Here is an 83,734-nt window from a genome sequence, read left to right on the forward strand (position 1 = left end):
GGCTCAATGCCGTTTTGCATGGAACTTGACCTTCAACTCCGATGCGTGGTGAGGCCTGCGAAGCGCGGCGCTGCGTGCTCGAACGGGTTGGCTGGAAGGTGCTTGAGCTTGGACAGGCGCAGGTACGCAATGGCGATGAAGTTCCTGCTCGTTCTGAATCCGCGTGCGGCCCGCTTGGCGTTTTGCATTAGCCCATTCATGGCCTCCACAAACGCGTTGCTGCGTCCTTGCTGCATGCCCGCGATGACGCCTTCAAAGTGCGTCTTGAGCGTGCGTGCGAGCCGCTTGAAGGGCTCCAGGCGCGAGCGCATGGCCCAGGCGATCCAGCGCCCAAGTCCCGTGCGCGCCACCTCCTCGCTCTGACTGTGCGCCGCTGTCTCATACACCTCCCGCAGCGCCCCCTTCATGCGCCAGGCCCGTGCGCTTTGCAAGTTCGTGCGCTGCAGGGCGTACATCGCCTGTATGTGCCGCTGATTCCAGCTCGCATGGTGCGTGCGCATGGCCCAGCTCAGACTGCGCCTGCTGGCGCGGTCCAGCTCGCCCAGCGCTTGCGCCACGGCGTTGGGTCGGCTTTTGAATTCGGCCGCGCGCACCTCATCCATGGCCTTGCCCGCCAGTGCCGCCACATGAAAGCGGTCATAACAGATGGCCGCCTGCGGCAGTTGCTGCTGTGCCCCCTTCAGGTAGGCCGCACTCATGTCCATGCTCACATGGCTGATCGCCTGGGCGCTGCCGCCATGCTCGGACAGGTCTTTGGTGAAGGCATTGACCGTCTGGTGATCGCGTCCCTCGGTGACAAAGAGCAGGCGCTTTTGCTGCAGATCGTGCACGGCCGTGACGTATTCGTGGCCCTTGCGCAGACTGGTCTCGTCAATGCCGATGTGGCGCACGCCGCTCATGTCGTCCTTCTGACGCGCAAGCTTGACGTAGTGGTCAATGCGCCGCCACAAGGCTTTGGCGTCGGCGCGCAGGTGACGGGCCGCGTGGGCCACGGGCAGTTCTTTGCACAGGCTCAGCGCCAGCGCTTCAAACAGCAGCGTGAAGCCGCTGCCCTCGCGCGCCCAGGGCACCGGCACCTGGCTGGTCTTGCCGCAGGCGGTGCAGGCTACGCGGGGTATGGCCGCGTGCAGCCAGGCCTCGAACTGGAAGAAATCCAGATGGCGCCACGATCGCTCAATGCTCTCGTGGATGCCTTGATCGGGTGCGCCGCAGTGTGGGCAGGTCAGACGCCGCTCGGTGCAGACCACTTCAAAGTCAATGCGTTTCTTGGCGGTGCTCAACTCGGCGCGCTCGACACGCCAGGGGGCTTGCAACCCAAGGGCTGCGGTGAACAGGGCTTCGGTGCTCAGGCTCATGGTCGGTTACGAAGTTGTCAGGGTGGCGGCAACCAGAGTATCCAGCAACCTCACTCACTCACCACGCATCGGAGTTGAAGGTCAAGTTCCATGCAAAACGGCATTGAGCCATGATCACTTGCCTGCAAACCCACTTGCAGCGCAAAATTCCGCTCAACCTCTGTGACGCCATCGACCAACCTATGAACCTGAGAGAAAAGCCTGCTTCCATGATTGGTCAGAAAAACCCCCCTCGCGCTACGCGTCATAAGCTCAGCCCCGATTCGAAGCTCCAATCTCTTAAGACGTCTGCTCAAAGCCGGTTGTGCAATCTCAAGGTACTCGGCCGCCTTGGAAAGGCTGCCAAGTTTTGCTGCCACAACAAAAACCCGAAGATCATCGAACACCAAAACAGTTTTCATTCCAGCCATATCGATAGAAGCTCTTACGAAGAAGACGCGACTACAATTAAATTAATTACCAAATGGTCTTTTTCAGCACTCAAAATCCGTCAATCACGAAAAGCCGCCAAACATGCCAATAGAAAGTCAAAAATGGAACCACAATAAAATCACTCGACAGGCCTCTCTTGAAATCTCATTGAAAAATCAACGGCCTTAACATCCTTAATCAATGCTCCAACAGAAATCCGGTCCACGCCTGTTTCAGCATAATCACGCAAATTTTCATACGTGACCCCTCCTGAAACTTCAAGGCTGCAACGACCTCCGGCCACCTTCACCGCCGCCCTGATATCAGGCAGGGACATGTTGTCCAACAACACCATCGTCACTCCTGCGGCCAGAGCCTCCTCCAATTGACGGATGGTCTCCACCTCGACCTGGATGAATGCGACAGGGGACTTTGTTTCCTGTGCGGCCTTGAAGGCAGCGGTCAGGCTTCCTGCTGCTGCAATATGGTTTTCCTTGATCAAGATCGCATCAAAGAGGCCCATCCTGTGGTTTTTTCCTCCACCACAGCGCACGGCGTACTTTTCCGCGGCACGCAGACCAGGAATGGTTTTCCTCGTATCCAGAACGCACGCTGCAGTTCCCTCGACCGCCTTGACATAGGCCGCTGTCTTCGTCGCCACAGCGCTGAGTGTTTGCATCCAGTTGAGGCATGTGCGCTCAGCCGTCAGCAACTCGCGCGCCTTACCTTCGATTTCGACAATTTTCTGGCCAGACTCACAGCGATCACCGTCGCTCAGGAACCACGTCGCCCGTGAATCTGGCGCAATCTGTCTCAAGACCTCGGTAACCCAAGGGCGCCCGCAGATCACAGCGGACTCTCGGCAAATGATGGTGGCTTGGGCGTGGCGATCTGCGGGCACCAAAGCGGCCGTCAGGTCACCCGTACCCACGTCTTCTCTCAGTGCGCGCTCGACATCTTCGCGAACTTGTTCTTCAAAGGTATTCATCAGAAAATAAATCCAGTTAACTCAAACAGAATCGATGGGAAGCTCGGTGCTTTTGATGTTGCGCCGCAAGATGACGGGTTTTCCACCCAAGGTTCGCTTGCACATCCAATGCGCCAAGGCGGAGTCCAGGTAATCTGCGTGCCCTGGAAACCATGCAGCAAGCTCATTCCCCAATTGCCGACAAACGGCCACATTGCCGATGACCAACTGCTGCTTGACCTCATGAATGGACTTCAGGACGGCTGCATGTTCGTTAATATGGCACTCACTGGCAGGAAAATCGCTTTCAAGCATCCAGCGATCTTCCTGTTCAAAGTGCGCCTGGCAGTGTTGAAGCAAAACCCCCAACACTCTCTCCAAGTCAGAATCTGCGGCTTGCTGCAAAGCGGCCACAAATTCAACAAACTCTTGGTGTACTTGGTCCATCGGATTGAATCCGAGAAGATAGCCATCACTCCAACTGATTGATGCATCCATTGAGCTCTCCTGTCGCCTGGTTTCTTCTTCAGCCTTACGTGGTACTGCCGCACACATTGCGGCTTATTTCATCAGAAGCAGCAAAGACAGCGCCACCAACAAACTCAGCAATAGATGCCGAAATACTTTGTCGCTCAGTCGATGACGGATCGTCCTACCGATTTGCAAACCGACAAACATGGGGATCAACGCAAGACAAGACAGTCCGACCTCCGAAAAACCGAACCGCCCATACAACAGCATGGCGCCATACATTGGTACTGCACCAATCAGGTAGATGATGCTGATGGAACCAACAAACTCTTCCCGACGAAGCCTGAGAGCCAGGAGATAAGTGATCAGTATCGGACCTGTGAGGGAGGAAACGCCGGCCATCGCGCCGGCAATCACACCTACCAACGGCCCCATCCAGCGCTCCTTCTGACGATCAATGTTGAATGATGTCCCGAGCAGCATCATTCCCACCGCCGCCATCACGACCAGCGCCAACAACATGTTGAAACCCTGCACAGAGAGGTTCCTGGTGAAGTGGATCGCAGCAATCGTCGCGACAAACTGACCAACCAGCAACCCACCGAAGCGCTGAAATCCCTCACGCAGTTTCTGTCCCTCTATGGACTGCCATAGGTTGGAGAGCAGAACTGGCATGACGAGCAGCCCCATCGCTTTGGGCGCTGGCAGAAGAAGCGACAGCAAGGGAACCACGACGAGCGGCAAACCCACCCCAAGGGTTCCCTTGACCACGCCCCCGAGCACCACGGCGCCAAAGCAAGCGATCCAAAGTGCCATAGAAGGCATGGCATCTTGAAACATCACTCGGCTTTGAGTTCCGCGTGTTTGCCCGCCTTTGCCATGGCTTGGTTCTCCAGCTCAATGACTTTGCGGTAGGCGTCGCCATTGGCACCGACGGACTCGATACCGGCGGTCTGGAACTTCTCGACGACGTCCGGCAATTTCACGATCTGAGCGATTTCATCGGAGATCCTCTTGGAAATCTCTGACGGCGTGCCGGTGCGGGCAAGCACCCCTACGCTGACCGAAAAGTCAAAGCCTGGGATCGTTTCATTGATCGATGGCACATCGGGCACGGACGCCGAGCGCTTGGCCGCGTTGCTGGCCAGCAAAACAACTTGACCGCTTTTCACAAAACCCTGCATGGACGGCAACGCGGCAAACAAGACGTCCACCTGTCCACCGACCAATGCCGGCACAGACTGACTCGAACCGCGGAAGGGGACGTGAACCAGAGACAAACCGAGATCCGCCTTCATAGCTTCCATCGTGAGGTGGTGCGTGCTTCCGATCCCCGACGACCCATAGGTGAAGGCACCAGGCTCCTTTTTAGCGCGCACGACGAACTCCTGGAAAGTCTTGACGCCGGTCTTGGGGTGCGCCACCAGGAACAAGGGCGAGCGTGCAATCAGCGATACGGCCTGAAGGTCCTGTCCGACCGCGTACTTGGCGGCCTTGTTGATCTGCGGTGTGATCGAAAGCATGGAGCCATCGGAAACGATGAAGCTGTAACCATCGGCAGGCAACGCGTTCAGGGTCTGAACCGAGACGATACCGTTGCCCCCCGGCTTGTTCTCGACCACGAAGCCCTGCTTCATGCGCTCGGAAAGCTTTTGGGCAATGACACGCGCCACCGTGTCTGGCAGGCCGCCCGGTGCATAAGGCACGATGAACTTGACTGGACGGTTGGGGTAATCGCCAGCCTGTGCCAGCACGGCACCAGATGCAAGGAGCGCGCTCATGGCAAGTGCTGCAAGGATTCGTCGTTTCATGGTTTGTCTCCGTAAGTGAGGTTGATGAGATGAAGAAAGCAGAACAGCATCTGTGCACCCCTTTTTAGGGGAGATGCGCGACTGCTTGTTTTTTCTTAGAAATCTAAGATAATTGATTTTTCCCACTTGCTTGATCTTTGTCAAGAGTAGGTACCCATCAACTTCGCTGCGTAGAAACACTTACACCATGACTGCAAACGAGACAATGCACCCCCTCCTCATCACTCGAAAGGAGGTCATCGCCAAGGACGTCTTTCTCTTCGAGTTGAAGTCTCCGGACGCGTCACCGCTGCCCAGCTTCACGGCCGGGGCTCACATCGCGGTTCAGGTGCCCAATGGCTCTATGCGCCACTACTCGCTGTGCAGCGACCCTGGCCGAACAGACCTCTATCAACTCGCGGTCAAACGCGAAGATGACGGCAGGGGGGGATCCAAGAGCTTGATCGACGGGGCGAACGTCGGCGACACGCTTTTGACCGGCACCCCTAGCAATCTGTTCGAGCTCAGCGAAAAGGCCAAGAGCTTCATCCTCGTGGCCGGTGGCATCGGCATCACACCCATGCGAGCGATGATTCACACCCTCGAAGCCGAAGGCATAAGGAGCTTCAAGCTCTACTACCTTGCACGCACGCCAGAATCGGCCGCCTTCCTGGACGAACTGAGTGCCCCCGAAATGAAGGGGAAGGTCGCCATCCACCACACTTACGGCGACCCGTCGAAAACCTTCGATCTCTGGTCTGTCTTCGAGAAACCCGTCGCTGGCACGCATGTCTATTGCTGCGGCTCCAAGCGACTGATGGATGAAGTCAAGGATATGACGGGTCACTGGGCCAGCAGTGCCGTGCACTTCGAGAGCTTCGGAGCTGATACGAAACCGCACCCCGACGACAAACCCTTCGAAGTCGAATTGGCCAGAACGGGCATGAAGGTCGTCGTGCCAGCCAACCGAAGCATCCTGGATACCCTGCGCGAGCATTCCATTCGAGTGCCCAGTTCTTGTGAGAGCGGAACGTGCGGCTCTTGCAAGGTGCGGCTGCTCAAAGGCGAAGCTGACCATCGGGACCTGGCCCTGCTCCCTGAGGAGCAGGAGGACCACATCATGGTGTGCGTCTCCAGAGCGAAGTCGAACACCTTGGTGCTTGACCTGTGAGCCCCTCAGTGAATCCCCACAAGCAGCCCATCAGGCTCGGTGTCCTGGGTCTTGGCCGTGCCTTCACCCTGATGATCCCGACGCTCAGCAAGGATCCGCGCGTCGCGCTGGCCGCCTGCTTCGATCCGAATGCTCGCGCCACCGCAGCCTTTGCCAAAGCGTTCGGCGGGGTGGCGCACACATCGGCCGAAGCGCTTTGCGCCGATCCGAACGTTGAATGGATCTATGTCGCCACACCGCATCAGTTGCATGAGGAGCATGTGCGACTCGCGGCGAGCCAAGGCAAGCACGTGCTGGTCGAGAAGCCCATGGCTTTGTCGCTTGCAGCATGCGCCCGCATGCAGGCGGCTTGCGAACAGGCGGGCACGCAAATGATTGTTGGCCACAGCCACAGCTTCAACGCGCCCGTATCGCATGCCAAGGCACTCATCGAGTCAGGTCAATGGGGCCGTGTCTGCATGATTCACGCCATGAACTTCACGGATTTTCTCTACCGTCCCAGGCGTCCGGAAGAATTGGATACAGCGAAGGGCGGTGGCGTCGTCTTCAGTCAGGCCGCGCACCAAGTCGATATTGTCCGGCTGCTGGCGGGCGGTGACGTCAGTTCCGTTTATGCAAGAACCGGATCATGGGACCCGACACGGCCCACCGAAGGTGCGTACACCGCGATACTGAACTTCCGCTCAGGCGCGTTTGCCAACGTGACCTACAACGGCTATGGCTTCTTTGACAGTGACCCGTGGATGGCGGGCATCGGGGAAATGGGCTGGCCCAAAGACGTCAACACCCATCGGCTAACTCGGGAAAAGCACCTGGCAACGAAGGACGAGGCGGCCGAGGCCCGCCGGAAGGCCAGTCGGAACTTTGGTGGCCAGGACTATGCGCCGGACGTTCGGCCATCGCCCGCCGCCTTTCAACACTTCGGCCCGGTCATCGTCAGCTGCGAGCATGCCGATCTGCGTTTGACTCCTTACGGCGTGGAGATTCACGACACCCATGGCGTGTGCCTGGAGGCCCCGCAGCGCGGACCGGTGCCTCGCTTTGAGGTTGTGGACGAGTTGTGGTCGGTGGCCCGAGATGGGAGCCCTCCAGTCCACTCAGGGGCGTGGTCCGCAGCAACGATGGAGGTCTGTCTGGCGATTCTCGAATCGGGCAAGAAAGGAGAAGCTATCATTCTGGAACATCAAGTCCCAGTCCCGCCGCTTCGGCTTTGACGCCTCCAATGAGCGAAAAATCCATAGACACCCGAAACCTGCTTAGCCACTGGCGAGAATCCGTCCCCAATGATCGCCTTGCCCATTTGGTGCGAGACGTCGCACGTGCGCAGATGCGAGCGCTCCAGCATCGATTGACCCCGTTTGGCGTCTCATTCGGTCACTGGTCGTTTCTGAGGATTCTGTGGAGCCGTGACGGACTGACCCAAAAGGAACTGAGTGATCTGGCTGGCGTGATGGAACCCACGACGTTCACTGCGGTCAAGGCCATGGAGAAGATGGGCTTCATCGAGCGCAGGCATTTGCCTGGCAACAAGAAGAACATGCATGTGTACCTGACGGAGTCGGGCCGCTCATTGGAAAGGGTACTTGTTCCTTTGGCCGAGGAAGTCAACCACATCAGCGCGAAGGGACTACCGGATCGCACGATTTCAGTTGTTAGAAATGCACTCGTCCAGATGATCGAGAATCTTGCCCAAGAAGAAGCCCGCGTCGATGCGAGCATCAACGCGGGCTGTTAGCAGGCGCCTTCCAAACCGATCTCCGGCAGGGTTTGCCGGAGGAAAGCAGCCTCAAATACTGTAGCTTTCGTAGGTCGACGGGTCGAAGAGCTCGTCTAACCCCACCCTCCGGCATGACAGCCCCTGCGCATGATGGTGATGCAGGAACGCCTCGAGAGTCTTTCGATTCGGCCCTACGCCATAGGACCAGAAGTCCTGTCCCAGCGTTTCACGCGCTGCCTTGAGCTGTTCCTCCACAAACGGCAGGGTCACCTTGGTGGCCGAGGTGTCCGCCAGCAGTTCCAGGGCTTTCGCCTTGGATTCGCTGAATGCCTTGAACACAGCGCCCGGCAGCCAGCGGTTCTGTTCTGCCAACTCCTTGCGGATGCCCACCACGTGCATGATCGGAAAGATGCCCGTTCGCTTGTAGTAGTCCTTGGCCACCGCCGTCGGGTCGTCGAAAAGCCAGGCCACATCCGGGTTGGTCAGCGCGGCACCACTGGGTGGCCTTGGCGCAATGAATGCGTCAATTTCGCCCGTGTTCAGCATGTCCGAGATGGTCCGCATCTCCGGGGCCGCTTCAACTTTCACACCTGCAGGCAACTCCAGCTTGATCTTCTCCGGGCGCCCGGGCGTGTCAATCCCGCCCCTGACCCAGGTCACATCCTCCGGTCGTATCCCGTAGTCATCCTGCAGGATCGAGCGCGCCCACACGATCGCCGTCAGCTGGTACTCCGGCACCCCGATTCGGCAACCCTTGAGGTCCTCCGGCTTGCGGATGCGGTCCTTCCGCACGTAGATGGACGTGTGGCGAAAGGCACGTGACAGGAACACCGGAACCCCGATGTAAGGGCTCTCGCCCTTGGCGTGCTTCACCAGATAGCTGGAGAAAGACAGCTCGGTGATATCGAAGTCTCGGCTCCGCATGGCCCGAAAGAACATCTCCTCCGGGTTCAGCAGCATGTACACCGGGTCGCATCCATCAATTTGAACACGCCCGTCGTACAAGGCCCGATTGCGGTCGTAGTCACCCATGGCGACTGATAGTCGTAGCTTGGTCATCAAGTCAGCTCAGGCAGTGACAACATAAGAACGGTCCATCTCTGGATTATCCTGACCCTCAAGCCAGACATAGCTCGTCTCGTAAGCGCGCCAGTCCACGGTCTTTGGAATGACTCCCTGGAACGAGCACACTTCATTCGGAATGCGGTTCTCACCACCACCGATGACTTCGCCACTCTTCTGGAACGCCCGAACCGCCTCGACCATCTGCTTGCGGAACTCGACGATGGCCATGTCGCTGGCTCCAAGGCGGTCGTGACTTCTGTCGGCGATCTTGCCCATGGTGATCCACATGGCCATGTCCTGATTCGGAATGCCGGAAATGCCGGTGAAGTTGCCACTCTTCATCGCTTGGCGGTCCTGCCAGTACCTGTTCTCGTAGTTGCGCAGCGGACGGTACTGCTCATCCAGATCGACGCCGACCGTCTGGCCCAGGAATTTGCGCCAAGTGGCCGTCTCAGGGGTCTGCGAAGGATGGCCCCAGCCGATGAAGTAGAAGCAGGTGTTGGTATCGTCCACTGGCACATTCACGTTCGCCACGTTGTACAGGTTGTTCGGTGGAATCAGCACCGTCCAAGGCGCAACGAACACCGTCGTGCGCACGTAGTCGTGCGTCTGGGCATTGAAGATGGGGCGCCGCACTGCGGCATACCGGAAGCCGAACTTCGCGCGCTGCACCTGCATCCGCGGCGCCTTGTCGGTGGACGGACGCAGCCAGTTCTTGTCGGTGGCTTTCGCACCATCGACACGTGCAGGAACCATGTCCGAACTGTGCAGGCTCGAGCTGTGCGCCGAATCGATCGCACCTTCCAGAATCTGTGCCCAGTTCACGGGGATGATCACCTTGGCGACGCTCACCCGTGTTTCCGCAGTGGGCGCCCAGCGGGGTGGCTCAAACTCCGGCATGGTTTCGGCCGCACCCATGTAGGCCCAGACAAAGCCGCCCCATTCCTTGGTGGGGTATGCCTTGTGTTTGACTTTTTCCAGCATGCCACTGGCTTCCGGCTCGGAGGACATCTCGGTGACATTGCCCGCCACGTCCATCTTCCAGCCGTGATATAGGCAGCGCAAGCCACCCTCCTCGTTCCGGCCGAACACCAAGGATGCCCTGCGATGGGGACAGTACTCGTCCATCACGCCGACTTGCCCGTCGGTGTTTCGGAACACCACGAGGTCTTCGCCGAGGATCCGTGCTTTGACAGGGGTTCCGTCAGGCTCCGACACCTCTTCGATCAGACAGATCGGAACCCAGTGTCGACGCATCAGATGCCCCATCGGGGCACCGTTTTCAACGCGGCACAGCAGATCGTTTTCTTCATGCGTAATCATGGAACTCTCCTGTAAGGATGGGTAAGTGCAAGAAGGCACTGCGCCGCAGTATACTTCGATATCTAAGTATTTTTTTAAGGGTTATCCCTTGCCACCTCCTCTGCACTGTCTCTTCGTCTCGCCAACCACCTAGGGTGAAGGCCCTCTACAGCATGAGAAAGCTTCCATACAAATTTAGTTCTCTCGCATTTGCGTTCTACATGGCAACCATCATCGCCTTCATGATGTGTCTGCTCCTAACGGCCATCAACACCGGAATCGACGCTCGGTTCATTCAACGGGTACTGGGTACCTATGTGATAGCAATGCCAGTGGCCTTCGCATGCGTCATCTTGGTACGTCCGCTTGTCCTCTATCTCGTATCAAAGACCGTGGCCACGAAAACAGGTGACATCTGATAGGACTCGGACATCATCTGAACACAGCCAAATTCAGACGCAGTCACCATCAGAAGGTACAGCCGGCAACTGCGATGACTGCGCGTTCAGTGCTGTTGTAGTGCGCTCAGCTTGGCCAAAGGACTCCAAGACCGCGGTCTTCCGCGAGGCTACTGCGTACTCAAACCTGAGGTGTTTGGTGTAGTGCTTTGGTTGGCCACATCACTGTCGGTGCAACTGAAATTTGAGAAAAAATGAAAACAATCAGGGAAAACCATGGAATTGAGGCACCTTCGGTGCTTTTTGGCGGTCGCTCAGGAACTGCACTTCGCTAGAGCCGCTGAGAAGCTTCACATTGAGCAGTCGCCACTTTCGAGGGCGATAAAGGAACTGGAAGGAGAGCTGGGGGTCCGCCTCTTCGACCGCAACACGCGCAGCACGCGTCTAACCCGTGCGGGTCAGGTCTTCATGGATCACGTGCCACGCGTGTTCGCCGCTCTGACCAAGGCGCGTGACAGTGTTCGGGCCGTGTCGGCCGGGTTTCAGGGGCAGTTGCGGATCGCATTGTCCGAAGGTATCTCGCAGGCCCGGCTCACAGCATTGCTATCGTGTTGCCGTGTGGAAGAACCAGATACGGAAATCCGGCTTTACGAGGTTCCACTGTCACAGCAGATCAGAGGCCTCGAAGCCGATTTGTACGACGCTGGGTTCTCCCACTCATCGGAAGTTGGTGAAACGCTGCTAGCCGTATCAGCGTGGAACGACCCGATGGTCGTTGCCGTGCCATCGCGCCACCCGTTGTTGGCCCACAAAAAGCTGCCACTGGATGAAGTGCTGCGCTATCCCTTGGTGCTTTCCGACCCCGAGATGTGCGAGGGATGCAGCCGCCAGGTGGCGCGCGTACTGCGCTCAACGGATCGCGAACCTATCGTGGCCGAACAGGTGGCCAGCCAAGATCTGATGGTGACATTGGTTGCAGCGGGCTACGGTCTGGGCTTCTCAACAGAGGCACACGTTTCGACCTGCGGCCATCCCGAGATCGTCACAAGGCCGCTGGCTGGCCTCACGCCGGTGCTGACCACCTACCTGATCCGCCGCATCGGTGACCCGTCGGAAACCTTGCAACGATTCATGAAAAGAGCCCTTGTCGCTGCGCCAAATCGAGCAACTGACGAAACGTTGGACACATCACCAGGGAGTAGCACATGAGAAAGCTTCAAAACTTGGCTGCGGCGTTGGCGGTCACCTCCGCAGCCTTGCTGCTGTCGTCCTGCGGCAAACCACAGTCAGCTGAAACTGTGGAATCGCTGATGGCCGATCCTGGACGGTTGAAACACTTGCGAGAGCAGTGCAAGACCGACCGCGCCAAGCTGGGCGACGAACTTTGTGACCGCATGGCCGAGGCCACAAAGCGGCGATTTTTCGGGGACGGCAAGGTACCGTACAACCCACCCAAAGAATCACCCAAATTCTGAACGTGCGCTCGTCGCCACACTAGGTGACGCCTATTTTCTACATGGGCGCTGTACTACTTACAGCGCTGCAAGGTGCCATGACACGCGCTAGCACGCTATCACTTGCATTCTTGCAGGCCGAGCTGCGAGCCTGCCGATTTCGGACTTTGACCCACCGATAGCCAGCCTTGATCCTCATGCGTGCGACACACCTTCGTGCCGCACGCACGGCCCCCGCGTGACGGGCCACTGGATCGGAGGTCAAGGTGCAGGCTCAGGGCGCAAGCCACCAGGGGATTCTCTACGGGCAGATCGCGGTGGTGCTCGGCGTCGTCGTGGTTGGCGTGTGGGGCGCGACCCAGTGGACAGCCGCTGCGCTGGGTCACCAGGCACGCCTTGGGGCGCCATGGTTCGAAGCCCTCGGCTCGCCGGTGTACCACCCCTGGCGCCTGTTCGAGTGGTGGTTCGTCTTCGATGCCTACGCACCGGATGTCTTCGACGTGGGTGGTGCGATTGCGGGTGGCAGTGGCATCGCCTCGGTGGGCGTGGCGGTGGGAATGTCAGTATGGCGTTCTCGGCAGTCGCGGCTGGTCACCACCTACGGCACTGCGCGCTGGGCCACAGCTGATGACGTTCGCCAATCTGGATTGAGCCGCTCTTCCGGAGTATTCCTCGGCAAGCATGGCGAGCAGTACCTGCGCCACAACGGCCCCGAGCACGTGCTGGCGTTTGCCCCCACCCGCTCGGGCAAGGGCGTGGGCCTGGTGGTGCCCACGCTGCTGTCCTGGCCCGGCTCGGCCGTCATCCACGACATCAAGGGCGAGAACTGGCAGCTGACGGCCGGCTGGCGCGCGCGCTTCTCACATTGCTTGCTGTTCAACCCCACCGACGCGCGTTCGGCCGCCTACAACCCGTTGCTGGAGGTACGACGCGGTGTGCACGAGGTGCGCGACGTGCAGAACATCGCCGACATTCTGGTGGACCCTGAAGGCGCACTGGAGCGGCGCAACCACTGGGAGAAGACCTCGCACGCGCTGCTGGTCGGCGCCATCCTGCACGTGCTCTATGCCGGCGAGGACAAGACGCTGCGCGGCGTGGCCAACTTCCTGTCCGATCCGGCCTGCCCTTTCGAGGTGACGCTGCACCGGATGATGAGTACGCCTCATCTGGCCAGCGAGCAAGGCGCCGGTCCGCATCCCGTCGTCGCCTCAGCCGCCCGCGAGGTCCTCAATAAGAGCGAGAACGAACGCTCGGGCGTGCTGTCCACGGCCATGAGCTTTCTGGGCCTGTACCGCGACCCGACGGTGGCCGAGGTGACCTCGCGCTGCGACTGGCGGATCGCCGACCTGATCTCGACCGAACACCCGGTGTCGCTGTACCTGGTGGTGCCGCCATCGGACATCAGCCGCACCAAGCCGCTGATCCGGCTGATCCTGAATCAGGTGGGGCGGCGCCTGACCGAGTCGCTGGATGGCTCGGACGGCATCGCGCGGCGGCACAAGCTGCTGCTGATGCTCGACGAGTTCCCGGCGCTGGGTCGGCTGGACTTCTTCGAGACGGCACTGGCCTTCATGGCGGGCTATGGCATCCGCAGCTTCCTGATTGCGCAGAGCCTGAATCAGATCGACAAAGCCTACGGCCAGAACCATTCGATTCTGGACAACTGCCATGTGCGAGTGACCTTCGCCACCAACGACGAGCGCACGGCCAAGCGCATTTCCGAAACGCTGGGCACGGCCACCGAGCTGCGCGCACAGCGCAACTACGCCGGCCACCGGCTGGCGCCGTGGCTGGGGCACCTGATGGTCTCGCGGCAAGAGACGGCGCGCCCGCTGCTGACGCCTGGCGAGGTGATGCAGCTGCCGCCCGACGAAGCGGTGGTGATGGTCTCCAGCGTGCCACCGGTCAAGGCCCGCAAGCTGCGCTACTACGCCGACGCGAACTTCAAGCGCCGCGTATTGCCACCGCCCGTCCTGATTGCCGGCCCCTACCCCGATGCGCCACCGGTGCGGGCGGACGACTGGGGCGAGCTGGCTGTGTCGGCGGTCACTACTTCTTCCAACCCAACCTTCATGCCCGGCATGGATGCCGATGAAGGCGGTCCCCGCCTGCAGCCAGAGCTGACGGAGATTGCAACGCCAAGCCCCGCGCTCGACGCACTGACCAATGACCTGGCGCTGCTCGATGACGACGACGACGCACCCCTGCCCCTTCCCGGCCAGCTCGATCCGGCCATGCAGCGCGCGGCGCGCCTGGCCGTACTCGACCCCGACGACGGAATCACGCTATGAGCCGGTACCGCCTGAACCTGTTCATTCCGCCTGAGCATGCGCGACGCCTCGAAGAGGTGGCGGCCAAGAAGGGCGTTTCCAAGTCATCCATCGTCGCGGCAGCGCTGGCCTCGTGGCTGTCGCCGGATTCAGGCGACCAGCGCGAGGCGGCCATCGCCAAACGGCTGGACCGGCTCTCGCGCCAGTTCGATCGGCTGGAGCGCGACCAGAACATCGAGATCGAGACCCTGGCGCTGTTCATCCGTTACTACCTCACCGTGAGCACGCCTGTGCCCGAAGGACACCAGGAGGCAGCCCGTGCGCAGGGCAAAGCCCGCTTTGAGCAGTTCGTCGAGCAATTGGGCCGCCACCTGCTGCGCGGCCGCAGCCTGGTGCGCAATGTGATCGAGGAGCTTCAACCACAGGAACAGGGCCTGAACCGGCAGCTGGATGAAGCGGCAGGCATGGCGGTGGACCCGGTGGATTCGGGGCACCCCGACGAAGGGCCGACGGAATGACGGCCGCACCACCCAGCCCAGAAAGGACCACGCTCGACCGCCGTGTCCGCATGCTGCGCACGGCCATGGGGCCGATGATCGCAGCTGCTCTGGAAGACCCGGACGTGGTGGAGGTGCTGCTCAACCCCGATGGATCGCTGTGGCTGGACCGGCTCTCCACCGGACGTGCACCGACGGGCGTGACCTTGTCGGCGGCCGATGGGGAACGCATCATCCGACTGGTCGCGGCCCATGTGGGCGCCGAGGTACACCGGGGCCAGCCTCTGCTGACAGCCGAGTTGCCCGAAACGGGCGAACGCTTCGAGGGTGTTCTGCCCCCGGCTGCGCCGGGCCCGGCGTTCGCGCTGCGCAAGCGCGCCGTGGGCGTGATCCCGCTCGACCGCTACGTGGCCGACGGGATGATGACGGCGGAGCAGGCCGGCTTCCTGCGCCAGGCCGTGCACGAGCGTCAAAACATCCTGATCGCTGGCGGCACCAGCACCGGCAAGACCACGCTGGCCAACGCGCTGCTGGCCGAAATCGCCACCACAGGCGACCGGGTGCTGGTGCTCGAAGACACCATCGAACTTCAATGCGCGGCGCGCGACCACGTGCCGCTGCGCACACGCGCAGGCGCCGTGTCCATGGCCGAGCTGGTGCGCGCCACGATGCGGCTACGCCCCGACCGCGTGGTGGTGGGTGAGGTGCGTGGCGGAGAAGCGCTGGACCTGGTCAAGGTCTGGGGCACCGGCCACCCCGGCGGCATCGCCACCATCCATGCCGGGTCGGCACTCGGTGCGCTGCTACGGCTGGAGCAGCTGATCCTGGAGGTGGCGGTGAACCCGCCGCGTGCGCTGATCGCCGAAGCGGTCAACGTGGTGATCTACATCGCCGGTCGCGGCCGCAAGCGCCACATCGACACGATTGCCCGCGTCACTGGACACGACAGCACGGGCTACCACCTGGTGGCGATGAGCGGGACGCTGGATACACCCTTTCCGGAGCTGCCAGCGCCACCACCACTTGCGCCCTCTTCCACCCCGCCTCCCGTGGTGGATTCCCCTTCCTCAACCCTGCCTGGAGAACTTCCATGAACCCTTCGCTTTCCCTGCGCGCTTTTGCCTGTCTGCTGACCCAATCCATCTCTCGACGGATCTCCTCCGCCGGCGTGGCCGGCCTGCAGCGCATCCACCGGTTGGTCCAGCCCGCCCGTCACGGACTGTTTACCGCCGCTGTGATGTTGAGCGTGGCGGGCACTGCCAAGGCGGCCGGTTCCAGCATGCCCTGGGAAGGACCTCTGCAATCCATTCTGGACTCGATCCAGGGCCCGGTGGCCCGCATCGTGGCGGTGATCATCATCATCGCCACCGGCCTGGCGCTGGCCTTCGGCGATACCTCGGGGGGCTTCCGCAAGCTGATTCAGATCGTCTTCGGTCTGTCGATTGCCTTCGCGGCCTCGTCCTTCTTCCTGAGCTTCTTCAGCTTCTCGGGCGGGGCCTTGGTATGAGCGGCGCTGCCGAGCACGCCAGCCTCGCCAGCGGCTTCGAGATCCCGCTGCACCGCTCGCTGACCGAGCCCATCCTGATGGGCGGCGCACCGCGCACCATGGCCATTGCCAACGGCACGCTGGCCGCCGCCGTGGGCCTGGGCCTGCAGTTGTGGATTCCGGGCATCTTGTTGTGGATCGTGGGCCACTCGCTGGCGGTCTGGGGTGCGCGGCTCGACCCCCAGTTCATGGCAGTGTTTGCCCGGCACATCAAGCACAAGCCGCTGCTGGACGCGTGAGGTAGGCACCATGCTCAACCTCAGCGAGTACCGACAACGCCCTGCCCTACTGGCCGATTGGCTCCCATGGGCTGGACTGGTGGCATCCGGTGTGGTGCTGAACAAGGACGGCTCGTTCCAGCGCACCGCGCGCTTTCGGGGGCCGGACCTGGACAGCGCCACGCAGGGCGAACTGGTGGCCACCACCGCGCGCCTGAACAACGCGCTTCGACGCCTGGGTTCGGGCTGGGCGCTGTACGTGGACGCCGAGCGCCGGTCGGCCGCCGACTATCCGCGTTCCGAGTTCCCGGAAGCCCTGTCGTGGCTGGTGGACGAAGAACGGCGCGCTGCCTTCGAGGAATCGGCCAGCCACTTCGAGAGCCGCTACCACTTCACGCTGCAGTACCTGCCGCCGGAAGAAGCGCGCGCACGGGCCGCCAACCTGCTCTACGAAAACCGGGCCAGCACCGGTGTGGACTGGCGCGAGCGCCTGGGTGCCTTCATCGCCGAGACCGACCGGGTGTTCGACCTGCTCGATGGCGTGATGCCCGAAATCGCCTGGCTGCACGACGCCGACACGCTGAGCTACCTGCACGCCACCGTGTCGCCCCACGCCTACCCGGTGGCCGTTCCCGAGGTGCCCTTCCATCTCGATGCGCTGCTGGCCGATGCCCCGCTGCTGGGCGGCCTGGCGCCGATGCTGGGGGATGCGCACCTGCGCGTGACCACGGTGCGGGGGTTTCCCACGTCCACCTGGCCCGGTGTGCTGGACGAGCTGAACCGGCTTGGCTTTGCCTACCGCTGGTCCACGCGCTTTCTGTGCATGGACAAGGCCGAGGCCGAAAAGGAGCTGACGCGCTTGCGCCGCCAATGGTTCGCCAAGCGCAAGAACGTGATCGCCCTGCTGCGCGAGACGCTGTTCCAGCAGGAGTCGCCCCTGGTGGACACCGACGCGGGCAACAAGGCCGCCGACGCCGATGCTGCCCTGCAGGAACTGGGCAGCGACCAGGTAGCCTTCGGCTACGTGACCGCCACGCTGACGGTGCTCGATGGAGACGCAACCGCCGCCGATGAAAAGCTGCGCATGGCCGAGCGCGTGATCCAGGGCCGCGGCTTCGTCACCATTCCCGAGACGCTGAACGCCGTGGAAGCCTGGCTGTCGTCGATCCCCGGTAACGCCTACGCCAACGTGCGCCAGCCCATCGTCTCCACGCTGAACCTGGCGCACCTGATGCCGGTTTCGGCCGTGTGGGCCGGGCCAGAGCGCAACCGGCACCTGGACGGCCCGCCGCTGGTTGTGACCCGCACCGAGGGCTCAACGCCCTTCCGGCTGGTGACCCACGTGGGCGACGTCGGCCACACGCTGGTGGTGGGGCCGACGGGCATGGGCAAGTCGGTGCTGCTGGCCTTGCTGGCGCTTCAGTTCCGGCGCTACCCCGGCTCGCGCATCTTCGCGTTCGACATGGGCCGTTCGATGCGCGCCACGGTGCTGGGCCTGGGCGGCGAGCACTACGACCTGGGCCACGACGGCGACATCGCCTTCCAGCCGCTGGCGGGTATCGACCAGGAGGGCTACCGCAGTTGGGCCGCCGAGTGGGTCGAAGGCCGGCTGGTGCACGAAGGCGTGGCCATGGGACCGGACGAGAAGGCGGCGATCTGGTCCGCGCTGGGCAGCCTGGCCGGCGCGCCGCGCGAGCAGCGAACGCTCACCGGTCTGTCGGTGCTGCTGCAGTCCAACGCACTGCGCCAGGCGCTCGCGCCCTACGTGCTGGGCGGCGCCCACGGCAAGCTGCTGGACGCCGACCACGACAGGCTAGGTACGGCCGACGTGCAGTGTTTCGAGATGGAAGAGCTGATGGGCAGTCGCGCGGCTGTGATGGCCGTGCTCGGCTACCTGTTCGCACGCTTCGATGCGCGATTCGACGGTGCACCCACCCTGCTGATGCTGGACGAATCCTGGCTGTTCCTGGACGACCCGGTGTTCGCGGCGCGCATCCGCCAGTGGCTCAAGACGCTGCGCAAGAAGAACGTGTCGGTGCTGTTCGCCACGCAGAGCCTGGCCGACATCCAGGGGTCGAGCATCGCGCCGGCCATCGTCGAAAGCTGCGCGAGCCGCATCTTCCTGCCCAACCCGCAGGCCACCGAGCCGCAGGTGCGTTCGATCTACGAGGCCTTCGGCCTGAACCGGCGGCAGATCGAGATCGTGGCCACTGCATTGCCCAAGCGCGACTACTACTACCAGTCCCGGCTGGGAAATCGCCTGTTCGACCTGGACCTGCGCGCCGTGGCCCTCGCCTTCGCCGGAGCCTCCTCGCCGCAGGACCAGCGGCTGATCGAGGAGGTACTGGCCACCTGCCCTCCCGAGGGCTTCGCCCCGGCCTGGCTGCGCCGCCATGGCCTGGACTGGGCCGCCGATCTCTTCCAGCAACACACCCATCACCACCCCGGGCATGACCGAATTTCAGGAGAAACGCCATGAGCCTTAGTACACCGCTTCGCTCTTTCAAACCCCGCCTCGTCGCGCTGGCCACCGCTGCCGCGCTGACCTTGGGCGCCACGCAACCCGCGCACGCGCTGTTCGGCGTCGGCGACATCGTTCTGGACCCCGTCAACCTGGTGCAGAACACCATGACGGCGGCGCGCACGCTGGAGCAGATCAACAATCAGATCCGCCAGTTGCAGAACGAGGCGCAGATGCTGATCAACCAGGCACGCAACCTGGCCAGCCTGCCGTTCAACGTGGTCAACCGCCTGCGTTCGACACTGGACACGACCCGGCAACTGATCGCTCAAGCCCAGGGTCTGGCCTACCAGGTGTCGCACCTCAACACCGAGTTCGCCCGGCTCTACCCCGAGCAGTACGCCGCCACCGTGAGCGGCAATCAGATGTTCCAGGACGCACACCAGCGGTGGAAGAACACGCTCAATGGCCTGCAAACCGCGATGCAGATGCAGGCACAGGTGTCGCAGAACCTGAGCCAAGACGAAGGCGTGCTGGCCGACCTGGTGAGCCAGAGCCAGTCGGCCACCGGCGCGCTGCAGGCCATGCAGGCAACCAACCAGCTGCTGGCCCTGCAGGCCAAGCAATCCATCCAGTCGCAGCAGCTGATGCTGACACAGGACCGCGCCGCCTCGCTGGAGCTGGCCCGGCAGGCCGCGGCCATCGAGCGCGGCCGCGAGGTGACGCGCCGGTTCATCGGCAGCGGCACGGGCTATACACCGCAGGGCGTGAGCTTCTACGGCCACTGAAGCACCGGAGACTCTGCCATGGACGACGTCGCCGTCATCGACCGCTTCCTGAACACCTTCTCCACCTACATCGACTCGGGCTTCGGGTTGCTGAACGGCGAGGTCGCCTTCCTCACCGCCACGCTGGTGGCCATCGACATGACCTTGGCCGGCCTGTTCTGGGCCATGGGCCACGCCACCGGCCAGGGCGAGGACGTGCTGGCTCGGCTGCTGCGCAAGGTGCTCTATGTCGGCGCCTTCGCCTACATCATCGGCAACTTCAACAGCCTGTCGGGCATCCTGTTCCGCTCGTTCGCCGGGCTGGGCCTGCAGGCCAGCGGGTCGGGCATGAGCCTGGCCACCTTCCTGCAGCCCGGTCACCTGGCCAAGGCGGGCATCGATGCGGCGGCGCCCATCTTGCAGCAGATCAGCGACCTCTCGGGCTTCCCCGAGGTGTTCATCAACATCGCACCCATCGTGGTGCTGTTCCTGGCTTGGCTCACGGTCATCGTGAGCTTCTTCGTGCTGGCCGTGCAGCTCTTCGTGACGCTGATCGAGTTCAAGCTCACGACCCTGGCCGGCTTCGTGCTGGTGCCCTTTGCCTTGTGGAACAAGACCACCTTCCTGGCCGAGAAGGTGCTGGGCAACGTGGTGTCCTCGGGGATCAAGGTGCTGGTGCTCGCGGTGATCGTGGGCATCGGCACGGGTCTGTTCTCGCAGTTCCAGACCGTACCGGCCGAGCCCTCCATCGACCACGCGCTGGTGGTGATGCTGGCCTCACTCTCGCTGCTCGGGCTGGGCATCTTCGGGCCTGGCATCGCGACCGGCCTGGTGTCCGGCGCGCCGCAACTGGGTGCGGGTGCGGCGGCCGGCACCGCGCTGGGTGCCACGGGCCTGGCGGTTGCCGGAGGCGCTGCCGTGGCCGGTACTGGTGCGGCTGTGGCCGCCGGTGCCCGCATGGCGCCGGGCGCGGCGCGGGCCGCGATGGGCGGTGGCGCATCGGCGGCCCGATCAGCCAGCAGCCTTGCGGCAGGTGCGAGGTCGGCCTACGAGGCCGGCGCCGCCGCGTCCTCGGGCGGGCCGTTGCGCGCCGCTGGCGCGGGCGTGGCCAATGTGGCTCGCACGGGTGCCAGCGCAGTGGGTCAGAAGCTGGCCGACGGCGCCAAGGCCGTGAAAGACAAAGTGTCGGGTTTTGTGGCGGAGGCCGCTGCGCCTTCTGCGGCCTCGGGCGCCGAATCGGCCATGTCGAGCTCAACCACATCGGCACCCGCCAACGAGCCTGCCTGGGCGCAGCGCATGCGCCGGCGCCAGCAGATCGGCCATACCGCCACGACGGCCGCACACACCCTGCGCGCTGGCGATGGCGGTGGCTCGGGCAGTGGTCCCAGCCTTCGTGATTCGGATTCTTGAGGAAAACCCAGCATGCGATTCAAACGACCGCAGGTGCGCTACGCCGACACGCCGCAGCCTGCCACCCCCTACCAATCGGCCGCACAGGCCTGGGACGAACGCATCGGCTCGGCCCGCGTACAGGCGCGGAACTGGCGCTTCATGGCCTTTGGTTGCCTGTCGCTGGCGCTGCTGATGGCCGGCGGTCTGGTCTGGCGCTCGGCGCAGTCCATCGTGACACCCTATGTGGTGGAAGTGGACCAGGCCGGCCAGGTGCGAACCGTGGGCGAAGCCGCCTCACCCTACCGCCCCGGCGATGCGCAGATCGCGCACCACCTCGCCCGCTTCATGACGCTGGTGCGTTCGTTGTCCATTGACCCGATCGTGGTGCGGCAGAACTGGCTGGACGCCTACGACTACACGACCGACCGCGGGGCCGCCGTGCTCAACGAGTACGCCCGCACCAATGATCCGTTCGTGCGGGTGGGCAAGGAGTCGGTGACGGTGCAGATCACCAGCGTGGTCCGTGCCAGCGACGCCTCGTTCAACGTGCGCTGGACCGAACAGCGCTACGTGAACGGCGCGCCGGCCGGCACCGAGCGGTGGACCGCCGTGGTCTCCACCGTGCTGCAGACGCCACGCACCGAGCAGCGCCTGCGCAAGAACCCCCTGGGCATCTACGTCAACGGCTTGTCCTGGAGCCGCGAGCTGGATGCGAACGAAGGAACCAAGCCATGAAAAACCGTTGCCCTCTTCCACTTCACGCGGTTGTTTTGTTTGCCCTCGCGGCCGCCCTGGCTGGATGCGCCTCGCAGGGCGTGCCGCCGCCAGTGATCCCGCTCGACGAACCAGTGATGGCCCAGCCACTGCCCGAGCCACCCCAGCCCGTGGAGGTAGTCGCGGTGCCGCAGGTGTTGCCCATGCCCGCCCAGATGAAGCCGCTGCCGAAGGCGCAGGACAAGCCGCCAACACCCGAGCCCACCGACGAGCGACTTCGCGTGTCGCGCGCCAACACAGAAGCCCGGGTGGCGCCCACGCGCGAAGGCTACGTCAACGCCATCCAAGTCTGGCCCTACACCGACGGTGCGCTGTACCAAGTCTATGCCGCGCCGGGTCGCGTGACGGTGATCTCGCTGCAGGCGGGCGAAGAGCTGGTGACTGTGGCTGCGGGCGACACGGTGCGCTGGGTCGTGGGCGACACGTCCAGTGGCTCGGGCGACGCGCTGCGCGTGAACGTGCTGGTCAAGCCGGTGCGCACGGGTCTGAAGACCAACCTGGTCATCACCACCAACCGGCGCACCTACCTGATCGAACTGACCTCTACCGAAAAAGCCTGGATGGCATCGGTGTCCTGGGACTACCCCAAGGACCGCATGCTGGCTTTGCAGCGGCAGGCCCAGGCCGCTCAGACAGCTGCACCAGTGGACGCAGGGCTGTCCCTTGAGCGCATCCGCTTTCGCTATGCGATCAGCGGCAGCACGCCGCCCTGGAAGCCGCTGCGGGCCTTCGACGATGGCGAGAAGGTCTACATCCAGTTTCCGGCCGGCATCGCGCAGGGCGAGTTGCCACCGCTGTTCGTCATCGGTGCACAGGGCGACGGGCAGTTGGTGAACTACCGCTTCCGCTCGCCTTACTACATCGTCGATCGACTGTTCGGCGCAGCCGAGTTGCGGCTGGGCGCCGACAAGGGTGACGTGGTGCGCATCGAGCGCACGGACGGTGTGTCGCCCACCGCTCGGAGGGACTGAGAATGCCTGCGAACGACTCCATCCCTTCGGGTGCCAGTGGCCAACCCGTTGCGGCCAAGGTATCACCCGAGTCGGTTGCCTTGCGGGCGCAGCCGCAACCGGTGACCCGCCTGAATCGCCGCAGCCTCGCGCTACTGGCGGGTTTGTTGGCTTTAGGGGTGCTGGGTGCAACCGTGTGGTCCCTTCAGCCCAAGGGGCGCCGCGAGGTGAACGATCCCGCTGAACTGTTCAACGTGGATCGGGTGTCGCGCTCCGAAGGTCTGGGGAAGTTGCCGGCTGACTACTCGAAACTACCTCAACCGCTCCCTCCCGCCTTCCCCGAACTCGGGCCACCCTTGCCGGGCGACCTTGGACCGGCCATCGTCAAGTCGCAACAGCCGGTGGTGCCGAGCTATTCGCCACCGGGACACGACCCGGCCGCGTCGGAGCTCGATGCCCGGCGCAAGGAAGCCGAGCAGGCCGCTGCGGCGTCGGTGTTCTTTCGCAGTGGTGGGCAGCGCGCTGCCGCTGCTTCACAAACTGCTGCAGCGCCCGGCGCCACCAGCACGACATCGAGCAACCTGGCTGGCTTCGACCCGATGGCGGCTGGCCTGACGTCCACACCAGCGCAAGCTGGCAGTGCCGACGTCACGACGACACAAAACCGACAAGACCAGAAAGAGGCTTTCCAGAAATCCGGTTCCACGGAAACCCGCAATTCCGGATCGCTGCAACTGCCCGCCCCACCGTACCAGGTGATGGCAGGCACCGTGATCGCCGGGGCTTTGGTCACAGGCATCCAGTCCGACCTGCCTGGCGATGTGATCGCCACGGTCACCGAGCCGGTCTATGACACCGCCAGCGGCAAGCACCTGCTGATCCCCCAGGGTTCGCGCATCCTCGGTCGCTACAACAGCCAGGTGAGCTACGGCCAGAGCCGCGTGCAGGTGGTGTGGAACCGGGTCATCCTGCCAGACACATCGTCGCTGACGCTGGACAACCTGGTGGGATCGGACCCTGCTGGCAGAGCCGGCCTCGAAGACGGCGTGGACTGGCACTGGGATCGCGTCTTTGCCGGTGCAACATTGACGTCGCTGCTGGGAATCGGGGCCGAACTGGCCGCGCCCGAAAATCGGCAAGACGGCAACCGCATCGTGATCGCCGGCCGCGACAGCCTGCAAGACAGCGTGAACCAGATCGGTCAGGAGGTGACCCGCCGCAACCTGAACACCCAGCCGACGCTGACCGCGCGGCCGGGCCTGCCCATGCGCGTCATCGTCAACCGCGACCTGGTCCTGCGGCCCTACCAGCCGCTGTTTTTCGTCCGAGGGGTGCAGCGATGAGCACAAACCGTCAACTTCGCTTGGGGCCACTGCCCAAGACCGAAAGCGTCAAGCTGACCTTCTCCTGCTCGGCCGCCTTGAAAGCTGAACTGGATCGCTACGCCGCGCTGCATGCGGAGACTTATGGCGAGGCTACCGATTCCCTGGCGCTGATCCCGCACATGCTTGAAGCCTTCATGGCGCGGGATCGAGGTTTCAGGAAGGGCTCGGCTGAACACCGTCGCCATGCGGTTCGACCAGCCCCGCCAGCGGCGACCTCTACCTAGGTGTGGCCGACCAACTCCTCCCTTGGAGGATTGATGGACTGTGCAACGCCCACCCGCCTATGGCACCTTGCTGCTACGCCCTGCCACGCCGTGGCGAGTTTTCTTCGACGACTTCTCTTTTGAAAATGACATCAGGCGCTCGATGACCGCGCGCAGGAGCCACGCCATGAAAAACGAAAAGTCGGAACCCTCGTGCAGACCCATCACGAGCTACCCGCCAGGTGCACTGGTGCGCAGTTCAGACATCTGCCGCGATCCCAGACGCGGCTATGCCGGCATCCTGCCGATCGACCGAAGCACTTGGCACCGGTGGGTGAAGTCGGGCAAAGCGCCGGCAGGCCGCTCACTCGCCGGAACCTCCACGCGGGTCTGGGAGATCGAGGCGGTCCGCAGCCTGGGAACATCTACGTCGTAATTTTGTCGATCCGGTCCGCCAGCCACTGCAAGGCTCTGCGACGCTCATCAGCGTATTCAGCGTGGGTGTAGGCGGCCACGACGGAACTGCGCTCCTGGTGGGCAAGCAGCCTTTCCACCACATCACGGGAAAACCCGTTTTCCCGCAACAAAGTAGCTGCCGTCCCCCGTGTTCCGTGCGGTGAGAACTCAGGCACCCCAAAATCCAAACGCTTGATGAAATGGTTGAGCGTGGCGTCCGAGATTGGCTTGCCCTGCCCTCCTAGGAATCGCATCGGGAACACATACTCGCCATGCCCTGACATCTTCTTCAACTCCTGCAGCAGGTTGACTGTCTGCTCCGACAAGTAGACCCGGTGCGGGCTACGCATCTTCATGCGCGACGCGGGAATGTCCCATATGCGTGCCCCCAGGTCGAACTCGCCCCACTTCGCCAGCCGCAATTCGGACTTGCGCACCATGGTCAGCATGAGCAACTTGACCGCATAGACGGTCACGGCACTGGCCGTATGCTGCATGCCGACCTTCTTCCAAAAAGCGGCCAGTTCCTTCTCCGACAAGTGCCGATGGTGGGTTTTGGGCGGCACCTTGATGACGCCCCGAATCGCCACGGCCGGGTTGCTGTCTACCAGCAGCTTTCGGATCGCGTGGTTAAAGATCTGCTGAATCAGTGCCCGGCAGCGATCAGCTGTTGTCGGCACATGCTTGAGCGCCTCCACGATGGTCAGCACGTGGGCCGGCTTCACCTCTGCCAAAGCCTTTTCCCCGATCGTGGGATTGATGTGAGCATCCAGCAGACGGATCGTCTGGCTTCGGTAGCTCTCGGACCGATAGAACAGGGTATCGGCGATCCACTGCTTGGCGAACGAGGCAAACGTGATGCGTGCACGGTCCTCCGCTTCCCGCTGAGCCGTTGTCTCCCGCGTGTACCGGATCGGGTCTACCCCCTTGGCCACCAACGCACGCAACTCTGCATGCTTGTCGCGCGCATCGGCAATGCCGATCTCGGGATATGAGCCGATCGTCAACTTGGGCCGGCTACCGCCGAGCCGGTAGCTGTAACGCCAAACCTTCGATCCCGTGGCCAGTACCTCGACATACAGGCCCCCACCATCCGTCAGGACGTAGGGTTTGGCCTTGGGTTTGGCCGCGTTGATGACCGTCGCACGAAGGGCGTAGTTGACACTGCGATCTGCCATGGGTGGCTCCATGAAACCGGCGATAGGTCGCTGGTATGGCTCCATATTCTGCACCATGGAGCAATTCATGGAGCCATGGCGCCGCAATGCAGGCCGACCTCGCGCAACGATGGGCAACAAAAAAGCCCCGCTCCCAGAGAGACCGAGGCCTTTTTGCAACCCGGAACACCCGGGGGAAACTAGTTTACATGTTATCGATCATGACCTGGCCGAAGCCCGAGCAACTCACCTGGGTGGCGCCGTCCATCAGGCGGGCGAAGTCGTAGGTGACTTTTTTGCTGGCGATGGACTTCTCGATCGAACTGATGATCAGGTCGGCGGCTTCGGTCCAGCCCATGTGGCGCAGCATCATTTCAGCCGACAGAATTTCGGAGCCGGGGTTCACGTAGTCCTTGCCGGCGTACTTCGGCGCCGTGCCGTGTGTGGCTTCAAAGCAGGCCACGGAGTCGGACAGGTTCGCGCCCGGGGCGATGCCGATGCCACCCACCTGGGCCGCCAGCGCGTCGGAGATGTAGTCGCCGTTCAGATTGAGCGTCGCGACCACCGAGTACTCGGCCGGGCGCAGCAGGATCTGCTGCAGGAAGGCGTCGGCGATGCTGTCCTTGATGACGATGTCTTTGCCGGTCCTGGGGTTCTTGAACTTGCACCACGGGCCACCGTCGATCAGTTCGGCACCAAACTCCTTCTGCGCCAGCGCGTACGACCAGTCGCGGAAGCCGCCTTCGGTGTACTTCATGATGTTGCCCTTGTGCACGATGGTCACGCTGGGCTTGTCGTTGTCGATCGCGTACTGGATGGCCTTGCGCACCAGACGCTCGGTGCCTTCGCGCGACACGGGCTTGATGCCAATGCCCGAGGTGTTCGGGAAGCGGATCTTGGTCACGCCCATCTCTTCCATCAGGAACTTGATGAGCTTCTTCGCCTTGTCGGACTCGGCCTCGTATTCGATGCCGGCGTAGATGTCTTCCGAGTTCTCACGGAAGATCACCATGTTGGTTTTCTCGGGCTCTTTCACGGGCGAAGGCACGCCCTTGAAGTACTGCACCGGGCGCAGGCAGACGTAAAGGTCGAGTTCCTGGCGCAGCGCCACGTTCAGCGATCGGATGCCGCCCCCCACGGGGGTGGTCAGCGGGCCCTTGATGGACACCACGTATTCGCGCAGCGCCGCCAGGGTTTCTTCGGGCAGCCAGACGTCGGGGCCGTACACCTGGGTCGACTTCTCGCCGGCGAACACCTCCATCCAGTGAATTTTTTTCTTGCCGCCGTAGGCTTTGGCCACGGCGGCATCGACCACCTTGAGCATCACGGGTGTGATGTCCAGACCAGTTCCATCGCCTTCGATATAAGGAATGATCGGTTCATCCGGCACGTTCAGGGACATGTCGGCGTTGACGGTGATTTTTTCACCCTGGGCTGGAACCTTGATGTGCTGGTACATGGAAACGGGTCTCCGTATGGGATGCATTGTCGAACGCTTCTGAATCCAGTGTGCCCGGGCATGGCGCCGGGATGGACCTCAAGAATTCTAGTCCTGATCGAGCGGATCGGACGCCGGATCTGTCCGTGGAAATCGCCGATCACGGACCTGTGCACGGCGCTTGACGGACAATGCGTTTTTCACCCGATCACATCGTCTGCCCATGAACCGACTGCTCGTTTGCCTGTCCTGCCTGCTGGCCCTGATGACAGGGCCTGCGTGGTCCCGCGATGCACCCCAGCTCCAGCTGCCCCGCGTCACCCTCACGGCGGGTATGCACCTGATCCAGGCCCAGGTGGCCGCCACCCCGGAACAGCGCTCCATCGGGCTGATGTTCCGCGAGGACATGCCTGGCGGTGAAGGCATGCTGTTTGTCTTCGAGCAACCCGCGGGCCAGTGCTTCTGGATGAAAAACACCTTGCTGCCCTTGACCGCCGCCTTCGTGGCCGATGACGGCACCATCGTCAACCTGGTCGACATGAAGCCGCAGACCCTGGACTCGCATTGCTCCGCCAAGCCGGTGCGTTTTGTGCTGGAGATGAACCAGGGCTGGTTTGCCAAGCGGGGCATCCAGGCCGGCTCCCGGCTGAGCGGTGCACCGTTCGACGGACGCAAGTAAGTTCGTCGCCGATCCGCCGGCCCCTGCAGGACCGGCGCTCAGACAACAAAAAAGCGACCCGGACAGCTCGCGCCGTCTGGATCGCTTCGGGGTGTCGAAGCCTGACGAGTGGGATGCTCAGCCTTGAGCAGCGGCCAGCACCGCATTCAGCGTCTGGCTGGGACGCATCACCGCGGCCAGCTTCTCGAAGTCCGGCAGGTAATAGCCCCCGATGTCGACCGGTTTGCCCTGCACAGCCGCCAGTTCGGCAACGATGGTTTGCTCGTTGTCGGCCAGTTGCTGGGCCAGCGGCGCAAAACGGGCAGCCAGGGCCGCATCGTCGGTCTGGGCCGCCAGGGCCTGGGCCCAGTACATGGCCAGGTAGAACTGGCTGCCGCGGTTGTCGAGCTGACCCGTCTTGGGCGACGGGTTCTTGTTGTTCTCCAGCAGCTTGCCGGTGGCGGCATCCAGCGTCTTCGCCAGGATCTTCGCTGCGTTGTTGCCGGTCTTCAGACCCAGATCTTCCAGCGACACAGCGAGCGCCAGGAACTCACCCAGCGAGTCCCAGCGCAGGTGGTTTTCTTCCACCAGCTGCTGCACGTGCTTGGGCGCCGAACCACCGGCTCCGGTTTCGTACATGCCGCCACCCGCCATGAGTGGCACGATAGAGAGCATCTTGGCCGAGGTGCCCAGTTCCATGATGGGGAACAGGTCGGTCAGGTAGTCGCGCAGGATGTTGCCGGTGGCGCTGATGGTGTCCAGGCCACGGATCACGCGCTCCAGCGTATAGCGCATGGCACGCACCTGGCTCATGATCTGGATTTCCAGACCCGCGGTGTTGTGCTCGTGCAGGTACATCTTGACCTTGGTGATCAGCTGCGCTTCGTGAGGACGGTACTGGTCCAGCCAGAACACCACCGGCATGCCGGAGTTGCGGGCGCGGTTCACGGCCAGCTTCACCCAGTCGCGGATGGCGGCGTCCTTGACCTGGCACATGCGCCAGATGTCGCCCTTCTCCACGTTCTGCGACAGCAGCACTTCGCCGGTGGCCAGATCGGTGATGTTGGCCACGCCGTCTTCGGTGATTTCGAAGGTCTTGTCGTGCGAGCCGTATTCCTCGGCCTGCTGGGCCATCAGGCCGACGTTGGGCACCGTGCCCATGGTCTTGGGGTCGAAGGCGCCGTGCCACTTGCAGAAGTTGATCATCTCCTGGTAGATGCGGGCGAAAGTCGATTCCGGCATCACGGCCTTGACGTCCTTCAGGCGACCGTTGGCGTCCCACATCTTGCCGCCGTTGCGGATCATGGCGGGCATGGAGGCGTCCACGATCACGTCGTTGGGCGAATGGAAGTTGGTGATGCCCTTGGCCGAGTCCACCATGGCCAGCTCGGGACGGTGCTCGTGACAGGCATGCAGGTCGCGCTTGATCTCGTCCTGCTTGCTCTGTGGCAGCGTGGCGATCTTGCCGTACAGATCGGCCATGCCGTTGTTGACGTTCACGCCCAGTTCTTCAAACAGCTTGGCGTGCTTCTCGAACGCGTCCTTGTAGAAGATCTTCACGCAGTGGCCAAACACGATCGGGTGCGACACCTTCATCATGGTCGCCTTCACGTGCAGCGAGAACATCACGCCGGTCTTGCGAGCGTCTTCAATCTCTTTTTCGTAGAAAGCCTCCAGGGCTTTCTTGCTCATGAACATGCTGTCGATGACTTCGCGGTCCAGCAGCGACACCTTGGGCTTCAGGACGATCGTTTGGCCACTCCGGGTGATCAGTTCCATCTTGACGTCACGGGCTTTGTCCAGGGTGATGGACTTTTCACCGTGGTAGAAGTCGCCGTGGTGCATGTGCGAGACGTGCGAGCGCGAGGCCTGGCTCCACTCGGCCATGCTGTGCGGGTTCTTGCGCGCGTATTCCTTCACGGCGCGCGGCGCGCGGCGGTCGGAGTTGCCTTCGCGCAGCACCGGGTTCACCGAGCTGCCGATGCAACGGGCGTAGCGGGCGCGGATGGCTTTCTCTTCCTCGGTTTTCGGCGCTTCGGGGTAGTCGGGCAGCGCGTAGCCCTTGGACTGCAGTTCCTTGATCGCGCTGACCAGCTGGCCGACAGAGGCGCTGATGTTGGGCAGTTTGATGATGTTGGCTTCGGGCTTCAGCGTCAGCTTGCCCAGTTCGGACAGGGTGTCGGGCACACGCTGCGCCTCGGTCAGGCATTCAGGAAACGTGGCCAGCACGCGGGCAGCCACTGAAATGTCGCTGGACTCGACATTGATGCCGGCGGGTGCGGTGAAGGTGCGGATGATGGGCAGAAAGGCGCTGGTCGCCAGCAGCGGGGCTTCGTCGGTCAGCGTGTAGATGATGGTGGGCTGCTGGGTGCTCATGTATTTGCTCCGTAGATCGTTGTAGGAATCCCGCTGATCGGTAGGTGCCAACCGCAGAACCGCCGGATAGTCTGGGATTTTGCTTTCATCGCTCTGACCCAGACACCATTTTTTGAACTCTTATCTTGCAATATGAAAATTGCAGATAAAAATTTCTGTTTTTTCATGTCTACGAGACTGCACCCGACTGTTCTCGCACGGAACCATCGGCCACAAGCGCTCGAAAGCCTTTGTGAAGCATCACAAAAAGAGACAAACCGTGGACGCACCAACAAAAAAGGCCCGAAGGCATGGCCTTCGAGCCCTTGTGCGGCGATCAGGAGGACCGCTCAGGCGAAATTGGCTTCGGCGAACGACCAGTTCACCAGCTTGTCGAGGAAGGTCTCGACGAACTTCGGACGCATGTTGCGGTAGTCGATGTAGTAGGCGTGTTCCCACACGTCGACGGTCAGCAGGGCTTTGTCGCCCGTGGTCAGCGGGGTGCCGGCGGCGCCCATGTTGACGATGTCGACCGAACCGTCGGCCTTCTTCACCAGCCAGGTCCAGCCCGAACCGAAGTTGCCCACGGCGCTCTTGACGAAGGCTTCCTTGAAGGCGGCGTAGTTGCCGAACTTGGCGTTGATGGCCGCGGCCAGGGCGCCGGACGGCTCACCGCCGCCATTGGGCTTCATGCAGTTCCAGAAGAAGGTGTGGTTCCAGATCTGGGCCGAGTTGTTGTAGATGCCACCGCTGGACTTCTTGATGATGGACTCCAGGTCCATCGCTTCGAACTCGGTGCCCTTTTGCAGGTTGTTCAGGTTGACCACATAAGCGTTGTGGTGCTTGCCGTGGTGGAACTCCAGCGTTTCCTGGGAGTAGTGCGGCGCCAGGGCGTCGATCGCGTAGGGCAATGCGGGCAGGGTGTGTTCCATGGGGTTCCTCGTTCGGTTGGCGTTGTGGGAAGGCGGGTGGCTGAAGGCGATCGCCGGCAGCCCGAAACCGCGCCATTGTAGGCAGGGACGCTATGGTTTGTGCGTTCAGGGTTTCTTGGCCCACCGCCTCATCTTCTCAGCGGTTGACCGTGAGTTCCAGCTCACCATCGGCCAGACGGGCCCGCACCGACTGGCCAGGCTGGGTCTGGCTGCACCGGGTGATGGCAAGACCCTGGGTGTCGGAGAGGTAGGTGTAACCCCGCTCCAGCACGAGCTGGGGGTCCAGATGCCCCAGGGCGCTTTCGCACCGCTGCAGGCGCTGGGCGTGCTGCGCCACCGCGCGACGCAGCGCCTGGGGCATCAGGCTTTGTAGACCCTGCAGGCGGCTGTCCGCGCGCTGGGCCGCCAGGAGCAGCGCGCCGCGCAGCCGGTGCTGCAGGCCGGTGAGCTGCTGGCGGCTGTCGTGCACACGAACGGAAGGCCGCCCCAGGCGCTGACCCAGCCGGTCCAGCCGTTGCGCGCGCTGGTCAATACCGCCCAGAACCGCCTCGCTCAGCCGTTCCTGCAAATAGGCCAGCTCACCCACCCGCACCTCGCGCGCGGGCGCGCACAACTCGGCGGCAGCCGTGGGCGTGGGCGCTCGCAGATCGGCCACAAAATCAGCCAGGGTGAAGTCGGTCTCGTGACCCACCCCGCAAACCACCGGCATCGGCGACTGCGCCACGGTGCGCACCAGCGTCTCGTCGTTGAACGACCACAGGTCTTCCAGCGAGCCTCCGCCCCGCACCAGCAGCAGCACCTCGCTCTCACCGGTGGTCGCATGGCGCCGGTAGGCGGACTGCAAGGCCGCACACAGCTCGGCCGGCGCCTGGGCACCCTGCACCGCCGCCGGGTAGATCACCACCGGCACGTGGGGCACACGCCGGCGCAGCGCCGTGACCACATCGCGCAGGGCGGCTGCGCCGAGCGAAGTCACCACACCAATGCTGCGTGGCTGGGCTGGCAACGGGCGTTTGCGCGCCGCGTCGAACAGCCCTTCCGCTTCCAGTCGGGCTTTCAGGCGCAGGAACTGTTCGAACAAGGCCCCTTGGCCCGCCGGCTTGAGGCTGTCGACGATGAGCTGCAGATCACCGCGGGGCCCATAGACGTCGAGCTTGCCCAGCGCCTCGACCACCTGGCCATCGCGCGGCGCAAAGTCCAGCTGGTCGGCCGAACGGCGAAACAAGGCGCAGCGCACCTGGCCGGTATCGTCCTTGAGTGAAAAATAACAATGTCCGCTGGCCGCGCGGGAGAAACCCGAAATCTCGCCCCGGACGGTGACCGGATTGAAACGCGCGGCCAGGGTGTCAGCAATCGCGCGCATGAGCGGACCAACCGCCCACACACGCCGCGCCGATGGGGTTTCGGCATCCAGAAATGGCTCAGACACAGGGCTCTCCAGACCCAATCTGTCCACAAGCCGCGAAATTTCTGGGCTTGTAGCCTGAAAGACCCCATGGCGCATGGGCTGAACGCCAAGCGCTTGATTTCAATGCGTTTTGCACTGCCTGTTTTCTCATCGAACTGTCGGGAGCCGCGACCACAGCGGGCTGGCGGGCGTTGGGATACCGGTTCTTCACAAAGTTATCCACAGAATCTGTGCATCGGGCTGGACAGGTAGATGGATCCCTGGTGGAGGTTTTCCGGCCGTTCGCCACCGGATGGTGAGACATAATCCGGGAGATTGCACTCTGGCCGCCAAGCAGGCGGCTTTTGTCTGGAGCCCTGATTTGTTTTCCATCATACAAGCCGCTGGCTGGCCGATCTGGCCCCTGATCATCTGTTCCGTCCTGGGCATGGCCCTCGTCATCGAGCGCTTCATCAGCCTCAAAACCGTCAAGATCGCACCACCGAAACTGCTCGACGAAGCCATCATGGTGTCGCGCAACGGGGTGCCCGGTGCCGATGTGGTCAACCAGCTGGAGCAAAACTCGGCGCTCGGCGAAGTGCTCGCCAGCGGTTTCCGCGCGCTCAACAGCAACCCACGGGTCAGCGAAGACGACCTGCGCTCCAGCCTCGAGGGTGCAGGACGCCAGACGGCCGCCAAACTGCAGCGCTACCTGGGTGCGTTGGCCACCATCGCGTCCGCCGCCCCGCTGCTGGGCCTGCTTGGAACGGTCATCGGCATGATCGAAATCTTCGGCTCGCAAGCCGGTGATGGTGGCATGGGCACGGTCCCCGGCGGGGGCAATCCCGGCCAGCTGGCGCATGGCATCTCGATCGCGCTGTACAACACCGCCTTTGGCCTCATGGTGGCCATCCCGGCCCTGATCTTCTGGCGTTACTTCCGCGCCCGGGTCGATGATTACCTGCTGATCATGGAAATCGCTTCCGAGCGTTTCACCCGTCACCTGCTGACCTTGCGCAAATGACGCTTCACACCCCCTTTCACGCGCGCGGCGCAGCGCGGCCTGCCCGGGAGGCCGCATGAACTTCCGGCCCGGCTCCCGCGATGAACCCGAGATCAACCTGATCCCGTTCATCGACATCCTGCTGGTGGTGCTGATCTTCCTGATGCTCACCACGACCTACAGCAAATTCACGCAGCTGCAGGTCAACCTGCCGGTGGCCGATGCCCAGGCGCAGCGCACCGAACCCAAAGAAGTGATCGTTTCCGTCAGCAGCGACGGTCGCTACGCGATCAACAAGGACGTGCTCGAAGGCTCGGGTGTGGAGATGCTGACCCGCGCACTCACACAAGCGTCGCAGGACAGCCGCGAGGTGGTCATCGTCATCAGCGCGGACGCCGCCGCGACCCACCAGTCGGTCATCAACGTGATGGACGCCGCCCGCCGTGCCGGCCTGGTGCAGATCACCTTCGCCACCCAGCAGTCGGGCTCCCAGCGCGCGCGCAGCAAGCCCTGACCGTGCCCGCTGCCCAGCCACAGCGCCTCGACAAAGGGCAGGCCCGCTGGCAGGGCATCTGGCGGACCCGCGGTCCGCTGGCCCATCTGCTCTGGCCTGTTTCGATCCTGTATGGATGGCTGACCGCCCTGCGCCGCCGGCTCTTTGCCGCCGGCGTGCTGAAGACCGTTCGCCTGCCGGTGCCGGTCATCGTGGTGGGCAACGTGGTCGTGGGCGGCGCCGGCAAGACGCCGACCGTGCTGGCCCTGCTGCAACATCTGCAACAGCGTGGCTGGCAACCAGGCGTGGTGTCACGCGGACACGGTCGCCGTGGCACTGGCGTGCTGGAAGTGCATCCCGACACGCCTGCCACCGACAGCGGCGACGAGCCCGCCCTGATCCGGCGCAGTGCTGGCGTGCCGGTGTTCGTGGCGGCCCGTCGCTCCGAGGCCGGCCAAGCCCTGCTCGCAGCGCACCCCGGGGTTGACCTGATCGTCTGCGACGATGGCCTGCAGCACCTGGCGCTGGGCCGCGACCTGTCGATAGCCGTGTTCGACGACCGCAGCACCGGCAACGGCTGGTTGCTGCCCGCAGGGCTGCTGCGCGAGCCCTGGCCGCCCGGGAAGGGCAACCCCTTTCGACCGGACCTGGTGTTGAATCAGCGCAGCGAATCCCCCGCCGTGGTCCCGTCGACCACCCCGCTGGAAAGGCCGTGCAATCTGCCCGTTTTCGAAGCCACGCGACGCCTGGCCGATCACGCCGTCGGACCGCAGGGGCAGCGCCGCCCCTTGCGCGATTTCCAGGACCAACCCGTCACGGCGCTGGCCGGCATCGCACGCCCCTCGGTTTTTTTCGACATGCTGCGCGCCCGCGGGCTCACCCTGGCAGCAACCGTGGCGCTGCCCGATCACGCAGGTCAACAGGCCTATGCAGAACTGCTGGAGCAGAGCACAGGCCCGCTGCTGTGCACCGAAAAGGATGCTGTCAAGCTGTTCGCCTGCAGGCCTGAGCCGGCCTCAGGCGATGCCCGTCAGGCCTGGGCGGTCCCACTGGAGTTGCGTCCCGAAGCGGCCTTCTTTGAGGCGCTGGACCGTCGCCTCGCGTCAATCCAGCGCATCCGCTGACCATCTGCCGACTATCATTCCCGCATGGACACCAAACTGCTTGAATTGCTGGTCTGCCCGGTCACCAAGGGCCCGCTGATCTTTGATCGTGAGAAACAGGAACTGATCTCCCGCAGTGCGCGGCTGGCCTACGCCGTGCGCGACGGTATCCCTATCCTGCTGGAGCACGAGGCCCGCCCGATCACTGAAGAAGAAGCGGCCCGCCCGCCCCGCCCTTCACCGGCCCCATGAGCCTGGACGTGGCTCCAGGTGCGTTCACCGTGCTGATTCCGGCACGGCTCGCTTCGAGCCGCCTGCCCGACAAGCCGCTGGCCGACATCGGTGGCCTGCCGATGGTGGTGCGCGTGGCGCAGCGCGCACAGCAGAGTCGCGCCAGCCGCTGTGTGGTCGCTGCAGACGACGCACGCATCGTCGCAGCCTGTGAAGCGCACGGCATCACCGCCCTGCTCACACGCACCGACCACGCGTCCGGCAGCGACCGGCTGGCCGAAGCCTGCGAACAACTGGGCCTGGCGGATGACGCCGTGGTGGTCAATGTGCAGGGTGATGAGCCGCTGATGGACCCGTCGCTGATTGATGCCGTGGCACTGGACCTCCAGCGCCGCACAGACTGCGTGATGAGCACCGCGGCGCACGCCATCGATCACATGGCCGACTTCCTCAACCCGAACGTCGTCAAGGTAGTGCTCGACCGCGCACAGACCGCGTTGTACTTCAGCCGTGCGCCCATTGCCTGGTGGCGCGATGGCATGGCCGATGCGTCCCACCGCAACACCCTGCCCTCGCCCGCGCCTTTGCGCCATATCGGCATCTACGCCTACCGCTCCGGCTTTCTGCGCCGCTTTCCGGCGCTGGAGCCCGCGCCCATGGAGCGGACCGAATCGCTGGAACAGTTGCGTGTGCTCTGGCATGGCGAACGCATCGCGGTCCATGTGAGCGCGCAGGCCCCCGGGCCGGGGGTCGACACCCCCGACGATCTGGAGCGCGTGCGCGCGCTCTTTGCCCTCGGCTGACTGCTGTTTTCAGCGCTTTTTGACTTGCCCACGCTGTAAGCCAGCGTCTGGTTAGCGCGTGCTATCCTCGAACGGTCGCCCCCGGATCCCGGACCCGGGCGCTGCCGCGTGAGGTCAGCGGCCCTCCATTTGAAACTCTGAAAAAGGACAACGATGAGACTGATTCTGTTGGGCGCACCCGGCGCCGGCAAAGGCACGCAAGCCGCGTTCATCTGCCAGAAATACGGCATTCCCCAGATTTCGACCGGTGACATGCTGCGTGCCGCCGTGAAGGCGGGTACCCCGCTGGGCATGCAGGCCAAGGCCGTGATGGAATCGGGCGGACTGGTCAGCGACGATCTCATCATCAACCTGGTCAAGGAACGCATCGCTCAATCGGACTGTGCCAACGGCTTCCTGTTCGACGGCTTTCCCCGCACCATCCCTCAGGCCGACGCCATGAAAGCGGCTGGCGTGAAGCTCGACTACGTGCTGGAAATCGACGTGCCGTTCGAAGCCATCATCGAACGCATGAGCGGCCGACGCTCGCATCCGGCCTCTGGCCGCACCTACCACGTCAAGTTCAACCCGCCCAAGGTGGACGGCAAAGACGACGTGACCGGTGAATCGCTGATCCAGCGCGACGACGACAAGGAAGAAACCGTCAAGAAGCGTCTGGAGGTGTACAGCGCCCAGACGCGCCCGCTGGTGGACTATTACGGCAACTGGGCCAAAGCCGATGCCGCCGCTGCGCCGAAGTACCGCGCCATCAGCGGCATGGGCTCGGTCGATGACATCACCGCGCGCGCCTTCGAGGCCCTCTCGAAATAATCCGGCTCCGCAACCCACAGGAACCCGGCCGCCTGCCGGGTTTTTTGTGTCCGGGCGGTTCAGGCCGGACTGGACCTCAAGCCATAGGTCTTGCCGTCCAGAAAGACGTATTCGGCCCGCAGGACAGCGCCGCCCTGTTCGTCCTTGAAGGTGAAACCAACCATCGACACAGCGGCCCCGGTCCTGATTTCGGGCATCTGCCACTGGCCCAGGCGAAACAGCGGCGCGAATTCGATGTCCCAGCGCCGGTCGCGCCGCGTGGGCAGGACTGTCTTGGCCAGCAAGGCGGGTCCGTCCACATTGGCGGTCTGCGCCGGCAAGGGCCGCTGAGCAAGATCCTTCGGCAAGGCCAGGGTTTCGGGCAGTTCCAGCACCAGTTCGACATGGGGGTTGCGCCATTTCACCTCCACAGCCCGACCCTCCAGGTAGATGGGGCGGTTCTGGTCAAAGCTGCTCCAGCCATGGTGGGCCCATGTGGCGGCGCTCAAGCCGGAAAGACCCAGCCAGGTACCGGTCTGGATGAAGAGTCGTCTGCGCATCGCTGTCTCCTTCACACGTAGCCAATCCAGCGCCCACAGGTCAGCACCGACAACCAGATGACGGTGGAGACCCCCATGAGCGTGCGTGCGGTGCCGTCGAGCCGCTGCAGCGAGCCCCGGGCGTGAAACCAGGCGGCATTGCACGCTGCCAGCAGCAACAACAGCATCTTGGCTGTGAACACCCTATTGCCCAACAGTTCCCCGGCCTGGGTGGAAAACATCAGCAGACCCGAGGCAGCCGCCAGGCAGAAGCCCAGACCCACCAGCGTGAGACTCAGGCGGGCCAACGCAAGCACCGGCAACGCCGCACCCCAGCCGAACACCCGCAGCTCCAGCAAGATCAGGTTGCCCAGCAGCAACGCAATGCCCAGGATGTGCGCCACCTCCAGCATGGGGTAGGCCCAGGGATGGGCACCCAGCGCCTGGAACATGGCTCAGTCCTCCAGCAACTCCAGCGCCAGCGCAATACGCGCCTTGACCGGTGTGAGGCTGCGGGCATCCGACAACAACTGCCCCGGATGCGTCAACAAAGGCCCATGCGCACAACGGCTGGTTCGAACCACACGCACGCCCCTGGCCTGCGCTTCCAGCAACGCGGCCTCCAGCGCATGGTGCACCGTGCCGTTCCCAGTACCGGCCACCACGATGCCTCGCACGGCTGGGCCTGGAGCTGCATCGCTACAGGACAACAGGGCGCGCACCAGCGTGCCATCGGCGTCGGCGTGGCTGGTGAGCACGACCACCGGCGGCAAAGCCTGAGCCGACTGGATGCGCTGCAATGCAACCGGGTCCCAGAACCCGGTTTCAGAGGCCAATGGCCAGGGTCGGAACAGCCGAACCCGGCCTTCTTCCACGCAACCCAGCGGTCCGGCATCACCCGAGTCGAACGCATCCACCCGGTAAGTGTGCACCTTGCTCACGTCGGCCGCGCTGTGGATCTGCCCCGCGCACACCAACACGACGCCTTGCGCCCCGGGATGGCTGGCCACAGCCAGCGCGTCGACCAGATTCTGTGGCCCGTCCGGCACCAGCGCCGTGGCCGGTCGCATCGCGCAGGTGAACACCACCGGCTTGGCCGGTCGCAGCACGGTTTGCAGGAAGAACGCGGTCTCTTCGATGGTGTCGGTGCCGTGCGTGATCACGACCGCGTCCACCTCGGGCCGGCTGAGGTGAAAGGCCAGCCGGGTGGCCAGCTGCTGCCAGAGTGCAAAGCCCATGTCCTTGCTGTCCACCTGGGCCACCTGCTCCACTTCCAGGGGCAATCCCGCCATGGACGGAATCGATGCCAGCAGGTCCTCAACACGGACCTGACCCGCCACGTACCCGACGCCATCCCCGGGTCGGATGGCCCGGCCGGCGATGGTGCCGCCCGTGCCCAGAATGACGCACCGCCGGGTTTCCATTGCATCTGCCACTTGCCAAGTCTCCAAAACTGGTTAAAAATACAGCCACTGGATAAGAAAACAGCTTGTTGATCTGACCAGTCCCGGTCGCGAGTCTCACCAGAGTGAGTTCCTCCCCGCATTTTCACGAGGTCCCCATGATCGAGTCGCCGCTTTACCCGCCCAAGCTCACCGCCCGCCAGCAACAGATTCTGGAACTCATCCAGAGTGCCATTGCTCGCACCGGTTCTCCGCCAACGCGTGCGGAAATCGCCCATGAGCTGGGTTTCAAGTCCGCCAACGCAGCCGAAGAACATCTGCAGGCCCTTGCGCGCAAGGGCGCCATCGAGCTGGTAAGCGGCACCTCGCGCGGCATCCGCCTGCGCAACGAAGACCTCCAATCCATCAACGAGTCGCGGGGGCGCCAGCTTACACTGCCGCTGCCCAGCCTGTCGCAGCTGATGCTGCCCCTGATCGGGCGTGTGGCCGCCGGCTCGCCCATCCTGGCACAGGAACACGTGGAGCAGACTTACCACGTCGAGCGCAGCCTGTTCCAGCGCACGCCCGACTACCTGCTCAAGGTGCGCGGCATGTCCATGCGGGACGTCGGCATCATGGACGGTGACCTGCTCGCCGTGCAATCCACCAAGGAAGCCAAAAACGGCCAGATCGTGGTGGCCCGCCTGGGCGACGACGTGACCGTCAAGCGCTTCATGCGGCGCCAGCATCTGATCGAACTGCATGCAGAGAACCCGGACTACAAGACCATCGTCGTCGAACCGGGAGAGCCCTTTGAAATCGAAGGCCTGGCGGTGGGGCTCATCCGCAACAGCTTCCAGCTCTGACCCTTCGGGTCTGCGTCGCCTCAGCAGGTGGCGGGCGTTTGGTCTGGTGCGTGATACACGCGCACCAGGCACATCCCTGCGCTGGCGACTTCATCCGCAATCCTGCCTGTGTTCAACCCCTTTTGGAGTTTCGCATGGGAATCCGCTTCAACACCAACACCTGGCGCACGCCGCTGCTGCTCATCGACAGCTGGCTGCCTCCCTCATTTGAACGGGTGGGCACCGCTCGCTCGCTTCCGCAAATCCTGCAACGCTTTGTCCGTGCCGGCTGGTTGACCCGTCCCCCAAAGAGCCCTGCGGACAGCCGCACGGGCGTCATCACCGGGCACCGCGTCACCAGCCATGCCATGGTCCGAGCCTGCCATGTGCGGGTGCTGAGGACCATGGACACTTCAGGCAGTCCGCGCGCCGATGGGCGGCTGGTGATCTCCGGTCGCATCAACGATGTGTGCGCAGAGCTTGAACGCCTGGCGGCACTGGAACTCCAGTCGGAGCGCCCGCAACTGCGCGCCTGAACCCACCCGGCTGTGCCGCTCGGCCGGGAACAACCAGCCGCGACAAATGGATCGCGGTGGTCCTGCGGGCACAATAGAGGCCATGAATATTGTGATCCTTGACGACTACCAGGATGTGGTCAGAAAACTGCCCTGTGCCAGCAAACTGGCACCCTATCCCGCCAAGGTTTTCACCAACACCGTCAAGGGCGTGGGCCAGCTTTCGGTCCGGCTGCGCGATACCGATGTGCTGGTTCTGATCCGCGAGCGCACCCAGATCACGCGGCAGCTGGTTGAAAAGCTGCCGCGCCTCAAACTGATCGTGCAGACTGGCCGCGTCGGGCCCCACATCGACGTCAATGCCTGCACCGAGCGCGGCATCGCGGTGGCCGAAGGCGTCAGTTCACCGATCGCCGCCGCCGAACTGACCTGGGCGCTGATCATGTCGTCCATGCGCCGGATTCCACAATACGTGGCCAGCCTCAAACACGGTGCCTGGCAACAGTCCGGGCTGAAGGCGGCATCGATGCCGGCCAACTTTGGGCTGGGCATGGTGCTGAGTGGCAAAGTGCTGGGCATCTGGAGCTACGGTCGCATCGGCAAGCTGGTCGCGTCTTATGGCCGCGCTTTCGGGATGCGCGTGATCGTCTGGGGCAGCGAGCCAACCCAGGCACAGGCGGCGGCCGACGGCTACGAGCTCGCCACCAGTCGTGAGGCGCTGTTCGAGATGTCGGATGTGCTGAGCCTGCACCTGCGGCTCGGAGAACAAAGCGCCGGCTGCGTCACGCTGGAAGACCTCTCCCTCATGAAACCGACGTCGCTGCTGGTCAATACATCGCGCGCCGAGATTCTGGAGTCTGATGCCTTGCTGGCAGCGCTCAACCGGGGCCGTCCCGGCATGGCCGCCATCGACGTGTTTGAGTCCGAACCCATCCTGCAGGGGCACGCCCTCCTGCGGCTGGAGAACTGCATTTGCACCCCCCACATCGGCTATGTGGAACTCGACAACTACGAGATCCTGTTTTCATCGGCCTTCGACAACGTGGTCAACTTCATCAAGGGCACGCCCACGCACATCCTGAATCCGGGCGCGCTGCAGGTTCGCCGCTGAAACGATCCATCCTCAGGCAAACAAAAAAAGCGCCCGGAAGGTTCTTCCGGGCGCTTTTTTCGTGGTCTGGCAGGCTGTTCAGCCGCCCTTCCTGGACGGTGCGTTGTCCTCATCCCCATCAGGCGGCATCAAGTCCAGCACTTCAAAATCGATCAGGTTGCCCTCTTCCTGAACCGAAGAGTGCAGCGGTGGCACCGGCTTGGCCGTTGGCTCCACCGGTACAGAGACCTCAGGCAGTGAGGCTTCGAACGCTGATATCTCTGACAAGGCGTCCAGATCGACGTCCAGTCCCAGGCGTGGTGAGGCGGGGGGAATGTCATCCAACGGCTGAGTGATACGCCCCTCCAGCGATGCCGCGGCCACTGCTGCCGCGAGCCCTTTGTTGCCCACTGCCTTCAGTGGTTTGATCGCGGTGTGCTGGAAGTCGACCTGTGATGCGCTGTCGACCATCTCGCGCTTGACCAGATCCTTGGCGATGGCATGCAGCAACAGCAGTTCCCGATAGGCCTCCAGATCAAAGACCTCGGCGTCGCCTTCGTTCGCTTCGCGAAAAATCGACTGTTCAATGACATCGAGCACGCGAGGCTGCGGCCAGAGCGCCTGAATGCGGCTGAAAGCCGTTTCATAGGCTTCCAAGCCCTGGCTGTCGTCCGAATACTGATCAAAGGGGGGCGCGCCGGCGTTGAAGAGATGGTTGAATTCAACACGCAAGGCATCGTATTCGGCCCGGCGGTTCAGCTCGTGGTACAGCTTGAACAGGTCGAGGTAAGCCAGTGCGCTCGGTTCCTGGCTGTCGGCCAGATGTTCCTTGAGCACGCCAATGGCCTTGTCGGTTTCGCCGAGCGAAACGAAAAAATCGGCCTGCTGCTGGACGTCGAACAGCTCCTCGGTGGCCACCGACCGCGATACTCCGACCTGGCTGGCCGGGTATTCGCGATGGTCGCCCTCTGCACCGGCCGGCAGTCTGTTGATACCCATGGTGGAGTCATGCAGGGAACGGTATCCATCAAAGGATGACTCCCGCCCGAGGGTCAAATCAATGTCCACACCCGACGGATCGGTCCGGTTGGAAGCGGCGGATTTCGTCACGGTGGAGCCCTTGCCCACTTTCTCGGCATCCGCCCACCAGGCCGCGTTTGCGGGCGCCTCTTCATGGCGCCCGCGCCGGCGGCGGGCGAACAGGAAAGCGAACAAGGACAGCAACAACAGCGCACCCAGCAGGTAGGCCAGCCAGGTCATGTAGCGCGCTTTCACCAGCTGCGCTTCCATCGCCTGCAGCGCAACTTTGTTGCGCGCCTCCTGCTCTCGCAGCCCCTTGGATTCTGCCTCCAGCACCGAGAGCTTTTGAGCATCGCGCAGGATCTCTTCGGGCGAGGCGTTGATGGCTTTCCAGAGCAAGCCCGCCGCTGCTCGCGTTTCTTCAGACGTGGTGGGTTCGCTCAGCAATGACAACGAGAGCTTGAGCACCGGATCGCGCTCGATGCTCAGGCCCAGATCAACGGGATCAAGCTGCAGCCGAGGAACCGCTGGTTGAGGCGCCGCGACGGCGGGCTTGCGCACCACGCTGGCCGGTCGGGGCCGGGAAGCAGCGGCCCTCGGCAAAGGTGTTGCATTGGCTGCTCTCGGCGCCGCAACGGGCGAAGTATCGGCGCCCGTGCCGCCGGCGCTTGCACCGGATCTCGCGGAGGTACTGAGGTCCTCGTTGCGGGGAACAGCCGGCAAAGACGAGATCGAGGCCCTTGCGGAGCCGCCCGTCTCAGCCGATGCCGGGACAGCACTGACCGCAGGCTCACTCAGGGGGTCGGCCAGCAACACATAACGACGAGAGAAGGGCATGGCACAGCCTGCGCGAACAAGGATCGTCACCACGGGCTCGTTCACCGGTTGCGACGTCTGAATGCGCACCGATACTTGCGCATCCGGCGCGCTGCGCTGCGTGCTTGTGCGAACCGAAGCGGGCGACACCAGGGCATCACCGAAGAACACCTCGGCCTGGATACAAAGGGCCGATGCGTCTTCATCCGGCCCCACCATCGCCTGCACCCGAACGTCAAGACCGCGACCAATCACGGCCGCGCCACTGTGGCGGCCCAAGGTCACCGCCTGACTGATCAGGACAGTTGATAGCAAAATGGAGCCCACCAGTATTTGGCGCACGTCAGAATCCCTTCTTTCCTAGGTTGGAACATTTTGTCATAGCTTGTCGCCATCCCTTTCGAAAGAATACTTTCATATGCAACCTATTTTCCCAACCGTTGGCATCGTGGGCACCGGAGCCATGGGGCGCGGCATTGCCCAGATGGCTGTTCAGGCCGGCAGCCATGTCCTGCTTCTGGATCTCCAGCCGGGCGCCGCCGAGGCGGCCCGCGCCGCCCTGGCGGACACCTGGCAAAAGCTGGTGGTCAAAAACAAACTCACGCCTGACATGCAGGCGGCGTATCTGGCACGCGTATCGCTGGCCAGCGCGGCGTCGGATATGGCGCCGTGTGCGCTGGTGGTCGAGGCCATCGTGGAAAAGCTCGACGTGAAGCAGCGGCTGTTCGCTGAACTGGAGGCGGTTGTCACGCCAGAAGCGGTGCTGGCCACCAACACATCGTCGCTGTCGGTCACCGCGATCGGGGCGGCACTGCAGCGCCCCGCCCAGCTCGCCGGTTTTCATTTTTTCAATCCTGTGCCTTTGATGCGGGTGGTCGAAGTGATCGCCGGGCTGAAAACCAAACCCGTTGTGTGCCAGCAACTGACGGACTACGCGCGCCAGTTCGGTCACACCCCGGTGGCGGCACAGGACACCCCCGGCTTTATCGTGAACCACGCCGGACGGGGATATGGCACCGAGGCGTTGCGCGTGGTCGGGGAACGCGTGGCCGACTTTGCCACCATCGACCGCATCCTCAAGGACCAGATGGGCTTCAGGCTCGGACCGTTCGAGCTGATGGACCTGACCGCGCTGGATGTGTCGCATCCGGTCATGGAGTCGATCTACCGCCAGTACTACGATGAACCGCGTTACCGCCCCAGCGTGATCACCGCTCAGCGACTGGCCGGTGGTGTGGTGGGCAAGAAAGTGGGCGAGGGCTTCTACGCCTATGACAACGGTGTGGCGCAGGTACCGGCCGAACCACCCGTCCCCGGTGCGTCCTCGTTGCCACCGGTGTGGGTGTCGCCCAAGGCGGCACGCCGCCCCGAGATCTACCAGTTGCTCAAAACTCTGGGGGCCAGCATCGAGACCGCCGCGGCACCCTCTTCCGCCGCCCTGATTCTGGTGGCGCCGCTGGGGCTGGATGTCACCACGCTCGCCGCCGTGGAGCGCCTCGACCCCAGCCGCACCGTCGGCATCGACATGATGCTCGACGACACCGCCACCAAGCGGCGCGTGCTCGCCACCAACCCGGCCACCCGGCCCGACATGCGCGATGCCGCCCACGCCCTCTTCGCCAGCGATGGCAAGGCCGTGAGCGTGGTGCGCGACAGCGGCGGCTTCGTGACACAACGTGTCGTGGCCACCATCGTCAACATCGCGGCCGACATGTGCCAGCAGGGCGTCTGCAGCCCGAAAGACCTCGAAGTGGCGGTCACACTGGGCCTGGGCTATCCCATGGGGCCGCTGGCGATGGGCGACCGCATTGGCCCGACCAATGTGCTGGAGATCCTCTTCAACATGCAGACCGTTTACGGCGACCCGCGCTACCGCCCTTCGCCCTGGCTGCGCCGCCGTGGCGCACTGGGCCTGAGCCTGATGCACGAAGAAGCCTGAAATCTGCCAGCCGACACGAACACACACCACACGCATGACCGCCAGCCTCAAAAGCCACAGCCATGGCCAGACCATGGTGCTGACCATCAGCAATCCCGAACACCGCAACGCGCTGGGCCCGGACATCTACGCCGCCGGTGTGGAGGCGCTGAGCGTGGCCGAAAACAACACGGACGTGCGCAGCGTGGTCATCACAGGTGAAGGCAGCCATTTCTGCGCTGGTGGCAACCTGCAGCGCCTGATGGCCAACCGGCAACAACCCCCCGAAGTCCAGGCGCAGAGCATCGAAGGTCTGCACAACTGGATCGAGAGCATCCGCGTGTTTCCGAAGCCGGTGCTCGCCGCCGTGGAGGGATCGTGTGCGGGCGCGGGTTTCTCGCTCGCACTGGCCTGCGACCTGATCGTTGCCGCGCACAACAGCGTGTTTGTCATGGCCTACAGCAACGTGGGTCTGTCGCCTGACGGTGGTGCCACCTGGAGCCTCATGCGTGCCCTGCCTCGCGCCACCGCACTGCAGCTCCTGATGGGCGGCGAGCGCATGGATGCCACCCGTCTGCATGCCTTGGGCGTGATCACCCAAGTGAGTGCGCCCGGCGAAGCGCTGGCCTGTGCGCTGGCCGCGGCAGAACGGCTCAACGCCCGGGCCCCCAACGCGCTCGCCAGCATCAAGGAACTGGCCAACGACGCACTGACGGTTTCACTGCACGCGCAGCTGAGTGCCGAGCGCGATCACTTCGTGCGTTGCCTGCACCACGCCAACGCCGGCGAAGGCATCGCAGCCTTTCTCGAAAAGCGCCCAGCAAACTACCGCTGACACCCGTGGGCCATGGCCAGCAGTGCCATGGGCCATGACACAAAAGGACACCTGCGGGACAGGTGTCACGCAAACCCTGATGCGGGCGCAGGGTCCCAGTGGCGACAATGCCAGTCAATTCAGTCACTCATAAGACAGCCGATGGACGAACCGATTCTGACAATGGAAGAACGCGAGGCGATCAACAGTGGTCGCTGGTTCAGCAGCCTTTCTCCTTCCCTGCGTCACGACATACTCCGATGCGCCTACGTCAAGCGATTCAAGGACAGCGACCTCATCGTCGCCCGCGGCGACCCACCCACCGAATGGACGGCGGTTGCCAAGGGCGCGGTGCGTGTGAGCTCAACCTCGCTCTCGGGCAAGCAGATCACGCTGACCTACGTCGAGCCGGGTGTGTGGTTCGGCGATGTGGCCATGTTCGACGGCGACCAGCGCACGCACGATGCCTATGCACACGGACCGACCACCCTGCTCTGCGTGGCCCGCAACGATTTCCAGAAGATCCTGAGCAGCCATGTGGAGCTCTACGAAGCGCTGATGCGGCTGCAGGCGCGGCGCATCCGCACCCTGTTCGGTCTGGTGGAAGACCTCAACACCCTGCCCTTGCGTGCGCGGCTGGCCAAGCAGTTGCTGCACCTCGTGCGCAGCTACGGCGTGCCTTGCTTGTCCGACGGCAGCGAAATGCGCATCGGCCTGCAGCTGGCACAGGAAGAACTGGCCCAGCTGCTGGGCGCATCGCGCCAGCGCGTCAACCAGGAACTCAAGTCGATGGAGCGCGAGGAAGCGATCCGCATCGAACAGGGTGGTCTGGTGGTGCGCAACCGCGACATGCTGATGCGCATAGCCGAAGCCGAGAACTGAACCAGCGGGTTCAGGCGAAGGGCGCACCGCGCCCCACCGCGCAGGGTCGCGCCCTACCCCAACGAGTGAGACCCTTCGCATGAGCGATACCCAGAACTTCACCGGCACCCGCCCGGTGTCCGAACAGCACGCTTTCGACGTGCCTGCCCTGCAGGATTGGCTCGCGACCCACGTCGACGGCTTCACCGGTCCGCTCTCGGTGGAGATGTTCAAGGGCGGCCAGTCCAACCCGACCTACAAGCTGATCACGCCGAAGCGCGCGTACGTCATGCGCGCCAAACCCGGCCCGGTGGCGAAGCTGCTGCCCTCGGCCCATGCGATCGAGCGCGAGTTCCGCGTCATGAGCGCGCTGCACGGCAGCGGTGTGCCGGTGGCGCAGATGCACGCGCTGTGTGAAGACGAAACGGTGATCGGCCGCGCCTTTTATGTGATGGAGTGTGTCGAAGGCCGGGTGATGTGGGACCAGTCCCTGCCCGGCATGAGCCGCGATCAGCGAGGCGCCATCTACAACGAGATGAACCGCGTCATGGCGGCGCTGCACACGGTGGACCCGATGGTCATCGGGCTCGATGGCTACGGCAAACCCGGCAACTACTTCGAGCGCCAGATCGGTCGCTGGAGCAAACAGTACGTAGCCTCGATCACTCAGCCGATCTCCGAGATGGACCAGCTCATGGCCTGGCTGCCACAGAACATCCCCGCCATGGCGCGCGACGAATCCATGGTGTCGGTGGTGCATGGCGACTACCGGCTCGACAACCTGATGTTCCACCCCAGCGAGCCGCGCGTGCTCGCGGTACTGGACTGGGAGCTCTCCACCCTGGGCCATCCGCTGGCCGACTTCAGCTACCACTGCATGGCCTGGCACATCCCACCCGGCGCGTTCCGCGGCATCGGTGGACTCGACGTGCAGGCACTGGGCATCCCCACCGAAGACGACTACATCGCGCTCTACTGCGAACGCACCGGCTTCGCCACGCCAGCGCAACTCAAGGCCGACTGGAACTTTTACCTCGCCTACAACCTGTTCCGCCTCGCCGCCATCCTGCAAGGGATCGCGAAACGGGTCGAAACCGGCACCGCCTCCAGCGCACAGGCCGTTTCATCCGCTGCCGGCGCCCGGCCGCTGGCCGAGTTGGCCTGGCGCTTCGCGTTGCAGGCTTGACCAACAACGGCTTTCACCCACCCCTTCCAACCCACCAGCTTCGACTGCATCCAAGGACCACCCGATGAACTTCGATTACACCGACAAAGTCAAAGACATGCGCGAGCGCCTGCTGGCGTTCATGGACGAGCACATCTACCCGAACGAAGGCCGCTTCTTCGCCGAGATCGCTGCCAACCGGGCCAAAGGCAATGCCTGGATTCCGACCACCCTCATCGAAGAACTCAAGCCCAAGGCCCGTGCCGCCGGTCTGTGGAACCTGTTCCTGCCGAGCAGCCCGCGGGCACCTGAGGGCCTGACCAATCTGGAATACGCGCCTTTGTGTGAAATCATGGGCCGCGTACCGTTCGCGGCCGAAGTGTTCAACTGCTCCGCGCCGGACACCGGCAACATGGAAACGCTGGAACGCTACGCCAGCGAATCGTTGAAAGACCAGTGGCTCGAACCGCTGCTGAAGGGTGAATTCCGCTCCGCCTTCCTGATGACCGAGCCCATGGTGGCCTCATCGGACGCGACCAACATCCAGTGCAGCATCGTTCGCGACGGCGACGAGTACGTGATCAATGGTCTCAAGTGGTGGTCGTCGGGCGCGGGCGATCCGCGCTGTGCGGTCTACATCGTCATGGGCAAGACCAACCCCGACGCTGCGCGCCATTCGCAGCAATCCATGATCGTGGTGCCGTCCAACGCCAAGGGCATCACCGTGGTGCGCCCGCTCTCCGTGTTCGGCTACGACGACGCTCCACACGGCCACATGGAAGTGCTTCTCAAGGACGTGCGCGTGCCCGTGGACAACCTCTTGCTGGGTGAAGGCCGCGGTTTCGAGATCGCGCAAGGCCGCCTCGGCCCGGGCCGCATCCACCACTGCATGCGCTCCATCGGCGCCGCCGAACGCGCGCTCGAACTCATGTGCAAACGGCTCAACAGCCGCGTCGCCTTCGGCAAACCGGTGTCGGCGCAGTCGGTGTGGCACGAGCGCATTGCCGATGCGCGTTGCCGCATCGAAATGGCGCGCCTGCTCACGCTCAAGGCGGCCTACATGATGGACACCGTGGGCAACAAGGTGGCCAAGGCCGAGATCGCGATGATCAAGGTGGTGGCACCCAACATGGCCTGCGACATCATCGACATGGCGATCCAGGCCCACGGCGGCGGTGGCGTGAGCGACGATTTCCCGCTCGCCTACAGCTACGCCAACCAGCGCACGCTGCGCCTGGCCGATGGCCCGGACGAGGTGCACCGCCAGTCGATCGCCAAGCTGGAACTGGCCAAACACATGGTCGTCAAGACCGACGTGGAGATGCCCGTCACGCGCGGTTGCTGATCCCTCGCGCCAGTCAAAACCTCAGCTGCGCAAACAGGTGCAGCGCGCGGGCGCTGAGGTGTTCAAAAACATCCCGTGCATAGCGTACGGAGGGACTGTCGCCCGGTCGATCCAGCAGGTGACCTTCCAGCACACCCCCTGCCCCCACGGCCCGGAGCCCGGAGCCCGGTAGGCCAGCATGTGCTCGGTGACCCACTGGGTCAACCCGTCGAGTTCCACCTGGGTCGAACCGGCACCCAAGGCATTCTTCTGTCGTTCAAACATGGCGCAACGAACTCCCGTAAAGTGCAGAAGTTGTCGGCTCCCCCAATAGAAAGCACCTGAAATGATCGATGTCTATTCATGGCCCACACCCAACGGGCACAAAGTCCACATCATGCTGGAGGAATGCGGGCTGCGTCTGGGTCGCGACTGGCAGGTCCATCCCGTCAATATCGGGCAAGGCGACCAGTTCCAGTCCGAGTTCCTGAGGATCAGCCCCAACAACAAGATCCCCGCCCTGGTGGATCCCGTTGGCCCTGATGGCAAACCCATCAGCCTGTTCGAATCGGGCGCCATCCTGCTGTACCTGGCAGCCAAGACCGGCAAGCTGCTGCCGCGAACGGACCGACAAAAGTTTGAAGTCCTGCAGTGGTTGATGTTCCAGATGGGTGGTGTGGGCCCCATGCTCGGCCAGGCGCACCATTTCCGCATCTACGCGCCCGAGAAGATCGGCTATGCCGTGGACCGCTACACCAACGAGGCCAAGCGTCTGTATGGTGTGATGGACAAACAACTGAGCAGCCGCAAATTCATCGCCGGCAACCAGTACACCGTGGCCGACATCGCCATCTTCCCCTGGCTGCGCAGCTGGCAGAACCAGGGCATCGACTGGGCCGATTTCCCCAGGCTCAAGAACTGGTTTGACCGCATCGCAGCGCGGCCCGCCGTCCAGCGCGGCGTCGCCGTGCTGGCCGACGCCCGCAAACCCCTCACCGACGACCGTGCGCGCGATGCGCTGTTTGGAAAAGATCAGTACAAAAAAAGATGAATCCCGGCCGCATCCGCCGGGGCACCTCTTTTCGCAGGGTATACTCGACAGCTTAGTCGGAGCGTAGCGCAGCCTGGTAGCGCATCTGCTTTGGGAGCAGAGGGTCGCGAGTTCGAATCCCGCCGCTCCGACCATTCATCGAAGAACAAAAAGGCCCACTCTGTGGGCCTTTTTTGTATCAGCAGACCGGCATCATCTGCCCGTAGCTCAACCGGATAGAGCAGCTGCCTTCTAAGCAGCAGGTCGGGGGTTCGAGTCCCTCCGGGCAGGCCATTGAAAAGTCTCAAGAGGTCCCAGGAAGTTCCACATTGTCTCGCAATACATTGATTTCAATACGGTTTATTGAAATTTATGTCCCGCCAGATTCCGGATAGACCCGTTGCAGCTCGATCAAAACGGGGGAACCATCGGGGGAATAAAACCCGATTTTTGGCCACTTCGCCGAGTTGTTCCCCCAAAATGCTGACCGACATCGCCTGCAAATCCGCCGTGTGCCCGCCGAGCAAGGCGCGTGCCCAGATCCCTCACAAAGCCTCGCGGCAAACGCCCTGAAGTGCACCAAAAACAAAACCACCCGAAGGTGGTTTTGTTTTGACATGTCCAGCGCCTGCGGCGCAGAGGCTGGAGGCCCTGCAGGCCGCTTCGTCAGATCAGCGAATCACCGCCAAGGTGGTGCGGACACCGGCCTTGTAGGTCATCAGCGTCAGCGCGCCATTCTTGATGTCGCCCTTTTCGTCGAAAGCGATGTTGCCGGTCACACCCTTGTAATCCGTGGCCTTCAGGGCAGGCAGGTACTTGGCCGGATCGGACGAGTTGGCGGTGACCATGGCGTTGGCCATGACCTTCACAGCGTCATACACATACGGCGCATACACCTGAACGTCGGCACCGTACTTGGCCTTGAAGTCAGCACGGAATTTGTCCATGCCTTCTTTTTGTTCGCCTTCAACGCCACCGGCTTCCGCGCAGTAGACCTGGTCGTCGGCCATGCCGTCACCGGCCAGCTTGGGCAGCTCGCTGGAGCAAATGCCGTCGCCACCCATGAACTTGGCGTTGATGCCCAGCTGTTTCATCTGCTTGAGCATCGGGCCGGCCACGGCGTCCATGCCTCCGAAGAACACGACGTCGGGCTTCTTGGCCTTCAGCGTGGTCAGGATGGCATTGAAGTCGGTCGCCTTGTCGTTGGTGAATTCACGTCCCACAACGGTACCGCCTGCAGCGACCACGCCCTTTTCGAACTCGTCGGCCACGCCCTGGCCATAGGCCGTGCGGTCGTCGATCACGGCCACGTTCTTGGCCTTGAGGGTTTCCACAGCGTACTTGCCGAGCGTGCCACCGAGGTGCACGTCATCCGCCACCATGCGGAACACGCCAGCGTAGCCCTGACGGGTGTACTTGGGGTTGGTGGCCGAGGGGGAGATCTGGGGAATGCCAGCGTCGTTGTAGATCTGCGAGGCGGGAATCGTGGTGCCGGAGTTCAGGTGACCGATCACACCCGCCACTTTGGCGTCCACCAGCTTGGTGGCGGCGGCGGTACCCTGCTTCGGGTCCCCTGCATCATCTTCGGCCAACAGTTCGAATGTGGCGGGCTTGCCATCAATGGTCAGGCCGGCTGCGTTCAACTCCTCGATGGCCATCTTGGCACCGTTTTCGTTGTCCTTGCCAAGGTGGGCAATGCCGCCGCTGGTAGGACCAACGTGACCGATCTTGATGACCTGGGCTTCAGCAGTTGCAGGTGCAGCGGCCGGAGCGGCTGCAGGTGCTGCCTCTTCTTTTTTGCCACAAGCGGCCAGGGCGACAGCCGCAGCAATAACGGCCAGTTTCATGTTCAGTTGCATAGCTATCCTCAGATAAGGAACAAAGTTGGAATGCGGAGGGAACTTTTTTCTCCACATCCGTAAAGATACTCCAAAAATCCCGGTTGTTACATGCGCACCAATAGAACAGGGGCCGCTTCGAGGGTTTGCCCCGACCTGCATCACGCCAACGAATGGGGCATTAGCGAGGTCGCCGGATGGTGCGTGGATCAGGTGGCGCTGCCGGCCATCTTCAAATCGTGCCGCAAGGGCTCACATCCCGCGGTCTTGTATTGCTTCCAGCGTTCGCGTGCGCGCTGGCGATCAGCCTCGTCGAGCGTGACCACCTCAATCACCCGCTCAAACCGTTCAAACCCGGCGGGATATGCGTCGGTCAGGTTGAGGAGCACGTCTGCGGGGAAATCAGCGGGCGGCACATGGCCGCTGGCAATGAGTATGGGAGAAGCCTTCAACAACAAGGCCGCACCGCTCTCGCGACAGTGCGGCACAAATTCACCCGCCGTCATGGTCCAGAGCGCCTGGTCAAGTGACGCACAGTCCCTGGACGAACCGAGCACCACCACACGCGCACCCTTGAGGTAGGCCTTTCGCAGAAGGCGGCAGGCATAACCCAGTTTGTCCGGTGCATTGAAGTGGAAGGCCACTTCGGTCATGCCGGACACCTCGATGGGTTGGCCCCGGTTGCAGGTGCATCCATACCGTCTGGCTATTTCTGGCGCGCAGCCTTGACCGGCGCCTTGGTCGCAACGCCCGCTTCGTTGATCAGGTATTGCAGCAACAGGGGCACGGGCCGACCGGTTGCGCCCTTGGCCGTGCCGCTTTTCCAGGCGGTCCCGGCGATGTCCAGGTGAGCCCAGGGCAGGTCGGCCGTGAACTTCTGCAGAAACTTTGCGGCAGTAATGGCTCCGCCTGCCCGACCAGCCACGTTGCCCATGTCGGCAAAGTTCGACTTCAGGCCTTCGGCGTACTCGTCGTCCAGAGGCATGCGCCAGCACAAATCCAGCGACTGGTCACCGGCCTGGCCGAGTGCTTGCGCGAGTTCTTCGCGCGCAGAAAAGAGACCCGAGCGCACGGCGCCCAGGGCGATCACGCAGGCACCGGTGAGCGTGGCGATGTCGATCACGCTGCGCGGCTTGAACCGCGCGGCGTAGGTCAACGCATCGCACAGGATGAGGCGTCCTTCGGCATCGGTGTTGAGCACTTCAATGGTCTGACCACTCATGCTGGTGACCACATCACCGGGCTTGACCGCCAGGCCATCCGGCATGTTCTCGCAGCTCGGAATCAGGCCCACCACGTTGATGGCGGGCTGCAGCTCGGCCAACGCGGCAAAGGTGCCCAGCACGCTGGCGGCCCCACCCATGTCGAACTTCATTTCATCCATTTCAGCCGCAGGCTTGATGGAAATACCGCCGGTATCGAATGTGATGCCCTTGCCCACCAGCACCACCGGCGCGCTGGTTTTGGCCGCACCGCTGTAATGCATGACGATGAAGCGCAAAGGCTCGGCCGATCCCTGGGCCACGGCCAGAAAAGCCCCCATGCCGAGCGCTGCAACCTCTTTCGGTCCCAGCACTTCGGTCTTCATACCGGGCTTGCGCCCGAGCTTGCGTGCGGCGTCCGCCAGCATGCTGGGGGTGGCGTGGTTGGCCGGGCGGTTGGCCCATTCCTTGGCCAATTCCACCCCGGTCACCTGAGCTTTGCCGGCGGCAAATTCGGCGCGCGCTGCTGTGGCATCGCTCACACCCAGGAAGACCTGGCTGATCGTCCGAGCCTTGGCCGAAGGCTTGGTGGTGGTGAAACAGTAGGTGGCGTCGGCGCAGGCCATCATGGCCACCCGCACGGCCAACGCATCCCGATCCAGCAGGCTCAGCATCAAACCCAGTTTTTTCACACCAGGCTGCTTGAGCAGGGCCATGCCCGCGAGCACCGCCTTGCGCACCGCAGACACCGATCCGTCGCCTGAGCGAACCAGCACCAACCACGACGCCTTGATATCCTGCGGGCGGTAGCAACTCAAGGCCTTGCCGGCACCCGGCTCCAGATCACCCCGGCGGGTGGCTTCGCGGATCAGGCTGACCAGCGCGGCGTCGGCCGTGCCGGACACATCGGCCCCGTCGGGCACCAGAACCAGCAGGGCGTCCACGGGCAGCCTGGCTGCTTGCTGATGCGAAAGGGATTTGAGTTCAAAGTCCATAATTGAGGTTTCCTGGGTATCTTTTCGATGTTATTCCATTCTTCCCTACGCACCGAGCTGGCACGCAGTTTCGGGGCCACGCTGGTGGTCCTGCTCACCATCGTGCTGACGATGCTGCTGATCCGCACGCTGGGTCTGGCCTCCAAGGGCAGCGTCAACCCGGAAGAAATCATGCTCGTGCTGGGCTACACGGTGCTGGGCTACACACAGACCATCCTGACGCTGGCCTTGTTCATTTCGATCGTCTCCACGCTCTCGCGCATGTACCGCGACAGCGAAATGATCATCTGGTTTTCCAGCGGTCGCTCCCTCGCCGGGTTTCTGGGCCCGGTGATGCGCTTCTCCTGGCCGGTGTTGCTGGTGATCAGCCTCATGGTTTTTTTCATCTGGCCCTGGGCCAACCAGCAAACCGCCGATCTGCGTGACCGGTTTGCCAGCCGCGGCGATCTGCAGCGCATCGCGCCGGGGCAGTTCCAGGAGTCGTCCAGCGGACGCCGTGTGTTCTTCATTGACAAGGACACCGCCGACGGCACCGAAGGCCGGAACGTGTTCATCTCCAGCATCGAGCGCGACGGGACCGAAACCGTGACGACGGCGGCCTCGGGCAAGATCGAACAGATCGGCGAGCGCGCCTACCTGATGCTGCGCAAGGGCCAGCGCCTGGAGGCGGAAGTGTCGTCCGGTCGGATCAAGGTCAGCGAGTTCGAAGAATATGGTGCACTGATTGGCGCCACGGCTGCCCAGACCGGCGGCGGCCAGGCCCTCAAGGCGCGCAGCACCTGGTCCCTGATGAGCGAACCCAGTGCCGCCAACCTGGGCGAACTGGGGTGGCGCATCGGCATCATCCTGACAGCGCTCAACCTGGTGCTGCTGGCCGTGGCCACCACGGTCAGCAATCCGCGCGCCGGACGCAGCGGCAACCTGATGTTTACCCTGTTTGCGTTCATCCTGTACTTCAACTTTCTCAACATTGGTCAGCGCTGGGTGGGGTCGGGCCAACTGTCCCTGTCCTCGCTGCTGCTGCTGTTGCACGGCAGTGTCTTTGTGCTGTGTGTGGTGTGGCTGATCAAACGCCAGCGCAACTTCAGCCTGAGAGGCTGGCTGCAACTGCGCCTGCGAACCGAGACTGCTGAACAGATCGGGAAAGCGGCATGAAAACCATCAGACGGCTCATCTATGGGGAGATCATGCTCGCCACCGGCTTTGTGCTGCTGGCGTTTCTCTCGCTGTTCTTTTTCTTTGATTTCGTCGAAGAGCTCTCGTCGCTGGGCAAACCGTCCCGGCTGGAGCCGGACGTGATTTACGAAGTCCGGCACGCGCTGCTCTATGTGGCGCTGCTGATGCCCAGCCGCGTGTACGAGCTGCTGCCGATCTCGGTGCTCATCGGAACGATCGCGGTGCTGGCCCGACTGGCGCAAAGTTCGGAGTACACGATCCTGCGCACCAGCGGCCTGGGACCCTGGAAGGCCTTGCGTACCCTGTTGGGCCTGGGCCTGATCTTCGTCTTCGCGACCTTTGCCGTGGGCGACTATGTCGCCCCACTGGCCGACAAGACCGCCCAGTTGCTCAAAGCCCGGTACCAGGGCCGCATCAGCCTGGGGCACACCGGCGCCTGGCTCAAGGAACGCCAGCTCTACAGCAACTTCTCGGTGAACGTGGGCTCGTTGTCCCCCCAGGGTGAACTGGGCGAGGTGCGCATCTTCGAGTTCGACAACCAGGGGCTGCTCGTGTCGACACTGGAAGCCGGGCGCGGCCAGATCGAACCCGATGAATCGTGGACGCTGCACCAGGTGTCGCGCCGCGAGTTCGACACCGCGGGCCAGATGTCGGCACGCATCCTGCGCAGCGATCTGGAGACCTTCCGCTGGCCCAGCACCATCACTGCCGAAATGGTGTCGGTCGCGCTGCTCAAGCCGGAGCGCATGCGAACCACCGACCTGTACGCCTACATCCAGCACCTGGAGAGCAACGGTCAGACCGCACAGCGTTACGAGATCGAGTTCTGGCGCAAGGTGTTCTACCCCTTGAGCTGTCTGGTGATGGTGGTGCTGGCGTTGCCCTTTGCCTACCTGCATTTTCGCTCGGGCGGGATCACCGGCTATGTGTTCGGAGGGGTCATGATCGGGATCAGCTTCTTCCTGCTCAACAACGTGTTCGGCTACATCGGCAACCTCAACCAGTGGCAACCCTGGTTCGCTGCGGCTTCCCCCTCGATCATTTACTCGCTGGTATCGCTCGGTGCGTTCGGCTGGCTGGTTTTAAGGCGTTGACGTTATGCGTGGTGTGATTGTTTTTGCCCACGGCTCGCGCGACCCCTTGTGGCGCCTGCCGGTGGAAGCGGTGGCGGCTCAGATCGCCCTGACCGATCCGTCCGCCCCCGTGGCCTGCGCTTATCTTGAACTTTCGGAGCCCGATCTGCCGACGGCCGCCGGACGCCTGGTTGCGGCGGGAGCCACCCACATCCGCGTGCTCCCGCTGTTTTTTGGCATGGGAAAACACGCCCGTGAAGACCTGCCGCAGTTGATGATTGACCTGGCCACGCAACACCCTGACGTGCGGTTCGAACAACTGGCGGCGGCTGGGGAAGACCCTCGTCTTACCGCCCTGCTGGCCCGGATCGCGCTGGAAAACCACCCATGAACCTGCACCAGTTCCGGTTTGTCCAGGAAGCGGTGCGCCGCAACCTGAACCTGACCGAGGCCGCCAAGGCGCTGCACACGTCGCAACCCGGTGTTTCCAAGGCCATCATCGAACTGGAAGACGAACTCGGCATCGAGATTTTTGCCCGCCACGGCAAGCGCATCAAACGCGTCACCGAACCCGGCGTGCAGGTGCTCAAGAGCATCGAAATCATCCTGCGCGAGGTCAACAACCTCAAGCGCATCGGTGAACAGTATTCGGCCCAGGACAGCGGCACCCTGTCGATCGCCACCACACATACACAGGCACGCTATGTGCTGCCCGATTCGGTGGCCAAGCTGCGCAAGGCCTACCCCAAGGTCGGGATCAGCCTGCACCAGGGCTCGCCCGATCAGGTGGCCAAAATGCTGCTGGAAGAAGTGGCCGAGATTGGTGTGGCGACCGAGTCGCTCGTGAACTACCCCGAGCTGGTCACCCTGCCCTGCTACGAATGGCAGCACGTGCTGGTGTTCCCGTTCGACCACCCGCTGGCGACGCAGGAGCGCATCACGCTCGAAGATCTGGCCCAACTGCCACTGATCACCTACCACCCCAGCTTCACCGGGCGCACCCGCATTGACCAGGCTTTTGCACTGCGCCATCTGCAGCCCGAGATCGTGCTCGAAGCGATCGACTCGGACGTGATCAAGACCTACGTCAAGCTCGGCATGGGTGTGGGCATCGTGGCCGAAATGGCCGTGCAGGGTGAAAACCAGACGCCCGATCTGTCGTCCCGGCCCGCCGGACAACTGTTCGGTCACAACCTGGCGCGCGTGGCTTTCAAGCGCGGCACCTACCTGCGCCACTTCGTGTTGCGGTTCGCCGAACTGCTCAGCGACCGGCTCTCGCGCGACCTGATCCTGCGTGCCATGAACGGCACGCCGGACGACTATGAGCTCTGACGCCCCCCGTTGCTTGCCCACTTCGTGTGGCCGCATCCCCCCTCAAGGGGGCGGCGCTGGCGGCCCGGCAAAGCCGGTTCCGCGGCGCCTGCTGGTATGTCGCGCCGGCAGGCGGGTTTGGCAGGGCCTTGACCATTCCCCATGAATCCGATGACACAGCCTCACACCCCCGCCCTCACCTCCCGCCTGCCCAAAGTCGGCACGACCATCTTCACCGTCATGTCGGCGCTGGCGGCCGAGACCGGTGCGGTCAACCTGGGCCAGGGTTTCCCGGACTTCGACTGCGACCCGGAACTGGTCAACGCCGTGACCCGCGCCATGCAGGCGGGCCACAACCAGTACCCGCCCATGCCCGGCGTGCCGGCGCTGCGCCAGGCCATGGCGGCGAAGATGTTGGCCCTGTATGGCCTGGACTGTGATCCGAACACCGAGATCACCGTCACCGCGGGCGCCACCCAGGCGATCCTGACCGCCATCCTGGCCGTCGTGCACCCGGGCGACGAGGTGATCGTGCTCGAACCCTGCTACGACAGCTACGTGCCCAACATCGAGCTCGCCGGTGGCGTGGCCGTGCGCGTGCCGCTCACACCGGGCAGCTTCCGCCCCGACTTCGGCGCCATCGCCGCGGCCATCACGCCACGCACCCGCGCCATCATCGTCAACAGCCCGCACAACCCCAGCGGCCAGGTCTGGAGCCTGGCCGACATGCTGCAGCTGCAGGACCTGCTGGCCCCCACCGACGTGCTGCTGATCAGCGACGAGGTCTACGAGCACATGGTGTTCGACGGTCAACAGCACCAGAGTGCGGCCCGTTTCCCGGGCCTGGCGGCGCGCGCCTTCATCATCAGCAGCTTCGGCAAGACCTATCACGTCACGGGCTGGAAAGTCGGCACGGTGGTGGCCCCCGCCGCCATGACGGCCGAGTTCCGCAAGGTGCACCAGTTCAACGTGTTCACGGTGAACACGCCCATGCAGCACGCGCTGGCGGCCTACATGGCCGACCCGGCGCCCTACCTGGAGCTGTCGGCCTTCTACCAGCGCAAGCGCGACCTGTTCCGCGAGGGTCTGGCCGGCACCCGCTTCACGCTGTTACCGGGCCAGGGCACCTACTTCCAGTGTGTGGGCATCGGCGACCTGGCGGTGCCCGAGCGCGAGCTGCCCGAGGGTGACTTCTGCCAGTGGCTCACGCGCGAGATCGGCGTCGCGGCCATCCCGCTCTCCGCCTTCTACGGCAACGGCTTCGACCAGAAGGTGGTGCGCTTCTGCTTTGCGAAGAAGGACGACACCTTGCGCGAAGCGCTCAAGCGACTCGCGCGCCTCTGATCCGGAAAGCGGCGGTCCAGAGGCAACACCGATCAGCAGCGCACCGCGTTGCGACAGAAGCGGTCCAGTTCCCGCACCGTGCTGCGGGCAGTGACGGCCTGACGCGCCTTGGGGCCCACCTCCAGGCTGAGCTTCAGGTCGTATTTCCTGAAGAAATCGTCGAACAGCTCGCCGCCCAGCGTGCCGGTGGCCGTCAGCGTGTCGGCCTTGGCGTCGTGCTCCAGCAGCACCGCGCACAGCGGCTGCTCCGCCGGCCCCCCCAACACCTGCGCGCCCCGCGCCGGGTCGTACTGGCTGTGGTCGGCGCAGCAATGGATCAAATCGTTGCCCTTGCTCGGCGTCTGCGGGTTGAGTGCGGCGCCCTTGCGGAAACTGATGAAGCTCAGGTCTCTGGTCGGATAAACCAGTTTGTGGGCGCAGATGGCGGAAAACGCCACCAGACTGCGCACCGGGCCGACGCCGCCCGGCCACCGGTAGGTCTTCTGGCCACGCGTGCGCAAGTTCGTGGGCATGGCCGGCTTGCCCAGGTCCAGCAGGAACACCGGCGTGGCTTCGAACGGGTAGTGAAACACGTAGTTGGTCTGCGCCTTCAGTGCGGAGGCCTTGAGCGGGTCGCCCAGCTCGTCCACCAGCAGCACCCGTCCGTAAGCGCGGGGTTCGGCGCTCGCCGCCCAGGCACCACTGGCCAACGAGGCCGACAACGCGGCAGTTCCCAGCGCACAACTTTCCACGAATTCGCGTCGATCCATGAACAGGCCCCCATGAAACGCCCGGCCCCTGCCCGGGGCCAGCACGCCTTGCAGTGAAACGCATCCGGGAAGGTGCTGTCAAGTTTGTCCCTGGCACGGCATGGGCCAGGACTTCGACACCGAGAACGGATCAGCGCCCGGTCCGGGCGCATCGACTCAGGTGTTCAGTTGAGCCCAGGCTTTGTCCAGCCGCTTCACGCTCACCGGCTGTGGCGTGCGCAGTTCCTGGGCGAAAAAACTCACCCGCAGCTCTTCCAGCAGCCAGCGCAGCTCCTGCAGGCGTGCGTCCTGCACGCCCTTGCGCTCGGCCACCATGCGCCAGAAGCGCTGGTCCTGCGGGCGCAGCTCGGCCAGCTTGGCGGCGTCGCGCGCCGGGTCGGCGCGATGCTTGTCCAGCCGCAGCTGCACAGCCTTCAGGTAACGCGGAAAGTGCTGCAGCTGCGCATACGGCGTGGTCAGCAAAAAACGTTTGGGCACCAGGCGCTGCAGCTGCTGGCTGATGTCGGTCGCGACGTCGGCGGGCGGGCGACTGTCCTTCAGCTTGCGAGCGGCGGTCGCGTATTCGGTGAGGATCAGGCCGGCGTTGCGCGCGATCTCGGATGAGATCAGCGTCAGCCGGCCCCGGCCCTCGTCCACACGCTTCTTGAACGCGGCCTCGTCGGTGGGCAGCGGGTCGGCCAGGAAGGCCCGGTCCAGCGCCAGTTCGATGATCTGGTTGCGCAGCTCTTCCAGCGTGCCGCCACCCGACCCATTCTCCGCCTTGCCCACCTGCATGTAGGCCGTGGCCATGCTCATCAGGCCGGGCAGGTTTTTTTCCAGGTACTTCAGCGCGTCGCGGATCTGCAGCGCGAACAGGCGGCGCAGGCCCTCGCGGTGGCGTGCCATCGCGACCTCGGGTTCGTCGAACACTTCGATGCCGACCGCGTCGCCCAGGTCCATGAGTGCCGGAAAGCCGATCAGCGTCTGACCGCCCTTGCGGATCTCCATCAACTCGGGCAGTTCCCCGAAATCCCAGCTGGTGTGGCGCTGGGTGGCGCTGGCGGCGGGCGCGGCCGGCGCTTCGGCTGCAACCCGGCGCGCACCGCCCGCGCTGGTGGATACCGGTGCCGCCTTGGGCTCGGGCTGTGCCGGGCGCAGGCTCTCCAGCTTCAAGGACGCCAGTGCCTGGAAGGCACCACGCGCCTGGCCGCCCAGCTCCGCCTTGAGCGCCGCGAGGCTGCGGCCCTGGCCAAGCTGGCGCCCGTGTTCGTCCACCACGCGCAGGTGCATGAAGTGGTGGGCATTCAGCATGTCGACCTTGATGTCGTTGCGCGCGATGTCGAGCTGGGTCGCTTCGCGAACCAGTTTCAGCAACGCATCCATCAGGTTGCCGGCGCCGAACACCGCGGGCTCGGTGAGCGCGGTGGCGAAGCGCTCGGCCGTGGCGGGCAGCGGCACCAGGCGCGAGCGTGGGCGCTGGTGAAGCGTTTTCAGCAGCGCGAGCAGCTTCTCTTTCAGCATGCCGGGCACCAGCCAGTCGCAGCGGTCTTCGCTCACCTGGTTGAGCGCAAAGATCGGCACGGCGACGCTCAAACCATCGCGCGGGTCGCCCGGCTCGTGCAGGTAGGTGCAGGCGCAGTCCACACCACCCAGCCGCAGCGTCTTGGGGAACGCCTGCGTGGTGATGCCGGCCGCTTCGTGGCGCATCAGCTCTTCTTTGGTCAGCAGCAACAGCTTGGGGTTGAGCTTGACCGCGCCCTGGTACCAGCGCTCGAAGCTGGCGCCGCTGCACACGTCGGCGGGCAGCTGCTGGTCGTAGAAGACGTAGATCAGCTCGTCGTCCACCAGCACGTCCTGCCGGCGCGACTTGTGCTCCAGTTCCGCCACCTGCTTCACCAGTTTCTGGTTGGCGGCGAGGAACGGCAGGCGCGTCTCCCAGTCGCCCGCCACCAATGCCTCGCGGATGAAGATTTCGCGCGCGCCCGCCGGGTCCACCCGGCCGTAGTCGGTGCGGCGGTTGTGATAGACCACCAGGCCGTAGAGCGTGGCGCGCTCCAGCGCCGACACGCGTGCCGCCTTCTTTTCCCAGTGCGGGTCCAGCAGCTGCTTTTTCAGCAGGTGCGTGCCCACCTGTTCCAGCCAGGTCGGATCGATGTTGGCGATGCCGCGGCCAAACAGGCGGGTGGTCTCCACCAGCTCGGCACAGACGATCCAGCGCCCGGGCTTCTTGCTCAGGTTCGCGCCCGGGTGGCGGTAGAACTTGATGCCACGCGCGCCCAGGTACCAGTCTTCGGCTTCGTTCTTCTGGCCGATGTTGCCCAGCAGGCCCGAGAGCATGGCCAGGTGCAACTGCTCGTAGGAAGCGGGCTGGGTGTTGAGCTGCCACTTGTGTTCGGCCACCACCGTGTGCAGCTGGGTGTGGATGTCGCGCCATTCGCGCACTCGGCGCACGTTGATGAAGTTCTCGCGCAGCAGGTTTTCGTACTGGCGGTGGCTCAATTTATGGTCTTTGCCATGGCCACCTTTCGTGTCGTCCAGCCACTTCCAGAGCTTGAGCGTGCCGCTGAACTCGCTCTTCTCGTCGTCGAACTTGGCGTGCGCCTGGTCGGCCTGGGTCTGCTTGTCCATGGGCCGGTCGCGTACGTCCTGCACCGAGAGCGCCGAGGCGATCACCATCACTTCGTCGAGCGCGCCACGCTGCTGCGCCTCCAGGATCATGCGGCCCACGCGGGGGTCCAGCGGCAGGCGCGAAAGGGTGTGACCGATGGGTGTGAGCTCGTTGGCCTCGTCCACCGCGCCCAGCTCGGACAGCAACTGGTAACCGTCCACGATCGCGCGCTTTTGTGGCGCTTCGATGAAGGCGAAGTCCTCCACCGCGCCCAGGCGCAGCGCCTTCATGCGCAGGATCACGCCCGCGAGCGAGCTGCGCAGGATCTCGGGGTCGGTGAAGGCCGGTCGGCCGTTGAAGCCGGCCTCGTCGTAGAGCCGGATGCAGATGCCGTCGGCCACGCGGCCGCAGCGGCCGGCGCGCTGGTTGGCCGCCGCCCGGCTGATGGGCTCGACCATCAGCTGCTCGACCTTTTGCCGGAAGCTGTAGCGCTTGACGCGCGCCGTGCCGGCGTCGATCACGTAGCGGATGCCCGGCACGGTGAGCGAGGTCTCGGCCACGTTGGTCGAGAGCACGATGCGCCGGCCGCTGTGGTCCTGGAAGATGCGGTCCTGCTCGGCCTGCGAGAGGCGCGCAAACAGCGGCAGCACCTCGGCGTTGCGCAGCGTGGGGATGTGGCTGAGGTGCTTGCGCAGGTGGTCGGCGGCCTCGCGGATCTCACGTTCGCCGGGCAGGAAGATCAGAATGTCGCCGCCCTGTGGTGTGCGCCACAACTCGTCCACGCCATCGGCGATCGCGTTGTTGAGGTCGTATTCGCGGCTCTGTTCAAATGGCCGGTAGCGCACCTCCACCGGAAAGGTGCGGCCAGACACCTGGATGACCGGCGCTGGACCGCGTTGGGAGGCGAAATACTGCGCAAACCGGTCCGCATCGATGGTCGCCGATGTCACCACCACCTTCAGGTCCGGCCGGCGCGGCAGCAGCTGGCGCAGGTAACCGAGCAGGAAGTCGATGTTCAGGCTGCGTTCGTGCGCCTCGTCGATGATGATGGTGTCGTAGGCGCGCAGGTCCGGGTCGGTCTGCGTCTCGGCGAGCAGGATGCCGTCGGTCATGAGCTTGACCGAGGCGTCCTTGGAGAGCCGGTCCTGGAAGCGCACCTTGAAGCCCACCACATCGCCCAGCGGCGTCTTCAGCTCCTCGGCAATGCGCTTGGCCACGCTGGAAGCGGCGATGCGCCGCGGCTGCGTGTGGCCGATCCATTGCGGGCGCTGGCCCGGTTTGGCGTTGAGCTTGCCGCGGCCCATCTGCAGCGCGATCTTGGGCAGTTGCGTGGTCTTGCCCGAGCCGGTTTCGCCGCAGACGATGACCACCTGGTGCTCACGCATGGCGGCCTCGATCTCGTCCCGGCGGGCGGAGACGGGCAGGGACTCGGGGAATTCAATGTGCAGCGGCGTGGAGGACAAGGGGGAACTTCAGTCAAAATCAGGCAACCGGCAATTATCCGCGCCCTGCCCAACGTCTGACCGCTCCGCTGCCCATGTCCAACGTCTTCAACTTCACCTTCGTGCCCTGGTTCCGCTCGGTCGCGCCTTACATCCACAAGCTGCGCGGCAGCACGGTGGTGGTGGGCGTCGCCGGGGAGGCCATCGCGGCCGGCAAGTTGCCGCTGATCGCGCAAGACCTCGCGCTGATCCAGAGCATGGGCGTGGAAATCGTGCTGGTGCATGGCTTTCGCCCGCAGGTGAATGAACAGCTCCAGGCCAAAGGCCACGAAGCCAAATACTCCCACGGCATGCGCATCACCGACTCGGTGGCGCTGGACTGCGCGCAGGAAGCCGCCGGCCAGCTGCGCTACGAAATCGAGGCCGCGTTCAGCCAGGGCCTGCCCAACACGCCCATGGCCGGTGCGACCGTGCGCGTGATCTCGGGCAACTTCATCACCGCGCGCCCGGTGGGCCTGATCGACGGCGTGGACTTCATCCACTCCGGCCTGGTGCGCAAGGTGGACACCGAAGGCATCCAGCGCACGCTGGACATGGGCGCCATGGTGCTGCTCTCGCCCTTCGGTTTTTCACCCACGGGCGAGGCCTTCAACCTCACCATGGAAGACGTGGCCACCTCCATCGCCGTGGCGCTGCAGGCCGACAAGCTGATGTTCCTGACCGAGGTGCCGGGTATCCGCCTGGACGCGGCCGACCCGACCAGCGAGATCGACACCGAGCTGCCACTGGCCGACGCGAAAAAGATGCTCACCGCCCTGCCCTCGGCCGCCCAACCGACCGACACGGCCTTCTACCTGCAGCACTGCATCCGCGCCTGCGAAGGCGGCGTGGAACGCAGCCACATCCTGCCGTTCGCGGTGGACGGCGCGCTGCTGCTGGAGATCTACACCCACGACGGCATCGGCACCATGGTGGTGGACGAAAAGCTGGAGAGCGTGCGCGAGGCCACCATGGACGACGTAAGCGGCATCGTGGCGCTGATCGAGCCGTTCGAGAAAGACGGCACGCTGGTCAAGCGCGACCGCACCGAGATCGAACGCGACGCCGGCAACTACACCATCATCGAACACGACGGCGTGATCTTCGGCTGCGCTGCGCTCTACCCCTACCCCGAGGCCCGCACCGGCGAAATGGCGGCGCTCACCGTGCTGCCCGACACGCAGAGCCAGGGCGACGGCGAGCGCCTGCTCAAGCGCATCGAGACCCGTGCCAAGGCCCAGGGCCTTCAGAGCATCTTCGTGCTCACCACGCGCACCATGCACTGGTTCCTCAAGCGCGGGTTCGTGCAGGTCAACCCCGACTGGCTGCCCGAGGCGCGCAAGCGGAAATACAACTGGGACCGAAAAAGCCAGGTGCTCGTGAAAAAAATCGGCTGACCCTGTGTATGCGCGATCCCAACGGACAACGATCAAGCAACCCCTCCAGCATCTCAACCGACTGGAATGTTTGATGACAGGAGCGCAAAACATGGCCGATCGAAGCACCCCCACCGCCACTGCGCCTGTGTCCGCAAACGGTTCCGGCCATAAACCCGCTGCAAAACCGGCGGCCCGAAAAACCGCCAAAACCAAAGAGCCTCCGGCAAAAACCATGACCGGAAAAACGGTCAAGACGCGCGTTGCGGCTGTCGAAAAGCCGCGCCGTGCGAAGCTGGGCGACGTCACCGGCAGCCAGCAACCCCAGCGGATCGCCAGGCTCAGCACGGCAGCGGTCACCGAAGCCCGCCAGCAGGCCAAGTTCGCCGCCGTGCGCGACATCCTGGGCAAGTCCGATACCAGCAAGAAGCACAAGGCCGAGTCCCTGCGCGCGATCCTCGAAGGCGCCGCCCCGGACGACGCCAAGGCCATCCGCCGTCTGTTGCGCCAGGAAACCGATGTGGTGCGCAGCAAAGCCATGGCCGTCGCCAACCCGGACGAAGTGCTGGCGGCCGACTGGCGCAGTGGCGCCTACCCTTACAAGAACCTGCTGTCGCGCAAGGTGTACGAGTCGCAGAAATACCTGCTTCAGGTCGAGCTGCTCAAGCTGCAGGCCTGGGCCAAGGAAACCGGGCAGCGCATCGTGATCCTGTTCGAAGGGCGCGATGCGGCCGGCAAAGGCGGCACCATCAAACGCATGATGGAACACCTGAACCCGCGCGGCGCGCGCGTGGTGGCGCTGGAAAAGCCCAGCGAGGTCGAACGCGGCCAGTGGTATTTCCAGCGCTATGTGCAGCACCTGCCCACCGCTGGCGAGATCGTGCTGTTCGACCGCAGCTGGTACAACCGCGCCGGGGTCGAGCGCGTCATGGGTTTCTGCTCGACCGACGAATACGAGGAGTTCATGCGACAGGCGCCCCAGTTCGAGCGCCAGCTGGTGCGCAGCGGCGTGCACCTGATCAAGTTCTGGTTCTCGGTCAGCCGCGAAGAGCAGCGCCGCCGCTTCAAAGAGCGCGAGGCCCACCCGCTCAAGCAGTGGAAGCTCAGCCCGATCGATATGGCCTCGCTCGACAAGTGGAACGACTACACCAAGGCGAAGGAATCCATGTTCTTCGAGACCGACACGGCCGACGCGCCCTGGACGGTGATCAAGAGCGATTGCAAGAAGCGCGCTCGCCTGAACGCCATGCGCTATGTGTTGCAGAAGCTGCCCTACACCAACAAGGACGCGGCCAACATCGGTTCGCTGGATTCGTTGATCGTGGGTCGCGCGCACGTGGTGTACGAACGTGGCGAGCGCCCGGGCAACGCGATTCTCTGAGCCTGCTCAGGCGCAGACAAAAAAACCGCCCTCAGGCGGCTTTTTTTCGTGTGCGACACACCGGCTTTCGATCAGGCAGACCGAGGGCGCACCAGCAACACCAGGGCCAGCAAGGCAATGGCCGAGAAGCAAAGAAACGACCAGTTGGCAATGGACAGGCCCAGGAAGGTCCAGTCAATCGCCGAACAATCGCCACTGCCTTTGAAGATCATGGGAATGGCCCGCTTGAGCGGAAACGACTCGATCATTCCGTAAAAGTCGCGTCCGCAGGTCAGGACCTCGGGCGGATTCCACTGCAACCAGGTCTGCCGCGCGGCCACAAAGGCGCCGCCCACGGCCAGCGCCCCCATGAGACCGATGCCCACGGCCCTCGACCCCCGCCCGCTCATCGCCGCGGCCAGCGCCGCCGCAAACGCCACCAGGATCAGGGCATAGCGCTGCACGATGCACATGGGACAGGGCTCCAGCCCCACCACGTGCTGCAGGTAGATGCCAAAGGCCAGCAGCCCCGCACAGCTGAGGGCCACAAGGGCCAGCACCCGGCGCGGATGGCGGCTGAACAGGTCAAAAATAGGGGTGGCGAATGTCACGAGATGTCCTGAATGTGAAACGAGGCGCCCCGGTGGACCCGGCCAGCGCCTCGGAGTTCCAACCTTGACGCAGCTTGGATCAGCTGTCTGCGAAAGCGCGTTCGATCACGAACTGGCCCGGACGCGTGGTGTTGCCCTCGGCAAAACCGCGCTTTTCGCACAGGGCCTTGAGGTCGCGCAGCATCTCGGGGCTGCCGCAGATCATGACGCGGTCTTCGGCCGGGTTCAGCTCGGGCAGGCCCAGGTCCTTGGCCACCTGACCGTTGTCGAGGATCACGGGAATGCGACCCTGGTGCACAAAAGGCTCGCGCGTGACGGTGGGGTAATACAGGAACTGCTGCTGCACCATCTCGCCGAGGAACTCGTCCTGCTTGAGCGTGTGTTCCAGCATCTCGCGGTAGGCCAGTTCCTTGACCTCGCGCACACCGTGGATCAGCACCACCTGTTCAAATTTTTCGTAGGTCTCCGGGTCGCGCACGATGGACAGGAACGGTGCCAGACCGGTGCCGGTGGCCAGGAGGTACAGGCGCTTGGCCGGCAGCAGGTAGTCGATCAGCAGCGTGCCCGTGGGCTTGCGACCCACCACGATGCTGTCACCCACCTGGATGTGCTGCAGGCGCGAAGTCAGCGGACCGTCCTGCACCTTGATGCTCAGGAACTCGAGGTGTTCGGCGTAGTTGGGGCTGGCGATGCTGTAGGCGCGCAGCAACGGCTTCTCGTTCACGCGCAGGCCGATCATGGTGAAGTGCCCGTTGGAGAAACGCAGCGCCTGGTCGCGGGTGGTGGTGAAGCTGAACAGGCGATCGGTCCAGTGGTGCACGCTCAACACGCGCTCTTCCAGAAATGCACTCATGGTCTTGGGTCAGATGAACGGCCGCCTCATGGCTGGCCAATGAAAAAACGGGGCAAACTGACAGGGGAAAAACCCTGATCGATCGCCGCACGGATAGCTCGTAATTGTAAAAGTCTTGCCAAGTGTCCCTTTTGCGTTATGTCAGGAACAGGATCGGCCACGCCGGATGTCGTCCCGAGGGCTTTCATTCGTTGATACAGTCGGGGACTCGGGCACTCAACGCCCCCGGCGCGTCTCAAACGTTCGGGCTTTCGCATGATGCCCACAAGCTTATAAAACCGGAAAGAACAAATTCTCATTTCGGTTATACAGAATTCGATCTTAAACAGGAAACCACATGGCACGCACCGTCAACTGCATCAAGCTCGGCAAAGAAGCCGAAGGCCTGGACTTTCCGCCCTACCCGGGCGAGCTGGGCAAACGCCTGTATGAAAACGTGAGCAAGGAAGCCTGGGCCGCCTGGCTCAAGCACCAGACCATGCTGCTCAACGAAAACCGCCTCAACCTGGCCGATGCGCGCGCGCGCCAGTACCTGGCCCGCCAGATGGAAAAGCACTTTTTCGGCGAGGGCGCCGACGCCGCTGCGGGCTATGTTCCGCCGGCTGACGCCAGCTGAGGCCGGCCTATGCCTTCTGCCCTGGTGATCGGGGCCGGACTCGCTGGAGCCGCCAGTTGTGTGGCGCTGGCCCGACGCGGCTGGCAACTGACCTTGCTGGACGCGGCTGAAGGGCCGTCCCAAGGCGCATCGGCGCTGCCGGTGGGCATGCTGAGCCCGCACGTCACCCGCGCGCCCACACCGCTCTCCCGACTGTGCGCGCTGGGCGTGTCCGACATGTGGGCCCAGCTGGAGCGGCTGGGCCCGCCAGGCCGGGGCTGGCAGCCCTGCGAAGTCGACAACCTGGGGCACGACCCCGGGCGATGGCCTGCGGCGCTGGTTCGCCCAGCTGCCTTGGTGGACGCCTGGCTCGACGAATGCCGGCGGCTAACGACCCTCGCGACCCGCTGGCAAAGCCCTGTTGACCGCCTGGTCAACCGGTCCACCCCGGACCAGCCGCTGTGGCAGGCCCTGGATGCCGAAGGTCAGGTGCTCGCCGAGGCACCGGTGGTGGTCATTGCCGCCGCGTTTGGCAGCCATGCTCTGCTCACGCACGAAAACGGCCCGATGGCACCCGAAGCCCTGCCCTTGCGCCCGGTGAAAGGCCAGATGAGCCTGGCCGCCCTGCAGGGCGAACCGCTGGCCGAACGGCCCCAGCGCAACAACGGGGTTTTCGTCCCGGTCTATGAAGACGCAGGCCTGCCACCCCAGTGGCCGGCACGCATCTGGGCCATGGGTTCCACCTACGAACGGGGCGACAACACCAGCCACGTGAACGGTGCGGCGCACGAGCGCAACGCCCACAGCCTGGAGAGCATCAGTCCCGCGGCCGCCTTGCGCCAGCGCGAAACCGCCGCCCGGGGGGACTTGCTGGGCTGGGCGCAGGTGCGTTGCGCCTCGCTGGACCGCGTGCCCCTGGTGGGCGCGGTGCCCCATCTGCTGGATCTGCAAGTGCTGATGCAACAAGCCGGCGCACGACGAGGCAGGGTGCCCATGGCCGGCATGCCACGCTGGCCCGGTCTCTTCATGCTGAGCGCTCTGGGTTCCCGTGGCCTGACCTTGGCCCACGCCATGGGCGAATTGTTGGCCCGCCTGATTGAAGGCGAAGACCCGAACCTGGAGGCCGATCTGCTGCGTGCGCTCGACCCGGCGCGTTTCGCCTGGAAACAGGCCCGCCGACAACCGGCCTGAATTCAGCGCAGGCGCTCCAGGCCCTGTATCAGATCGTTCGTCTGCAACGGCCGCCCCAGCAGCGCCTTGATGCCGGTCCGCTGGGCGTCACGCACAACCCGCCGACGGCGCCACCAGGCGGCCAAGGGCCCTGCGTGTTCGCTGATGCCCATGGTCAGGGCCTGTGGATTGCCTTGCCCGAAATACCGGGCCAGCGACCAGGCATCCAGATGGGGGTTGTCCAGGTTGAACACACCGCAGCAATAGGGATGGCGCCGCATCAGGTTCATCGTGGCCTCGGTGCTGTCGACTTCGTCGATCTCCGGCACGGCCATCGCCGCCAGCCGTGATCGCAAAGCCAACCGTTCCTGCCCACTGAGCCCGACGAGCAAGGCCCGCCGCACGCGCTCGGGGCTGGACTCAAGATCCAGCGGAGCCGGCCGGGTGACATCCAGATCCAGAAGACCCAAATGGGCCTGCCGCGCCGCGTACACAGCGTCGAGGTCGCTCAGCACGCTGGCCCACTGAATAGGTCGTTCCAGCACACGCCAGGCATGAGCCGGTGCGCCAGGGCCGACCCAGATCAGGCATTGCCCCGAGGGCATGACCTTGGCATGCGAGAGCACCGCCTCCGCACTCTCGCCATCCACCAGCATCACATCGGCACCCACCACTGGTGGCTTGGCGCCGGGGGCGACGAGCGGCACCCAGGGCGCATACGACAGCTCGCGCGTCTCAGAAAGACGGAACATGGTGTTGAGCGCGTGCCTTTCGACATCCGAAAAGCCCACAACGCCGACATAGATGCGCTGTTTTTGCATGGCGCTCATGTTACCGCCCCACCGTCGTTCCGCGCAGATGCAGGTCGGTTGAACCGCCGCTGCGCTGGCTGCCCTGACATGGCCAGCGGTCATCGAGAACGCAGAAGCATTTCTTTATTCCATATACGTATAAGTGAATGAAAAAAAAATCGTTTGGAATATATGAGGTCAAAACTACAGTCGCGTTCATGCCTGAATTCGCCATCATCTTTGCCGGCTTCGCTGTGGGACTCATCGTCGGACTGACGGGGGTTGGTGGCGGCTCGCTGATGACGCCGATCCTGATCTTCTTCTTCGGCGTCAAGCCCTATCTGGCGGTCGGCACCGACCTGCTGTTCGCGGCCTTCACCAAAGCCGGCGGCACGGTGAGCCTGGCGCGCCAGCGCCTGGTGCCCTGGCGTGTGGTCGGCCAGTTGTGCGCCGGCAGCATCCCGGCGGCACTGGTCACCCTGGCGGTTTTGCACCGGGTCGGCCCGGCCAACCCCCAGGTGCAGTCGGTCATGACGCACACACTGGGCATCGCCCTGCTGCTGACCGCCGCCGCCATGCTCTACAAGGCCGCCCGCGGCAAACAGCTGCCGCGCACCCTGCCCGAAGGCCAGCTGCAGGACGCGACCCGCGCCCGCCACTGGAGCCTGCCGGTGCTGTTTGGCGCCGTCATCGGCACCCTGGTCACGCTCACTTCGGTGGGTGCTGGCGCCATCGGCGTTTCGGTGCTGCTGATCCTGTTCCCGCTGCTGCCGCTGCCGCGCATCGTGGCGGCCGACATCGCCTACGCCGTGCCATTGACGCTGGTGGCTGGTCTGGGCCACGCCAGTCTCGGCTCGGTGGACTGGCCACTGCTGGCCAACCTGCTGGCCGGCTCGCTGCCCGGCATCTGGCTCGGCACGCGGCTGATGCGCCACACCCCGGAGCGTCTGGTGCGCTCCGTCCTCTCGCTGCTGCTGGCTTACGCCGGTACCAAGCTGATCGCTTTCTGATTCTTTTTCCCCACGAAGCCCATGTACCAGTACTCCGACTTTGACCGCCAGTTTGTCCAGCAGCGCGCTGCCCAATTCCGCGACCAGCTCGAACGCTCGGTAGCTGGCACGCTCGGCGGCGACGAGTTCAAACCGTTGCGCCTGCAGAACGGCTGGTACATCCAGCGCTTTGCTCCGATGCTGCGCGTGGCCGTGCCGTATGGCGAGCTGAACAGCGCCCAGCTGCGTGTGCTGGCCCAGATCGCCCGCGACTACGACCACAAGGAAGACCACGACGTGTCCAAGGCCAACGCGGCCCTGGCCGACGTGCCCAGCCTGCCCGACCGCTGCGGCCACTTCAGCACACGCCAGAACGTGCAATACAACTGGATTCCGCTGCACCGCGCGGCCGACGTGATGGACCTGCTGGCCAGCGTCAACCTGCACGGCATCCAGACCAGCGGCAACTGCATCCGCAACATCACCACCGACGCGCTCGCCGGTATCGCCGTGGACGAGGTGGCCGACCCGCGACCCTTCGCCGAAATCATGCGCCAGTGGAGCACGCTGCACCCCGAGTTCGCCTTCCTGCCGCGCAAGTTCAAGATCGCCATCACCGGCGCCCGCGAAGACCGCGCTGCAACCCCCTGGCACGACGTCGGCCTGCGCCTGCTGCGCAACGTGGACGGCGACCTGGGCTTCCAGGTGCGCGTGGGCGGCGGCATGGGCCGCACGCCCATCATCGGCACCGTGGTCCGCGAGTTCCTGCCCTGGAACCAGATCCTCAACTACCTCGAAGCCGTGGTGCGCGCCTACAACCGCTTCGGCCGCCGCGACAACATCTACAAGGCCCGCATCAAGATCCTGGTGAAAGCCGAGGGTCAGGCCTTCACCGACCAGGTGGAAGCCGAATACACCGACATCATCGAACAAGACGGCGCGCCGCACACCATCACCCAGGCCGAACTGGACCGCGTGAGCGCCTTCTTCGTGCAGCCCGAGCTGCGCTGCGACCGCAAGAGCGCCGACGCCAAGATCGCCCACATCCTCAAGGCCGCGGCCGAAGACGACGTGGAGTTCAGCCGCTGGCTCACGCAGAACGTGAAGCCGCACCAGAACCCCGACCTGCGCGCCGTCACGCTGTCGTTCAAGCGCCTGGGCTCGGCCCCCGGCGACGCCAGCGCCGAGCAGCTGGAGCGCGCCGCCGACCTGGCCGACCGCTTCTCCGCCGGCGAAGCCCGTGTGACGCACGAACAGAACCTGCTGCTGCCCTGGGTGCGCTGCGACCAGCTGCCCGAACTCTGGCGCGAAGCGCGCCGCCTCGGTCTGGCCAAGCCCAACATCGGCCTGCTGAGCGACATGATCGCCTGCCCCGGCGGCGATTTCTGCGACCTGGCCAACGCCCGCTCGCTGCCGATCGCGCAGGCCCTGCTGGCGCGTTACCAGGACCTCGACGAGCTGCACGACCTGGGCGAGATCGACCTGCACATCAGCGGCTGCATCAACAGCTGCGGCCACCACCACAGCGGCCACATCGGCATCCTCGGCGTCGACAAGGACGGCCAGGAGTGGTACCAGGTCACGCTGGGCGGCTCCGACGGCACGCGCCTGTCGGGTGAAGCTGTGCCGGGCAAGGTGATCGGCCCGTCCTTCGCGGCCGACGAAATGACCGACGTGATCGAAGCCCTGATCAACACCTACCGCGAGCAGCGCAACGGTCGCGAGACCTTCATCGACACGCTCAAGCGCGTCGGCGTTGACCCGTTCAAGACCGCCGCCAACGCCGTGCGCGTGGCCACCGCCCGCACGCCCGTTGCCGCCTGAGCCCTTGTTGCCGAGACCCGCATGAAACCCACGCTCCAATTCTTCAAGGCACAGACCTTCGTCGCTGACGAAGCCGGCACCCTGACGCTGGCCAACGACGCCGACCCGCGCGAGGCCGATCTGGACGGCATCACCACCGTGGTGCTGCAGTTCCCCAAGTTCACCGACGGCCGCGCCTTCAGCCAGGCCTTCCTGCTGCGCCGCCGACTGGGCTTCACCGGCGAGATCCGCGCCACGGGCGACGTGCTGATCGACCAGCTGGCGCAGATGCAGCGCAGCGGCTTCAGCCAGGCCGTGCTGCGCGCCGATCAGGACCTGGACCACGGCCGCAAGCTCCTGGCCCACTACCCCGACTTCTACCAGGGCGATGCGGTGCACACGCAACCGCACTTTGCCGTCACGGCCTGAACGAAAGCAAGACATGAGCGCCATCGACCTCTACAACAAGCCCTCGGCCGACTTTGATGCCAAGGTGGCAAACAGCATCGCGCTGCTGCAGCGCGCCGCCGCCGAATACCCGAAGCTGACCCAGGCCTCCAGCCTGGGCGCGGAAGACATCGTGATCACCCACCTGATCCACCTCGCCGGCATCCAGTCGGGCGTCTTCGTGCTCGACACCGGCAAGCTGCACGCCGAGACGCTGGCGCTGATCGGCCTGATCGAGAAGCGCTACAACCGCAGCGTCGAGATCTACCGCCCGAAGAACGAATCGGTGATCAAGTTCGTGCGCCACCACGGCGAAAAGGCCATGTACGAGAGCATCGACCTGCGCAAGCAGTGCTGCGACATCCGCAAGATGGAACCGCTCGCGCGCGCGCTGGCCGGCAAGGACGGCTGGATCACCGGGCTGCGCCGCGAGCAATCGAACGCCCGCGCCGAAGTGGCCGACATCGTGCAGGAGCCGGCCCGCGTGAAGATCAGTCCCATCGTCGAATGGACCTGGGGCGACGTGTGGCACTTCATTGCCCGGCACCAGCTCGACTACAACGCCCTGCACGACCAGTTTTTCCCCAGCATCGGCTGCGAACCCTGCACACGAGCCATCAGCGTTGGCGAAGATTTCCGCGCCGGTCGCTGGTGGTGGGAACAGGAGAGCGCCAAGGAGTGCGGCCTGCATGTGCAGCCCGTTGGCGAATCGAGCCCGCTGAAACAGCCCGCCTGAAGAAGAACACACCATGAACGCACGCATCGAAACCGAAGTGATCCAGACCGCCCTGCACGCCGCCGCCGGCCACCACCTGAGCAACGCCCACCTCGACGCGCTCGAAGAAGAAACCATCTTCATCCTGCGCGAGGTCGCGGCCGCCTTCGAGCGCCCCACCCTGCTGTTCTCGGGCGGCAAGGACTCGCTGGTCATGCTGCGCTGCGCCGAAAAGGCCTTTGGCGCTGGCCGCATCCCCTACCCGCTGCTGATGATCGACACCGGTCACAACTTCCCCGAAGTGACCGATTTCCGCGACCGCCGCGCCGCCGAACTGCAGGCCGAGCTGATCGTGCGCAACGTCGAAGACTCGATGAAGCGCGGCACCGTGCGCCTGGCCCACCCGGGCGAAAGCCGCAATGTGCACCAGTCGGTCACGCTGCTCGAAGCGATCGAAGAATTCCGCTTCGACGCGCTGATCGGCGGCGCCCGCCGCGACGAGGAAAAGGCCCGCGCGAAGGAGCGCATCTTTTCGCACCGCGACAGCTTCGGCCAGTGGCAACCCAAGGCCCAGCGCCCCGAGCTGTGGACCCTGTTCAACACGCGCCTGGCACCGGGCGAACACTTCCGCGTGTTCCCCATCAGCAACTGGACCGAGCTGGACGTGTGGCAGTACATCGAGCGCGAGAACATCGCCCTGCCCTCGATCTACTACACGCACCAGCGCGAGGTGGTGGACCGCCGCGGCCTGCTGGTGCCCGTGACCGAGCTGACTCCGCCGAAAGACGGCGAGACGGTGCAGGTGCGCGACGTGCGCTTCCGCACCGTGGGCGACATCACCTGCACCTGCCCGGTGGAGAGCCTGGCCGCCACGGCCGGCGACATCGTCATCGAGACGCTGGCCGCCGACGTGAGCGAGCGCGGTGCGACGCGCATGGACGACAAGACATCGGATGCCTCCATGGAAAAACGGAAGAAAGACGGGTACTTCTGACGCCCCCCGCGCCGCGCCTGCGGCGCGTCACCCCCACTGGGGGGCAACACCTGCGGCCCGGCAAAGCCGGTTCCACGGTGTTCTTGGTTAAGACACTTCGATTCGAGAGTTTTTATGAACACGACCATTTCCGCTCCCTCTGCTGTGGGTTCCGACACCCGCCCCGCCTTGAAATTCATCACCTGCGGTTCGGTGGACGATGGCAAGAGCACGCTGATCGGCCGCCTGCTGGTGGACAGCAAGGCGGTGCTGCAGGACCACCTGGCCGGTGTGCAGCGCCAAGGTGAAACCGACCTCGCCTTGCTGACCGACGGCCTGTCGGCCGAGCGCGAGCAGGGCATCACCATCGATGTGGCCTACCGCTACTTCAACACCGAAACCCGCAAGTTCATCATCGGCGACGCGCCGGGCCATGAGCAGTACACGCGCAACATGGTGACCGCTGCCTCCGCCGCCGACGCAGCCGTGGTGCTGGTCGATGCCACCAAGCTGGACTGGCAAGACGCAGGCCTCAAGCTGCTGGTGCAGACCCGTCGCCACTCGCTGCTGCTCAAGCTGCTGCGCGTACCGTCCATCGTCTTCGCGGTCAACAAGCTGGACGCCGTGGCCGACAGCGCACTCGCGTTTGCCCACATCAGCGGCGCACTGGCCGCCTTCGCGGCCGAAGCCGGCATCACCGTCACAGCCACCGTGCCGGTCTCGGCGCTCAAGGGCTGGAACGTGGTGGATGCTGCGGCCGACGCTGCCTGGTGCGGCTACAGCGGCCCCACGCTGCTGGACATCCTGGAGCACCTGCCGGTGACCGCGGCCGACACCGCGCTGCCGTTCGCGTTCCCGGTGCAGTGGGTAGAGAAGTTCTCGTCATCGTCCGACACCAGCCAGGGTCGTCGCGTCTTCTGGGGCCGTGTGGCCACCGGTGGCGTGGTGCCCGGCCAGCCCGTCAAGGTCATGCCCAGCGGCCAGACCGCGACCGTGGCCCAGGTGCTCGACCATGCACGCAATCCAAAGGCCGTGCAGGCCGGCCACAGCGCCGGCATCGTGCTGGACCGCGAGGTCGATGTGTCGCGCGGCGACTGGCTGCTCGCCGCTGACGGGGAAGGCGCTGCACTCGAAGCCAGCCGCGAGATCCGCGCCACCGTGGCCTGGATGGACGACGAAACCCTGGTCGCCGGCCGCGTCTACTGGGCACTGCACGGCCACCGCTGGGTCAAGGCCAAGGTCAAGCGCATCGTGCACAAGCTGGACATCAACACCCTGACAGAGGAAGATGCAACCCAGCTGGAGCCCAACGCCATCGGCCACATCGAACTGGCCTTGCAGGAACCGCTGGTCACCCTGCCCTTTGCCCAGTCGCGTGCGCTCGGCTCGCTGGTGCTGGTCGACACGGCCAGCCACAGGACCTCGGGCGCGGTGCTCGTGAACTGAGTCCCACGGGGTTCGCGTCGGCTCTCGCAGCCGGCCCAACCGGTTAACTTATGTCAAGGCAAGGGCCTAGGCCCTGCCTTACGCTCCGGAAACCCTAAAATCCGGGGTCTTACCGATTTCTCACCATTACCATGACCCACGTCGTCACCGAATCCTGCATCCGCTGCAAATACACCGATTGTGTTGATGTCTGCCCCGTGGACTGCTTCCGCGAAGGTCCCAATTTCCTGACCATCGACCCCGACGAGTGCATCGACTGCGCGGTGTGTATTCCGGAATGCCCGGTGAGCGCGATCTACGCCGAAGAAGACCTTCCCAAAGACCAGCTGCACATGACGGCCCTCAACGCCGAACTGGCGCTGTTGCCGGGCTGGAAGAGCATCACCAAGCGCAAGGACGCGCTGCCCGACGCCGAAGAGTGGAAAGACCGCACGGGTAAATTGCCCCAGCTGATCCGGTGAAACAACGCCCGTCATGGAACCCCAACTGAACCGGCAAGTGGTAGACACCGCGGTGGCCCACGACGGGCCGATTGAAACCGATGCCGTCATCGTCGGCGCCGGACCGGTTGGCTTGTTCCAGGTGTTCGAGCTCGGGCTGCTCGAAATCAAGGCCCACGTGATCGACTCGCTCGCCTACCCGGGCGGCCAGCCGGTGGAGCTGTACCCCGACAAGCCCATCTACGACATCCCGGCGGTTCCGGTCTGCACCGGTCAGGAGCTCACCGACGCCCTGCTCAAGCAGATCGAGCCCTTTGGCGCCACCTTCCACCTCGGGCAGGAAGTCACCACGGTCCAGAAACAGGACGACGGCCGCTTCTTCGTGGAAACGTCCAAGGGCACGCGCTTCCTCACCAAGACCATCTTCATCGCCGCTGGCGTGGGGGCCTTCCAGCCGCGCACGCTCAAGGTCGAAGGCCTGGATCCGTTCGAAGGCTCACAACTGTTTTACCGGGTGAAAAACCCGGCCGATTTCGCCGGCAAGAATCTGGTGATCGTGGGCGGCGGCGACTCCGCACTCGACTGGGCGCTGAACTTCGTCGCCGAGGGCCCGAACAAGGCCGAGAGCGTGATCCTGATCCACCGCCGCGACGGTTTCAAGGCCGCGCCCGCCAACGTGGCGAAGATGCGCGAACTGTGCGAGCAGCTGGAGATGCAATTCATCGTCGGCCAGGTGACGGGCTGCGAAGAAAAGAACGGCCGGCTCACCGGCATCAAGGTGACCGGTTCCGATGCCGTCACGCGCGTGGTCCCGCTGGACGTCCTGCTGGTGTTCTTCGGCCTGTCTCCCAAACTCGGTCCGATCGCCGATTGGGGGCTGGAGATCGAACGCAAGCAGCTCGTGGTGGACACCGAAAAATTCTCCACCAGCATCCCCGGCATCTTCGCGGTGGGTGACATCAACACCTACCCGGGCAAGAAAAAGCTCATCCTCTCGGGCTTCCATGAATGCGCCCTGGCCGCCTTTGGCGCCATGCCCATCATCTTTCCCGAGAAGAAAGTGTTCCTTCAGTACACCACCACCAGCCCCAAGCTGCACAAGGTGCTGGGTGTGGAGTCACCGGTGTTCGACTGAGGACCACCATCGCTGGATGCGGCGACATTTTTTGACAAAAATGCGCTGCCCTCCAAAAACGGCGAAAATCACACTATAATTCGAGGCTGTTCCCTGATAGCTCAGTTGGTAGAGCGACGGACTGTTAATCCGCAGGTCCCTGGTTCGAGTCCAGGTCGGGGAGCCAAGTAAATCAAGAGTCAGCAGGTTAGCGCCTGCTGACTCTTTTGCTTTCTGGATACGCCGTGTCCGACACGTGTCCGAAATTCTCCGCGGAAACATGCATGTGTCCGGATCGCAACAGACCGGTCTTGCCAAGACGGCATCTAAGACGTCGAGAAGCTCGGTGATACAACTCTATGCGCTAGATTTGTCAGCGAATCCAGCATGACCGAGGCGCCCGCAGCGCCCTACAGTTGCCTACATGCCTCCACCGGGAGATTGCCGTGCAACAGACCTCTGCCCCACCCCCGGAAACACAGGATCAAGTTTCGACCGTGTTTCTGCGCATGCCATCCGTCATACAGATGACGGGCTTGGGTCGATCGACGATATACAGGCTCATCGCCCAACAACAGTTCCCCTGCCCCGTTCGTCTCGGTGTGCGCGCAGTGGCCTGGCGCCGCAGCGAACTGGATCTGTGGAGCCAGTCACGCCCAGCGACATCGCACTGAAACGGACAGGTTCTCCATCGGGACGACTCGGAGAGGATAGTCAGGCATTCGAGTCCTCAAGCTTTTGAAGCTGGATTGCCTGCTCAATGAGTCCGAGCCCCTTCGAGTCGCCGACTTCAGGGTCAAAATGCATTCTTCATAGCCTATCGAGGAGCGCAAGTGCGCCCTCAAGGCCCACAAGAGCGCAGCACCATCCCGGTCGATCGCCAGGACCTCGTGCTCGATATGGTCGATGTGGAGTGCATGAAACACCTTGAACCTACAGGCGTGGAAAACGGAGCCGTGTCCGAGCTGCTGGATCTAGTGGGGTTGTACCAGGGCTTGCCGCTGGACGAGGACTGCAAACGCATGCTTCCTCTGGCATCACTGGTGAAACCTTTGACTCGGTACGCGCGAGAGGACTGAGCAACCCATGTCCAGCATCCAGATCATGGCGATTGATGCCAGCGGAGCCATACGCTTCGTCGGCGAAGTCTTACGAGGGGCTACGTGCGGATGTTTCTGCCCCATGTGCAAGAGCCCGCTGGTGGCCAAACAGGGAGACACCAACGAGTGGCACTTCTCACACGAGGCCTCACAGGAGCGCCCCGAGTGCGAAGCCGGTGCGGAGAACCTCGCCAGAAGCCTGGGCATCGAATTTGCACGCGAGTTGGCCGAGCGTGGGGCGCTCGTGTTGCCCGAATACAGGACCTCGGCAGGCGTTATCTCGGCGTGGCTGGACCGCTCACAGGCCGTAGAGTGGAACGCTCAGATTTCAGGCCCTCTCGCATGGAGAGAGCATCCCCCGAAGTCCAAGGTGGTGGCCACCGGTGCGCTGGACACGGGTGCTGCCTTTGCGCTGTTCGTCCAGGTGGACGACGCGGGCGTCCCTCAGGTCGACGACCAGCCTGAGCACTGCGCGTACGGCTCACTGGTGGTCTCAGCCGCATGGCCATCAGGCACCCGCACGCGCGAGGACGCCATGGCCATTCTCAAGCAGACGGTGAGCTTTCGCTGGAGGTATCACCTCGACACGCTGGGTCTCCGGGCCGCCGCACAAGCCGCCATAGAGGCCGAAGTGAGTGCCGTGCGACAGCGCACCGAGGCATTGCAGCGCGAGCGCGCCAACGCAGCGGGGAGACGATGGGCTGAAATCGGCAAACGTCTGGAGCGACCTTACGATGTCCCCCCTGTACTGCGTGATGTAGGCCAACAGGCATCCCCAGAGCCGAAACCCACTGCAAGCACCCTGCCCAGTGGAACCCGTTTTCCCGCCTATCCAGGCCACGCGCTGGGATGCAACTTCCAGTTCTTCCGGCTGGGGGCAGATGAGGCGTGGGTGTTCTACCCGCGCCATCTAGACAGGATTTCGCAGCTCCCAGCTAAATGGATGCAGACAGCGATCTGCCTTCGCTGGCACTGCCGGAGCCGCCCCATATGCTGGATCGTGATCAGTTGGAAACGTTTGCCACTGTGGTCGAGCAGCAAAGCTTTGATCGCGCGGCCAGGGTACTGGCGCGCGCGCTTGCCATGGAGCTGCATCACTCGATTGCAATATCCATGCGTGAGGAACTGCTCCGGGGCACGAGCCTCACAGAAGCCGACCTGCACCTTTTGCGCTGTGAGGCCGCAGGACACAGCAGCAAAGTGATCGGTGCAGCCATGAATCTTGAGGCCAAAACCATCGACAGCCGATTTCAGCGCGTCAACGCAAAGCTGAACGCGCCGGACAGACGCACAGCTGTGCGCATTGCCCGTCTTTACGGCCTGCTTTAGCAGGCCGTTGAAAAATTCTCCGCCGGTGCCCGAGTCGGCCGCTACGATCTGAAGCCATCCCAGAACGACCCAGCCGAGGAAGATGAGAGGCAACCAAGACTTCCAGAGTGCGATGTTCAGCTACATCAGCCTTGAAGAGAGAGTGCCGCAGGCCCACCCGCTGCGCAAGTTGCGCGCCGTGGTCGATGCGCTGCTGGCGACGATGAGCAACGACTTCGAGGCGGTGTATGCCCGCCGTGGGCGCCCCTCGGTACCGCCGGAGATGCTGCTCAAGGCACTGCTGCTGCAGATCCTGTTCTCCATCCGAAGCGAGCGGCAACTGGTCGAGGCCATCAACTACAGCCATCCTTCAATCTCGCCCACTCCCTACCCTCAACCCCTCCGCCGCAAATGGCACCAGGAACTGTTCACTATGCTCAGCCGTCGCCGTCAGCCACGCTTCATAGGCCGCCTCCGGCAGCACCACTACCATGCGTTTCTCATCGGTCGGCTTGTGGAACTGGTTCATCAGTTGGTGGGTATCTGCGTTGATCGTCCGCATTGTGTAGCTGTGCACCCATTCCCCCTGGGGAGACTTCCAGGCAGACCACAAACCCGCAATCCCCATGGGCCGACCGTCTTCTCGTTCGATGCGCGTGGGAATGGCCTTGCCGCTGCGCCAGTCCGGTTCGTAGATGGCTTGGGCCGGGATGATGCAGTGCTGCGCCCTCTTCCAAGCTTCCCGAAAACTCGGTTTGGTGGCCACCGTCTCGCTGCGGGCGTTGTAGGTACTGCGGTAGATCTTCAGGTCGGTCGCCCAGTGGGGTACCAGGCCAAACAGGCCGGGTAACGCTTCCCGATCTGGTGCTGCGTCATCGCCCGAGTCCTTCTCCCGGGGGCGGCGGATCAGCAGGCCGGGGTATCCCGGCCAGAGATCGGTTTTGCCCAAGTCGGCCGGTGGCTCCACCTGGAACACCTTTCGCAAGACCTGTGCGTCCCGCACGCCTTCGTAGTGACTGCACATGGTTCAATCCTATGCGCGGATTCGCGCCGGTTTTCTGTGAAGCATTCCCAAGGGATGGGCTTGGCTTCTATACTGTTGTTATGTAAGGGGTATCCACTTAGCTCCAGCAGATGCAGAATAACTGGATGGATATCCATACTTTAGCGCCAACGCCCGGAAAAGACTATCCGCAGACTTGGAACGAGTTTCTTGACTGGTTTGCCACCGAAGAGGCGTGCCTTGCCTATCTGGAGCGGCTGCGGTGGTCCCAAGGTTTTGTCTGCCCGCGCTGCGGCTGCGTAGGCGATGCCTATCGTGCGACGCGTACCCGGCTGATGTGCCCGAGTTGCCAACACCAGAGTTCGGTGACCGCCGGCACCATCTTCGAGAAGACCCGAACGCCACTGCGCGTTTGGCTGGCTGCGGCTTGGTACCTGACCAATCAGAAGCAAGGCGTGAGCGCGTTGGGTCTACAGCGCGTGCTGGGACTGGGCAGCTATCAGACCGCTTGGACCATGCTGCATCGGCTTCGTCGTGCCATGGTTCGACCGGGTCGCGAACAGCTCAAAGGGTTGGTCGAAGTTGACGAGACCTATCTGGCCATCACAGACAGGCGAAACCCCATCTCACCCAAAGGGCGCAAGAGCAGCACGAGCAAGGTGCTGGTGGTCATGGCCGTGGAGATGCTGGACCCCAAAGGATTCGGCCGCATCCGCCTGCGCCGCATTGCCAATGACTCCGCTGCTTGTGTGATTCCGTTCGTGGAGGAGGTTATCGAGCCTGGCGCACAGGTGCGTACCGACGGCTCGGCTGCCTACCTGACATTGAAAGACCTGGGCTTCGTCCATCAGCGCACGGTCATGTTGGGCTCCAACGTTCCGGCTCATGTCTCGATGGCTGGCGTGCATCGGGTGGCGGCTCTGGTGCAGCGCTGGATTCTGGGCACACACCATGGCTCGGTGCAGCCCGAACACCTGGATGCCTACCTGGATGAGTTCGTGTTCCGCTTCAATCGCCGCACATCCAACTCACGCGGCATGTTGTTCTATCGGTTGCTGCAACAAGCGGTCGTGACAGCACCGGTGACGTACCGGGACGTGGTGAAAAAGGCTTGACTGTTTGCCTGACTGGCATACCATTCAATACTGGTTATCCATCCAGCATTTACGATGACTGGAGCTAAGTGGATACCCCTT

At 63.7% G+C, this 83,734-nt stretch carries 80 protein-coding genes, 3 tRNA genes and 2 pseudogenes; 59 read left to right on the plus strand and 26 right to left on the minus strand.

The genetic code is table 11. The annotated features are described in order from the left end of the window. Nucleotides 1–32 precede the first annotated feature (32 nt). From AC0GNO_RS19835 to AC0GNO_RS19860, 6 genes are all read right to left on the minus strand, one after another. Nucleotides 33–1,355 (minus strand): ISL3 family transposase, encoded by a 1,323-nt coding sequence (locus AC0GNO_RS19835; protein ID WP_472905210.1) that lies wholly within the window; start codon nt 1,353–1,355, stop codon nt 33–35. A 50-nt stretch (nt 1,356–1,405) separates the two neighbouring features. Continuing rightward, entirely contained in the window at nt 1,406–1,765 is a 360-nt protein-coding gene (locus AC0GNO_RS19840) for a LysR family transcriptional regulator (protein WP_472905211.1), read from the minus strand. 140 nt (nt 1,766–1,905) lie between these two features. Further along, the gene (nadC, locus tag AC0GNO_RS19845; protein ID WP_472905212.1) at nt 1,906–2,754 is read right to left on the minus strand and encodes a carboxylating nicotinate-nucleotide diphosphorylase; all 849 of its coding nucleotides are present in this window, start codon (nt 2,752–2,754) and stop codon (nt 1,906–1,908) included. A gap of 21 nt (nt 2,755–2,775) precedes the next feature. Beyond that, entirely contained in the window at nt 2,776–3,231 is a 456-nt protein-coding gene (locus tag AC0GNO_RS19850; protein ID WP_374406860.1) for a bacteriohemerythrin, read from the minus strand. A gap of 63 nt (nt 3,232–3,294) precedes the next feature. Continuing rightward, entirely contained in the window at nt 3,295–4,044 is a 750-nt protein-coding gene (locus AC0GNO_RS19855) for a TSUP family transporter (RefSeq protein ID WP_291096969.1), read from the minus strand. Beyond that, nucleotides 4,044–5,015, minus strand: coding sequence for a Bug family tripartite tricarboxylate transporter substrate binding protein (locus AC0GNO_RS19860; RefSeq protein WP_472905213.1), 972 nt, complete (start codon nt 5,013–5,015; stop codon nt 4,044–4,046). Before AC0GNO_RS19860 ends, AC0GNO_RS19855 begins: the two co-directional genes overlap by 1 nt. 187 nt (nt 5,016–5,202) lie before the next feature. Between AC0GNO_RS19860 and AC0GNO_RS19865 the strand changes: the two genes are divergently transcribed. Genes AC0GNO_RS19865 through AC0GNO_RS19875 form a run of 3 tightly spaced genes read left to right on the plus strand, consistent with a single transcriptional unit; the run spans nt 5,203 to nt 7,900 of the window. Beyond that, a complete protein-coding gene (locus AC0GNO_RS19865; protein WP_472905214.1) occupies nt 5,203–6,165 on the plus strand; it encodes a PDR/VanB family oxidoreductase in 963 nt (320 codons plus the stop codon). Nucleotides 6,166–6,173: 8 nt separating this feature from the next. Continuing rightward, a complete protein-coding gene (locus tag AC0GNO_RS19870; protein WP_472905215.1) occupies nt 6,174–7,379 on the plus strand; it encodes a Gfo/Idh/MocA family protein in 1,206 nt (401 codons plus the stop codon). Nucleotides 7,380–7,387: 8 nt separating this feature from the next. Beyond that, nucleotides 7,388–7,900 (plus strand): MarR family winged helix-turn-helix transcriptional regulator, encoded by a 513-nt coding sequence (locus AC0GNO_RS19875; protein WP_304831153.1) that lies wholly within the window; start codon nt 7,388–7,390, stop codon nt 7,898–7,900. A gap of 51 nt (nt 7,901–7,951) precedes the next feature. Here the strand turns inward: AC0GNO_RS19875 and AC0GNO_RS19880 are convergent, their stop codons facing one another. Both AC0GNO_RS19880 and AC0GNO_RS19885 read right to left on the minus strand, forming a co-directional pair. Next, the gene (locus AC0GNO_RS19880; protein WP_304831152.1) at nt 7,952–8,941 is read right to left on the minus strand and encodes a substrate-binding domain-containing protein; all 990 of its coding nucleotides are present in this window, start codon (nt 8,939–8,941) and stop codon (nt 7,952–7,954) included. A gap of 9 nt (nt 8,942–8,950) precedes the next feature. Then, nucleotides 8,951–10,270: a Rieske 2Fe-2S domain-containing protein gene (locus AC0GNO_RS19885; protein WP_472905216.1), complete on the minus strand. Its 1,320-nt coding sequence runs from the start codon at nt 10,268–10,270 to the stop codon at nt 8,951–8,953. 152 nt (nt 10,271–10,422) lie between these two features. Here AC0GNO_RS19885 and AC0GNO_RS19890 point away from each other — a divergent pair, with 152 nt between their 5' ends. From AC0GNO_RS19890 to AC0GNO_RS19960, 15 genes are all read left to right on the plus strand, one after another. Further along, nucleotides 10,423–10,668 carry a DUF2798 domain-containing protein gene (locus AC0GNO_RS19890; RefSeq protein WP_291097072.1) on the plus strand — a complete coding sequence of 82 codons (246 nt, stop codon included), beginning with the start codon at nt 10,423–10,425 and terminating at the stop codon, nt 10,666–10,668. A 255-nt stretch (nt 10,669–10,923) separates the two neighbouring features. Beyond that, the gene (locus tag AC0GNO_RS19895) at nt 10,924–11,856 is read left to right on the plus strand and encodes a LysR family transcriptional regulator (protein ID WP_472905217.1); all 933 of its coding nucleotides are present in this window, start codon (nt 10,924–10,926) and stop codon (nt 11,854–11,856) included. Beyond that, nucleotides 11,853–12,122 carry an EexN family lipoprotein gene (locus tag AC0GNO_RS19900; protein WP_291096985.1) on the plus strand — a complete coding sequence of 90 codons (270 nt, stop codon included), beginning with the start codon at nt 11,853–11,855 and terminating at the stop codon, nt 12,120–12,122. The genes AC0GNO_RS19895 and AC0GNO_RS19900 overlap by 4 nt, the downstream gene beginning before the upstream one ends. A gap of 245 nt (nt 12,123–12,367) precedes the next feature. Further along, a complete protein-coding gene (locus AC0GNO_RS19905; RefSeq protein ID WP_472905218.1) occupies nt 12,368–14,392 on the plus strand; it encodes a conjugal transfer protein TraG in 2,025 nt (674 codons plus the stop codon). Continuing rightward, entirely contained in the window at nt 14,389–14,889 is a 501-nt protein-coding gene (locus AC0GNO_RS19910) for a CopG family transcriptional regulator (protein WP_472905219.1), read from the plus strand. The genes AC0GNO_RS19905 and AC0GNO_RS19910 overlap by 4 nt, the downstream gene beginning before the upstream one ends. Beyond that, nucleotides 14,886–15,962 (plus strand): P-type conjugative transfer ATPase TrbB, encoded by a 1,077-nt coding sequence (gene trbB / locus AC0GNO_RS19915; RefSeq protein ID WP_472905220.1) that lies wholly within the window; start codon nt 14,886–14,888, stop codon nt 15,960–15,962. The genes AC0GNO_RS19910 and trbB overlap by 4 nt, the downstream gene beginning before the upstream one ends. Continuing rightward, nucleotides 15,959–16,375, plus strand: coding sequence for a TrbC/VirB2 family type IV secretion system protein (locus AC0GNO_RS19920; protein ID WP_472905221.1), 417 nt, complete (start codon nt 15,959–15,961; stop codon nt 16,373–16,375). The genes trbB and AC0GNO_RS19920 overlap by 4 nt, the downstream gene beginning before the upstream one ends. Further along, complete coding sequence (locus AC0GNO_RS19925) at nt 16,372–16,653, plus strand: VirB3 family type IV secretion system protein (RefSeq protein WP_472905222.1); 282 nt, start codon at nt 16,372–16,374, stop codon at nt 16,651–16,653. The genes AC0GNO_RS19920 and AC0GNO_RS19925 overlap by 4 nt, the downstream gene beginning before the upstream one ends. Nucleotides 16,654–16,663: 10 nt before the next feature. After that, nucleotides 16,664–19,111, plus strand: a complete 2,448-nt coding sequence (gene trbE, locus AC0GNO_RS19930) for a conjugal transfer protein TrbE (RefSeq protein WP_472905223.1) — start codon at nt 16,664–16,666, stop codon at nt 19,109–19,111. Next, nucleotides 19,108–19,881, plus strand: a complete 774-nt coding sequence (gene trbJ / locus AC0GNO_RS19935; RefSeq protein WP_472905224.1) for a P-type conjugative transfer protein TrbJ — start codon at nt 19,108–19,110, stop codon at nt 19,879–19,881. Before trbE ends, trbJ begins: the two co-directional genes overlap by 4 nt. A gap of 18 nt (nt 19,882–19,899) precedes the next feature. Continuing rightward, the gene (gene trbL / locus AC0GNO_RS19940; protein ID WP_472905225.1) at nt 19,900–21,270 is read left to right on the plus strand and encodes a P-type conjugative transfer protein TrbL; all 1,371 of its coding nucleotides are present in this window, start codon (nt 19,900–19,902) and stop codon (nt 21,268–21,270) included. A gap of 12 nt (nt 21,271–21,282) precedes the next feature. Beyond that, entirely contained in the window at nt 21,283–21,987 is a 705-nt protein-coding gene (gene trbF, locus AC0GNO_RS19945) for a conjugal transfer protein TrbF (RefSeq protein ID WP_472905226.1), read from the plus strand. Beyond that, the gene (gene trbG / locus AC0GNO_RS19950; protein ID WP_472905227.1) at nt 21,984–22,997 is read left to right on the plus strand and encodes a P-type conjugative transfer protein TrbG; all 1,014 of its coding nucleotides are present in this window, start codon (nt 21,984–21,986) and stop codon (nt 22,995–22,997) included. The genes trbF and trbG overlap by 4 nt, the downstream gene beginning before the upstream one ends. 2 nt (nt 22,998–22,999) lie before the next feature. Beyond that, nucleotides 23,000–24,319: a TraB/TrbI/VirB10 family type IV secretion system protein gene (locus tag AC0GNO_RS19955; RefSeq protein WP_472905228.1), complete on the plus strand. Its 1,320-nt coding sequence runs from the start codon at nt 23,000–23,002 to the stop codon at nt 24,317–24,319. Continuing rightward, nucleotides 24,316–24,585: a DUF2274 domain-containing protein gene (locus tag AC0GNO_RS19960; RefSeq protein ID WP_472905229.1), complete on the plus strand. Its 270-nt coding sequence runs from the start codon at nt 24,316–24,318 to the stop codon at nt 24,583–24,585. The genes AC0GNO_RS19955 and AC0GNO_RS19960 overlap by 4 nt, the downstream gene beginning before the upstream one ends. A 404-nt stretch (nt 24,586–24,989) precedes the next feature. Here AC0GNO_RS19960 and AC0GNO_RS19965 read toward each other — a convergent pair whose 3' ends face one another. Continuing rightward, nucleotides 24,990–26,198: a tyrosine-type recombinase/integrase gene (locus tag AC0GNO_RS19965; RefSeq protein WP_472905230.1), complete on the minus strand. Its 1,209-nt coding sequence runs from the start codon at nt 26,196–26,198 to the stop codon at nt 24,990–24,992. 184 nt (nt 26,199–26,382) lie between these two features. After that, nucleotides 26,383–27,636: an NADP-dependent isocitrate dehydrogenase gene (gene icd, locus AC0GNO_RS19970; protein WP_177134363.1), complete on the minus strand. Its 1,254-nt coding sequence runs from the start codon at nt 27,634–27,636 to the stop codon at nt 26,383–26,385. Between the two features lie 244 nt (nt 27,637–27,880). On the opposite strand from icd, the gene AC0GNO_RS19975 reads away from it, so the two are divergent. Next, nucleotides 27,881–28,294, plus strand: a complete 414-nt coding sequence (locus tag AC0GNO_RS19975) for a DUF192 domain-containing protein (protein ID WP_472905263.1) — start codon at nt 27,881–27,883, stop codon at nt 28,292–28,294. A gap of 117 nt (nt 28,295–28,411) precedes the next feature. On the opposite strand, the gene AC0GNO_RS19980 is transcribed toward AC0GNO_RS19975, so the two are convergent. From AC0GNO_RS19980 to xseA, 3 genes are all read right to left on the minus strand, one after another. Further along, nucleotides 28,412–30,649, minus strand: coding sequence for an NADP-dependent isocitrate dehydrogenase (locus AC0GNO_RS19980; protein WP_472905231.1), 2,238 nt, complete (start codon nt 30,647–30,649; stop codon nt 28,412–28,414). A gap of 329 nt (nt 30,650–30,978) precedes the next feature. Next, nucleotides 30,979–31,560 (minus strand): superoxide dismutase, encoded by a 582-nt coding sequence (locus tag AC0GNO_RS19985; RefSeq protein WP_472905232.1) that lies wholly within the window; start codon nt 31,558–31,560, stop codon nt 30,979–30,981. Between the two features lie 136 nt (nt 31,561–31,696). Continuing rightward, a complete protein-coding gene (xseA, locus tag AC0GNO_RS19990; protein ID WP_472905264.1) occupies nt 31,697–32,923 on the minus strand; it encodes an exodeoxyribonuclease VII large subunit in 1,227 nt (408 codons plus the stop codon). A gap of 406 nt (nt 32,924–33,329) precedes the next feature. On the opposite strand from xseA, the gene AC0GNO_RS19995 reads away from it, so the two are divergent. From AC0GNO_RS19995 to adk, 6 genes are all read left to right on the plus strand, one after another. Further along, on the plus strand, nt 33,330–33,971 hold the full coding sequence (locus AC0GNO_RS19995) for a MotA/TolQ/ExbB proton channel family protein (protein WP_472887991.1): 642 nt from the start codon (nt 33,330–33,332) through the stop codon (nt 33,969–33,971). Nucleotides 33,972–34,026: 55 nt separating this feature from the next. Then, a complete protein-coding gene (locus tag AC0GNO_RS20000; protein WP_472905233.1) occupies nt 34,027–34,464 on the plus strand; it encodes an ExbD/TolR family protein in 438 nt (145 codons plus the stop codon). A 2-nt stretch (nt 34,465–34,466) separates the two neighbouring features. After that, nucleotides 34,467–35,567 carry a tetraacyldisaccharide 4'-kinase gene (gene lpxK, locus AC0GNO_RS20005; RefSeq protein WP_472905234.1) on the plus strand — a complete coding sequence of 367 codons (1,101 nt, stop codon included), beginning with the start codon at nt 34,467–34,469 and terminating at the stop codon, nt 35,565–35,567. A 24-nt stretch (nt 35,568–35,591) separates the two neighbouring features. Next, nucleotides 35,592–35,798 (plus strand): Trm112 family protein, encoded by a 207-nt coding sequence (locus AC0GNO_RS20010; protein ID WP_305362738.1) that lies wholly within the window; start codon nt 35,592–35,594, stop codon nt 35,796–35,798. After that, entirely contained in the window at nt 35,795–36,580 is a 786-nt protein-coding gene (gene kdsB, locus AC0GNO_RS20015) for a 3-deoxy-manno-octulosonate cytidylyltransferase (RefSeq protein WP_472905235.1), read from the plus strand. The genes AC0GNO_RS20010 and kdsB overlap by 4 nt, the downstream gene beginning before the upstream one ends. A 153-nt stretch (nt 36,581–36,733) precedes the next feature. Continuing rightward, nucleotides 36,734–37,390, plus strand: coding sequence for an adenylate kinase (gene adk, locus AC0GNO_RS20020; RefSeq protein WP_472905236.1), 657 nt, complete (start codon nt 36,734–36,736; stop codon nt 37,388–37,390). Between the two features lie 59 nt (nt 37,391–37,449). On the opposite strand, the gene AC0GNO_RS20025 is transcribed toward adk, so the two are convergent. Genes AC0GNO_RS20025 through AC0GNO_RS20035 form a run of 3 tightly spaced genes read right to left on the minus strand, consistent with a single transcriptional unit; the run spans nt 37,450 to nt 39,332 of the window. Then, complete coding sequence (locus tag AC0GNO_RS20025; protein WP_472887996.1) at nt 37,450–37,929, minus strand: DUF6152 family protein; 480 nt, start codon at nt 37,927–37,929, stop codon at nt 37,450–37,452. A gap of 11 nt (nt 37,930–37,940) precedes the next feature. Next, nucleotides 37,941–38,360: a hypothetical protein gene (locus AC0GNO_RS20030; protein ID WP_472905237.1), complete on the minus strand. Its 420-nt coding sequence runs from the start codon at nt 38,358–38,360 to the stop codon at nt 37,941–37,943. Between the two features lie 3 nt (nt 38,361–38,363). Next, the gene (locus AC0GNO_RS20035; RefSeq protein WP_472905265.1) at nt 38,364–39,332 is read right to left on the minus strand and encodes an asparaginase; all 969 of its coding nucleotides are present in this window, start codon (nt 39,330–39,332) and stop codon (nt 38,364–38,366) included. Between the two features lie 137 nt (nt 39,333–39,469). On the opposite strand from AC0GNO_RS20035, the gene lexA reads away from it, so the two are divergent. From lexA to AC0GNO_RS20050, 3 genes are all read left to right on the plus strand, one after another. Further along, the gene (gene lexA, locus AC0GNO_RS20040) at nt 39,470–40,156 is read left to right on the plus strand and encodes a transcriptional repressor LexA (RefSeq protein WP_472887998.1); all 687 of its coding nucleotides are present in this window, start codon (nt 39,470–39,472) and stop codon (nt 40,154–40,156) included. A gap of 134 nt (nt 40,157–40,290) precedes the next feature. Beyond that, nucleotides 40,291–40,671: a hypothetical protein gene (locus AC0GNO_RS20045; RefSeq protein ID WP_472905238.1), complete on the plus strand. Its 381-nt coding sequence runs from the start codon at nt 40,291–40,293 to the stop codon at nt 40,669–40,671. Nucleotides 40,672–40,753: 82 nt separating this feature from the next. After that, a complete protein-coding gene (locus AC0GNO_RS20050; RefSeq protein ID WP_472888000.1) occupies nt 40,754–41,761 on the plus strand; it encodes a D-2-hydroxyacid dehydrogenase family protein in 1,008 nt (335 codons plus the stop codon). 78 nt (nt 41,762–41,839) lie between these two features. Here the strand turns inward: AC0GNO_RS20050 and AC0GNO_RS20055 are convergent, their stop codons facing one another. Next, on the minus strand, nt 41,840–43,918 hold the full coding sequence (locus tag AC0GNO_RS20055; RefSeq protein ID WP_472905239.1) for a type IV pilus assembly protein FimV: 2,079 nt from the start codon (nt 43,916–43,918) through the stop codon (nt 41,840–41,842). Between the two features lie 76 nt (nt 43,919–43,994). Between AC0GNO_RS20055 and AC0GNO_RS20060 the strand changes: the two genes are divergently transcribed. From AC0GNO_RS20060 to AC0GNO_RS20095, 8 genes are all read left to right on the plus strand, one after another. Beyond that, complete coding sequence (locus AC0GNO_RS20060; RefSeq protein WP_472905240.1) at nt 43,995–45,515, plus strand: 3-hydroxyacyl-CoA dehydrogenase; 1,521 nt, start codon at nt 43,995–43,997, stop codon at nt 45,513–45,515. Nucleotides 45,516–45,549: 34 nt separating this feature from the next. Continuing rightward, nucleotides 45,550–46,329, plus strand: coding sequence for an oxepin-CoA hydrolase, alternative type (locus AC0GNO_RS20065; protein ID WP_472905241.1), 780 nt, complete (start codon nt 45,550–45,552; stop codon nt 46,327–46,329). A 141-nt stretch (nt 46,330–46,470) separates the two neighbouring features. After that, a complete protein-coding gene (locus AC0GNO_RS20070) occupies nt 46,471–47,190 on the plus strand; it encodes a Crp/Fnr family transcriptional regulator (protein WP_472905242.1) in 720 nt (239 codons plus the stop codon). A 79-nt stretch (nt 47,191–47,269) separates the two neighbouring features. Further along, nucleotides 47,270–48,355, plus strand: coding sequence for a phosphotransferase family protein (locus AC0GNO_RS20075; RefSeq protein ID WP_472905243.1), 1,086 nt, complete (start codon nt 47,270–47,272; stop codon nt 48,353–48,355). 64 nt (nt 48,356–48,419) lie between these two features. Beyond that, nucleotides 48,420–49,679 (plus strand): acyl-CoA dehydrogenase family protein, encoded by a 1,260-nt coding sequence (locus AC0GNO_RS20080; protein ID WP_472905244.1) that lies wholly within the window; start codon nt 48,420–48,422, stop codon nt 49,677–49,679. Nucleotides 49,680–50,004: 325 nt separating this feature from the next. After that, nucleotides 50,005–50,709 (plus strand): glutathione binding-like protein, encoded by a 705-nt coding sequence (locus AC0GNO_RS20085; protein WP_472890537.1) that lies wholly within the window; start codon nt 50,005–50,007, stop codon nt 50,707–50,709. 57 nt (nt 50,710–50,766) lie between these two features. Beyond that, nucleotides 50,767–50,843: transfer RNA gene (locus AC0GNO_RS20090), tRNA-Pro, on the plus strand. A gap of 62 nt (nt 50,844–50,905) precedes the next feature. Next, nucleotides 50,906–50,982: transfer RNA gene (locus AC0GNO_RS20095), tRNA-Arg, on the plus strand. Between the two features lie 377 nt (nt 50,983–51,359). Here the strand turns inward: AC0GNO_RS20095 and AC0GNO_RS20100 are convergent. The 3 genes from AC0GNO_RS20100 to AC0GNO_RS20110 all read right to left on the minus strand — a co-directional run bounded on the left by AC0GNO_RS20100 (nt 51,360) and on the right by AC0GNO_RS20110 (nt 54,723). Continuing rightward, on the minus strand, nt 51,360–52,547 hold the full coding sequence (locus tag AC0GNO_RS20100) for a branched-chain amino acid ABC transporter substrate-binding protein (RefSeq protein ID WP_472890268.1): 1,188 nt from the start codon (nt 52,545–52,547) through the stop codon (nt 51,360–51,362). A gap of 188 nt (nt 52,548–52,735) precedes the next feature. Beyond that, nucleotides 52,736–53,179 (minus strand): DNA polymerase III subunit chi, encoded by a 444-nt coding sequence (locus tag AC0GNO_RS20105; RefSeq protein ID WP_472905245.1) that lies wholly within the window; start codon nt 53,177–53,179, stop codon nt 52,736–52,738. A gap of 53 nt (nt 53,180–53,232) precedes the next feature. Beyond that, nucleotides 53,233–54,723: a leucyl aminopeptidase gene (locus AC0GNO_RS20110; RefSeq protein ID WP_472905246.1), complete on the minus strand. Its 1,491-nt coding sequence runs from the start codon at nt 54,721–54,723 to the stop codon at nt 53,233–53,235. A gap of 27 nt (nt 54,724–54,750) precedes the next feature. Between AC0GNO_RS20110 and lptF the strand changes: the two genes are divergently transcribed. From lptF to AC0GNO_RS20135, 5 genes are all read left to right on the plus strand, one after another. Beyond that, on the plus strand, nt 54,751–55,878 hold the full coding sequence (gene lptF / locus AC0GNO_RS20115) for an LPS export ABC transporter permease LptF (RefSeq protein WP_472905247.1): 1,128 nt from the start codon (nt 54,751–54,753) through the stop codon (nt 55,876–55,878). Continuing rightward, nucleotides 55,875–56,993 carry an LPS export ABC transporter permease LptG gene (gene lptG / locus AC0GNO_RS20120; protein ID WP_472905248.1) on the plus strand — a complete coding sequence of 373 codons (1,119 nt, stop codon included), beginning with the start codon at nt 55,875–55,877 and terminating at the stop codon, nt 56,991–56,993. Before lptF ends, lptG begins: the two co-directional genes overlap by 4 nt. A 4-nt stretch (nt 56,994–56,997) precedes the next feature. Continuing rightward, a complete protein-coding gene (locus AC0GNO_RS20125; protein WP_472905249.1) occupies nt 56,998–57,363 on the plus strand; it encodes a sirohydrochlorin chelatase in 366 nt (121 codons plus the stop codon). Beyond that, nucleotides 57,360–58,304: a CysB family HTH-type transcriptional regulator gene (locus tag AC0GNO_RS20130; protein WP_472905250.1), complete on the plus strand. Its 945-nt coding sequence runs from the start codon at nt 57,360–57,362 to the stop codon at nt 58,302–58,304. Before AC0GNO_RS20125 ends, AC0GNO_RS20130 begins: the two co-directional genes overlap by 4 nt. Before the next feature lie 150 nt (nt 58,305–58,454). Continuing rightward, nucleotides 58,455–59,627, plus strand: a complete 1,173-nt coding sequence (locus AC0GNO_RS20135) for a pyridoxal phosphate-dependent aminotransferase (protein ID WP_472905251.1) — start codon at nt 58,455–58,457, stop codon at nt 59,625–59,627. Between the two features lie 32 nt (nt 59,628–59,659). On the opposite strand, the gene AC0GNO_RS20140 is transcribed toward AC0GNO_RS20135, so the two are convergent. Together AC0GNO_RS20140 and hrpA are read right to left on the minus strand one after the other, a co-directional pair. Next, a complete protein-coding gene (locus AC0GNO_RS20140) occupies nt 59,660–60,376 on the minus strand; it encodes a Rieske (2Fe-2S) protein (RefSeq protein WP_472905252.1) in 717 nt (238 codons plus the stop codon). Nucleotides 60,377–60,532: 156 nt separating this feature from the next. After that, on the minus strand, nt 60,533–64,426 hold the full coding sequence (hrpA, locus tag AC0GNO_RS20145; RefSeq protein WP_472905253.1) for an ATP-dependent RNA helicase HrpA: 3,894 nt from the start codon (nt 64,424–64,426) through the stop codon (nt 60,533–60,535). 74 nt (nt 64,427–64,500) lie between these two features. Here hrpA and argA point away from each other — a divergent pair, with 74 nt between their 5' ends. Both argA and ppk2 read left to right on the plus strand, forming a co-directional pair. Further along, complete coding sequence (argA, locus tag AC0GNO_RS20150) at nt 64,501–65,841, plus strand: amino-acid N-acetyltransferase (RefSeq protein WP_472905254.1); 1,341 nt, start codon at nt 64,501–64,503, stop codon at nt 65,839–65,841. 91 nt (nt 65,842–65,932) lie between these two features. Next, on the plus strand, nt 65,933–67,201 hold the full coding sequence (ppk2, locus tag AC0GNO_RS20155; protein WP_472905255.1) for a polyphosphate kinase 2: 1,269 nt from the start codon (nt 65,933–65,935) through the stop codon (nt 67,199–67,201). Nucleotides 67,202–67,272: 71 nt separating this feature from the next. Here ppk2 and AC0GNO_RS20160 read toward each other — a convergent pair whose 3' ends face one another. Both AC0GNO_RS20160 and AC0GNO_RS20165 read right to left on the minus strand, forming a co-directional pair. Beyond that, the gene (locus AC0GNO_RS20160) at nt 67,273–67,791 is read right to left on the minus strand and encodes a disulfide bond formation protein B (protein ID WP_472890280.1); all 519 of its coding nucleotides are present in this window, start codon (nt 67,789–67,791) and stop codon (nt 67,273–67,275) included. A gap of 79 nt (nt 67,792–67,870) precedes the next feature. Further along, on the minus strand, nt 67,871–68,644 hold the full coding sequence (locus AC0GNO_RS20165; RefSeq protein WP_290968742.1) for a ferredoxin--NADP reductase: 774 nt from the start codon (nt 68,642–68,644) through the stop codon (nt 67,871–67,873). A 337-nt stretch (nt 68,645–68,981) separates the two neighbouring features. Between AC0GNO_RS20165 and AC0GNO_RS20170 the strand changes: the two genes are divergently transcribed. Both AC0GNO_RS20170 and AC0GNO_RS20175 read left to right on the plus strand, forming a co-directional pair. After that, nucleotides 68,982–69,260 carry an oxidative damage protection protein gene (locus AC0GNO_RS20170; protein ID WP_177134440.1) on the plus strand — a complete coding sequence of 93 codons (279 nt, stop codon included), beginning with the start codon at nt 68,982–68,984 and terminating at the stop codon, nt 69,258–69,260. Between the two features lie 9 nt (nt 69,261–69,269). Continuing rightward, nucleotides 69,270–70,430, plus strand: a complete 1,161-nt coding sequence (locus AC0GNO_RS20175) for an FAD-dependent oxidoreductase (protein ID WP_472905256.1) — start codon at nt 69,270–69,272, stop codon at nt 70,428–70,430. Between the two features lie 2 nt (nt 70,431–70,432). Here AC0GNO_RS20175 and AC0GNO_RS20180 read toward each other — a convergent pair whose 3' ends face one another. After that, nucleotides 70,433–71,239: a hypothetical protein gene (locus AC0GNO_RS20180; protein ID WP_472905257.1), complete on the minus strand. Its 807-nt coding sequence runs from the start codon at nt 71,237–71,239 to the stop codon at nt 70,433–70,435. Between the two features lie 179 nt (nt 71,240–71,418). Here AC0GNO_RS20180 and AC0GNO_RS20185 point away from each other — a divergent pair, with 179 nt between their 5' ends. The 13 genes and pseudogenes from AC0GNO_RS20185 to AC0GNO_RS20245 all read left to right on the plus strand — a co-directional run. Continuing rightward, complete coding sequence (locus tag AC0GNO_RS20185) at nt 71,419–72,210, plus strand: sulfite exporter TauE/SafE family protein (protein WP_472890283.1); 792 nt, start codon at nt 71,419–71,421, stop codon at nt 72,208–72,210. A gap of 21 nt (nt 72,211–72,231) precedes the next feature. Further along, nucleotides 72,232–74,013: a nitrite/sulfite reductase gene (locus AC0GNO_RS20190; RefSeq protein ID WP_472905258.1), complete on the plus strand. Its 1,782-nt coding sequence runs from the start codon at nt 72,232–72,234 to the stop codon at nt 74,011–74,013. A 21-nt stretch (nt 74,014–74,034) separates the two neighbouring features. Further along, the gene (locus AC0GNO_RS20195; RefSeq protein WP_472890285.1) at nt 74,035–74,421 is read left to right on the plus strand and encodes a DUF934 domain-containing protein; all 387 of its coding nucleotides are present in this window, start codon (nt 74,035–74,037) and stop codon (nt 74,419–74,421) included. Between the two features lie 13 nt (nt 74,422–74,434). Continuing rightward, nucleotides 74,435–75,175 (plus strand): phosphoadenylyl-sulfate reductase, encoded by a 741-nt coding sequence (locus AC0GNO_RS20200; protein WP_472905259.1) that lies wholly within the window; start codon nt 74,435–74,437, stop codon nt 75,173–75,175. A gap of 13 nt (nt 75,176–75,188) precedes the next feature. After that, nucleotides 75,189–76,148: a sulfate adenylyltransferase subunit CysD gene (gene cysD / locus AC0GNO_RS20205; RefSeq protein WP_472890287.1), complete on the plus strand. Its 960-nt coding sequence runs from the start codon at nt 75,189–75,191 to the stop codon at nt 76,146–76,148. Between the two features lie 114 nt (nt 76,149–76,262). Then, complete coding sequence (locus AC0GNO_RS20210) at nt 76,263–77,573, plus strand: sulfate adenylyltransferase subunit 1 (protein WP_472905260.1); 1,311 nt, start codon at nt 76,263–76,265, stop codon at nt 77,571–77,573. Between the two features lie 131 nt (nt 77,574–77,704). Next, complete coding sequence (gene fdxA / locus AC0GNO_RS20215; RefSeq protein ID WP_472890289.1) at nt 77,705–78,034, plus strand: ferredoxin FdxA; 330 nt, start codon at nt 77,705–77,707, stop codon at nt 78,032–78,034. A gap of 13 nt (nt 78,035–78,047) precedes the next feature. Beyond that, nucleotides 78,048–79,148, plus strand: a complete 1,101-nt coding sequence (locus AC0GNO_RS20220; RefSeq protein WP_472890290.1) for an NAD(P)/FAD-dependent oxidoreductase — start codon at nt 78,048–78,050, stop codon at nt 79,146–79,148. 90 nt (nt 79,149–79,238) lie between these two features. Next, a tRNA-Asn gene (locus tag AC0GNO_RS20225) sits at nt 79,239–79,314 on the plus strand. Between the two features lie 322 nt (nt 79,315–79,636). Beyond that, nucleotides 79,637–79,801, plus strand: a complete 165-nt coding sequence (locus AC0GNO_RS20230; protein WP_034693553.1) for a helix-turn-helix transcriptional regulator — start codon at nt 79,637–79,639, stop codon at nt 79,799–79,801. A 508-nt stretch (nt 79,802–80,309) separates the two neighbouring features. After that, nucleotides 80,310–80,369 (plus strand): annotated as a pseudogene (locus tag AC0GNO_RS20235) (hypothetical protein); the annotation flags it as partial. Between the two features lie 797 nt (nt 80,370–81,166). Continuing rightward, complete coding sequence (locus tag AC0GNO_RS20240; RefSeq protein WP_472905261.1) at nt 81,167–81,556, plus strand: helix-turn-helix transcriptional regulator; 390 nt, start codon at nt 81,167–81,169, stop codon at nt 81,554–81,556. An 82-nt stretch (nt 81,557–81,638) separates the two neighbouring features. Next, nucleotides 81,639–81,899: pseudogene (locus AC0GNO_RS20245) on the plus strand (transposase); the annotation flags it as partial. A 6-nt stretch (nt 81,900–81,905) separates the two neighbouring features. Here AC0GNO_RS20245 and AC0GNO_RS20250 read toward each other — a convergent pair. After that, nucleotides 81,906–82,559 (minus strand): SOS response-associated peptidase, encoded by a 654-nt coding sequence (locus tag AC0GNO_RS20250; protein ID WP_472905262.1) that lies wholly within the window; start codon nt 82,557–82,559, stop codon nt 81,906–81,908. Nucleotides 82,560–82,684: 125 nt separating this feature from the next. Here AC0GNO_RS20250 and AC0GNO_RS20255 point away from each other — a divergent pair, with 125 nt between their 5' ends. Then, nucleotides 82,685–83,653 carry an IS1595-like element ISAisp8 family transposase gene (locus tag AC0GNO_RS20255; protein WP_034693535.1) on the plus strand — a complete coding sequence of 323 codons (969 nt, stop codon included), beginning with the start codon at nt 82,685–82,687 and terminating at the stop codon, nt 83,651–83,653. The last annotated feature ends 81 nt before the right edge of the window (nt 83,654–83,734 follow it).

It is taken from the genome of Hydrogenophaga sp. L310, assembly GCF_055703065.1.

Bases quoted from the DNA above. Each gene is read 5' to 3' on its own strand.
- AC0GNO_RS19835 (WP_472905210.1), bottom strand. From the start codon at position 1,355: ATGAGCCTGAGCACCGAAGCCCTGTTCACCGCAGCCCTTGGGTTGCAA.
- AC0GNO_RS19840 (WP_472905211.1), bottom strand. From the start codon at position 1,765: ATGGCTGGAATGAAAACTGTTTTGGTGTTCGATGATCTTCGGGTTTTT.
- nadC (WP_472905212.1), bottom strand. From the start codon at position 2,754: ATGAATACCTTTGAAGAACAAGTTCGCGAAGATGTCGAGCGCGCACTG.
- AC0GNO_RS19850 (WP_374406860.1), bottom strand. From the start codon at position 3,231: ATGGATGCATCAATCAGTTGGAGTGATGGCTATCTTCTCGGATTCAAT.
- AC0GNO_RS19855 (WP_291096969.1), bottom strand. From the start codon at position 4,044: ATGTTTCAAGATGCCATGCCTTCTATGGCACTTTGGATCGCTTGCTTT.
- AC0GNO_RS19860 (WP_472905213.1), bottom strand. From the start codon at position 5,015: ATGAAACGACGAATCCTTGCAGCACTTGCCATGAGCGCGCTCCTTGCA.
- AC0GNO_RS19865 (WP_472905214.1), top strand. From the start codon at position 5,203: ATGACTGCAAACGAGACAATGCACCCCCTCCTCATCACTCGAAAGGAG.
- AC0GNO_RS19875 (WP_304831153.1), top strand. From the start codon at position 7,388: ATGAGCGAAAAATCCATAGACACCCGAAACCTGCTTAGCCACTGGCGA.
- AC0GNO_RS19880 (WP_304831152.1), bottom strand. From the start codon at position 8,941: ATGACCAAGCTACGACTATCAGTCGCCATGGGTGACTACGACCGCAAT.
- AC0GNO_RS19885 (WP_472905216.1), bottom strand. From the start codon at position 10,270: ATGATTACGCATGAAGAAAACGATCTGCTGTGCCGCGTTGAAAACGGT.
- AC0GNO_RS19890 (WP_291097072.1), top strand. From the start codon at position 10,423: ATGAGAAAGCTTCCATACAAATTTAGTTCTCTCGCATTTGCGTTCTAC.
- AC0GNO_RS19895 (WP_472905217.1), top strand. From the start codon at position 10,924: ATGGAATTGAGGCACCTTCGGTGCTTTTTGGCGGTCGCTCAGGAACTG.
- AC0GNO_RS19900 (WP_291096985.1), top strand. From the start codon at position 11,853: ATGAGAAAGCTTCAAAACTTGGCTGCGGCGTTGGCGGTCACCTCCGCA.
- AC0GNO_RS19910 (WP_472905219.1), top strand. From the start codon at position 14,389: ATGAGCCGGTACCGCCTGAACCTGTTCATTCCGCCTGAGCATGCGCGA.
- trbB (WP_472905220.1), top strand. From the start codon at position 14,886: ATGACGGCCGCACCACCCAGCCCAGAAAGGACCACGCTCGACCGCCGT.
- AC0GNO_RS19920 (WP_472905221.1), top strand. From the start codon at position 15,959: ATGAACCCTTCGCTTTCCCTGCGCGCTTTTGCCTGTCTGCTGACCCAA.
- AC0GNO_RS19925 (WP_472905222.1), top strand. From the start codon at position 16,372: ATGAGCGGCGCTGCCGAGCACGCCAGCCTCGCCAGCGGCTTCGAGATC.
- trbE (WP_472905223.1), top strand. From the start codon at position 16,664: ATGCTCAACCTCAGCGAGTACCGACAACGCCCTGCCCTACTGGCCGAT.
- trbJ (WP_472905224.1), top strand. From the start codon at position 19,108: ATGAGCCTTAGTACACCGCTTCGCTCTTTCAAACCCCGCCTCGTCGCG.
- trbL (WP_472905225.1), top strand. From the start codon at position 19,900: ATGGACGACGTCGCCGTCATCGACCGCTTCCTGAACACCTTCTCCACC.
- trbF (WP_472905226.1), top strand. From the start codon at position 21,283: ATGCGATTCAAACGACCGCAGGTGCGCTACGCCGACACGCCGCAGCCT.
- trbG (WP_472905227.1), top strand. From the start codon at position 21,984: ATGAAAAACCGTTGCCCTCTTCCACTTCACGCGGTTGTTTTGTTTGCC.
- AC0GNO_RS19955 (WP_472905228.1), top strand. From the start codon at position 23,000: ATGCCTGCGAACGACTCCATCCCTTCGGGTGCCAGTGGCCAACCCGTT.
- AC0GNO_RS19960 (WP_472905229.1), top strand. From the start codon at position 24,316: ATGAGCACAAACCGTCAACTTCGCTTGGGGCCACTGCCCAAGACCGAA.
- AC0GNO_RS19965 (WP_472905230.1), bottom strand. From the start codon at position 26,198: ATGGCAGATCGCAGTGTCAACTACGCCCTTCGTGCGACGGTCATCAAC.
- icd (WP_177134363.1), bottom strand. From the start codon at position 27,636: ATGTACCAGCACATCAAGGTTCCAGCCCAGGGTGAAAAAATCACCGTC.
- AC0GNO_RS19975 (WP_472905263.1), top strand. From the start codon at position 27,881: ATGACAGGGCCTGCGTGGTCCCGCGATGCACCCCAGCTCCAGCTGCCC.
- AC0GNO_RS19980 (WP_472905231.1), bottom strand. From the start codon at position 30,649: ATGAGCACCCAGCAGCCCACCATCATCTACACGCTGACCGACGAAGCC.
- AC0GNO_RS19985 (WP_472905232.1), bottom strand. From the start codon at position 31,560: ATGGAACACACCCTGCCCGCATTGCCCTACGCGATCGACGCCCTGGCG.
- xseA (WP_472905264.1), bottom strand. From the start codon at position 32,923: ATGCGCGCGATTGCTGACACCCTGGCCGCGCGTTTCAATCCGGTCACC.
- AC0GNO_RS20000 (WP_472905233.1), top strand. From the start codon at position 34,027: ATGAACTTCCGGCCCGGCTCCCGCGATGAACCCGAGATCAACCTGATC.
- AC0GNO_RS20010 (WP_305362738.1), top strand. From the start codon at position 35,592: ATGGACACCAAACTGCTTGAATTGCTGGTCTGCCCGGTCACCAAGGGC.
- kdsB (WP_472905235.1), top strand. From the start codon at position 35,795: ATGAGCCTGGACGTGGCTCCAGGTGCGTTCACCGTGCTGATTCCGGCA.
- adk (WP_472905236.1), top strand. From the start codon at position 36,734: ATGAGACTGATTCTGTTGGGCGCACCCGGCGCCGGCAAAGGCACGCAA.
- AC0GNO_RS20025 (WP_472887996.1), bottom strand. From the start codon at position 37,929: ATGCGCAGACGACTCTTCATCCAGACCGGTACCTGGCTGGGTCTTTCC.
- AC0GNO_RS20030 (WP_472905237.1), bottom strand. From the start codon at position 38,360: ATGTTCCAGGCGCTGGGTGCCCATCCCTGGGCCTACCCCATGCTGGAG.
- AC0GNO_RS20035 (WP_472905265.1), bottom strand. From the start codon at position 39,332: ATGGAAACCCGGCGGTGCGTCATTCTGGGCACGGGCGGCACCATCGCC.
- lexA (WP_472887998.1), top strand. From the start codon at position 39,470: ATGATCGAGTCGCCGCTTTACCCGCCCAAGCTCACCGCCCGCCAGCAA.
- AC0GNO_RS20045 (WP_472905238.1), top strand. From the start codon at position 40,291: ATGGGAATCCGCTTCAACACCAACACCTGGCGCACGCCGCTGCTGCTC.
- AC0GNO_RS20050 (WP_472888000.1), top strand. From the start codon at position 40,754: ATGAATATTGTGATCCTTGACGACTACCAGGATGTGGTCAGAAAACTG.
- AC0GNO_RS20060 (WP_472905240.1), top strand. From the start codon at position 43,995: ATGCAACCTATTTTCCCAACCGTTGGCATCGTGGGCACCGGAGCCATG.
- AC0GNO_RS20065 (WP_472905241.1), top strand. From the start codon at position 45,550: ATGACCGCCAGCCTCAAAAGCCACAGCCATGGCCAGACCATGGTGCTG.
- AC0GNO_RS20070 (WP_472905242.1), top strand. From the start codon at position 46,471: ATGGACGAACCGATTCTGACAATGGAAGAACGCGAGGCGATCAACAGT.
- AC0GNO_RS20075 (WP_472905243.1), top strand. From the start codon at position 47,270: ATGAGCGATACCCAGAACTTCACCGGCACCCGCCCGGTGTCCGAACAG.
- AC0GNO_RS20080 (WP_472905244.1), top strand. From the start codon at position 48,420: ATGAACTTCGATTACACCGACAAAGTCAAAGACATGCGCGAGCGCCTG.
- AC0GNO_RS20085 (WP_472890537.1), top strand. From the start codon at position 50,005: ATGATCGATGTCTATTCATGGCCCACACCCAACGGGCACAAAGTCCAC.
- AC0GNO_RS20100 (WP_472890268.1), bottom strand. From the start codon at position 52,547: ATGCAACTGAACATGAAACTGGCCGTTATTGCTGCGGCTGTCGCCCTG.
- AC0GNO_RS20105 (WP_472905245.1), bottom strand. From the start codon at position 53,179: ATGACCGAAGTGGCCTTCCACTTCAATGCACCGGACAAACTGGGTTAT.
- AC0GNO_RS20110 (WP_472905246.1), bottom strand. From the start codon at position 54,723: ATGGACTTTGAACTCAAATCCCTTTCGCATCAGCAAGCAGCCAGGCTG.
- lptF (WP_472905247.1), top strand. From the start codon at position 54,751: ATGTTATTCCATTCTTCCCTACGCACCGAGCTGGCACGCAGTTTCGGG.
- lptG (WP_472905248.1), top strand. From the start codon at position 55,875: ATGAAAACCATCAGACGGCTCATCTATGGGGAGATCATGCTCGCCACC.
- AC0GNO_RS20125 (WP_472905249.1), top strand. From the start codon at position 56,998: ATGCGTGGTGTGATTGTTTTTGCCCACGGCTCGCGCGACCCCTTGTGG.
- AC0GNO_RS20130 (WP_472905250.1), top strand. From the start codon at position 57,360: ATGAACCTGCACCAGTTCCGGTTTGTCCAGGAAGCGGTGCGCCGCAAC.
- AC0GNO_RS20135 (WP_472905251.1), top strand. From the start codon at position 58,455: ATGACACAGCCTCACACCCCCGCCCTCACCTCCCGCCTGCCCAAAGTC.
- AC0GNO_RS20140 (WP_472905252.1), bottom strand. From the start codon at position 60,376: ATGGATCGACGCGAATTCGTGGAAAGTTGTGCGCTGGGAACTGCCGCG.
- argA (WP_472905254.1), top strand. From the start codon at position 64,501: ATGTCCAACGTCTTCAACTTCACCTTCGTGCCCTGGTTCCGCTCGGTC.
- ppk2 (WP_472905255.1), top strand. From the start codon at position 65,933: ATGGCCGATCGAAGCACCCCCACCGCCACTGCGCCTGTGTCCGCAAAC.
- AC0GNO_RS20165 (WP_290968742.1), bottom strand. From the start codon at position 68,644: ATGAGTGCATTTCTGGAAGAGCGCGTGTTGAGCGTGCACCACTGGACC.
- AC0GNO_RS20170 (WP_177134440.1), top strand. From the start codon at position 68,982: ATGGCACGCACCGTCAACTGCATCAAGCTCGGCAAAGAAGCCGAAGGC.
- AC0GNO_RS20175 (WP_472905256.1), top strand. From the start codon at position 69,270: ATGCCTTCTGCCCTGGTGATCGGGGCCGGACTCGCTGGAGCCGCCAGT.
- AC0GNO_RS20180 (WP_472905257.1), bottom strand. From the start codon at position 71,239: ATGAGCGCCATGCAAAAACAGCGCATCTATGTCGGCGTTGTGGGCTTT.
- AC0GNO_RS20185 (WP_472890283.1), top strand. From the start codon at position 71,419: ATGCCTGAATTCGCCATCATCTTTGCCGGCTTCGCTGTGGGACTCATC.
- AC0GNO_RS20190 (WP_472905258.1), top strand. From the start codon at position 72,232: ATGTACCAGTACTCCGACTTTGACCGCCAGTTTGTCCAGCAGCGCGCT.
- AC0GNO_RS20195 (WP_472890285.1), top strand. From the start codon at position 74,035: ATGAAACCCACGCTCCAATTCTTCAAGGCACAGACCTTCGTCGCTGAC.
- AC0GNO_RS20200 (WP_472905259.1), top strand. From the start codon at position 74,435: ATGAGCGCCATCGACCTCTACAACAAGCCCTCGGCCGACTTTGATGCC.
- cysD (WP_472890287.1), top strand. From the start codon at position 75,189: ATGAACGCACGCATCGAAACCGAAGTGATCCAGACCGCCCTGCACGCC.
- AC0GNO_RS20210 (WP_472905260.1), top strand. From the start codon at position 76,263: ATGAACACGACCATTTCCGCTCCCTCTGCTGTGGGTTCCGACACCCGC.
- fdxA (WP_472890289.1), top strand. From the start codon at position 77,705: ATGACCCACGTCGTCACCGAATCCTGCATCCGCTGCAAATACACCGAT.
- AC0GNO_RS20220 (WP_472890290.1), top strand. From the start codon at position 78,048: ATGGAACCCCAACTGAACCGGCAAGTGGTAGACACCGCGGTGGCCCAC.
- AC0GNO_RS20230 (WP_034693553.1), top strand. From the start codon at position 79,637: ATGCCATCCGTCATACAGATGACGGGCTTGGGTCGATCGACGATATAC.
- AC0GNO_RS20240 (WP_472905261.1), top strand. From the start codon at position 81,167: ATGGATGCAGACAGCGATCTGCCTTCGCTGGCACTGCCGGAGCCGCCC.
- AC0GNO_RS20250 (WP_472905262.1), bottom strand. From the start codon at position 82,559: ATGTGCAGTCACTACGAAGGCGTGCGGGACGCACAGGTCTTGCGAAAG.
- AC0GNO_RS20255 (WP_034693535.1), top strand. From the start codon at position 82,685: ATGGATATCCATACTTTAGCGCCAACGCCCGGAAAAGACTATCCGCAG.